Genomic DNA, 113913 nt, shown 5'->3' on the forward strand with positions numbered 1-113913 from the left:
AAGAAATCTTCGGTCCCATGTTTGAAGCCATGCTCAACGGCGAGATGGAAAACCATCTCGGTTACATGAGCAACGAGCGCAGCGAAAAGGATACAGCAAATCGCCGCAACGGATATACCCCCAAAGTCCTCAAAACCTCAGCAGGCGAGGTTCCCATCAGCGTCCCAAGAGACCGTGACGGCTCTTTTACACCGCAAATCGTTCCCAAAAGACAGACGGACGTTTCGTCCATTGAAGGAAAAGTCCTCGCGATGTATGCCAGAGGAATGAGTCAGCGAGACATCTCCTCCACCATCGATGACATCTATGGCTTTATGCTCAGTGCCGAGCAAATCTCGCATATTACAGACAGTGTGCTTGACGAGCTGCATGAATGGCAAAATCGACCGCTCAAGGCATTTTATCCATTTGTCTTCGTTGACTGTATCTATGTTTCAATGCGCGGTGACAAAGGCGTATCTGATCAAGCGGTATATGTGATCCTCGGATATGACCTAAAAGGCAAGAAAGACTTTCTAGGGCTATGGATGGGCGATACGGAAAGCAAACATCACTGGATGCAGGTATTTGACGAGATCAAAGCACGCGGCGTACAGGACATCGGCTTCATATCAATGGACGGAGTGAGCGGCCTGGAAGACGGCGCAAAGTCGATCTTTAAGAACGTGGTGGTACAGCGGTGCATTGTTCACCTGATACGCAATTCTCTTAAATACGTTCCGAGCAAGGATTACAAGGCATTTACGGCACAACTTAAAAAGATCTATGGGGCAGTTAGCCTTCGGGCTGCACAGAGCGAATTTGAGAAATTCTGTGAGACTTGGAGCAAGTATCCGGGCGCAATTCGCGTATGGAAGGACAACTTCCGGCATGTTGAGCAGCTTTACCAATATGGCAGTGATGTCCGTCGTGTCATGTACACAACAAATGCGATAGAGAGCGTCAATGCAAGTTTTCGCAAAGTAACGAAGCAGGGGGCATTTCAAAGCGAGACGGCTGTGTTCAAGGTGTTTTACTTACGGATCAAGGAGCTGTACAAGAAGTGGAAGGGACACTCCATTCAGAACTGGGCGATTGTGATGAATCAACTCTGTATTGATGAGCGGCTCGGACAGATGATCCGAAAATATTCTGCTCTATAAGAAACTTACACACTTTACTTGACATACCCGGCGAACCTGCATCTCGATGTTGTAGACCGTATGCGTGTCGTCCCGCACATAGACATCCAGACGGATACCTTTGCTCCTGTAACTCGGCTTCATCGGCTTTTCCGCTTCGAGGTAGCGGATGTCGCTGATCTCGACGTGCAGAATGCGCTCGAGCACCTTCCTGCAGATGCGTTTGCGGCTCATAATCAGCTTGAACATATAGTCGTCACAAATGGTCAGTTCTTCCCACGACTTCATCCGATAGGAGCTCATGCGATCACCTCTTTACGGTGTTTTCGCGTGCAAAACAAGTAAAAGAATATGCTGCCGTATCAAATCTAGCGGCTGATGATGACCCCGGATAAAAGAAACAGGCTGCACCGCATACTCTCTGCGCGATGCAGCCTATGGAAATTTTTAGGGGAATATCTAATTCAGATCCTTATTCGGATAGATGCTGAGTCCCTTGAGCGAGACGCCGACCGCAAGCCCCTTGGTCGTCACCTGATAGGCCCACATGTCCTTTGCAACGACGTCCGCGCCGTCGATCGCACCGCCGGAATACCCGTCCGTTGCGGATGCCGTCGCCTCGCCGCCAACCTTAAACTTGCCTGAGACGAAAGAATCCCATGCATGTTCCGATCCAAAGACAAAGATGAGATCATATTCCTTCACGCCAAGCCCGATGCCGAGCGCATACTCCTCCATCTTCATATAGACGCGTTCGCCCGTCACGTTGTTGACGGCGAGCCCGCGCCCGTGCGCGCTGCCAAACAGCCCGATCTTCGCCCCCGTTGAGCTGATCGTCGCATAGCCGTAACTGCCGGCGATAACGTCCTGCGCATTCGGGTTCACCTCGTAGAGGTTTGTAAGCGCCTTTGCGTGCAGGCGACCGATTTCCGCGCGCTGTTGATCTGCACTTTTCGCAAGTACCGTGGCGGACAGCGCAAGCATCAGCATCAGTGTAGCCGTGAGCAGGCGCAGCGTAATTTTTCCCATAGAGATCCCTCCTTCACTGAAATTACCCGCATCTTACCATGCCGCATCGGATGTAATCAAGGAAAGTTCTCTTAAAACGGAAGAAAACCGTTAGTGGAGCATGAGGCTGAGCAGCGCGATCTCGATGATCGCGGCGATACCGAGGACGAGCGTGCCCATCGTCTGTACGCGATAGCCCTGATCCGGCGTCATGCCGCTGAACTCGGAGACCACCCAGAAATACGAGTCGTTCGCGTGTGACACAGTCATCGCGCCTGCACCGATCGCCATACAGACAAGCGTGATTTCAATCGGCGTATGATAGCCGAGCACGGGAAGCAGCGGTCCCACAATTCCTGCCGTCGTGATGAGCGAGACCGTCGAGGAGCCCTGTGCCGTCTTGAGCACCGCTGCGAGCAGGAACGGGAAGAAAATCCCCATGCTCGAGAACACATCGGCGTGCTGCGAGATATAATGCACCATGTCCGACGTCGCGATCACCTTTCCAAGGACGCCGCCCGCAGCCGTGATGAAAAGGATGGGGCCGACCGTCATCAGACTGTCATTGCAGATTTTGTAAAACTCATGCATCCGCTCCGCCGCCGCGAGCTGGATGGTCGCAAAGCCCATGCCGACCGCAAGCGCGATGATCGGCGTACCGAGGAAGCGCACAATATCCGCGCCAAGCCCCTTGCCGCCAGCCATCGCTACAATTGAAGAGAACGCCATGAGCAGAATGGGAACAACAATCGGAGCGAGCGTATTGAATGCAGAGGGGAGTTTGCCGTACGAATCGATCAGGTCATTGTAGACCTTTGCGACATCCTCAGGATCCACTTCATCCTTTGACTGTACCTTCGTCCCAATCCAGCGTGCGAAGAAATAGCCCGCGATGAGCGGGAAAATTGAGCAGAGCATGCCGAGCCCGATAACCTGCAGGAGGTAATCGCCGATGCCGAGCGTGCTCGCGGCCGCGATAGGTCCCGGCGTCGGCGGGATAAAGACATGCGAGATAAAGAGACCCGCACTCAGCGCGAACGTCATCGAGACTGCGGAGACCGCCGTACGGCGGATGAGCGCTTTGCGGATCGGATCGAGGATAACGAAGCCGGAGTCACAAAACACCGGGATCGAGACCACCCAGCCCATGAGCTGCACCGCGATGACCGGATTGTCCTTACCGACGAGGCGGATCACCATATCCGCGAGTTTCAGCGCGGCGCCCGTCTTTTCGAGTACCGTCCCGATCATCGCTCCGAGGATGATGACGATGCCGATGCTCGTGAACGTCCCGGAGAACCCCTGCCCGATGACGGTCGCAAGACCGTGCTGCACCGCGCCGCCCTCGAGTTTATGATCGACGAGCGGAATGCCCGCAGCGAGACCCAGCCCGAGCGAAACCAGCATGATCGAGATGAACGGGTGTATGCGCAGCTTCGAAATCATGACGATCATGATGACAATCGCCACGACAAAGGCAATGATGAGCGGCAAACCGGTCATGTTAATACCCCCTATATTTAATTCCGAAAATACATCTACATATATTTTAATCCCGTTCAAAAATTTTGGCAAGTAAAAAAGTAACCGGCGGGCAACAATTAGTGCGCGGGGAGAAATTCGAGATGCAGCCGCATCCCCATCCCTGCAGCAAGCCGTTGGAGCGTACGCAGCGACGGATTCGCATTTCCGTTTTCCAGTTTGCTGATATCGCTCTGCGCGATCCCTGATTTTTCCGCAAGCTCCTTTTGCGTGAGCCCCGCTGCCGCCCGTGCATCAATCATCGCCTCGATGATCGCACGCTCCGGCTGCAGCGACTCCCATTCCGCGCGAAATTCGGGATCGCGCATCTGTTCTGCAAGAAAATCCTTATGTGTTTTCATATTAGACATCTCCCCTCCTCCAGTACACTTTTCATAATATAGGATAAATCCCATATTGTCAAATGACGCAACTAAAAACAGCGGCTAGAAAAAGGGCTGTAACAAAATGTGTTTTTAACACTTCCGTTACAGTCCTTTTCTTACTCGATACGCCGCCGTTTATCGTTACAGGACGCGTGCCTATCGTCATGAGCAAAGGAACTGCCCCTGACACACATCTAATTTACGATACCGCAAGAGCACATTTCACGCCGTAATCCCGAGAATCTTGTCGAGTTTCTCGCGGTCGTAGCTGAGCGCATACTCCTTGCCGTCCGCCGTCGTGACGGGGACGATCGTGTCTCCCGAGATGCGGCGGCATTCCTCGAGCGCAGCCGCATCGTGCTCAATGTTGTGCTCCTCGTACGCGATGCCGCGGTATTTCAGATAACGCTTGACCTTCTCGCACCACGGGCAGACCGTGATCGAATACACCTTCACCATACGGACGCCCTCCTCAGATCCCCAGCAGCTTATCGATTGCCGGCTGGTCAAACCCGCGCACATATTGACCGCTGTCAGCCTTGATCACCGGGCATGAACCGTCGCCCGTGAGCTTCAGCAGATCGTCATACGCCCCCGGATCCTTTTCGATGTCACGTACCTCGTACGCAACGCCCTTTGCATCGAGATACTTCTTCGCCTTAGCACACCAAGGGCAGGCGTCGAACGAAAAAACCTGAACCATGGAAAAACCTCCTCTATATCGTAATCGAACTTACTGCAACGTTTATTTCAGCGATGCAAGATATTTCTCCGCATGGAGCGCCGCCGTCGTCCCGTCGGATGCCGCCGTCGTCAGCTGATGAATCTCCTTCTCGCGAATATCGCCCGCGACAAATACCCCCGGGATCTCCGTCCGGCAGTTCTCGTCCGCCGCGATATAGCCGCTCTCCGTCAGCGCAATCTGCCCCTTGAAAAGATCCGTATTCGGCAGCACGCCGATGTTGACGAAGATCGCGTCTGCGGGCAGCGTCTCCGTCTTGCCCGTGTCCTTGTGCAGCAGCTCGATCGCCGTCAGACGATCCTCGCCCACGAGATGCTTAATCTCCGTCTCGAGCATCACCGTCACCTTTGGATTCGCATAGAGTGCATCCTGCGACGCCTTGTCCGCGCGCAGCTGCGAGCGGTGGATGAGATAGAGATGCTTTGCATACTTCGTCAGGAAATTCGCCGCGTCGACCGCCGCGTTGCCGCCGCCCATGACCGTGATAATCTTGTCCTGATACGTATGCCCGTCGCACAGCTCACAGTAATGCACGCCTCGGTTGAAATAATGCGGCTCCTGCGGCAGCGGCAGTTTGCGCCGGTTCATCCCCGACGCGATGATGATCGCGGGCGTCTCGTAGATGCGCGTCTCCGTCTCCACAATCTTTGGCGTACTCTTGAGATCGACACGCTCGATGCGGTCGAACTCATCGATCTCCGCGCCAAAATTCTTCGCCTGCTTCTCGAGCGTCCCGATCAGCTCCATCCCGCTGATGCGTTCAAATCCCGGGAAGTTCTCGATATCCGACGCCGTTGCGATCTGTCCGCCGACAAGCGAGTTCTCCAGCACCAACGTCCGCAGATTCATCCGCCCCGCGTAGAGCGCCGCCGTCAGCCCCGCCATGCCCGCGCCGATGATGATAATATCCTTCTCTATATGCTGCTTTGCCATCATGTCATCTCCTTTTGACTTTTTGATTATTATAACATACCTGTCAAGCTGTTTGTGTGACTTCATGCACAAAAATAGCCCACACTCCACTGTGGACTATCTTTGCTGTGTATTATATTTTAGGAGAGCTTTAACGAAAGCCTGTATATAATATAGCACCTATGAGAATGAAAATCAAGATAGTTTTCGATAAAATTTACAACTTTTTTCATCAACCGACATAGTGCTCGACTTAGTGCTTCACATAGTGCTCTACATGGTGCTTGGTGTGATACATCTATATGAACAGCCTTGCCATCAAGTTGGACTGCCCCCTAGATAGCGGACAAGCAAGAAAATCCCTCCTGTTGTAGAATAAAACCACAGCAGGAGGGATTTGTCATGTGCAGCAAACGGTATCTGAGATGCTCTCAGTATATACGAGTGCTGCGCAACACCTTCATCGCATGAAAACGCTGCAATTAGAAGTTGTACGTCAAGCGCATCCCCGCATAGTTCCCGAGGGTGAATTTCTCACCGCCGTAGAGGGTATCGCGCGAACCGATGCCCTTTGCATCGAAGGTGTAGAACGCCTCGACGAGGAGGTTCTCGACCGGCACATAGCCGGCACCAACGGAGAAGCTGCGGATGCCGTCAAGGTAACGGTCGGGGAGATACCCTGTGCCGTTGCCGCCGAAGAAGGAGCCGTGCTCGAAGTGCTTGTAATCTGCAAACACATTCCAGCTCCCCTTGACCGCCATATCGCTCTTGCCGATGTCAAAGCGCAGCGTCCAGAAATGCGGCGTGCCGCCCATGGCGTGCCCTCTGATGTTGAACTGATCCGATCCCGACGGATGCTCGTAGATCGTATGCCCGTTCATATGGCGGCCGAATGCCGTGCGGTTTTGACCGTAGTCAACCGACATAGAGGCATTCTTGCCCATCTTCCACTTCGCACCGATGCCAATGACACGCGCGAGCCGGGTATAGTCATAGACATCGTTGCGCTTGCCGTTCGCATGTTCCGCATGGTAATTTTCACTTCCCGTCGAGCCGAGATACCACAGAGAGATCCCGACATTCGGCGTAAGCGCATGTTTTGCCTGGAGGAAGATCGCCTTGTTGATGGGCGGGATACGGTCGGCTTCGAGAACGGTGCCCTCAACTTTGATGACAAGTCCCGTATATTTCCCGAGAGCGTCACGCGGCATCAGACTGCCGTACTCTGTCGACTGTACACGCTGACCGACTGCCGTGAAATACTGTTCTACTGCTCTGGAGAGGTTATTAGAGGTGATAGGATTCGAAAATTCGTCTTCAAAGTTGTTGTAGTGCAAAGCGTTGTAAATATCATCATCCGAGTCTGTAATTTGAACATTGGTAGCGCCTGGATGCTTATCCAGCTGAACGATTTTCTTCAACACTTCATAGAGACGAGCCTTGTTTCCTGCCCACCACTGCTTTAACGCAGCGGAACCATCTCCATCCAAGGCGTTTGGATAGTCTGCCATCGACATATAGAGTGTTGTTAAATCCTCCTTATGGCTTCCTATCCATGCATTATAATCGAAGTTCCAAAGAGAATCGGTCTGTTCCACACCATGTTCATCCGTGTATTTATAGTTAAACATCATCGGCGGATCCATCTGTAAATATGAATCACTGGTTTGTATACCGCCGGCTTTCAGGAAATCTTTGCCGTATGCCCCCACAGCGATATCATACATACGCTTCACGATAGCTCTCTTCTCTTCGATTGTGGTAGCCGCTTCAAGCTGCTGATAGAAATTCATCTTATCATTTGCCTCAGGAACAGGCGCAGGCGTCGTGAACGTCGTATATAGATCCGATATGTTCAGCCCCACAAATTCAGCCATCGTCGGTGGACGATAGAATACGCGATGCGTTGCATGGGTATATGCTGAATCAGAGATCCCCGTACTGTGCTTGAAATTGCCGTAGCCAAGCTGTATCTGTGTGTGCGCATTCGTCCAAGATGCGCGGATACCGTCGTACTCCTTGCCGAAGTAGTATCCCGTGACACCAAGCCGCTCATTCAGGCGTCCCATCGAGATATCGAGATTCCGATTGTGATAGGTGACGTCGAAATTGCTGATGCGCAGGTGGTTCAACGCCTTTGACTTCGGTATATCCGTCCGTGTATCTACGCCGTCCTTCCCCGAGGCCGTAGCAAGTACGGAGATGTTCAGATTGTCATTCGCACGCACGTCAAATCCGAAGCGCAGACGCTGCGAGAAGCCGTGTTCCTTGCGGTCGAGCATATTCTTCTCCGCTGACCCGACGAAGCTGTCTTCCGTCATCTTGATCTGTGGACGATCCGCGCCGCCGTGGGTATCCCACTCGAGCTGATAATCGCCGATGAGCTTGATGCCGCGCAGCTTCTCCCGGTCAAAGGGACGTGCAAAGAACATATCGGGTGAGCCCTTCGCAAAGGTATTGCTCGTCTGTGCGAAGAAGTCCTTCTCGTACGCCGCATCCTGCGCGGCACGTGCCGCCTTCTCTTCCTCGGTGAGCGGCGCTTTTGACTGCGTATTGCTGTCGGGGCCGAACTTCAGGTTGGCGCCCAGACGGTAGACGCGCGCCTGGGTTGCGCGGTTATCGTCTCGATGGTTGAAGAGATTGTCCACACCGAGATAGACCATCGCATCCTCGCCGAATTTCTTCTGCAGCATGAGGTTCCAAATGCCGAACGTCTTGGTTTGGTAGCGCTGCGCGCCTGCCCTTGCGTACTGATTTGCGAAGATATAGCCGCCCTGGAGGTCGCTGTCCATCTTCATATAGTTCGCATTGCCCGTAACCGAGTTGCTGTCGAGCATATGAATGTAGTAGTCGCCCCAAAGGGAGGCACGGAACCCGCCGCGCACGTTCTCATAGTCGATGCCGATGTCGAGCTTGTGCTGCGGTTTGTCGAGCAGGCGCTTCGGCATGTTCGGATCGCTCTTGTTGATCGCATGGAGGAACGTATAGCCGACCTTCGTCGACCAATGCTTGTCGAGTTTATTCTTGACCTCGAGCTCGAGCCCTGTGATCTGTGCCTTCCCGATATTCTTAAAGCTGTAGAGCATATCGGGCGGGTACCCGAGTTTCTCAGCCCCCGTGATATTCGGGTGGAAATCGATGTTGTACCCCGTGTAATAGGTCGTCATGTAGTTGCGGATCGTATTGTGAAAGAGATTTGCCCGCATCGTCATGTTCTTCGTCTCGGCTTCGTAGCCGATATCGAAGTTCACAGATTTCTCCGGTTTCAGATTCGGATTACCGGTCCAGTACCAGCCGAGACGTGCACGATCCTGATCGACGGGGCTGCCGCCGTACATCTCCCAGTTGTAGTAGAGCTCACCCATGCCCGGCTCTGAGTAACCGGTTCCAATATTTGCCTTAAATCGCCGGTGCGGATTGCCTCCGAGGTTGTGCGTGATGCCGAAGTTCGCCGTGATATTCGTGCCGAACAGGCTGCTGTGATCCATGCGCAGGATCGGCGTAAAGATCGTATCATTGTTCAGCATCCAGGTATCGCCAACAACCAAATGATACTTATTGATGGTTGCCTCTCCCATAAGCAGCTGGTTTGCTAACGACTGCTGGACTTCGGCAAATTTTTTCCCGTTCAGTGTATAATTATAATTATTTGGATCATAGTAATACACGAGCCCGTGCCAGTCATAGACACCACTGCCCTGCATGAGGTGTCCGGCGTTTTCTTGACGTATTTTAGAATTGAACTCATTGTATCGTGCGCGAGCCTCGGGGGGCATATTGTTCAATATTTGAGTGAAGCTCGTTTCGGTACCATTGTTAGAATACCGCAGGTAATCTTCCTGTGTAAACGACGGTTTATAGGAGTTAGGATCACTTTTGTTATAGTTATAAAGCTCATAATCCACATCCCAACGCAGCCCTCGTTCCGGATCGGGCGTAAGTTTATGCGCTTGAATAAAGGACGCTATTGTACCTTTTTTCAGCCCAAATGCCGGGGCATCTCTTTGTACCACCATTAAACTCTTATCATAGTCCCATGGGTCGATCTTTTTGAGATAGGTATTTGGCGCACTCTTGAGACGGCTGCCCGAGCCTGTCTCATGGGCATAGCCGAAGTTATACATGAGCAGATGTTTGTCATTTAACTGCGTGTTGAATGTGGCATCGAAATTCATCTGCGCGTGGTCGATGTTGTCGACGTAGTTCAGCATGTTCTTGCCCGTATAGGCCGATCTGCCGTAGTTGCTGGTCAGTGTGAGATCGTCCTCGAGCATACGGGCATGATTGAACTCGATCTTCCAATCGGTATCCTTGTTGCGCCCTTCCCATCCGATGTTGTAGTTGTTGCGTCCCGACTTGCGGCTGTAGTGCTGCTGTGGTTCCATGATGGAGTCCGTGCGCTTGACATAGCGATTGAGATCTTCATTGTAGCGCTCCATGCGGAAACTGAACGAGTTGTTTGCATCCGCCTTGTAGCTGCCGATGAGACCGATATTCGTCGCCTCGCCGTAGTAGCGCAGGCTGTTGTCCTCGAAGTCTGTGACGTAACTTGCAAGCCCTGTCTTAACACGTGCCTCAGAGCCGTAAACGGGCATGATGTCGCGCTTGTTCCCATAGACGCCGAATTGTGCCTTGCCGATGGTTCCCGTATCGGCACGCAGGAATACATTCTGATAGGGGAACAGGCCGTCGGTATCGGCGGTGCGGCGTCCCTCGACGTTGAACTTGATAACCGGTTCCTTTCCCGCCTGTTTTGTGATGACATTGACGACACCGCCGATGGCATCCGAGCCGTACTTCGCACTCGCAGCGCCCTGGATGATCTCAATGCGCTCGACGTTCTCCGTGCCGAGGCGCATGACCTCGTCCGCTGCGCCGTAATATTTGGCAAAGTCACCCATAACGGGCTGACCGTCAACGAGGATGAGTGTATGACGCGGCTCTGCACCTCGGATCGAGACGCCGACGCGCCCCATGGCGTCGACGGTGCGGGAGACGCCCGTCTCGCTGAAGATGATTTCCTCAACGGACTTCGCCTGTTTCTTCTCGATGTCCTCCTTGGTGATGATGGTCTTCTGTTGGGATTCATACTTTGCCTCTTCCTGTGCGGCGTCCGCCTCCACGCGAACGTCTGCCGTAGTGACATTAGTATTCCCCCCGGATGCAGCTTCGCTTGCCCATGCGGTATAGGCGGGCAGGGCAAGCCACGTCGTTATGGCATAGGAGAGTAGACGCACGGATCGCCGACTCTGTTTTCTGAGCATATACTTTTCCTCCATGATAACTAAGAACTATGTTCCGCCCGTTCCGGAACCTCCTCGTTCCTCATATGACTGAATATTATATGAGTGATCTAAATGAAAATAATAATTGCATTCGTAAATGTAGAGGATATTATAATGGCGAATCAGATTCATTACAAGTGTTTTAGGCAACATTTTTTGAATTTTCTTCTCTAATGAAATAATTGAGCTTATATTCATAGATAAAATTTATTCGACCTATTAAATATTAAGTAGGTATAAGCATTAAGGTTATAAATAATTAAGTATACGAAGTCTACCATGAGAGCAGGATGCCAAACAAAAAGCCCCTGCACGCAGAATACGTACAGGGGGCTCTCATTGCCGTGATATTGTTGGGATTGCGTTATAGGATCTCGAGGAGGTCGCCGACCATGATGCGAGGGAAGCGTTCGCCCGTGAGGAGCACGTCGCCGGGTTGGAGTTCTTCGCCGTCATCGTTTTCTGCGAAGCGAAGGGTAACGTGTCCATGTTCCCTGAGATTTTTATTCGCATCGGAGCCGAGACGCGCAACGCTGTATTCGCGCTCCGCGATGAGGATGGTGTCGCCGGGCACAACGTCCGCCGTGAGGTTGCCCTTGGTATGCGTGAGTACCATATTCTCATAGGCAAGCGGGACGCCCTTGTCAAAGATGATGAGGCTGCCGCGTGTCCGGAGGAGCTGCAGGGCGAAGTCTCCAATGGCGGTGAATGTGACGCTGTATTTCACGATGATCACGATCCTTTCCTGTGATGCTCTACATTGAAGGAAGCATTATCGCATCCTCTTTTGTATATGGTTTGATATCGATCACGCTGCTGCCGTCGAGGGCATCGAGGTGCCGGACGCGGAGGATGTCCCCGTCGCATTCGACAAGCTCCACGATACAGAGGGAGAGCGGATTGGGGCGTCCCGGGGAACGCGTTGCAAATACGCCGTGGATCTCGCGCGCGGCGGGCGGCAGTGTCTTTAGGATGTCGCGTTTCACCAGATGCGCCCAATAGAGGACGATGAGATGCGTGTGTTTTTCGATGCGAAAGAGCCCGTCTGCGAATGCGGGATGAATCTCGATCTCGGAGACGGTACTGCCGAAATATCCCTGCCGCGGGATGTCTTTGAGTTCTTTGTAGTCGTTGTGAACGATTCCGATTTCTTGCAGCTCCATACGTTCTCCTTTCCACAATATCAAATCCTGCTTATGTGATGCGCGCATAAGACGATTCCTGCACGAGCTCCGGCGCCGGGCGTGCGTTCTCGATCGGAAATGCAGCATAGAATCTACGTTAAACTCTTTACCCGCTCCCCCTCGGGCGTCTCTGTGAGACGCAGCATGAGGAGCGGGTACAGCGCCTCAACGGGGAGCGTGCCGCCCGAAAGCACACCGAGCTCAGCTGCGCGGACGCCCACCTCATAGCGCGTGATATCCGCGCCGTCGTAGACGCACTGCGTTGTCAGCACAACGGTGCGGCCGCAGTCGTGGGCATGGGCGAGTGCGGGGAGCAGACTTTGCTCGTTGATGAGCGGCACACCGCCGCTGCCGAATCCCTCGATGATGAGTCCGCGGTAACCCGCATTGACGTATACGTGCACAATATCCGGAGGGATACCGGGGTAGAGTTTGATAACGGCGACACGTTCATCGAGTACATCGCGCAGGCGAAACGGCGCTGCAGGAGCGGCCTGTACATCTGCCGTATCCCCATCAATGGAAATTTCCGGAGCGCCGATGCTGCGGAAGGCATCATCACGGACGGTGTAGAGCTTCTTTGCAGCATTGCCGCGGATGACGCGCCCGCCAAAGGCGAGCACGACGCCGGGGCGGCCTGACAGGGCGACGCGATGCGCCAAACGAAGATTGTCCTCCGCATCGGAGCCGGATGCGCCGAGCGGACGCTGCGATCCCGTGAGGACGACGGGACGATCAAGGTTCTCGAGCATATAGTAGAGGGCGGCGGAGGTATACGCCATCGTGTCCGTACCGTGGGTGACGATGAATCCGTCGTAGTCGGTACGCAGATCGTCGATCTCGCGTGCAAACTCCTCCCAATACGCAGGTATGATATTGCAAGAGTCGAGGGAGAGATAGTCACGTATTTCGATCTCATCCCACTCCGCGCCCATCGCTGTGCGCAGTTCTTCCCCCATGAGGACGGGGCGCAATCCGTGTTCTCCGCAGCGTGACGCGATCGTTCCGCCCGTTGTAATGAGGAGGATTTTAGGCATGGGGCACTCCTTTCTTTTCCCGTCTGCGCGCGTTAAAATCGATCCACATGTGCCGGAGCGTCGTAAGCGGGTGGTGCAGGAGCATGCGCGGGCCGCTGTAGCGCATGACGTCGCGCACCTGCGCGCGCATGTCCTTGCTGTAACAGTGCACGGGGCAGACGGAACAAAAGGACTTGATATCCATGCGCGGACACCCTTCGACACGGCTCAGCGCATAGTCAAGCAGCCGGCGGCAGTCGGGGCAGAGCGCTGTGATTCCGTACGCCGCAGATGTCCGCCCCGCATGCCCCTTGCCGCGGCAATAGATGGCGATCATCTGCTCCATGATGCGGGCTTCGTGGACGCGTTTTTCTTCAGTGTTCATCGGCGTGATCTTTCCTGTGGGTTCGTTAGGACTTTGCCTTGCGCGCTTCCTGTGCGCGGCGGAATTTCTCGAGGAGATCCATTTTATGCTCCATTTTCTGCACAAATGTGCGCGCCGCGGCAAGATCGTCGGCATCGGGATGGTTCGCTGCGCGTACCCAGCGCTCCTGCGCCTCGGGACTGTTGTGCGAGTCGTCCTTTGCGCCGCGCTTGCGCTTTTCGATGAGGGCGGGGGCGAGTTTGCCCTGTGCGGAGAATGTGCCGAGGATTTCACAGCCCGCGCCGAGGAGATAGCCCGCGCGCGCAAAGGAGGTGACGGCGTGCTCGGAGCCGACATCCGCGCCGTGCGTCTGAAAGAGGGCGACGCGCGCATTTTCGACGCGCGGGAGATACGCCTTCATGAGATCGTCGGGTCCGCCGCGCCGCAGCCAGTAGCCGAGCGCTACCGCCTCGTACGCAGAGAGATCGGCCGGGGCATCCTGCACGCGGAAGAGATCGGCGCCCGCCTCCTCCGCCATCGCGGCGGCGACCGCCTTTGTATTGCCCGTGACGGACGAATAGATCACAGCCCATTTCCTCATATTTATATGCTCCTTTACGAATGATGTTCCTACTATTACAGCACATTTCCTCTGCCCATGCAAGCGCAATCATCACACATAGGTTGAAATTTCATCCGCGGCATTGTAAAATCAGAGAAAAAGGAGGCGATTGGAATGGCTGTCGTTATTGAGCTCACCGGTGAGGAGGAACGTCTCGCCGAAAGCTATGCAAAGGTGCACGGGACGTCCGTGGAAGAGGCGATGAAGCGGAATTTCTTCGAGCTGATCGAGGACGAATATGATGCCGCCGTCGCGGATGCGGCGTATCGGGATTATCTTGCAAATCCAAAGACCTATTCGCATGAGGAAGTTTGGAACACGCTTTTGGGGGACGAATGAAATACCAATTCATATACTCGGTGCGTGCGCTGAAAGAACTCGAAAAACTGGATCTCTATACGAAGCGTATGATCAAATCATGGATCGAGAAAAATCTCATTGATTGTGAAGATCCCCGCATACACGGTAAGGCGCTCACGGCAAACCGAAAGGGAGAGTGGCGCTATCGAATCGGCGACTATCGTTTGATCTGTCTTATCAAGGATAATGAGCTGGTCGTTTTGGCAGTGAATGTCGGTCACAGAAAAAATGTTTACACATGACAACGCTTTATTAAGATTGCTACGCAACGGGATACACCGATGTGCGACAGTCTTTTTTTATCCCCGCATTCTCATTTTAATTATTTTGTTTTGAACTATTGAAAAGTGAACTCGATTCAAGTATTATTGAGATAGTCATTTTATTGAGTTTTATTATCAATATGGGGATCTTTATTGAACGAAGGAGGTTTACTATGCTGCAAAGCAAGAGTTGGGACGGTTTTGAAGGGGGCGTCTGGCAGGAAGAAGTCAACGTGCGTGACTTCATCCAGCGCAACTACACGCAGTATGACGGTGACGAGCGCTTCCTCTCACCGCCGACGGATGCGACCAACCGCCTGTGGGGACGTGTACAGGAGCTTCAAAAAGAGGAACGCGCGAAGGGCGGCGTCCTCGACATGGAGACGGAGGTCGTCTCGGGGCTGACGGCATACGGCCCCGGATACATCGATCCCGCGCTGAAGGATCTCGAAAGGGTCGTCGGTCTCCAGACGGATAAGCCTCTCAAACAGGCGTTCATGCCGTACGGCGGCATCCGCATGGCGGAGGAAGCACTCGAGAACTACGGCTACAAGGTCAGTCCAAAGCTCCACGAAATCTTTACAAAATATCACAAGACCCACAACGAAGCGGTCTTTGACGCCTATACGGACGAGATTCGCGCGGCGCGCCGCAGTCACATCATCACGGGACTGCCCGACACCTATGGGCGCGGGCGCATCGTCGGCGACTACCGCCGCGTCGCGCTCTACGGCATCGACACACTCATCGCGTTTAAGAAGGAAGAACTCCTCAACTATGGCGACGGTGTGATGACGAACGACGTCATCCAGCAGCGCGAGGAGCTGTCCGAGCAGATCAAGGCGCTGAAGGGCATGAAAGAGATGGCCGAGATTTACGGCTACGACATCTCGCAGCCCGCGCGGAATGCCCACGAGGCGGTGCAGTGGCTCTACTTCGGCTATCTCGCGGCGATCAAGACGCAGAACGGCGCGGCGATGAGCGTCGGGCGCATCTCGACGTTCCTCGACATCTACATCCACCGCGACCTCGAAAACGGCACCCTCACCGAGTCGGAGGCACAGGAGCTCATCGACCACATCGTGTTGAAATTCCGCATGGTGAAATTCGCGCGCATCACCTCCTACAACGAGCTGTTCTCGGGCGATCCGATCTGGGCGACGCTTGAGATGGCGGGTATCGGCATGGACGGGCGTCATATGGTGACGAAGAACGACTTCCGCTTCCTCCATACGCTCGAGAACATGGGTCCCTCCCCAGAGCCGAACCTCACCGTGCTCTACTCGTCGCGTCTGCCGGAGACGTTCAAGCGCTACGCGGCGCGCATCTCCATCCGCACGAGCTCGATCCAGTACGAGAACGACGACGTGATGAAGCCGGAGTGGGGGGACGATTACTCGATTTGCTGCTGCGTCTCGGCGACACAGACGGGCAAGGAGATGCAGTTCTTCGGCGCGCGCGCGAACCTCGCAAAATGTCTCCTCTACGCCATCAACGGCGGCGTGGACGAAAAGAGCGGCGTGCAGGTAGGGCCCGCGTACCGTCCGATCCGTACGGAGTACCTTGAGTACGACAATGTCATTAAGAAGTACGAGCGCATGATGGACTGGCTCGCCCACGTCTATGTCAACGCGCTGAACGCCATCCAGTACATGCACGACCGCTACTACTACGAGGCGGCGGAGATGGCGCTCATCGATACGGACGTCCGCCGCACGTTTGCAACAGGCATTGCGGGCTTCTCGCACGTCGTCGATTCACTCTCGGCGATTAAATACGCGAAGGTGAAACCCATTTATAACGGCGACGGTATTGTCGTAGACTATGAGACGACGGGCGATTTCCCGCGCTACGGCAACGATGACGACCGTGCGGACGAGATTGCAAAATGGGTGCTGAAGACCTTCCTCGCGAAGATCAAGTCGCGCCACACCTACCGCAACTCCGAAGCGACGACCTCCATCCTCACGATCACGTCGAACGTGGTTTACGGGAAATACACGGGCGCGATGCCGGACGGGCGCAAGGCTTGGACGCCGCTCGCACCGGGCGCGAACCCGAGCTACGGCGCAGAGTGCTGCGGTCTGCTCGCGTCGCTCAACTCCGTCGCGAAGCTCCCATATCACTGGGCGCTCGACGGCATTTCCAACACGCAGAGCATGAACCCCTCGGCGCTCGGGCACAGCGAGGACGAGCGCGTGACGAACCTCGTCAGCTCGATGGACGGCTATTTCGACCAGGGGGCGCATCACCTCAACGTCAACGTCTTTGGACGCGAAATCCTCGAGGACATCATGGAGCATCCGGACAATCCCGCGTACGCGAACTTCACCATCCGCGTTTCGGGCTACGCGGTCAAGTTCATCAGCCTGACGCGCGAACAGCAGCTGGACGTCATCTCCCGCACGTTCCATGACCGGCTGTAAGGGGCGGATCAACGCAACGGAGAGTTTCGGCTCGGTTGACGGCCCCGGCATCCGCTTCATCGTCTTTGTGCAGGGCTGCCGCTATCGCTGTCAATACTGCCACAACCCGGAGACATGGGAGGCGGAGGGCGGCTACGAGGCGACGCCGGAGGAAATCTTTCGACAGGCGCTGCGATACCGCCCCTATTGGAAAAATACGGGCGGCATCACCGTCAGCGGCGGAGAGCCGCTGCTCCAGCTCGACTTTGTAACGGAGCTCTTTCGCCTCGCGAAGGGAAAGGGCGTGAACACCGCCATTGATACAGCGGGCGAGCCGTTCACGCACGCACAGCCGTTTTTCGGGCAATTTGAACGGCTCCTGCCGCTGACCGACCTCTTCCTCCTCGACCTCAAGCACATCGATCCCACGCGTCACAAGCAGCTCACGGGAACGGACAATCTGAGTGCTCTCGCGCTGGCGCTGTTCCTCTCCGAACGCGGCAAGCCGATGTGGATTCGCCACGTCCTTGTCCCCGGCTATACGACGGATGAGGACGATCTGCGGCGGCTCGCGGCGTTCATCCGCAGTCTCGCGACCGTCGAGCGCGTCGAGGTGCTCCCCTATCACGCGATGGCCGTGCATAAATATGAGGAGCTGCGCATCCCGTATCGGCTCGACGGCGTCGAATCACCCGACGCCGCGACAATCGCGCGCGCGGAGGAGATCCTCGGCGTCGCGGACTATACGGGCTATATGAAACAATAAAAAAGAGAGTGTTGACGATACGATATTTCTGCGTCAACACTCTCTTTTTACATGCAGCGACAGCGCTATTTGGAAGGCGTAAGCAGAGCAAGCATAAAACTAAGTGATGCGGCAGCCTGGATGCATAGCGAGGCATGAGGAGAACGCAAAGGAGCCGCAGTTAAGAGCTGCGTCGACTGCAGCATTCAAGGAAATAGCGATGCCGAGCGCCAGGCTCCCGCGTCACGACTTACATAGCCGGATGACCGCATCCTCCAGCAGCTCTTCCCCCGCCTGCCCCGTCTTCATCAGATAGTCCGCATCGGCGAGGACGAGCATTACACTCTCGAGCGTCGATTCACGAAAGCCCTGCGCGCTGCGCCCAAGTTTCTCCCCGATGAAAGGATTCAGCTTCATGGCGGCGCCCAGCCCCCGCAGCGGCGTTCCCCGCGCGAGGAGGCGTTTTGCCTGCCACAGTTGGCGTGTATTGCGCGTAAGGAGCGCGAGGAGAACCGTGAAGTGGACGCCATCCGCCATGCAGCGGGCGAGGAGTGTAAGGGCGCGCGCGCAGTCCCGCGCATTCACCGCGTCCATGAGGGCAAAGACGGAGACCTCCGGCATCTCGGAGAATGCGGCGCGCAGGTCGTCCTCTGTAAATGTTTTCTCGTCCGTGTAGAGCATGAGCTTTTCAAGCTGACGATCGAGGAACTCGAGCGAGACGGTCTGCATCATGCCGGTGATATTGAGGAAGAACGCGCGCGCCCGCGGGTGCATTGCTCGCCCCATCTCTCGCAGGCGCGCATTCAGCCACGGCTCGATCGTCCACGGGCGCAGCGCCTCGCTCTCAAGGATGCGCCCCGATTTTTCGACCGCCTTGTAAATTTTCTTCCGCTTGTCAGGCTTTGCGTGCAGTGTAAAGACAGCGTAAGTGCTCAGTGGAAGATCCGCGAGGAGTTCGCACAGTGCGTCCGCATTCGTATCCTTCTGCGCAGGAGCATCGGACTCCTCCGCCGCCTCCTTTTTCTTCCCGCCGCCAAAGAGCGATGCACCGTGAACGAGCACAACGTTTTTTTCGGTAAAGAATGGAATTGTCTCGAGCGACTCGGCGAGCGCGGGCATCGGCGGCATTTCCTCATAGCGGACGAGTGCATCCGCACGTTCGCTTTCATCAGGAAGCAGCCGGCGCAGGATCGCCTCCTCCGCGCGCACGATATAGTACGGCTCCTCGCCCGCGAGGAGAAACACATGCGGCAGCTCGCCGCGGGCGAGCGACGCCATAAAATCCGCGTAGTTCATCGGTAGCGCGCCATCTCCGCGCGCACGGTTGTCTCCTCTGTATGCCCCGAGTAGAGTACCGTATCGGGCGGCAGTGTAAAGACCTGCGACGCGATGCTCTCCCAGAGCGTGCGCGTATCGCCGCCCGGGAAGTCCGTGCGGCCAACGCTCGCATAGAAGATAGTATCCCCCACGAACGCAGCGCCGTCCCGCGCGCTGTAAAAAATGCAGGAATCCGTCGTATGCCCTGGTGAGTAGCGCACCTCGAGCGTCATCGTGGGATTCGCCGCGAGCGTGATGATCTCCCGGTCGGCGAACGTCTTCACGTCCGAGAGCGTCACGGGCGCGCCGCCCCATATGGAGAGGTTCCACCGCGGATCGCCCGCATAGCGCGCACTGTCTTCGGCAGCATAGACAGGGCAAAGGATGTGCCGCCGGAATGCCTCCACGCCGCCGATGTGATCAAAATGACAGTGCGTTAAGAGCAGTTTTTCAATCGTCCAGCCCTTCGCCTCGGCATAGGCAGCGAGCCGATCGCCCTCCGCGCCCGCATCAATCAAAAATCCGTGTTTCGTCTCGTCGTCGATGTAAAAGAACGAGTTGGTCTCGATCATATCGCCGACGGTGATGCACTCGATCATCGCAGTCTCCTTTATTTCGTCCATTCGTAGGCAAGGCGCGGCGACCGGTCACGCACATAGATCGTGCCGCAGAGGATAAATCCGCTGCCCTCAAGACAGCGCTGCATCGGCAGGTTATCCTCGTGTGTGTCCGCGCGCAGATGGTCGTATCTCTCGCGGGCGAACGTGAGGATGTCGCGAAAGACGCCGCGCTCCGTACCGTCGCTCGCCGCGCGGTGAATCGTCGCATAGGGAGAACCGTCCCGCCACGCGCCGCCCTCGATATATGCATAGGTGGGATCCTCGCCCGGGATCAGTGCGAAGGCGGCATGGATACGCGCATCCGCATTTTCGCATACATAGAGCACGCCGCGCGCCATATCCGCCTGTACGATCTCCCCAGACGGATAGCCGTCCGTCCACTGCACTGTATTGCCCGCCGCGCGCATAAAGGCGCGTGCCGCCTCATAGATGCGCAGAATGTCCCGGGTGTCCCGATCCGCTGCCCGCCGTATCGTCATATACGTCTCCCCCGCCTTTTTGTTTTCTATTTTACACGAGGATGCACGATTTGGGAAGAAGAAGTATTGACCAAAGTCATTGGACAGCTTATAATTTTTATAGAGAAAAAGAACGCAGGGTTGAAGAAAGCCGGGGGATGCTATGAGCTCCTATCGAATGAAGTCGTGGGAAGAACTGACCATTTGCGACGACTATATGTTCAAGCTGATTATGAGCCGCAAACGCATCTGCAGGAAGGTGCTCGAGCGCATTCTGCACATTGAGATCAGCGACATTCACTACCTCGAAGCGGAAAAGCCAATGAAGCCGAGTTACCGGAGCAAAGGTGTCCGTCTCGACGCCTATGTGCGGGATGACGCGCATACAGTCTACAACATCGAGATGCAGGTTCGCCGGCTCGAGGGCGACGGTCTTGCCAAGAGGACGCGTTACTACCAGTCGATGATCGATGCGGATCTTCTCGCTGCGGGCGCAGATTATGATGAGCTCAACCAAACGATCATCATTTTTATCTGCCCGTTTGATCCCTTTGGCAGGGATCGCTGTATTTACACATTTGAAAATCTCTGCAGAGAAGATACGTCTCTTTTGCTGCGGGACGGCGCGCAGAAGATTTTCCTCAATACGAAGGGTACGGCAGGCGATGTCAGCGAGGCGCTCAAGGCATTTCTTGGGTATGTGGACGGAGTACTGAGCAGCGACGCGCTCGTACAGGAAATTGAAGATGAGATTCGAAAAGTGAAAACGGAAGAAGGAGAGAGGGTGGAGTATATGACATTTGCCATGAAGATGAGAGACGAGTGGAAAGCCGGTGTGTCCGAGGGCCGTATGGAGGGGCGCCGGGAAGGGCGTAAAGAGGGGCGCAAGGAGGGCATAAAAGAAGGCCGCCAGGAGGGCATAAAGGAAGGCGCACAACGAGATCGGGCGGCGAGTCTCCGTTCTCTTATTACAAAACTGAATGTTTCTGCTGAGCAGGCAATGGATCTTCTTGAAGTCCCGGCTGATGAGCGTCCGATTTATCGGGAACTCCTCGAAGGAGTACGCTGACTGATCTGCGTTCCAAAAATCAACGACAACGAAAACAGCCCCGCTGTCTCTGCGAAAAATCGCATCAATACAGCGGGGCTGTTTTCCTGTATTTATTTTATTGCGTTCGTTGATTTCATCAGCGATCCTTCATAATGCAGCGTCGCAAAATAATCGTCCAGTGTCTGCGCGCGGCGGATGAGCTCGACCGTACCGTCCTCATGTAGAAGAAGCTCGGCGCAGTGGAGCTTGCCGTTGTAGTTGAACCCCATCGCGCTGCCGTGCGCGCCTGTGTCGTGGATGACAACGATGTCGCCGATGTCGATCTGCGGCAATGCACGGTCAACGGCGAATTTATCGTTGTTCTCGCAGAGTGATCCGGTGACGTCATAGACATGATCCGCCGGAGCGTGCTCCTTGCCGAGCACGGTGATATGATGATACGCGCCGTAGAGCGCGGGGCGCATGAGGTTCGCCATGCAGGAATCCAGCCCGACATACTTCTTATAGGTATTTTTCTTATGCAGTACCGTCGAGACAAGCCAGCCCGCATCCCCCGTAACGGCGCGCCCGCTCTCCGTACGGATGGCGACGTCGCCGAGTTCCGCAGGACGCATGATTTCATGATAAAGCCGCTCAATGCCCGCGCCGACCGCTGCGAAATCTACGGGATCTTCCTCCGGACGGTACGGGATGCCGAAGCCGCCGCCGAGGTTGACGAACTCAACGTGAATACCGAGTTTTTCCTTCAGCTCTACGGCGAGCTCGAACATGATGCGTGCCGTGAGGAGGAACGCCTCCGTGCGCAGCTCGGCAGAGATGACCATCGTGTGCAGTCCGAACCGCCGCACGCCCATCTCGCGCGCCCGCGCATATCCCTCAAGCATCTGCGCGTGGGTCAGTCCGTATTTTGCCTCCACGGGTTTTCCGATAATATCGTTGCCCTCTATCGTATCCCCTGGGTTGTAGCGGAACGAGAGCACCTCTGGCAGTCCCGCGTGCTTCGCCATATAATCGAGGTGCGTGATGTCGTCGAGGTTGATGACGGCGCCGAGTTCGATCGACTTTTGGAACTCGTCGAACGGCGTGTCGTTCGACGTGAGCATGATCTCTTCGCCCGTAACGCCCGCCGCCTCCGAGATCAGGAGCTCGGCGATGCTGCTGCAGTCCGTCCCCGCGCCCTCCTCGTGGAGAAGCTGTACGATGCGCGGATTCGGCAGCGCCTTTACGGCGAAATGCTCGCGAAATCCGGGCGCCCACGCGAACGCCTCGCGCAGACGGCGGCAGTTCGCGCGGATTTTCCCCTCGTCGTAGATGTGAAACGGCGTCGGGAATTGCTTGATGAGTTCTATCGTCCGCTCCTTCGTCAGCGGAAAAACCTTCTCGTTCATATTGTCCCCCCAAAGTAAAGATGTCCCATTATAGCAACGCGGGCAGAGGGTGTCAAATTGTATACCTTGACGAACGGCGCGCCCTCCCCTATAATGAGGGCTATCTTTTTATATGATAATGAGAACTGTCAAAGGAGGGTTCCGCATGAAGTTCGGAGGAAAGGCGCTGCGCCTTACGGCGGTATTCGCCTGCACGGCGCTGCTCGGCACGGCTCTTGCAGGCTGCGGAGATAACGGGGCGTCGTCGGATGAGATCAAGATCGGCGCGAATTTTGAGATGACGGGCAATACGGCGAATTACGGCATCTCGACGCTCGAGGGGCTGAAGCTCGCGATTAAGGAAGCGAACGATGCGGGCGGCATCAATGGGAAGAAGATCGTCCTCGTCGAGGCGGACAACAAGTCCGAGGCGGCGGAGTCCGTGAACGCGGCGACGAAACTCATCTCCGACGACCATGTCCGCGCGATTGTGGGTCCCGCGACGACGGCGAACGTCATCGCCGAGTCTCAGGTCGCTTCAGACAACAAAGTGCCCGTCATCGCGCCGGACGCGACGGCGGTGGACGTGACGGTCGAGAACGGCACGGTGAAGCCGTGGATTTTCCGCAGCTGCTTCATCGATCCGCAGCAGGGCGACGTCATGGCGAAGTTCGCGCTCGACACGCTGAAGGCAAAGACGGCGGTCATCTACCTCGACAATTCGACGGATTACTCCAAGAGCCTCGCGCAGGTCTTTGAGAAGGTCTTTACGGCAGGCGGCGGGCAAGTCGTCATGACCGAAGCCTTCCTCGCAAAGGATCAGGATTTCAAGGCGACGCTGACCCGTCTGCGCGGCGCGAATGCCGACGTGATCTTCGTTCCCGCGTACTACGAGGAGGTCGGCAAGATCGTCAAGCAGGCGCGCGAGATCGGCATCTCCGCCCCCATCATCGGCACGGACGGCTGGGACGATGCAAAGGTCGCGGAGCTCGCGGGCGCGGCGGCGCTGAACGGCACGTATTTCAGCACGCATTACTCGGATAAGGACGAGTCGGTACGCCCCTTCATCGACGCCTATCAGAAGGAATACGGACACGCCCCGAATGTCTTTGCCGCGCTCGGCTACGACGCGGGCAAACTCCTCGTCGACGCGCTGAAGCGCGCGGGTTCGGACGATCCCGAGGCGCTCCGCAAGGCAATCGAGGAGACGAAGAATCTCACGGTCGGCACCGGCACGATCACGATGGATGCCGAGCACAACCCGATCAAGCAGGCGGTCATCCTCGAAAATAAGGACGGCGACCGCACGGTCGTGGCGAAGATTATGCCGAGCATGTGATTCGTCGATACGAATAGTGTCAGAGAGCCGCAAATACGCGGCTCTTTTTCATCAATAACACAGCCCACAGGAGGCGGTTCTATGGAGTTCATGCAGCAGATTCTCCAACAGCTCATCAACGGAATCTCGCTCGGCAGCATCTACGCGCTCATCGCGCTCGGATATACGATGATCTACGGCATCATCAAGCTCATCAATTTCGCGCACGGCGACATCTACATGGTCGGCGCGTACCTCGGGTTCTACGCCGTCACGCTCGGCATCCCCGTCGTGCCGGCGATCCTGATCTCCATGGCGGTGACCTCCCTGCTCGGCATCGCGGTCGAGCGGTTCGCCTACCGCCCGCTGCGCCATGCACCGCGCATCTCGGTGCTCATCACGGCGATCGGCGTATCGTTCCTCCTGGAGTACGTCATGATGGCGCTCGTCTCGCCGACGCCGCGCACGTTCCCCGCGACGATCAGCGACGTCTCGTGGACATTTGAAGGCCTCGTCATCAGCGGGCAGCAGCTCCTCATCATGGGCGTGACCTTCGTGCTCATGGTCATCCTCACCTATATCGTGCGCGCGACGAAGATCGGCAAGGCGATGCGAGCCGCGTCCTACGACACCGAGGCAGCGCAGCTCATGGGCATCAACGCCGACCGCATCATCTCCATCACGTTCGCCATCGGCTCGGCGCTCGCGGCGGTTGCGGGCGTCCTCATCGGCATCTACTACAACTCCATCGATCCGCTGATGGGTCTCATGCCGGGCATCAAGGCGTTTGTCGCGGCGGTCTTCGGCGGCATCGGCATCCTGCCGGGCGCGGTCGTCGGCGGCATCGTGCTCGGTATCGTGGAGGCGTTCATCTCGGGATTCGGCTTCTCGATGTTCCGCGACGCCGCCGCATTTGCGATCCTCATCCTCGTCCTGCTCCTAAAACCTGCGGGCATCTTCGGCAAAAATATCAAGGAAAAGGTGTAAGGAGGTGTCCGCATGAAGATACTTGCAAACAACGATCTCAAGATGCTCCTCTTTGCCCTCGCCGTCTACGGCGTCATCATGGGGCTGACGGGCGCAGGCGTGCTCAGCGCGTTCTGGCAGCTCAACCTCATCTTTGCCGGGCTCAACATCATGCTCGCGGCGAGCCTGAACCTCATCAACGGCTATACGGGGCAGTTCTCGCTCGGACACGCGGGGTTCATGGCGATCGGCGCGTACGTCGGCGTCATCCTGACGACGAATTTTCACCTCCCCTTCATCGTCGCGCTCCTCGCGGGCGGCGCGGCGGCAGGACTGCTCGGCGCGCTCATCGGACTGCCGACCCTGCGCCTGCGCGGCGACTACCTCGCGATCGCGACCCTCGGGCTCGGCGAGATCGTCCGCATCTTCATCATCAACGTGCCGTATGTCGGCGGCGCGGCGGGCTTTAAGGGCATCCCCCACCTGACGAACTTCACATGGGTGTTCTTCATCATGCTCGCCACCCTTTTCATCATCAAAAATTTCGTAAACTCCCGCCACGGGCGCGCCTGTCTCGCCATCCGTGAGAACGAGATCGCCGCCGAAGCGATGGGCATCAACACGACGCGGTACAAGGTGCTCGCCTTTACCATCGGCGCGGCGTTCGCCGGCGTCGCGGGCGTCCTCTTCGGACACAATATGTACATCCTCAGCCCCGCATCGTTCACCTTCATGCAGTCGTTCAACATCCTCATCATGGTCGTCATGGGCGGGCTCGGCTCGATGACCGGCTCGATCGCGGGCGCGCTCGTCGTGACCTTCCTCTCCGCGGCGCTCGCGAGCTTCCCGAACGCGCGCATGATCGTCTACGCACTCGCGCTCATCCTCATGATGTTCTACCGCCCGCAGGGGCTCTTCGGCTACGTTGAGGTCACGGCGATGCGTCCGCTGAATCGATTCTTCAGGAAAGGGGGCGAGGCATGATGGCACAGAATCTGCTCAAGGCGACGGACATCTCCATGGTATTCGGCGGGCTGTCCGCCGTCTCCGACCTGAACCTCTACATCCGCGAGGGCGAACTGCTCGGACTCATCGGGCCGAACGGCGCGGGCAAGACCACGGCGTTCAACCTCTTCACGGGCGTCTACCGCCCCACGACGGGCGAGATCACCCTGCGCGGCAAGAGCATCGTAGGGCTTGCGCCGTACGAAATCACGGCACGCGGCATCGCGCGCACATTCCAGAACATCCGCCTCTTCGGCGAGCTCTCCGTCCTCGACAATGTGAAAATCGCATACCACAGCCACATGAACTACGGTCTCCTCGAAGCGATGCTGCGCGTCGGGCGTTACCGCGCCGAGGAGCAAAAACTCGAAGAGGAGGCCATGCGTCTCCTTGAGATTTTTCACCTCGCGGACAGCGCGGCGGAAAAGGCGAAGAACCTCCCCTACGGCGCGCAGCGGCGGCTAGAAATCGCGCGGGCGCTTGCCGCACAGCCCGCGCTCCTGCTCCTCGACGAGCCGGCGGCGGGCATGAACCCGCAGGAGACGCAGGAGCTCATGGAGATGATCCGGTGGGTGCGGCGCGCGTTCGGCATCACGATCCTCCTCATCGAGCACGACATGTCGCTCGTCATGGGCATCTGCGAGCGCATCTATGTGCTCGAATACGGCACGGTCATCGCGACGGGCACACCCGCGGAGATTCGGTCGAATCCCGAGGTCATCCGCGCGTATCTCGGGGCGGAGGAATAATCATGACAAACGAACAGAAAACAAATGCCCCCATGCTGAGCGTCACGGATCTCCACGTCTACTACGGCGCGATCCACGCGCTGAAGGGACTGTCCCTGACTGTCAGCAAAGGCGAAATCGTCACTCTCATCGGCGCGAACGGCGCCGGGAAATCCACGACCCTGCGCACGATCTCGGGACTGATCGCGCCGCGCGGCGGCGACATCGTGTTCGAGGGCAGCTCCATCGCGGGGAACAAGGCGCATGAGATCGTCCGCCGCGGCATCTCGCAGGTGCCCGAGGGTCGGCGCATCTTCGCCGACATGACCGTCATGGAGAACCTTGAGCTCGGTGCGTTCACACGCAGCGACGCGGACGGCATCGCCGCCGACATGGAGACGGTTTTCGGCAGATTTCCGCGCCTGAAGGAACGCCGTACGCAGCTCGCGGGCACGCTCTCGGGCGGCGAGCAGCAGATGCTCGCGATGGGGCGCGCCCTCATGAGCCGCCCGCGCCTGCTCCTCCTCGACGAGCCGTCGATGGGGCTTGCACCGCTGCTCATCAAGGAGATTTTCTCCATCATCGTCGACATCAACGCCGCCGGAACGACCGTCCTCCTCGTCGAGCAGAACGCGAACATGGCGCTCTCCATCGCGCACCGCGCCTACGTCCTCGAAACGGGACGAATCACCCTCGCGGGAGACGCGAAAGACCTTGCGGCGAGCGAGGACGTGCGCAAGGCGTATTTGGGCGGATAATGCGCCGTATTTTCAATTAGTAAAGAAGGAAAAGCCGCCGTAAACCTCGAATATTAGAAAAAGGACGTTACCACACGCATGGGTAAGGAGGGCGTTTATGTTTGTTGAAAACTGTATGACGAAGAATCCCGTGACCATCGCGCCGGACGCGGGGCTCGGCGAAGCTGCAAAAGTCATGGAGAAGGGCGGGTTCCGCCGTCTGCCCGTCGTGGAGCACGGTCGGCTCGTCGGGTTCTTCACGAACCGCGACCTCCTGCGCGCCTCCCCATCGGCGGCAACGACGCTCGACCGCTTCGAGGAGCGCACCCTGCTCTCTAAGATCAAGGTCGCAGACGTCATGCAGAAAAACGTCGTCACGGTCACGGATACCATGACTATTGAGGAGGCGGCGCTGATCCTGTCGCGCGAGAAGATCGGCGGTATGCCCGTCCTCTCGTCCGCGGGCAAACTCGTCGGCATCATCTCCTCCACGGACATCTTCAAGGCGTTCGTCGCCGTCATGGGACTCGATACCGGCAAGACGCGCCTGACGATCCACGTCGCCGACCGCAAGGGCGTCCTGCGCGATATTTCGACCGTCCTCGCCGAGATGGACATCAGCATCGACAGCATGGTCACGATGCCGCAGCCGGACGGCACCTACGAGATCATCATCCGCGCCGACATCCCGAACGTCGACACCGTGAAAGAGCGGCTTTTCGCCAAGGGATTCCGCGTGACGAATGTGACACAGTTGGGATGAGCTTTATTCTTGAAACGATACCCGGGATTGCCGACGGCACTCCCGGATTTTTATTTGATGGAGCAACCTTGCCCTTGGATAGAGACACATTGGTTTTTACAAGAATGAAAATTTCTTTTCCTGCGCCGCATCCTAATAAAACGAATAACGGTTTGTATTCACCGCCCTCCGATAACCTTTCCATCCGGTCCGATGAGAATCACGAGTGCCGTCGGAAAATCTGAAAGGAGTGCACGCCCCTTTTCAGGTCCCAGTACAAAAATTGCCGTAGACAGCATATCTGAGAGTATGCCGGCATGTCCTTCCCATGCCGGACTGTCAGTTGAGAGCGGCAGAATCACCGTCACAGAGGCGAGTCCCGTATCCGCCGGATAGCCCGTGCGCGGATCGATCAGATGATGGTAGCGCTTCCCCTCGTACATGAAACAGCGTTCGTCATCCCCCGATGCCGAAAGAACCTCGTTTGAAAGCGGCATCACGAGCAGCATATCCACAGACGACGTGCCGCGTGGATTGCGAATTCCTACCTGCCACGGCTCCCCCTCGGAATTCGTCCCAATTCCGAGCATCGAGCTTGCCCCAAGATCTGCGAGTGCTCCCTTCAGGTGCGCCCCATCCCAGTGCTCCAAGATCTCATCAAGCGCATATCCCTTGATCAGCCCTCCGCGGTCGATTTGCATCCCCGGTTTCATCAGGCGCCCCTCATAGATCGGCACGCCATCCATATTTCCCTCACGCAATTCGAGATACTGATAGCCCACATGTGTACGCGCCTCCCTGATCTCTGCCTCCGTCGGCGGCTCTCCGCGCGTACGTGCCTCCGACCACAACGTAGTCAGTGTCCCCATGGTCACATCAAACGCGCCGTCCGACCGCCGTGAAATCGCCTGCGCAAGGGAAAGCATCTCATAAAGCTCCGCGGGAATCTTCGTCCACTCCCCTGATCCTGCGGCGGCTTCCATCTCAAGTATCGCAGTGCGATCCGGATTCGTATCCATATCCGAAAGCAGGTCGTATGCCTCTTCCACCGCCATGCGCGCCGCTTTCTCCGTACCGCGCGCCTGAATACGTGCCACCGTCCCAAGCACGAGATGCGTATCCTCCGCCGTTGTCTCTTTCGAATCCTTTTCCGTCAGGCACCCCGTGAACAAAATACTTGCCGCAGCCATGAGCACTGCGGCGCAAAATACCCGCTTGGCAGGAATCCCGCAATGTGCGGCGAATCTAAAAAGCATGTGACGTTCCTTTCATAATCATCGTGCGGCCATTTACAAATTTTTAGTGCAAAAGGAGGAGGCGATCCATGCCGCAGCGTACCAGACTTTATGAAGTACTCCGCTTCGTCCTCGTCGGCGGTGCGTGTTTTCTCCTCGACTACGGACTCCTCTACGTTCTCACGGCGCATCTGGGTGTCTACTACCTCGTCTCCGCCGGGATCTCCTTCACCGTCTCCGTCTTTCTCAACTATTGGCTGTGCCTCGTCTGCGTCTTTCGCGGCGCAGCTGCGCAGACACGCCGCGCAAAGATGCTCTTTTTCGGCTCGAGTATCGCGGGGCTCGGACTGAATCAGCTGCTCATGTGGTCTCTTGTCGATCTCCTGCACATCCATTATATGATTGCAAAACTCATAGCGGCGGGTATTGTCATGCTATGGAATTACGTCCTCAAACGCCGCGCCGTCCTCGGTAAAACCTAAAATACCCATGCAGTCGTTCCGGCAATACGGGAACCCGCATATCGGAATACATTTTTTTCAGAGCGTTTTCCCTTACCGCATTGTAACAGTTCCCCCGACCTCTATGCAAGTTTTTCACGAAATACGGCTATTCCCGCTCTAAATACGCGTAATTTCTCATGTTTTCAATAGATTTTTTCATGTATATAAAAGTTTTTTCAAATATTTAAGCGTCTCTGCAATAACGAATATCTTTATTACTGCGTATTTTACACACAAAAGTATCGCATCCACCTACACGTTGTCACTCACCTTTCCTCTAAATAGGCGGTATTATCTATCATAACAGAATATATCAATAAAACGGCATAAACGGAATATTGTATAATAGATAAAATTGTCTTGCTATTTCTCATGATTTGCGTTACACTAATGGCAAAGAAAGGGACGTCTCATTGATGCAGGTGCGTGAGCGTTTTAACGTATACCTGCCAAAGGAAGTGAATATCATGTTTTTAGAGGAACGCCAAGAGCTCATCGTCCGTATGGTGGAACGTGACGGAAAGGTCAAGGTCAAAGAGCTCAGTGCAAAGTTTAAGGTCACCGAGGACTGTATCCGCAAAGATCTGGGTTCGCTGGAGCGGCAAGGGCGTCTGAAACGTACATACGGCGGCGCCGTTAAGCTGACGCAGAGCGTCCACATGATCGAAGTGAGCCGTCACCGCCACATGGATGTGGACGCAAAACGCCGCATCGCACAGGCGGCAGTCTCACTCATCCAGGACAAGGACATGGTCTTCCTCGACATATCGACGAGTAACCTCGCGCTTGCAGAACTTCTTATGAAGAGCGACCGCGATCTCACCGTCGTGACGAATATGGTCGACGTGCTCGGCGTGCTCGCACGCAACCCGCGCATCGATCTCATCTTCGCCGGAGGACAGATCAACCGCGGACGTGACGGATTCTGGGGCGGTATGACCCAGGAGTTCATCAAGCGTCTGAAACCCGACATCGCCTTTGTCGGCGCCGTCGGCGTCGATGTCAAGGCCAACAGCGTCTCCACCTACGACATTGACGACGGACTGAACAAAGCTGCGATTATCGCGCACAGCAAACGTGCCTATGTCGTCGCCGAGGCGCGCAAGCTTTCGACGGACGGCAACTACGACTTCACAAGCCTCGACGCGCTCGCCGGTCTCATCACCGATACCGAGCCGTCGCCCGATATTCGCGCTGCCGCCGCAGAGCTCGGCGTGGATATCGTTCTTCCCTAGATTTTCCTTTGCTCTATAAACAAAGCCGCTTCCCGGTCGGGAGGCGGCTTTGTTGTGTGTTATTCATAAAATATCCCGGTTGGGGTGGGATAATAACGCAAAAGGAGGAACAGGGATGATCGATTGGAAAGCGCCGCTCAGGGAATGCCGCATCTGCCCGCGCGCCTGCGGCATCGACCGCACGGCGGGAAAGCGCGGGTTCTGCGGGGCGGGCGCCCTCGTACGCGTTGCCCGTACGATGCTCCACCGCTGGGAGGAGCCGTGTCTCATCGGCGCGCACGGTGCAGGCGCCGTATTCTTCTCCCACTGCACGCTTCGCTGTGTTTACTGTCAAAATCACGAAATCAGCCGCGGTGAGCGCGGCGATCTCCTCAGCGTAGAGGAACTTGCCGCACGCTTCCTCGAACTCGAATCGCAGGGGGCGGCGACACTCGATCTCGTGACACCGACGCACTACACGCCGCAGATCGTCGCGGCGCTCGAGCTCGCACGCGCCGCCGGGTTCACCCGCCCCGTTGTCTGGAACACGAGCGGCTATGAAACTGTAGAGACGATCGCCCTCCTCAAGGGGCATGTCGACATCTACCTCCCCGATCTCAAATACGATACCGAGGAGAGCGCACGCCGCTGCTCCGCTGCCCCGGGCTATGCTGCCGCCGCATACGCCGCCCTCGCCGCCATGGTCGCACAGGTCGGCGCCGTTCAATTCGCACCCAATGGACGTCTGCTCTCGGGCGTGCTCGTCCGCCATCTCGTTCTCCCGGGACACCGCCGTGAGAGTATCGCCATCGTGCGCCGCCTATGGGAGACTTTCGGCGACACGATCCAGCTCAGCCTCATGCGTCAGTATACGCCGACCTACCGCGCCGCAGAGTTCCCCCCGCTCCATAGAAAACTCACGACGTTCGAATACGAATCCGTCGTCGATGCGGCGCGCGATCTCGGCATGACGCGCGTCTATGTGCAGGACGCCGCAGCCGTCGGCACACATTATGTACCGGATTTCTAAAGAACATGCCACCTAACGAACATCCCTTAACGGAAAAGCCGCCCGCCGGCGTTTGATATATCAACGCACGGCAAGCGGCTCTTTTGATGCAGTTTTACGGACTCGTTATCAGCCCTCTTCAACCTCGATCAGGGCGTATTTCCCATCGTTGCGGCTGTAGACCACGTTGACCTCGTTCGTCTCCGCATTGCGGAATACGAAGAAATGATGATTGAGCAGATTCATCTGCATGATGGCTTCCTGCACATCCATCGGCTGGAGTGCAAAGCTCTTGCGCTTGACGACCGGATAGATGTCGTCCTCCTCGGAAACGGGCGCCGCGAACGTCTCCACTGCCTCCGCCTTGAACCCGCCGTGACGGAACCTGCGCTCGAGCTTCGTCTTTTGCTTGCGAATCTGGCGCTCAAGTTTCTCGATGACAAGATCGATCGAGCTGTACATATCCTCCGAATGCTCCTCACCGCGCAGCAGGACGCCGCGGACGATGGGGGCAGTCACTTCTACCTTGTGATGTTTCCCCTCGACGGAGAGCAGGACCGAAATCTCGCCCACGTTTTCGAAATACTTCGTGATCTTGCCGACGCGCTTTTCCACATAGTCGCGCAGTGCGGGCGTAACCTCGACATTTTTTCCCCGAATCGTGAATGCAGCCATGAAACACAGCCCCTTTCTATCCACAGGGAGCGTTCTTCTTTACACCGCTCCCCCTTATACCTTATTAGTTCGACACGGATGTGAAATCCCCTGCCGAGTTCCCTAAATTCTGATTGTTTTGTAATTCATTGAGATGCTATATTTATGCAAATGAAAAAGCCCGCTGTGTAAGCCGGGCTTTTCGAAAAGATGCTGTTATTCTTTTTTAACGACGTTGTCCGCCTGCGGACCGCGCGCCCCCTCGACGATGTCGAACTCAACTTCCTGTCCTTCGCTGAGCGTCTTGTACCCTTCCCCTTGAATAGAGGAAAAATGCACAAATACGTCGTCGCCGTCATCGCGGGAGATAAATCCATACCCTTTATCCGCGCTGAACCATTTCACTTTGCCTGTCATAGCACCGGCGCTCCTTTCCTTGATCAGTCTTGCCTATGCGATAGGTTTACCCTGTTGCGACACATAAGCTAACCTTTATTATAAGATTCACTTAAGCCGCTGTCAATGGCATATCTGAAAGGAAAAGAAAAAGATGATTCGTACAGTTTAAGTACGGTCAAAGGAGTCGAAATCACGGCAAAAGACCGGGAAAATATCGCTCCATACGCGCTCTCCGGTCACGCTCGAGTTCTTCGCGCCGCGCAAAGAGATCACGGTAAGCAGCTGTATATTCCTCAACATGATGTGCGATGAGGCGATACGCCGCGACATAGCGATATGCGTTCTCCGCCAAGCGGATGCGCAGTTCATCGTTTGTAATCAGCAGCGTCAACTTCTCTGCGAAGTCCCGTACGTCATGATAGATCAGCCCTGTCTCTCCGTCGCGCACGGTGCGCTCGTAAACGGTTGGCGAGGCGAGCACCGCAGCGCCGTGTCCCGCAGCCTCGATGAACTTGAGATCCGATTTTGCACGGTTGAATACCGTATCGCCGAGCGGGAGGAGGGCGATGTCGGCGCGATGCAGCGCCGCCGTATAGTCCGTGTAGGAGGCGACGGGACTGCCGTCTTTTCCCCATACGAATTCTTTATGCGGCGTTTGAAGCGCGTCGTAGAAAGCATGATCTCCCGTCACGAGAAAGGAGAGCCGCGCCCCATGTGCGCGCATCACCTCATTCAGAGCACCCATGAGCGGCGCCCAATCCGCCCCGCGATTCAGCGCGCCGAAGAATACGGTCACACGCGCCGCGCCGCGCGCATAGCGCCGGTGCGGCGGTAGATCGGCAAGCTGATTCTCCAGCAAGATCACATGCGGATTTAGTTCACGCAGGACATCCGCGAGCGGGGGCGTCGAGGTCTGCACGGCGGAGACCACACGAAAGGAAAAATAATTCGTCTCCTCAAGGTCCCGTACCACCGACGGATGATCGTCCATCTCGTGCAGGAGCAGATTCCCACGCATGACGGTTGCACCAAAAAGGCCTGCTAATCCGGGATCAGGAAAATAAAGCTGCCGCTCGATCAGAACGATGCTGTTTTCCGCTTGGCCGAGCGCCGCAAGCGGCAGACGATCGTCGGTCTCCTCGGTGCAGCCGTGCAGCGTGACCGCCCCTACGGCCTGCATTGCCTGAAGCGGTGTATCGAGGCGCACATGTGCACAGACATCAATCCGATTGAGCAGGACAACGGGAATGGGAGGATCGCATAGATTATCCCGTCCCACAGTGCCGGAATATGCTCCGCCGCCGAGGTTTATGCTTTGAGCAGGCGGAGTAATAAAAAATCCGTGTGCTTCATCTCCGACGCCATGCGAATCGCTCGGTCGTTATCCCCCATATCGTGCAGGAGCACCGCCATGTTCTTAATGGTCTCGTCACAGCCGGGATCCAGACGCAGCGATTCCGTCAATAAAATCTGTGCGCTCTCGTAGTCGCCCTCAACATATGCGGCGCCCGCGAACGCATTCAGCGTGCATACCTTGTCCCGCGGGCGGATGTTCTCGCCGAGGATTTTGGCGGCTGTCTGTGCGGCGCTCCCTGCAAGAGCTTTCTCGGACGGCACGGCGACTGATTTCGATGCGGGAACGGCGACGTCCTTTGTGGGCGGTACGGCTACGCCCTTCGGCGCGGGGACCGCGGGTTTCTTGACCGCCGACGGCGCGGGGACGCCGACGGGTGCTGATGCAAGTCCAAAGAACGCGGCGAGCTGCGGATAGTTCTCACGCACCTCGGCGGGGGCGAGACGCGCCTCGAGCCCCGCATAGCGGTCAATCTCCGCACGCTGCGCACCGCTCAGCGCATTCCCGTGCGATGCGAGCAGATTCTCATAGATTTTGAACGCGTCCTGCGTGCGTTTTTCCTTAAGACAGATGCGTCCGAGCAGGATGCGCACGTCCACGTTCGCGGGATCGCGCGTCAACGTCGTCGTCACCCAGTCCGCCGCGCGCGCCGTATCGCCCGCCTCAAAATACGCGCGCGCAATATCGCCGAAGCATTCCTCGGGCGCAGTTCCCGCCGCCGCCATATCCGCGAACGCGTTGATCGCGTCGGCATACGCCTTCTTCTCCATATAGCCGCGAATGCGTGCCGCGTTACTCTCCTGTGTCATAGCCGTCGTTCCTTTCCCTTTCCGGTTTCTTGCTTCACTGCGGCGCAGACGCTTCTCTCGCGTGCGCTCCGCATGGTTTTTCTTACGCTTCTTCATTGAGATAGTTCTCCCATATCGTCTCGTATGCCGCCTCCATATCCCGTACATACTGTGCGCCGTCCATCAGGGGAGAGGCGCGCATCATCCGCTGCACCGCACCGTGGAGTGCCGCGAGGAGTTCGCCGTCCCGCGCGAGCAGCGCCGCCCGTTCGACATAGGCGTCCGCCGTATCCGCAACGAGTTCACCGAGTCCCGCATTGTACAGGATGCTCGTGCCGAACCGCGCACCGTGGCGCGTCCCTGCGCGCGTAACAACGGGCAGTCCCATCAGGAGGGCTTCGCATGTCGTTCCGCCGCCCTGATAGGGATATGTGTCGAGAATGATGTCGACATCGAGATAGTCCCTCAAATAATCACGCGTGCCGGAGCGCACGTCGATCCGCCGGAGGTCGATGTCGGCACGTGCAGCGCGAGCACGCATCAGCTCCGGCGCCGCCGCGTCGGCATTCACATTCTTGAGCACGAGCCGCGCCTCCGGCACCGCGTGCAGAATCTCCGCCCACAGGCGGAGCGTGTCGTCCGTAATTTTGGAGAAATTGTTAAAACTCCCAAAGACGACGGGCATATGCGGTCTGCGCACGATATTTTCGTACGGGGCAAACCGCTCCGGCGGCGTGAAGCAGAGGTGCGTATGCGGCAGCCGAAGGATCTTTTCGAAAAAAAGTTCCTCCATCCCCGGCGGGTCGCAGACGGGATCGCCGAGCACATAGTCGATCGCGGGCACGCCCGTCGTATCGAAATAGCCGATGCCCGTGATCTGCACGGGCGCGGGCTTATACGCCGCGATGCGCAGGGTTCGCCCGCCCGCCGTATGACCCGCGAGGTCAAAGAGGATGTCGATCTCATCCGCATGAATCGCCGCCGCAGCCGCAGTCTCCGGCATCCCCGCAAGATTGCGGTATCCGTCCACCATGCCCGCAATCCAGTCCGTCACATCGTCGTCCGCACCTCCGGCGCTGTAGATGCGTACGTCAAAGCCCGTCCGGTCATATCCCGAAAAGAGCGGGACGGCGAAGTTCAGCACCACATGCTCGGAAAGCGAGGGCGAGAGATAGCCGATGCGGATTTTCGCCCGCCGCCGCTTCTCATGAGAGAACTGCGGCACATCACCAAAGATGCGTCCCCACGCGCCGTGTTCCTCCCGCAGGAATGCATCGGAGACATCCGCCGCATAGTGGAGTGTCATCAGATAATTGCTGAGGAGCTCGACGCGCACAGCGTGCGGCGCGCCCTCAATGTTCCAAGAGGCGCGCAGATGCGGCAGCGCAGCATCGAGTTCCCCCAGCATATGAAGCAAATGCCCTTCCATCGCATGATACTGCCACCGACGCGATTCCGGGAACAGATGCGCCTCGTTCATCCGCCATAGGCGCGCGTGCGCCGCCGCAAAACGCTGCGCCGCGAGATCTTTTTGCACGCGGGAAAAAGCGGCGTCAAACTTCTCCATGCGCTGCTCGGTACCGCGCCCAGATGTCACGATAGCATCCCTCCATTTCGCGGATATAGCCGACCTGATCCATCACGGGAGAGTTCTTCATCCGATCCCGCAGCTCCCTATGCAGGGCATCGAGGAGATCAACATTCTCTGCGAGCATCACAGCTGTCTCCACATAATCCGAAAGGGTCTCCGAGGCAAGATCGCTAAGTCCAATATTGGCGAGTAGACTATAGGTGAAGCGTGTACTGTGCCGCTCTGTATAATAGGAGACGACCGGGACGCCCATATAGAGCGCATCGCACGTCGTCCCGCCGCCCGGCCACGGGAACGTATCGAGCGCGATGTCCACATCGAGATACCGCAGCATATAGTCCCGCGTCGCCCGCTCGAACTGCACGCGGCTCATATCGAGCCCGACCCGCTTCATCCGCTCGTGCGCCGCTCTTACCACGCCTTTCTTCTCATAGGCGGAATTTTTAAGCAGCAGCCGCGCCGTCGGCAGCCGGCGCAGAATCTCTGCCCACACACGGAGCATCTCATCGGTCATCTTTAGATATTGATTGAACGAAGCGAATTGAACGTATCCGCACCGCCGAGCAGGTGCTCCCTCGGACACCGGGAGCTGTGTATATCCATTATAGCAGAATTGACTCGTCAGGCGCAGTAATTTTTCAACAAAATATACGTCGCCGACACTCCCCGGTGGATCGCAGTACCGATCCGTGACAAAGTAGTCGACGGCGGAAAGCCCCGTCGTCGCCATATAACCGAGTCCCGAGAGCTGCACGGGTGCAGGCTTCCACGCAAGTGCAGGCAGGCCGCTGCGCGCCGTATGTCCCGCGAGATCAAAGAGGATATCCACCTCATCCGCATAGATCCGAGCGGCGATCTTCTCCGGCGCATTCGCCTGCTTTGAAACATCTCGCCATGCGGTGACAAGTGTCTTGAAGAACTCCGTATACTGATCCGTCCTGCCAAGACTATAGCAATAGACCTCAAAATCGTCGCGGTCAAATCCCGCGAGAAACGGCCAGATGAAATACTGCATGACGTGCTCGCGGAAATCACCCGAAATATATCCGATGCGAATTTTATCCTTTTTTCGCCGTCCCTCGTGCGTATAAGGGCGAACATCCGCGAACAGCCGCTCGTACGCCAAACTGCGCCGATAGACCTCCGCCGGAGATACGTCGACGGCATTCGCCATCAAAAGAGCCCCGGAGTGATAGGAGCGGCGCATCAGCGGATCAGAGACACACGAAGCATATTTCATGGCATACTGCATAGCGACAGTAGCGCCGAGGACAGTCTGCGCATGAGCCGCACAGACTTTGATCAGAGTTTCATACACCTCGGGCGTCGCCGGCAGCCGCCCTTCCTCAATCACGGCAATCCCCTCCCGGGCGCGCCGCACCGTGTCCGCCGCAGATCCCTCGGCAGATACCCCCGATACGGACAAATAGAGACGCGCGCCTTCTCTTTCCCGTTCAATGCCTTCTGCGGAAAGCGCCCATCTTCCCGCGCGCTCCCGCTGATTCAAAAAATAATACGCCCATGCAATCGACATGCGCTGCGCCGGCAGAAGCGCCCCGCAGCCGTCGAGAATATGCCCCTCTCGCAGTACCCGCGTCCAGTCCTTTGCCGCCTCCGCACGCGCAAGCGCCGCCGTATGTTCCTCCGCGCGCATCGATTCCTCCACGCCGAAGAGCACACGGTCATAGGCGCGCTCCATCGTAAACATATAAGCGGAGGCCTCGGAAACCGGACTGTCGAGCAAATTCCACCGCAGCGTTTCGTGCAAATACGAGAGCCGCTCCACATCGTGCAGCAGCGACGCGGCACACGCCGCTAGTTCTGCGGTGTCCGGCGCAATCTCCAGCCCAAGCCCCGCCGCACGGAGAATACCGGCGGCATACCTTCCAACAAAGGCATCCGCCGTAAGGATCGGCACGGAATATTCCACGGTGCGGCAAATTTTCATAGGATCGGCATTGACACCAATCGCAATGTCAAGCTCCTCATCGGCGACCTCATCTACGAGAATCAGCTCCGCGGTATCCGTGCCTATCTCTGAAATGCGCGCAACATCCGCATCTGTCAGCACGCTGCCGATCGACACCGGCAAAATCAGCCGTATGCGGGGAATGCGCGCGAGCAGTGCGCAGAGGAGCGTGACGATCTCTTCCCGCCGCCCCTCATCCGCCCTGCCGATCAAGCCGATCGACGGTGCAGTGCCGTCGAGCAGCGGCGTGCGATATGCATACGAATCCCGCCGCTCAATCGGCGTATAGCAGAGCGGTACAAAATCTGTCTCTCCATCCACAGGGGGCAGTGTCTCCGCCCCCTCCGCAGGGCATTGCTCTGCGAGTGAGAGGAGCCGGCGTGCGGGATACCGGACAAAAACATCTCGAATGAAGGCAGACGATGCATCAAAAGAAAGGTCAACCAGCAGGTCGATCTCATCCCGCCGTATAACCTCTGCCGCCTCCTGCGCCGTACATGCACCGAGTGTACGAAATGCCGCCGCCGACTCTGCAAACAGCGCCGTATCGCCCCCCGTCCCCGTATGATAGGCATAGACCTCAAAACGCAGCGGATTCGCCGCCGCAAAAAACGCAGGCAGAAAATCCCGTTCTGCGCCGCCGCCAAAAGAATCGGAAAGATACCCGACGCGTATTTTCTTCTCCGTGTCACGCCGATGCCCGACAGATGCTCCACGATGCTTCTTCGCCCTTTTCTTCATCATACGGTCCTTTCCGATCCCACTGCTGCAAAACGCCGATAGGCGTCCTCCAAAGCGCGCATATATCCCTTTTGATCCATCAGGGGCGAGCGCTCCATCATCCCGCGCAGACCTCTATGCAGGTCGTCAAGCGTATCGAGATCGCCCGCAAGTGCGGCGGCGAGAGCGATATAGTCCTCCGTGCCCATTGCCGCAAGCTCTGCGAGCCCGATGTGCGAGAGGAGCGCGCAGCCAAAGCGCGTACTGCGCCGCGCCGCATAGCGCGTCACCATAGGGACACCCATATAGAGTGCATCGCAGGTCGTCCCCCCGCCCGGCCACGGGAACGTATCGAGTGCGATGTCAACATCGAGATAACGGCGCATATACCCCGTATCCGCAGGTTCGAGGAGGACACGCCCGAGGTCAAATCCGAGGCGGCGCAGACGCTCTTCTGCCGCCGCCCGCATCTCCCCGGCAAAGAACACCTGCGATTTCAGCAGGAGACGCGACGCCGGCACACGCTCCAAGATCTCCCGCCAAACGGAAAGCATCTCGTCCGTGAACTTCCGGTACTGATTGAACACGCCGAATACGATATATCCGCGCCGCCGTGCGGGTGTTTCCCGCGACACAGGCAAATGCGCGGGCGGAACGTAGCAGAACTGACTCGGCAGACGCACGAGTTCTTCGGTAAAATAACGCTCATGCCCTGCACCCGGCGGGTCGCAGACGGCATCCGTCAAGAACGCATCTACCTCATGCAGCCCCGACGTCGCCGTATAGCCGAGCCCCAGCATCTGCACCGGCGCGGGGCGGCGTGCAAGCACGGGCAGCGCGCCGCCCGCAGCATGTCCCGCGAGATCGACCAGCACATCGATCTCATCCGCACGAATGCGCGCCGCTGTCTCCCCGGGAGACACCTCCCCGACATCCCGCCACACGTCCGCATAGGGGCGCAGCGCCGCCGTCACATCGTCCGGCTCCGCCGCCGTGCTGTAGACATAAACCTCAAACCGGGCGCGGTCATACGCCGTGAGGAGCGGCTGAATAAAATTCTGCATGACGTTCCGGCGAAAATCCGGCGAAATGTAGCCGACGCGGATCTTCTCGTGCCGATACGGCGCAGGAAATGTGTACCGCTTCACATCCGCAAAGAGCTCACCATAGGCACAATGCGCCGCAAACAGCTCCGCTTCATCGACCTCCCGCGCATTCTGCGCGAGCAGGAACGAGCTGTATAGTCCCGCCTCCGCCGGTTCTTCCCTATAGGCGTCATAATAAAATTCCGCCGCCTGCGGATCTCCGATCCGATACGCCACCGCCGCACGCAGGCGCATGTATTCACGGCGCATCTCCGTGCGCCCCGCCGCGAGATAGTCCGCCGTTTCCCGCATCGCACGCGGCAGATCGCCCATCCGCTCCACCGCATAGGTATGCAGATAGCGGATCATATCGTCCCCCGTACCCTCCCGCATCGCGCGCTCCGTCATCCTGCGCGCCTCGGCATAGCTCTCCGACGAAAGCGCGTCAAACACGCGATCTCTCAGCGCCGCATCCGTCCTACTCATTCTATCGTCGACCCCCGCGCTCATCTTTACCGCGTCCGCATATACGTGCGGTATATTCCCCCCACACAGCTTCATACGCCGCACCGACAGCCTCCCCGTAGGCGGGCGCGTCCATCACGGGCGACGCCGCCGTCATATTGCGCAGCCCTGCGTGGAGCGCATCGAGCATCCCGGCATCCTGCGCGAGGAACACGGCACGCTCGATATATTCCTCCGCCGTATGTGCGATGAGGGCATCCGCGCCGATATTCCGGAGCAAAGATGCCCCGAACCTGCTCCCTAGCGTCTCCCCCGCGAGCGTCACGACGGGCACGCCCATATAGAGCGCGTCGCAGGTCGTCCCGCCGCCCGGATAAGGGAACGTATCGAGCGCGATGTCGATGCGCCCGTACGCCGCGAGATAATCTGCCGACGCCCCCTCCGTCTCCACGCGCGCTAAGGGGAGGCCCGCCGCCGCAATCCGCCGCCGCGCTTCGGCGGCGCCGTCCGTCACGGAGAAGATCTCCGTTTTGAGCAGCAGCCGCGCCGTCGGCACACGCCGCAGAATCTCCGCCCATACCTTCAGTACCCGGTCATTGATCTTCGTAAAATTATTCAGACTGCCAAATACAACGGGACGTCCCGCCGCCGGCAGGTGCGTCGCCGTAGGCGCGGGACGCAGCGGCTGCCAACAAAAATGCGTCCGCGGCAAAATGAGCAGGCGCTCGACAAAGCTCTCCTGCGCACGCCCCGCCGCAAGTATGGGATCCGCGAGAAAATAATCCACCGTTTTCAGCCCGGTCGACGCGAAGTAGCCGATCCCCGACATCTGCACCGGCGCGGGGCGATAGGCGAGAACGGGCAGTGTGCCGCCCGCCGTATGTCCCGCGAGATCGACGAGTATATCAATCCGATCCTCATAGATGCGGCGCGCCGCTTCCTGCGCCGTACAGCCCATGAGATTCCGAAAGCAATCCACGCGGCGGCGTACGCCCTCTGTGAAGTCATCCTCCCGATTCATCGCGTAGACGTACACCTCAAAACGCGCAGGATCAAGCGCCGTAAAGAGCGCATACGAAAATGAAAGCACCACGTGCTCCCGAACATCGGGCGAGAGATAGCCGATGCGCAGCCGCCCACGCTTCACTCCCGGCGCATGGGTGAACGGCACAATACCCTCGAGCAGCGCCCCATATTCCTCCGCCGCCGCACGATCTTCGCGAGACGTCTGCACAAGATAATGCCGGTTAAAGAGGACATTGCTCGCATTGAGCAGGCGCAGTTCCCGCTCCTGCGCCGCATCCCGCGCGCGGGCATAGAACGTCACGGCATCCTCGGCACGCCCCAGGAAGCGCGCGCACTGCCCCGCGAGATTGAACACCTTTTCCGCCACAGGCGCGGGCATGGCGCGCCCCATCAGCGGCGACAGAAGCGACAGCGCCGCACACCGCTCTCCCTGCATCAAATGAATCCGCGCCCGCAGAAAGACCGTGTAGGGATCGTCCGGTCGATACCGCGTGCACTCCTCCCATGCCGCAAGCGCGTCCTCCGGTGAACCGCACTCAATAGCAAGCGCGGTCAAAAGCCCCGCCGCCTCTCCCGGTTCATCCCGGCGGAGCAGTTCGATATCCGCCTTGGCGCGCAGCATATCGCCGCAATCGAGCGCGTCATAAATGCGCATTCGCAAACGATCTATGTCCGCCGGTATCCGCGCCGTCATATCCGCTCTCCGGAAAGCCGCGCGATGCGCCGCCGCATCCGCATGTCCTCGGGCGCGGCGGAAAGCTCCCGGCACGATCGGGGCAGGAGGAGCGCAATATTCCCCTGATCCTCCGGCGAAAACTCCTCCATATGCGCCGCCGCGACCGCCGCCGTCCGCTCCCGATCCTCGATGAGAGACGCCGCCGCCGCACACACCTCCCCCGTCAGGAGCAGGCGTCTGCGCGCGGAGAATTTCGCCCCGCCGCGCTTCTCATAATAGAGCGCGGCAAGCGGGAAGGGCGTATCGACAAGAACCTGTGCCAAGAATCCCGCGTCCGCCGCCCCGTCATAGAGCTCGTTCAGCGCCGCGACGACATCCGCCGTCTCCGCGCCCGTCTCGGCGAGCAGGCGCAGGAGGGCGCGCAGTGCGGGCAGATGCCGCTTTTGCGCACGCAGCGCACGGATATAGAACGCCGCCGCGGCCTCCTTCTCCCCACACAGCTCCGCCGCTGCCCCCAAGCGCTCATAAGCAAGCGGGGCAAGGACACCGGAAAAGTCTCCGGCACGGTAGTGCTCCTCATACAGACGGGCCCCCTCGGCATAGGCACGTCGTGCCGCAGCAAAATAACCGTGCTCCCACGCATATGTACCGTAGATGAATGGAAAATCTGCTTTTTGCGGAATGTTTTTACAGGCAGCATCATAGGCGGCATCGATTTCCGCATCGTCGGCATTCATCAGGATGAGCGACTGAAGCAGGATTGCGTACGGACGATCCTCACCGCCGAGGGGCTGCTCCGGCAGAGCCATCGCCTCTCGTGCGTATGCGGCTGCCTCTTCATAAGCCTCGAGCGTATAATAGCAGTCCATCAAATGATAGGCATCCATCTTATCACGATGCCCCGATGTACGACGTGCTAACAGGAGTTCCAAATCACGCTGCGATTTTTGCCGGATGATCTGCGGCGAATATCCTGTATGATAGAGTATCAGTTCCTCCGTCATCACCATCTCGCGCGCAGGGTCACCGCTCAGGTTCTCCACATGCTCGTGGATGCTCCCTACAAAGCGCAGATGCGGCAAGCGGCGGAAGATGCGCTGCACCTGTGCCGTCGTTCCAAGAAGCGCGCCCGTCTCCATATCAATATTGACAAGACGCACAATGAACCCGTCAATTTGTTTCTCCGCATCATACGCCTCGACGAGCGAACGCACGCGCGATGCGGTCTCATCCGTGAAATATTCGTCCGCATCGGTAAAGACCACCCAGTCTCCCGATGCCCGGTCGAGCGCAAAATTTTTCGCGGCGGCAAAGTCGTTGATCCAGTCAAAATGATAAACCTCCGCACCGCCCGCGCGCGCAGTCTCGACCGTCGCGTCGGTCGATCCCGTATCGACCACGATCATCTCGTCAGCAAAGACGCGCATGGAGGCGAGCCAGCGCGGCAGGTTCTTTTCCTCGTTCTTTGCGATGACACAGGCAGAAATTTTCATTGTATCAGCTCCATCAGTTCCCGCACCTTCCGATTTTCCGGCTCCGCCGCAAGCGCACGGCTGAGATACACACGCCCCTCGTCTCGTTTGCCGGCGGCAATACAGGCGAGCCCCATCTCATAGAGATATGCCGCGTCCGCCGCTCCTCCCGCTTCTTCGTAAAAGAGCAGAGCGGCGAGCGCAGCCGCAGGGCGTTCCGCAGCCGTAAAGTCATCTGCAAGTTTCCGTATATATTCGATACCAAACGCCCCCGCACATCGGATTACGCGCGCCGCCTGCGCCTCATCCGCCGTACGGATGAAGGACGCCCGCACAAGCTCATAGCCCTCGGCGGTATCGGGGCGCGGCACGGTGTCGGGTTCATCATAATACCGCCAAAAGGCATGCAGCACATCCGGCAGGAGCGCCCGAAGCCGGCGGTAAAGATGACGTCCTTCCGCCGTACGCACGCGTTCCAGGCGCAGAAGTAATTCCGGAGTCGCCCGCACATCGCCCGCAAGCAGTCCCGTCAGATATGCGGGGCGTTCCTCGGATGCGCGGTCACGCACCGCCGCATAGATCGGCGGGAGTTCCGGCGCATGCCCCGTTTCAGCGCGCAGTGTATCAAGGGTCGCGTGCGCAAGCTGCATTCGCCCGCTCCCCTCCGCCGTGCGATAGAGATAGAAAAGGCTCTCCGCATCCGTGCCGATGTGCGCGCGCAGCCCTTCAAGTATGCGCCGCGGCGAATCATCCCCATGCATAGCCGCATAAACATCCACCGCCGCTTCACGCGCCGTGCCTGCAGTAAAGGCATCCGCAAGCGCCGCATTCGCCCCCGCGCGATCCCCCGCCGCAAGCAATAGGCGCGCCCGCGCCGCAGAGACCTCCCCCGCCCACATGCCGAACGCGGAGCTTTCTCCGCTCTCATCGGCGGGCATCTCATAGAGTTCCATCGCCCGGGAGAGTTCGGCGATCGCTACGGGGTCTCCTGCCGCTTCATAGAGAAGACCGAGACGCCCATGGAAATCCGGCAGGAGGGGAAATGCGCGGCACGCCCGCTCCGCTTCCACAATCTGATCAGAGAGCTGCGCTTCCTCACGCTCCATACAGTCGAGCAGGACATGATAGAGATGCGACTGCGCGCCGAAAGACACTGCATGTTCCGCAAGAGCCTCCCGCGCATAGAGGAGCGCGGCAGCGCATTGTCCGAGTCCATAATAGGTATCGGCGAGATAGCGATAATCTCCCGGGCGGATGCCGTTTTGCTCAATTTCCGCCGCGAGCAGGGCGAGATTGCGCACATGCTTCTCGTACATGCGCCCTGCGGAATAGCCGACATGACGGATCGGAAGCGCTGCCGGCTCTTGATAAAAAACAGGCTCTCCCCCCACCTTTTGGAGTCGTTCATGCACGCGTCCCTCGTAGAACAGCCTGCTCCCAAGACGGACAAGCCGGATATGAGGCGCACGCCCGATCTCACGATGCCCGTCATCCTCATCCACATGCACGATCGGCAGGAGAACGGCATCCACGTCCGGCATCAGCACATCCATCATCGCGAGATATGGTCGCACCTCACGGGGATCAAAGAATGCCTCGTCTGCATCAAGAACCGACGCCCATGTGCCGGATGCATGGGCAAGCGCGGCATTGCGCGCAGCGGCAAAATCATCCGTCCATGCAAAGTCATAGACATCCGCGCCCGCGCGCACGGCAATCTCCCGCGTTCCATCCGCCGATCCCGTATCGAGCACAAGGCGCTCATCCGCATATGACGCCGCATTCTCGAGCCACGTCTCCATATCGCGCGCATCGTTGCGCACAAAGACACAGGCAGAAATACGAACGTCCCGCTCATGCGCACGGATCTTTTTCCAAACGCCCATCCGCCGCCGCAGCTGCACCGCTGCCTCCTGTGTAAAATCCGAAGGCTCAAGTCCGCCCTGCGGTGCCGGGGTGTCGAGCGCGGTCTCTGCCGCGCGGATCGCCGCCGCATAGTCATAGCAGGCGGCACACGCCTCCGCATATTCCGCGTGCATCTCCGGCAGCTCCGGGAAATCCTCGGCCGCACGCGCGGCAATACTGCGCCGCCTGTCCCGCATCTGCGGACGTGCTCCATAGAGCCGGAGCAGGATGCGGTAGGAAGAGCTCGCATAGACCGCAGCCTGCCGTCCGCGCTCAATGTCACGCAGCGCATAGTGCTCCGCCATGCGCGCATCGCCGAGCCGGTCGTACGTCTCCGCGAGATAGCGCAGACAGCGCTCCGGATCGGCTCCCATCTCCATCTCCGCGAGCAGCATTCGCAGATTGCGCTCTCCCTTTGCCCGTGTCAGCGTCGCCGAATAGCCGGTATGAATCAGCTCCAAACGCTCCGGCGGCAGCACATCGACCGCCTTTATGACCGCGCCCCGATCGCGCAGTTCCTCATGAATGCGCCCGATATATCGGCGCTCCTGTGCATATTTGAAGATCCGCGGCGCGAACGAATCGAGCAGTACCTCCCCAGTGTCCTCATCGATGTTCTTCCACGGAACAAGCAGTACCTGTACCCCCGATGCATCCGCTGCGGCAGCGACGTCCCGCAGATTGCCCGCCGTCTCAGGCGTAACGTACTCGTCCGCATCGAGAAACACGACCCAGTCTCCATGAACATGCGACAGTGCCGCGTTCCGTGCCGCCGCAAAGTCGTCTGTCCATGCAAAATGATAGACCCACGCGCCGAGCGCGGCGGCAGTATCCGCCGACCCGTCCGCCGATCCGGTGTCCAGCACAATCAGCTCGTCCACATAGGCGCACAGGCTCTCGATGGATTTTTTCAGATGCACCGCATCGTCGCGCACGATATAACACGCCGTCAGACGAGGCTTCGCATCCGCTACGGGCAGGTCTTCCTCGGAACGGTAACGCCGTCCTTTTTCCGCCCAGATTTCCGCACTCCGGGTATCCCCCAAATGCGTATAAATCAGGGATATACGCTCTGCGACACGCGCCGCCACATCGCGGTTAAAGAACGAATCGTCCCGCCGGATGCCAACGGCGTCCTCATACCGATCCATCGCCGCAATAAAACTTGCAAGTGCCGGCTCGTACTGCCCCAACCCGCAGAGCACCATACCGCGTTCGGCGTAGAGGTCCGGCAAATCAGGATAGCCGGCGATGGCGGCATTAACATACTTCAGCATGTCCGCATCCGGATAATGTAGAGCGCGCATAGATTCGATCACCTGATGATAGATTTTGCTCCGACCGCCGACGATCACCAAATCACTCGATAAGACTTCCGCCGAGAGTTCGAGCACGCGCCGGTAATCCTTCAGCCCAAAATAGCAGTCGGCGAGGTATGCCGCGTGCCACGGTTTGCGCCCGTGCGCCGCGGCGTCCGCTTCGAGCATCGCGATATTGCGGTGTACCTTCTCCGCGCTCCGCTCCGTCATATATCCCGTATGCCCGCAGGCGAGACGATCATCCGCATAGCAGAGGATGCGCTCCGCCCCGTCGCGCCGCACCGCCTGCTCATGAATTGTCCCCTCATAGCACAGCGCATCGCCGCCGCGCAGGACGCGCGGCAGAATATCCGTCATCATATGATTGCGGTCACCCGGAGAGACATAATGCTCCATGCGCACCATGAGGAGATCCCATGCCGGCGTCCGGGCGGCATAGGATTCTATCGCAGCGCGCACCTGCGCCGGATGCAGAAAGTACTCGTCCGCATCGAGGAAAATGATATAATCCCCGCTTATATGTGCCAGCGCGAAATTCCGCGCCGCCGCAAAATCGTTCCGCCACGGAAATTCATAGAGACCGGCATGAAATTCCCCCGCCACAGCAGCAACCCGCGCATCTCCCGCCGTAGACACGACGGCGATTTCATCCGCCGCCGACGCAATACTCAAAAGAGACCGTCGCAACTCGTCCGATTCATCCTTCACAATATAGCAGGCGGAGATCTTCATGGCGCACATCCTTTCATATAGTGTTCATTATACGGCATTGCAGGAGAAATGAAAAGCATTAGTGAGGCGGAAGTTTCGATGCATAGCTAGGAATTGAGGCGAACGCGAGGAAGGCGTAGATAAGCCCCTACGTCGACGAAGCGTTTGCCGAAAATGACGACGCTAAGCGCGAAAATCCCGCATCACGCCACAAAAAAGAGCCCCTTCCCATATGGGAAGAGACTCTTTCTTTTAATTGTCCACAAATTAACGCCGAAGCGAAAATTACTTGAGGAGCGAGAGGACAGCGGAGCTGTTCTGGTTCGCCTGCGCGAGCATGGACTGCGCAGCCTGGAGCAGAACGTTGTTCTTCGTGTACTCCGTCATCTCCTTCGCCATGTCCGCATCGCGGATCGTGGACTCGGAGTTCTGGACATTCTCGGATGCCGTGGTAAGGTTGGAGCTCGTGTAGGAGAGACGCGTCTGGACAGCGCCGATGTTCGCCTGCTCGTCGAGTGCCTTTTGGAGTGCCGTCTCGATCGCGTTGATCGCAGCGTTTGCCTTGTCCTGCGTCTGAACGCTGATGACCGAGCCGTCCGTACCCTTCATGCCGAGTGCGAGCGAACGCATATCGGTCATGCTGACCTTGATGGCCTGATTCGCCTTTGTGCCCGTCTGGAGCGTAAGTGCATTGTCGTCCGACTTGTTCTCTGCGCGGATACGCTCGTTGAAGCCGTCAAGCGCTGTGTTCGCAGTCTTGCGAATCGCGCCCGTGTTGTCCGAGATCGAGAGCGTGAACGAGGAGACCTGGTAGGTTGTGCCCGCACCCTTCGCGCTGATCGACAGAGCGCTCTTGTTGTCCGCCGTGTAAACGCTGTTGCCGGCCTTATCAAGACCAATCCAAGCGCCGGCCGTAACTTTCGCCGAATCGACGAATTCGGTCCCATCAACGCCCTCCGAGCCATTGAATGCCTTCGCGGTGAGGAGGTCTGACATCGTGTACGTGCTGACCTGGAATGTCGTGGTGTAGGTCTTGCCCTGACGAACATAGGATACGGTAACCTTATCCGTCGACTGGACATTGAGTCCTTCGTTCGTACGGCTCTCGAGCTCCGTCAGCTTCGATGTCCACTTCGATGCGGTGCTGAGCGAGCTGTTCGAGAGCGTCGTGCACGTTGCGGTGCCGATGCTGTTGCGCGAACCGTCGACGAGGTACTTGCCGTTGTAGGTAGCAAGCGCGTTGTCGTCGATCTGGTCAACCATCTGGTTGATCTCTTTCTGGATCGTACGACGGTCTTCGTCAGTGTTCGTATCGTTCGCCGCGTTGATTGCCTTCTCCTTCAGGGTCTTGAGGATCTCAACCGTGCTGGAGACAGCGCCCTCGGCGGTCTTCATCATGCTGTTGCCGTTCTGGGTGTTCTGGTTGTCCTGATTCAGCGAACGGATCTGGACGCGCATACGCTCGGAGATGGCATAGCCGGAAGCATCGTCGCCGGCATCGTTGATCTTCATGCCCGAGGAGACCTTCTGAAGGCTCTTCGCGAGCGAGGACTGGTTCTTGTTCAGGATGTTCAGAGTGTTGACTGCCGACATGTTGTTTTTGACTATCATAGCCATGGTGTAAATTCCTCCCTGGTATAGTTCCGGCTGTGCCGGAAGTTAAATGTATGTGCGGACATCCGTGCCCGCTGTAATAGGCAAGTGCGCGTCTATTCCGTCCGGCTGCTAGCTGACCGTCAAGAACAGCCGCACCGCTTGCTTATTAGCTTTACATAATGTATATCGTCACAAGGACGATATACTTAAGCATTATGCTGAAAATATTTTACTTTTTTTCCTGTGTTTTGTCAAGGTGCAGACCGGGTGTCGTCCGCACGCTCAGTAACGCTTGTTGAGTACGCTCCCGAGCGGGCTCGCCTCGGAGAGATCATAGCTGTGAACGGCGGCATTCTGCCGGCGCGATTTGTTCAGCCATGCGCGCGCCTTGTACCCGATCTGCATCTCGAGCGGACGAACCTCCGCATCGAAGGCTTCCCATGCCGCGCTCTCCTTATAGGGATCGGCGGGCAGCGCACGGATCAAATCAACGATTTGCTCCCGCTGATCAACAAGGTTGATGAAGGTGTCGATTTCCTCTCCGTCGATGAATTTGATCAACTCGTGAGTGAGGACGCGATATTTCTCCCAGAGTTCCGCGGCTGCCACATATTGTTCATCCGGCATAGACGCCGCTCCCCTCTGTGCCCTGCGAGCCTTTCTCCTCACGCGCTTTCTTCATGGCCTGTGCCCATGCGTCGCGAAGTTCCGTCATGATATCCGATGCCTCGGCAATGATCGCGGGATCGCTCTTCATATTCCCCTCGACGAGACGGTCGTAGGCGTAGTTATAAAGCGGCAGGAGCTGATGGGAGATCTCATAATCCATGTTGAGGGTTACGCGGAACTCGCTGATGATATTCTGTGCTTTTTGAAGAGACTCGTTCGCGGTTTCATAATGCTTCTCCGCGAGCGCCTCGACGCCCTCCTTGATGAACTTGAGGCACCCGTTGTAGAGCATGAGCGTGAGTGCCTCGGGTGTCGCCGTCATGACCTGCTGTCTCTTATAGGCGTCCGCAGCGGTATTTACCATGTGGGAATCCCCCTGTTACTTTGCGGCAAAGAAATTGAACTGTGCGGAGAGACGCGAAATCGCGACCTCCATCGCGTTGTACTTCTTGTAAAGATTGTTCTCAAAGGAGGTCATGAGCTGTTTGAAGTCGCTCATCTGTTTCTGATAGTTCTGGATGAGTTTGCCGAGCTCACTCGTAACGTCCGTCTTGTCCGCCGTTCTGCCCGCATGGTTCTCAAGCGATTTGAGCCGGCTCGTCACCTTGTTGTAAAGACGGTTTGCAACGCCGCTGTTGTTGTAGTCGTTGTCCGGATCGTCATACGACATCAAACGGTTCACGGCATCCGGTTCTGCGGCGATAGCGTTTTTGAGCTTCGTCTCGTCGATCTGCAGATGCCCCTTCTGATCCTTCGACGTGATGCCGATGGACGCGAGCGAATTGTAGCGCCCGGGAACGGATCCGACACGGTTGGTCACGGCATCGCGCATATCGCTGATAATGGAGCGAAGGTATTCATCACGGTACAGAAGCCCCGATTTCGCCTTCTCGTTCCACTTATCGACCTGCTCCTTGGTCATACCGTCCTCTTGGGTCTTTGTGAGCACGCCGTAGTCACGGTACTTGCCCTCGCTGTACTGCTTGTTGAGATCGTCAAGGAGCTTGTTGTACTCCTCCACGAACTTCTTTACATTCTCGAGCAGCTTGTCCTGATCCTGCGCGATTCCGACCTGAGCCGGTGCTGTCGTTTTCTGCTTAAAGGTATAGGTAACGCCGCCGACGGTGAGCTTGTTCTCCTGCAAATTATCGTATACACGCCCGTCGATCGTAGCCTTGCCGTTGACACCGGTCACCGTATTCGTCGTCCCCGCACTGTATGTCTGCGCGGTACCGGGGTTATTGTTCACATTGCCCAATTTAAGGTTTGTAAGCAGCTGTGCGGACGCATTCTGCATATCTCCCGTGCCGCTTTCAACGGAGAGTTCTATTTTGTTCTCCGCCCCCGTCTTGGTATTGACGATGGAAAAAGCATCCGATACCGTGTCATAGGATGCACTGAGGCTGCGCGCTGCGTTCTTCCCGGCGGTATCCTTATAGCGCGCATTATTGATTCGGGTCGCAAGGTCGTTCAGCGTGAGGTTCTTATCGAAAACCTCTTCGGCTGTGAACTCAACCGTCGTCGTATTGGTTCCGTCAGAGACCTTGAACCGAAGTGCGACATCCGTGTTTGCCATGCTCGCCGGTTTCGTTCCGCCTGCATAGGCAATGTCCTTGAGCATCATGCTCTTTGCAGCAGACGCCGCCGTATTGGCACGCTCCACGTGGGCGCCCGTCGCCGTCATCAGATAGGCGTTCTTCGCCGTCTCCGAAACCTCGACATTATGTGTCATGAGCCCCGCGCTTGCGTTTGCGACCGCCGTTACGGCGTCCGTATTCGAGCTCGTCGCCGTCATCGGCTTTGTCGTTGCGCTCAGCTTATAGTTTGAAAGCGTACTATTTTGGAACGTGCTGAGCTTTTCATACACATTCGCATAAGCTTCCTTGCGCCACTCCGCCTCGACTTCTTTCTTATAGATACGGTCATACTTCTTTTGCTGAGAGATCATTCCGACCTTGACGAGCGATTCGACGTCGATGCCGGATCCCGAGAGACCGTAGATTCCCTTTGACCCCGTGGCTCCTGTTGCTCCTGCCATAGTAACTCCTCCTTGCCTTTCCCTGCTGCCGGCTTAGGCGGTCTTATCCAAGAATGCGCCGATCCAGTCGTGTACCTTGATCATGTGCTCGACCATCGCCTCGGGCGGAACTTCGCGCAGCACTTCGCCTGTTTTCTTATCCAGCATACGCACGGACATCACGTTGACTTCCTTGTGGTACTGGAACTCAAGATTGACGTTGATGCTGCGCATGATTTCGTTGAGCTTTTTGGTGATGTATGCTGTCTGATCTTCGGTCAGTTTTTCATGATGCGCCGATTTCTCGTTCGCTTTCTGCGCCGCATCATACTGCACACTGTTCGCATTACTCGATGCGGGCACTGCGCTTTCCTGTGCCGGATCGCTTCCTGCGGTCTGCGGGGCACTCTGCCCGTCCTGCATACTGCTCACGGCAACCGCCGCGAGCATGACATCCTGAACGCTTCCTACTGCCATAGGTATCCCTCCATGTATACCGGGAAACGCTCCCTGCGTTTCCGCTGAATTCTTCCATGATAACTATATATTTTACCCTTTGGGCAAGCTGCTGAGGTCAAAGTTCTGCGGGGCTGCCGCGGCTCTTTGGTTCTCCTCCTGGATTGCCCGGTAGATTTCACCGCGGTAGATCTTGACGCTGCGCGGCGCGTCGATAGCGATGCGCACGTTGTCGCCCTGTACCTCCACGATGTTCACGACGATATTGTCGCCGATCATAATCTGCTGTCGGGGTTTGCGCGTAAGTACGAGCATTACTTGTCCTCCTTTGTATCCGGGAACAAGCGGTGCTTCGTCGTGTATGGGCTGCGATCCAGCACAATCTGCTTGGCGCGGCGCGTCTTGGCGTTGATAACGATCGGCGCCATGAGATTCGCCGTGAGATCGCAGATCTCTGTGCCTGAAAGAGTGAGAATCGTGTAGATCAGGACTTCATCGGGCGATGTCAGTCCGAGCGCGCGCTCCACGTCGTCGTCGATGACGACCTCGTATTCCGGAAAGAATACGAGCGGCATCGTCATGAGGAACGCAAGATCCGGCGTCTTGAGCGATTGGAGGAACACATAGGGACTCCCCTCCTCGTAGGGGATGATGAGGAATTCCCGTTCCTCCTCAAAGGCCGGAATACCCGATTCGAAAGTGATGATTGCGTCTTCGTCCGCTTCGATCTCGCCGAAACGGGTTGTCATGAATTTTTTCATCAAAAGCTCCTGTTATGCCAGTATATCATAGTGTCCCTCGCTGACCCAGCCGTGAATGTCCCCCTTGCGCTCGAGATAGGTCTCGATGCTGCCGCGGTTGTACTCAATGCGGGCGCGCGGCTCGATCTGCCACTGCGTTGAAACAGCGCCGACCTCGGTCTCGCCGACGACCTCGCCGATGTCGAAGCTGATCTCAGGTTTTGGAATCGCCGCCGCGACGAGCACGCGGTTCTGATCGGCGATACTCTGCACCTCGCTCTGCACCTGCTCGATGGGAACCATGCGTCCGGGTTTCGGCCCGTCCTCGGCGAGCGCCCATGCCATCTGCGTGTGCTTGGACGTTCCCTGCTGCACGCCCGAGAGTCCTTCCTGCTCGTTTTCGCGGGCAAAGTCGGTATGGTTTGTATAGCCGTAGCTGTGACGGCTCGGATAGCTGTCGATATCGATTTTGGGCTGTGTCTTTCCTTTGTTCGAGCGTGCCTGCTGCGACGTCTGATCGTAGCTCGGCTGATTGATGCCCGCGTCGAGGGTGTTCTTCTGCGACCGCATCCCGATCATCGGGAGTGTATGGCGCACGTTGAGATAAAGCATAGACATCGTGGGCATCCTTTCCCGTTATGAAAATGCTAGTAAAAATCAGCGCAGATAATCGACGAGCGAGAGCGGCAGGATGCGTGCCCCCATGGAGAGCGACATGCTCATGAGGGTCTGCTGCTGCATCATCTTGGTTGCAAGTGCCGCGACATCGGTCGAGGAGACATCGGTGATATCCTTTGTGATGTTTTCCTTGTGATTCGTCAAAATATCCGTCATATCGGTGTAGAGGCGCGAACGCGCGCCCGTCTCCGTATGTGCCTGCAGCGTCACCTGGTTCGCAGCATCCGCGAGCGTTACGCCGTCGGAGCTGATCCAGTGCGGGTTGGAGCGGTTCGTCTGCTCGTACACGGTGAGCATGTTGTTGAGCATCGCCGTGCCGGAAGCACTGTTGCCCGAGTTCCCATCGTCGAAGAGGTCGCGTCCGAAGAGGTCGCGCCCCGTCTTATTCACCGTATCCGCCGTTGGCTCGGTTGAACCGTTCTGCTTGACCATGGAGATGTAGCGCATATCGCCGTTATAGGTAGCGATCTGCTGTTTGATCGTGGCAAACTTCATATTGACGGTTGAACCGCCAACCGTTGCGGATGTCGTCCAGTTCGTCCCGGCGCCTGCATCCGTTTTGATTTCGCCCGTATTCTTGAAATGTTGGCTGATATTGAGCGCACCGCCGATGTTTCCGACGCGATCAGTCGCGGGATCTACCGTCGAGCGCCCTTTGGCGATGACGTCCTTATACCCTTCCTGCACAAATTCCTTCGTATAGATGTCGCCCGTGAGGGTATTCATATAGTAGTCTTTGCCGTCGTCCCCCTGAAGCGCAAGCATCTGATGCAGAAAATCGCCGCTTTTCTCATTGCTGACACCGTTGAAGAACGCTGTCTGCCGATCATCGAGCGTCTTGGTAAGACCGCGGTCAACCTTATGCGACGAATCCGTCATGGAGAAGGGCTGCGTAAGATCCGCCTGCCCGGAGAAAATATAGCGGTCACCGAGCTGCGTGTTGCCGAGGGAGACGATCTGCTGGATGCCTGCCATCATCTCGCGTGCGATGGCAGGCCAGTCGCCGCCCTTTTCATCCTTGTCGTCGTTTGCCGCTTGAATGGTCTTTGCCTTGAAGGTCTTTTGAATATCCTCCATACCGGAGAGTGCGTTCTGCGTGGCGTTCATCCACGAAAGCCCTGCCTTCACGCTGCTCTGATACCGCTCGTTCTCGCCCTCGGAGATGTCGTAGCGCAGGTAACGCGAATAGTCCACGGAGTTGTCGGAGGGACGGTGCAGTTTGCTGCCGTCGCCCTGCTCCATGAGTTTGGCTTTATTGTATTCCAGTTCGTTGAGATCTTTTTGATAGCGCTGTACCGAGTAATCGCTGCTGACGCGGATTGCCATGGGTCACACCTTACCTTCCAACCGTGCCGGTACTATTGATGAGCTTGTCAAGCATCTCGTCCATCGAGGTAAGGACGCGCGAGCATGCGCCGTATCCCGTTTGGAACTTCAGCATATTCGTCAGCTCCTCGTTCCAGTTGACGCCCGCGGTGGACTGCCGCCACTGGGTGATCTGTGTGATGAGATCGTCCTGCTGCTTGAGCTTTTTGTCCACGGTCTCGGCGTTCGCGCCGAGCTTGCTCATGATGCCGTTGTAATACTGATTGATGGAAATCGTGCTCACCGGACGCTCCGTTCCCGCGGGATTCATCGAGCTTCCCTGATCGGTGTTGAAGAGCTTGCTCAGTTCGACTGCCATCGTACCGTCGCCTGTTCCGTTGATCCAGCTGTTGTCGTAGGTGTAGGTCGAGGATCCCGCCGAGATGGTCGGCTTGACCATCCCCTTAGGCTTGCTGGTCAGCGGATCGACGGTCGGATCGTAGATCTGCCGTGCCGCGACAAGGTTCTGACCACCCGGCGCAGTCAGTTCGCTTGCGACCTTCAGGGCATTGATGATCTGCATGGATTTAAGTTTTTTCTTATCTGAAGCGACTACGGAATCTGTCATCGTAATCGTTGTCGTCGTGCCGGAAACCGTTTTGTTGACACTCGCGGCAGTCTGCTCCATCCAGCGCTCGCCCGTCGCCGCATCGACGTGCCATGTGTAGTGTGTACCTGTGTAGCTGCCGCCGGTCGCGGTGCTTTTATTGCCGTTGTCCCCAAAGAAATTAAGCCATGTCGTGGCGTCCTGATCAATGCCGGCTCCCTGCTTGTGTACGTCGTTAAACGTCGTGAGCAGGGTCGCTGCAATATCCGCGAGGTTGTCAATATATCCCTTGTCCTGCACGATGGTATCCTGTAGTGCCTTGAGGACGCCGCTCTGCGGGACATAGCCGATGCCGCCCGCCTCCTTGATGCGGATGGTGTAGTCGGTGATGCCGTACTCCTCGTTGTTCATCGGCTCACTCATCTCGAGCGTCAGCCGGCCTTCGCGATTGACGAGCGTCATGCCGTTCGAGACGACGGTATACATACCGTTCGCTTCCTCATAGACGTTGATGTTCGTGATCTCCGAGAGCTGGTCGACGAGGAGGTCGCGCTGATCGCGCAGGTCGTTTGCTTTTGCCCCGTTCGTCTCCGCGTACATGATGTTCTTGTTCAGTCGTGAGATCTGCTCCGTGATGCTGTTGACCTTCTGCACCTGAATGCGCATCTCGTCGTACTGCGACGCGATCTGATCCTGCAGCTGATTCGCATTCGTCCGGAGGCGGTCGACGAGGTTGTTGCCCTTTGTCAGAACGGCTGTGCGCGACGCCGCATCGCTTGCGTAGTTCGAGAGATTCACCCACGCGTCGTAGAACTGCTTCATCGCGTTGAGGATGCCCGTGTTCTTGGAGTCGTTGAAGATCGTCTCGACCTTGTCGTAGTTCGTCTTATTCGTCTTGTAAAAGTTCTGTGCCGACGTCTCCGACCAGAACTGCTTATCCGCGTAGATATTGCGTGCACGCGTGAGCGACAACGCGTCGACGCCGCCGCCGACGAGGACGTCCCCGTAGAGCGAGGAACGCTCCTGGTAGTTCGTCGCCGCCGAGTTGACGCTCTGACGCGAATAGCCGGGCGTCGAGGCGTTCGTAATGTTGTGCCCCGTAGTATCCAGCGAGAGCTGGTTGTTCTGAATGCCCTTGACCATCGTATTGAGGCCGGCAAATGTTGACCGCATATTCCCTCATTCCTTCTATTACTATACGTCCGCGTCAAACATGGCGATCTCGCGCCGCAGCCCCGCGCCGGGACCCGCGACGGGCTGCGAACACCCGTAGGTATCGTCGGCGGAGGTGCCGGAAACGACGTTGAGCTGATAATTGATAAAGTCCATATTCCGGTCGAGCAGTTCTTTACAGATCTGTACCTCTTCACGCAGGGCTCTTTGCTGTGCCGCCGCACTGCGGGCGGCACGATGCGCAGTCAGCCGCTCGCTGAGGTTCGGCTCTGCGTCGATGACTGCAGCGAGCGTGCCGCGCCCCGTACGCTCCAGGAACGCCGCAAGCGCTTTCTCCGCCGCCCGCAGCTCAGTAAGGCTGCGTTCCGCCGCAGCGGTCGCAGTGCTCACGCCCCCCGCAGCGCCCCCGTGTCGGAGCGCCTCTTTCAGCGCGGCGAAGCAGCGTGCAGCCGCCTCGCATGTGCCGAGCTGCTCTTTGAGCAGGAGCAGTACCTCACGGGTCTCATTTGTCATGACCGTTCACGCCTTAAAATCCAAATTTTTCTTCAAATGCCGCACCTGCTCTGTGCCGCCCTGCCCGTAGACGGGATCGACGACCGCGCCGCCGATACGACCGAGCGTGCGGTTGACCGCCATGAGCGCGCCCTCGATGAGAAGTGCGTTCGCTTCGCTCGCTTCCTTCGTCTCCTTGACGAGAAGGCTCAGCTTGCGGCTCGCACCGAGCACGGCACGGTGCACGGCGTCGCTCGGCGCGAGGAGCGCGAGCTCCTCCATCGTCGTATCGGCAGTCACTCCCGGCGTTTCCTTCGCAATCTGCGCAAGCAGCGTCAGACGCTCTTTCTCCAGACGCTCGACTGTGCGCGCGCAGGCGCTCTCTTCCGCCGTTAGTTTTTCGAGCGCAGCCATATCGAGCGCAACAAGAATACCGCGCTTCTTCTTCTGAAGCGCGCCGATTTTCTCATACTGCGCCGAAAGGGCATGCAGCGTCTCCGTCAGGGCATTCCACATGCTGCCGGTCTCTATATCAATAACGCATCGCGAGCATCTTCGCCGCGATTTCGTCGGGAGCGGGCGCATACGTCCCCGCATCCGTGCGCGCCGAAAGAGACGACACACGATCCGCACGCACACCGTCGCCCGCGCGCAGTTTTTGCAGGATGTCGCCAAAGCTCTGCGCCTCGCGCGAGAGTTCGAGCGCGTCCGGCTGCTGCACGGCACGTACCGCATCCACGCGGCGCGTGCTTGTTGTCTGGCTGCCGGCATAGAGCCTGCTCACTGCCGACACCGTATGATTGCTGATCAACATCTTCATTCACCACCTAATGTTCTGCTCCGACTTGAATGCACGGAGCTCCTTCATTTTCTTTATCGAAAAAAAAGACGCACACTTAAGGGCTTCCCCCTGCGTGCGTCCCGTATTTTTTAATTTTAGCCGAGTGTGACATATCCCTTGCGCCCGCCGGACTTGTCGCCCGTCGTACGCATCCCGGATGCGCTCTTCTGCGCGATGTGTGCGGTCAGTTCGTCCCGCATCTCCTTTTGGCACTTGTCGCAGTACTGTCCCTTTTGGATGGGCGAGCCGCATTTCTCACACGGATAGTAGAGATCTGCCCCCGAGGAAACAAAGCGCCCCTCGCGGATCATGCGGCGGATGACCGGTTCTTGTACGCCCGTCGCCTCGACGATCTCGCCGATCTGCGACTTCGGATGATCACGGACGAACTCGACAATCGCCTTTTCCCACTCTTCTTCCTTTGCGCGGCAATCCATACAAATGCGGGCATTATTAATTGAGACAAATACCTTCCCGCAGCTTGAGCAGTTCTTCATCTTCCCTGCCATCGACAAACGCTCCTCCCAAAATAGCGGATCGCCATACTCTCATGATCCGAATCTATCTTCATGTCATAATACTATCGTATTTTACAACAACAGGGGAGAAAAATCAATACTTCAACGCCGCCGTACGAAGAGTCCGCCCTCGCGTGTAAGAATGCGGCAGCTGTTGAGCACGACGATGAGCGTGGCCGAGTTGTGGATCGCCGCCGCCGCGAGCGGGCTGATGCGCCCGAGCGCGCCGAGGATCATTGCCGCCGAGTTGACGAGGATGGTCGCTTTGAAGTTCTGCCCCACGAGGTGCATCGTGCGCTGTCCGAGCCGCAGCGCCTCGACAAGCCGCGTCGGATCCTCGGAGTGGATCGTCACCGCCGAGGACTCCGCCGCGATGTCCGTCTGGCGCCCGCCGAGCGAGACGCCGACGTCCGCAAAGGCGAGCGCGGGCGCGTCGTTGATGCCGTCGCCGACCATCATGACCGTGCCGCGCTGTTTGAGTGTGTTGACATAGTACGACTTATCCTCGGGCAGAATCTCCGCATGGTACGAGTCGACGTCCATCTCGCGCGCCGCGTCCGCCGCGACCGCCTTCGCATCGCCCGTCAGCATAACGATCTCGTCCACGCCGCAGCGGCGGAGCTGGTTGAGCGTCTTCTTCATCTTGGGTCGGATCGGATCCTCGATGCCGATGATTCCTATGAGCCTCCGGTCGCGTGCGATATAGAGCAGGTTTTTCCGCGTAACGCCCGCGCCGAGATGCTCCGTATCCTCGATGCCGTTCTCGGCGAGAAACCGTTTGCTGCCGACACGCACTGTGCCGCCGGTATAGCTGTCAAAATCCGGCACCTCGGCGCACATGCCGCGCGCGACGATGGTCTCGGAGGAGCGGTGCTGCGGTGCTTTCCACCCCTTTGCATCGACATATTTTTGAATCGCGACGGCGAGCGGATGCACAGAGTGCTCCTCGGCAGACGCCGCGAGGAGGATCATCTCCTTCTCCGAGACCCCGTCCGCCGTGCGGATGAACGAGATCTCCGGCACGCCGATTGTGAGCGTCCCCGTCTTGTCAAAGACGACGGTATCGGTGCGCGCAAGCGCCTCGATGTAGTTGCCGCCCTTGACGAGGATGCCGCGTTTCGCCGCCGCCGCGATGGAGGCGGACATGGCGGTCGCTGTGGAGAGTTTCAGCCCGCAGGAGAAATCGATGAAGAGCAAATTCAGCACGCGCTGCCAGTCGCGTGTCGCCCCGTAGACGATCGCCGCGCCGAGGAAGGACACCGGCACGAGGTAGTTCGCCATCTGATCGGCGAAGTTCTGCACGGGCGCGCGGCGCGTCTGAGCCTCCTCGACGAGGTGGACGATGTGCGCGAGGGAGGTATCGCTGCCGACTTTCTCCACGGCGATCACGATCTCGCCCGCCTCGACGACGCTGCCCGCGTAGACGGGCGAGCCCGCCTGCTTCATCGCAGGGCTGGATTCGCCCGTGATGGACGCCTGCGTCACCGCCGCGTCGCCGCGCAGGACGTGACCGTCGATGACGATCTTCTCCCCCGCGTGCGCCGCGATGATGTTGCCGGGGCGTATCTCCTCCACGGGAACCTTGCGCTCAATCTCGCTTTCTCCCTCGCCCTCAACGAGCCAGACAAATCGCTGATCGAGCGAAAGCAGTCCCGAGATCTGCGCGCGTGCCTTCTCCGCCGCGTAGTTCGTCAGCATCTCCGCACCGTTGCTGAGGACGAGGAGCATGAGGCTCGACTCGGGCTTGCCCGCGAGCACAGAGGCAATGACGGCCGTCGTCGTGAGCGTGTCCGCGTTCGGTTCGCGGTCGCGGACGAGCCCCTCGACGCCGGTCTTGATGAATTTGCGCGAGATAGCGACAACGAGCAGAGCGCGCAGTACTTTCATTGAGGCGAACATCTCGGGCGCGGTGCGTTTCAATATCTCCATCGCGGCAAAGCTCGCGAGAGAAATCAGTGCATCCCGGCGGAACTCCGCGAGCCGCTGTGCGGGTGTCACGGATGCCTCCTCGGCGGCGCGCACGGCACGCGAAATTGCCGCGAGAACCCGCTCGGCGGGCAGCCGCCCCTCGTGCCACAGATTCACATGATCTTCGCGCACCTCTGCCGCCGCCACCGCGGGGAAGCGGCGCAGACGTGCCGCAAGGCGCGCCGCCTCTTCGCGCGTGAGGGCGCATTTCATACGGATCCGCGTATTCTTGAGTGCACTCATACCGTCCGCCATCCTCTCATCAGCGTCAGCCCCCACCACAGCATCTGGAAGCCCGAGGGCGACGTGCGCGTCGGACTTCCCGGCGCATTTGCAGCCGCATTCGAGAGCACAAGCTGCCGGATGCCGATGAGGAAGAACAGCCCCGCTGCAAGCGAGTTCAGATCGAGCGCGCCGCCCGAATGCGCCTGAATCCACCCGCTGAACGCGTGCACCGAGCTGCGGATGCTCTGCGCAAGTGTCCCGACATGCGGCGCCGCATGCCCTTTCGAGAAGATTTTCTCCAGTTCCTCCGCGAGCACGAGAATGTGCGCCTCATCCTCCGGATGATAGACGAACAGGATGCTCCCGGAGTCCGCGTTCACATCGATTTCGCGCACAAAGGAGAGCGTGCGGATGCCCGCCGTGAGGAGCTCTGCCGTCTCCTCCGTCAGGTACGGCGTCCGATACCGCCTCCGCCCCGCCGACGCATGTACGCAGGAAAACGGCAGGAGCAGATCGCCCGTGCGCGGCAGACGCCCGCGCGGCCGCTTGCCCCGCTTCCCCTGCCCAGCCACGACAAAGGAGGTCGGCGCCGTGCACCCCCCGCTCATATACTGCCGCAGATACTTCGCGAGCGACGCTCCCAGCATAAATCCCGAAACATATGACATTATGCCCGCCTCCTCGCGTGCTTTACAATATATTCCTCCGCGCGGCGCAGCTCCGCATTTGCGCGCAGCCGCTCCGGCAGATAAGTGATTAGGATCGATCCCGTCTCCGTATTCGTCGTCACGGACTCCAGCTCTGCGAGCGCACCGAGACGCCGCCGCACCTCTTCCTCCAGCGCCGGATTGCCGATCATCTGCCTGCTGTAGAGGCGCACGCGCCCCGGCATATAGGACGCAACCTCAGTTGAGCGCAGGAAGAGCTCGAGTGCGGATGCGGGAATCGCCGCCCGGACGGCTTCAAAAATATCCAAAGTCCGGCAGCCCCCTTTCCTTTTCAAAAAGGGCTGCGCGCGACACCCGCGCGACAGCCCCTCCGGAAAACACCGAGCCTTACTTATCGAGCGCAGACTGTGCCGCGATCAGATCCTCAAGCTCCTCCTTCTGCCGCTGCAGTTCCGCAACCGACAGCTCCGCCTGACCGGACTCAAGCGCCGCAAGCTGCTGCGAGCGCTCCTGCATGAAGCGATAGCCGAAAATACCCGCTACCGCACCGACCGCAAGCCCGATCCAAAAATCCGTCTTCGAGAACATACCAGTTCCTCCTTTGCCACTTCGCCCCTTGCATGAGGGCATGTTCGCTCCTTGGCGCCTTGACTCACCACTGAGTGAATCCCCCCACCGCAATCCCTACGACAAATAAAGGCTGCCTGTGTTGGCAGCCTTGAAGGATTCCCGTGAGCGGCAACGGTTCCTGCGCCGTGAGGCAGCGGCAGCGCCGCATCCCTCTCCGGAACCGTTCCATTGACCTGAGTATAAGGCACAAAGTCCCGCTTGTCAATAGAAAACGCGTAATTAGGAATCATACGCGTTTCCATTCTCACCCTGCACACGATCATCCTAAATCCATGGGGATGATATGCGACTCCTTCATGAACACGCTGAGTTTCCGAACATCGCGCATGAGGTCGCTGTAATGTTCGGGCGTCAGGGACTGCGGTCCATCGGAGAGTGCCTTTGCAGGGTTCGGATGCACCTCGATGATGAGACCATCCGCGCCTGCCGCGATGGAGGCAAGGGACATCGGTTTGATCATGCGCCACTTACCCGTGCCGTGACTTGGATCGGCAATGATCGGCAGATGCGAGAGGTGCTTTACCGCCGCGATCGCGCTGATGTCAAATGTGTTGCGTGTGTATGTCTCATAGGTACGGATACCGCGCTCGCAGAGGATGACGTTCGGATTCCCCTCGTTCATGATGTACTCCGCCGCATTCAGCCACTCGTCGATCGTCGCCGCAAGTCCGCGTTTCAGCATGACGGGTTTGCCCACACGCCCAACCGCCTTGAGGAGACCAAAGTTCTGCATGTTGCGCGCGCCGATTTGGAGCAGATCGGCATAGGCGGCGACCGTGTCCACCGCCTCGACGACCGTCACCTCCGTGACGACGCGCAGCCCCGTGCGCTCGCGCGCCTCGGCGAGATACTTCAGCCCCTCTTCCTCCAGCCCTTGGAACGCATAGGGAGAGGTGCGCGGCTTGTAGGCGCCGCCGCGGATGAACTGCGCCCCGCCCGCCTTGATAATGTCCGCCGTCTCGAGCAGCTGCGAACGCGACTCAACCGAGCAGGGTCCCGCCATCACCACAGGATTCCCGGAGCCGATCTGCACGCCCGCGACATCGATCACGCTCGGCGCGGGATGGAACTCACGGCTCGCAAGTTTGTAGCTCTTTGAGATCGCGACCGTCGTCTCCACGCCGGGCATCGCATCGATCGGCGTCGCAGCCAGCACCGTCTTGTCCCCGATGACGCCGACGATCTTCTGCCGCGCGCCCTCCATCACCTTCGCCTCGAGCCCCTTTTCCTCAATGGCGTGAATGACGCCCTCGATATCCTCCTGCGAAGCCTCCGCATTCATAATAACAACCATCGTATTTTCTCCTTTGTAAATTTATAAAATATGATGCCCCTAAGCGTGAAAATCCCGCCTCATACCGTATGTGTGATACTCCCCCCGGAGCTAACGCGCCACTTCGTACCGCGTCGGCGTCCGCCGCAGCCATTTTTAAGCCCCGCTTTTTTGGCAAGGCGGATGCCAAAGCGGTGCAGATAAATAAAATACCGTATAGTGAGTGACGCACAAGCTTGGATGCAGAGCAAGGAACTAGAAAAATTCAAGGGAAGGCGTAGTTAAAAGCTACGTCGACCGCAGGATTTTTCGCAGTGACACAGCTATGCGCCAAGATCGTGCGTCACGTCTCTATGAACAGGAAACGCCCCCGCTATTTTCAACCACACACTTTTTTCCGCAACCGCATCAATCGCATCCCGCAGCATATCGGGATCGCAGTGTGCGTCGAGATCAAAATAGAAAATATACGCCCCGAGCTCCGTCCGCGCCGGCCGCGACTCAATGCGCGTCAGATTTACCCCGCGGTGCGCGAACTCGCCGAGCACCTCATAGAGTGCCCCGGGGCGCGTACCGTCAATCCGACAGATAACGAGCACCGTATCGGGCGGTTCGGCAGGGGGCGGCATCATCCCTTCGCGGACGATCTCAAAGAACCGCGTACAGTTCGACCCGCGATCCTCTATTTTCCCCGCGCGTTCAACAAGCCCGTTCAGCTCTCCCGCGCGCCGCGTACAGATTGCCGCAAATCCCGAATCCGGCGGCGCCGCGCCGACGATCTCGGCCGCGCGCGCCGTACTTGACGTCTTGATGATCTCCGCGTGCGGACAGTACCGCAGGAGGAAATCGCGGCATTGGGCGATGGGCTGCGCGTGAGAGTAGACTGCACGGATCTCGCCCTCTGCTGTACGCGCCATGAGATAGTTATGCACCGGCCAGATTACCTCACGGCGCACGCGCAGCATATCCGCGTGGGCGAGCACGTCAAGCGTCACCGTGATCGCGCCCTCGAGCGAGTTCTCCACGGGCACGAACGCCGTATCCACCGCCCCCGTCTCCGCCGCATGAATGCACTCGCCGATGTCCGCGAAGCAGATGAGCTCCGCCGCGCGCCGCCGCCACGCCTTCAGATAGAGCGCCGCCGCCTCACTGTGCGTCCCCACGGGGCCAAGGATGCCCATTTTCCTGATCACACGCATTCCTCCTCGTCGCTCTCATCATACTATATGGACATACCGTTGACAAGGACGGCGGAAAGACTTTCATTTCATCCTCATTTATCTTGCCTCGCCGCTGTGTTATAATGAGAACGTTTTCTGAATAAATCAAACGAAAAGGACGCCCTATGACAATAGATGAATATCTCGGCATCATCCGCTGCATCGCGGGGCTAAAAGAACGTACGCGCCACGCATGGATGCGGGACGGACGGCAGGAGAGCGTCGCCGAGCACAGCTGGCGGCTCGCCCTCATGGCATATTTCCTCCGTGACCGCTTCCCGGGCACCGACCTCACGCGCGTCCTCCTCATGTGTCTCCTGCACGACATCGGCGAAGTCTTTACCGGCGACATCCCGACCTTTGAAAAAACCGACGCTGACCGCGCACGCGAGCACGCACTGCGCGACGATTGGATCAACGCGCTGCCGCCGCCCTATGCCGAGGAACTGCAGGGACTTTTTAGAGAGATGGACGCAAGAGAAACCGAAGAAGCCCGGCTCGTCCGCGCCCTCGACCGCATGGAGGCGGTGCTCACGCACAACGAGGGTGACCCGCGTACATGGCTGCCTCTCGAATATGACCTCCAGCGCACCTACGGCGTGCCCGAGGCGGCGTTCTCGGACGTCCTCGCAGACATCCGCGCTGCCGTGAACCGCGAGGTCGACGCCCTCATCGCAAGCCTCACCACATCGAACGAACAAAAGGAGCAAGATAAATGAAACCAAGCTACGGCAACTGGATCTCGAACTCCATGCTGAAAACCTTCTACGGCGTCGCCGTCGGACTTTTCGCCGTCTCGCAGGCGCTCGCCTTCACCCTCGGCAAGGAAAGCTATTACTATGTCGCCTGCATCCTCTGTACCTTTGCCACCGTTGCCGCACTCTACATGAGTTACTGCCACTATGTCTTTTCCTTCGGCGGCGGCGGACTCATGCGCCGCATCCACAATTATCTCCTCGAACACCTCGCGTGGAACGGCAAAGGCACGCTGCTCGACGTCGGCTGCGGCTCGGGCGCACTCTCCATCGCCGCCGCAAAACAATTTCCTGCGGCAAAGGTGCAGGGCATCGACGCGTGGGGCGCCATGTGGGACTACAGCAAAGATCAGTGCGACCGCAACGCAGAGATCGAGGGCGTCGGCGCGCGCTGCACATTCATGCCCGGAGACGCTGCAAAGATCGACTTTCCGAGCAAATCCTTTGACGCCGTCATCAGCAATTTTGTCTATCACGAAGTCCGCACGCAAAAGGATAAATTCATGCTCGTCGAAGAGACCCTGCGCACGCTGAAAAAGGGCGGCTCGTTCGCCCTGCAGGACACCTTCGGCGATAAAGACCGCTACGGCAAGATGGAGGAGTTCCTCGAGTACCTCAAAGAGCACGACAACATCGACGACATCACCTACGTCCCGAACATCGCGCGGCACATCCCCATGCCCTTCCTCTTGCGGTTCATGCTGCGCGACTGTGGACTCATCTACGGCAGGAAATAACCCCCTCGCACGAAAGGAAGATACTTATGCGCCTCGCCGCCCTCCTCGCACTCAGTCTCTCCCTCGCCGCCCCCGTTGCTGCGGCACCCCCTACGCCGCCCGCCTCGATTGAGCAGCCGCCCCTCGTTCGGCGTCCCGCATTCCCGGCAGAGTTCCCCGTGGGACGCATTGTCGATGAGAAATTGGTCGCGGGACTGCGCTTTGCCGTGCCGCAGCCCGCAGACGCACTCAAGATGCCCGTGCAAGAGCCGACGGAGATCTCCATCATGGGCGACGCGGCGGCAACCGAAGAGCAGATGCTCGCCTATCTCCTGCGGCGCAATCCACAGCCAAAACTCACCGGCACGCCCGCAGAGCTCGTTCACGCCTACTACGAGGAAGCCGAACGCGAGGGCATCCGCCCCGACGTCGCGCTCGCACAGGCGTTCAAGGAAACGGGCTTTTTCGCATACGGCGGCGACGTCTCATGGCAGCAGAACAACTTCTGCGGACTGGGCGCAACGGGCGGCGGGGTTAAGGGTCTCTCCTTCCCCGACATCCGCACGGGTGTCCGCGCGCACATCCAGCACCTCCTCGCCTACGCGAGCAAAGACCTCCCGACCGTCCCCATCGTCGACCCGCGCTACAGCCACATCCGAACGAACCGCCCCGACGTCTACGGACGGCTCACGCGCTGGACGGATCTGAACGGCGTATGGGCTGTCCCCGGCAAGACCTACGGACAGGAAATCCTCCTCATCCGCGACGCCGCACGCGCCCCCGACGGTTCCGACGCCGCCCTGCACGCCGCGAACCTCCGGCTCATGCAGGCGGCAGATGCCGACGCCTACATCTATCGCGGACTTGTGTACCTGCATCGGAGCGCCTACGATGACGCCCTCGCCGACTTCACCGCCGCGCAAAAACGCGATGTGAAGCGCCCTGCCCCCTACCTCGGCATCGCCCTCGTACATGCGGCGGCAGGACACAGCAAAGAGGCACACGCTGCCTACGAACGCTATCTGAAGCTCGCTCCCGACGATGCCACGGCACGCTATAACTACGGACTCGTCCTCCTCGAGACAGGCGCAGACGATAAAGCCGCCGCAGCCCTGCGTGGAGCGCTCGCGGCAAATCCACAGAACGCCGATGCCATGAACGCCCTCGGACTCGCGCAGCTCCGCAGCAAAGACTATCGGGGCGCATGGCACACATGGGCGGATGCCGCGCGCATCGCCCCCGAGAACGCGGACATCCTCATCAACCAAATCCTCCTCGCCGCCTCCTGCAAAGACGCGGCGGAAAAGAAGGAGAAAAAGAAGCGTAAATAAAAAAGCTGTCGCACATAGGTCAATACCTTCGTGCGGCAGCCTTTTTTGTTTTATAGATACTGTGGTCTATGATCCGTAATCCCTAGATACTGCTTGAGTGATTCCTGCAGGAGATGTGACAAATTCACCTTTTCCTTGCGTGCCGCAATGTCGAGCCAACGCGGAATCGTTACTGTTTTATTCGTAGATTTATTGAGCATCTTCTCACGAAACGGCGGCATCCATGCATCGATCATCGCAAGGGATGTCCCCTCTTTGGTACGAAGAGATGCGACCTTCGAGGGGATCGGAATGTCTTCGCCATCCTCCTCCATACCGTATAGATGCAGTTGGAGTGCTTCCTTCGCGTTCTTAAACGCTTCCTCCGGCGTATCTGCGCACGGGCAGCACCCCGGCAGATCCGGAAACACGATGGAAATTCCGCCTTCTTCCTCCGTAAAAACGGCAGGATATATATATCGGTCTTTCATATTCTACACCGCCTTGCAAATCAATCACGGACGTCAATTCCTGCCTGCCTCAAAATATTTCTTGCAGTCCCTTCCGGAACATCCTTCCTTGGATGCGTCAGTGTAACACGTCCCTTCTTAACAGGATGCTTGTACTGATGGTGATCGCCCGTGCAATGTACTTCATACCAACCGTCCTTTTTGAGTATTTGGAGCAGCTCTCTAGATGAATAGGATTTCATAAATATAGTCCCCTCAAGCATACTCACTCTAACACATGTTATAACATTTGTAAATAGTATGCACTGCCGACGCTTTCACACGTCGACACCGCCCCCCTTTTCCATGTTAAATATGTGCCAGCACGGCGCCCGTCATTTCCTCCGTTCCGACCTTTTTGAGGTCGTTGCCCTCGGTGTATAGGTCGCCCGTGCGCAGTCCGTCCGCGAGGGCGGCGTCGACGGCGGTCTCGATCGCTGCTGCGGCGGCTTCTTCATGCAATGCGTAGCGCAGGAGCATCGCCGTGGAGAGGATCGTGCCGAGCGGGTTGGCGATGCCGCGCCCGGCGATGTCGGGTGCGCTGCCGTGGATCGGTTCAAAGAGGCTCGTCCCCGTGCCGATGGACGCCGACGGCATGAGCCCGATCGAGCCGCCGATCACCGCCGCCTCATCCGATAAAATATCGCCGAAGAGGTTCCCTGTCACGATGACGTCAAACTGCGTCGGGCGCACGGCAAGCTGCATCGCGCAGTTGTCCACATAGAGATGCGAGAGCGCGACGTCGCCGTATTCCGATGCGAGCGCCGTCACCGTGCGCCGCCAAAGGCGCGAGGTCGCGAGCACATTTGCCTTGTCCACGGACGTGACCGCGCCGCGCCGCAGACGCGCCGTCTCGAACGCGAGCCGCGCGATGCGCTCCACCTCGGGGACGGAGTAGTTCTCCATGTCCCACGCGCGCTCCGCGCCGTCCACCTGCTCCGACTCGCATTTCTCGCCGAAATAGATACCGCCGATCAGTTCGCGCACGATCACGAGATCGACGCCGCGCACGAGCTCCGGCTTCAGCGGCGAGTGCTCTATGAGGGCATTCGCGACCTTCACGGGGCGCAGGTTCGCGTACAGTCCGAGCCCCTTCCGGAGGCCGAGGATCGCGCGCTCGGGGCGCAGTTCCGGAGATACGTCGTCCCATTTTGGGCCTCCGACCGCGCCGAAGAGCACGCCGTCCGCCGCTTTGCATACGGCGAGCGTCTCCTCCGGGAGCGGCGTGCCGTACTTATCGTATGCCGTTCCGCCCGCGTCGCGCACTTCGTAGGAGAGACCGAGCGCGAACTTCGCGTCGACGGCCTTCAATACCTCGACCGCCGCCGCCGTGATCTCGGCGCCGATACCGTCGCCCGGCACAACCGCAATTTTATACGCCATGACGGAATCCTCCGTTCTCCTTGATATAGTTCAGCAGTCCGCCCGCCGCCGCAATCTCCTGTACGAATCCGGGCAAGGGATGCGCGCGGAACGTGTCGCCCGTCGTGAGATCCCGGATCTCGCCCGTCGCCGTGTCGACGCTCAGGCGGTCGCCCGCATGAATCTTCTCCACGTCGTCGCCGATCTCAAGGAGCGGCAGTCCGATGTTGATGCCGTTGCGGTAGAAGATGCGCGCAAAGCTCGCCGCAATGACGACGGGAACGCCCGATGCCGCAATCGCAATCGGCGCGTGCTCGCGCGAGGAGCCGCAGCCAAAATTCCGCCCGCCGACGATGATGTCCCCCGCCGCGACGTTTTTCGCAAACGTCGTGTCGATGTCCTCCATGCAGTGCGCCGCGAGCGCCTTCGGTTCGAACGTGTTGAGATAGCGCGCGGGGATGATGACATCCGTGTCAATGTTGTCGCCGTAGCGCCAGACCTTTCCCTCCTGCATCAGACCACCTCCTCGGGCGCGGCAATCCGCCCCAATATTGCGCTTGCCGCCGCGACATGCGGGCCCGCGAGATAGACCTCACTGTCCACATGCCCCATGCGCCCGCGGAAATTCCGATTCGTCGTCGAGACGCAGCGCTCGCCCGCCGCGAGGATGCCCATGTATCCGCCAAGGCAGGGTCCGCAGGTCGGCGTCGAGACCGCCGCGCCCGCATCCATAAAAATATCAAGATAGCCGCGCCGCATTGACTCTTGATAGACCCACGGCGACCCGGGGATGACAATGCATCGCACATGCGGATGCACCGTATGCCCCTTTAGAATCTCAGCCGCGATCTCCATGTCCTCGAGCCGTCCGTTCGTGCACGAGCCGATGACGACCTGATCGATCGCGACCGGTTCTGTGAGATCCATGACGCGCCGCGTATTCTCCGGCAGGTGCGGGAACGCGACCACGGGGCGCAGCGCGCTGAGATCGATCTCCACCGTCTGCGCATACGACGCGTCGGGATCGGCTTCGGCAGGCGTGAAGTCCGCCGTCATGCGTCCCGCCACATAGTCCCTGCACACATCGTCATACGGGAAAATGCCGTTCTTTGCGCCCGCCTCGATCGCCATATTTGCAATCGTCAGGCGGTCGGTCATCGTAAGCTCTGCGACGCCCTCACCCGTGAATTCAAGACTCCGATAGAGCGCGCCGTCGACGCCGATCATCCCGATGAGCGTCAAAATCACGTCTTTGCCGCTGATGTCCGCAGGTTTTTTGCCCGTCAGATGCACATTGATCGCCTCGGGCACCTTGAACCACGCCTCGCCCGTCGCCATGCCGACTGCGAGATCGGTTGTGCCGACGCCCGTCGAGAACCCGTTCACCGCGCCGTAGGTGCAGGTATGCGAGTCCGCACCGATCGTCAGCATCCCGGGGCCAACGATCCCCTTTTCCGGCAGGAGCACATGCTCGATGCCGACGCGTCCCTGCTCGTAGTAGTGCAGGATGTTGTGCCTGCGCGCAAAGTCACGCATGATCTTCGCCAGCTCCGAGGACTTGATGTCCTTTGCGGGCTGGAAATGATCGGGAATCAGTGCGATTTTCTCCCGGTCAAAGACGGGGCGTCCCGTCTTTTCAAACTCCTTGATGGACGGCGGCCCCGTCACATCGTTTGCGAGCACCATGTCAAGCTCACAGGTGACGAGCTGTCCCGCCTCCACCGCATCGAGTCCTGCATGGCGTGCGAGAATTTTCTCGCTCATATTCATCCCCATGGATTACCCCCCAAAAATAATACAGAAAGAGGGGCGCGGCACCAGCCGCCCCCTCTGATATGACCGTATCGCCTCGCAGAAGAGGTTCGGTGGATTTCCTTAGTCCTTGCGCAGATCGGCGCCGTCCTTCAGCCACGACATCATGCCGCGCAGCTCCTTGCCGACCGTCTCGATCGGGTGCTCCGCGTGGATACGGCGCTCCGCAAGGAAGTTCGCACGCCCCGCAGCGTTGTTCTCCGTGAGCCATTGACGCGCGAACGTGCCGTCCTGAATCTCGCCGAGCACGCGCTTCATCTCCGCCTTCGTCTCATCCGTGATGATGCGCGGCCCTCGCGTGTAGTCGCCGTACTCCGCCGTGTCGGAGATGGACTTGCGCATCTTCGCCATGCCGCCCTCATACATGAGGTCGACGATGAGTTTCATCTCGTGGAAACACTCGAAATACGCAATCTCCGGCTGATAGCCTGCCTCGCAGAGCGTCTCAAAGCCCTTTTGGATGAGATGCGTCACACCGCCGCAGAGGACGACCTGCTCGCCAAAGAGATCGGTCTCCGTCTCCTCCTTGAACGTCGTTTGAATAACGCCCGCACGCGTGCCGCCGATGCCGCGCGCATACGCGAGCGCGAGGTCAAAGCAGCGTCCCGTCGCGTCCTGCCCCACAGCGAACACATCCGGCACGCCGCCGCCCTCGCGGAACGTGCGGCGGACAAGATGTCCCGGTCCCTTCGGCGCAACCATGAACACGTCGATGTCGTCCGCGGGGACAATCTGATTGAAATGGATGTTGAAGCCGTGCGCAAACGCGAGCGCGCTGCCGGACTTCAGATTCGGCGCGATCTCGCTGCGGTAGAGCGCCGCCTGCTTTTCATCCGGAATGAGGATCATCGTGACATCCGCCGACTTTACCGCATCCGCCACGGGGAGTACCTTCAGCCCGTCCTCTTCGGCGATCTTCGCCGATTTTGACCCGGCGTAGAGACCGACGACGACATTCACGCCGCTGTCCTTCAGGTTCAGCGCGTGCGCGTGCCCCTGGCTGCCGTAGCCGATGATCGCGACCGTCTTCCCCTCAAGTACGCTCCAGTTGACATCCTGATCATAGTAAGTTTTTGCCATAGTACTCACGCTCCTCACAGTGTTCGTAAATTGTGTGTTCCCCGCGCTCGAGCGCAATCAGGCCCGTGCGGATGATCTCGACGATGCCGTAGGGACGGAGCACCTTCAAGAATGCCGTCACCTTGTCGTCGCCGCCCGTGATCTCAAAGATGATCGAGCCCGCGTCCACATCCACGACGTGCGCGCGGAAGAGTTCCCCCATCTTCAGCACGTCGAGACGGTTCGTATCGTCCGCGTGCACCTTGATCATCGTCATGCCGCGGCACGCCGCGCTCTTTTCATCGAGCCGCTGCACCGCCCGCACCACGGGCATCTTCTCGAGCTGCTTAATCATCTGCTCCACGAGATTCTCATCCCCGTGCACCACCACCGTGATGCGCGAGAACTCCGGCGACTCCGTGACCCCCACCGACAGACTGTCGATGTTGAACTCGCGCCGCGAGAACATGCTCGCCACGCGCACGAGAACGCCCGTCTGATTCTCTACAAAAACAGACAGAATATGCTTCATCACACCGGACTCCTCTCTGCCTGCCGCATCGCCCTTCACACTCGGGAAAACTCCTTCATTATCGCCCCGCCGCCGCCGTTTGTCAATGATTTTTTAGACGGGATATAGATTCGGATATCACCAAATTTTCTTTCATATTCTCAATCACAGCACGAATCAAATAAAAGCGTGCGGTGATCCAGCCCATAGCGAATGATAACGCCCGTATCCGCCGCGTAGTCCACACACTGCGAGGAAATATCCTCTTTGGTCGTAACGAATACGTCTGCCTCCCGCAACACAGGAATCGAAAACGCCTCCTCGGCATCGTAGGCAAGGAGGAGCGGTGTCTCCTCCCCCTGCTCCTCAAGCCGCGCTGCAATCGCCGCCCACGCCGTCCCCTGTGACATTGATGCCGCGCGATGGAGCAGCAGCGCCGTTTTATCCGCAGCGCAGTACGTCTCAATATACGAATCAATCACATGCTGCCAAACGGCTTCCTCCGCGTCAAAATCCGGAACAAAATAATAGATCTTGTATCCGTCTGCCCGGAGCGCCCGCATCATAGCGACCGTCTCATCCGCCGGCTCGTCTTCGCGCGGTGCAGCAAATTCCGCAATAAAACGCACCGGATCTTTCAGCAGCGGCAGATTCGCCTTGATCTTCTCCTCCTGCCAGTTCCACCACTTGATCCTTTGCAATGCAGCAATCGTTTCCTCGTCAAAGCGGTATTTGACGACGCGCGCCGGATTCCCCACCACAACGGCATAGGGCGGCACGTCCTTCGCAACGACGGAGCGCGCGCCGATCACCGCACCGTTGCCGATACGCACACCGCCGAGGATCATCACGTCACATCCGATCCACACATCGTTGCCGATGATGATCTGCTTGCGATTCACATGATCGTAATGATTTATCTGCGGCTCTTTCCTGTCCGTCAAATCTTCAAACGGATAGGTTGTCACCCGGTGGTAGTCATGGTTGAGCCCCAGCTCAAAGGTCAGCCGATGTCCCAGAGCACAGTAACGTCCCACGAGTACATGCCCTTCCCATAATACGCCACACTCGAAGCGTCCGTTCACCATATAGGAACCGGGGGCCGAACGTCATCGCCGTGTAGCGCCTGCTCTCATCCAAAGGAATTTTTCGCACCTGTGCCGAAAACTCCGTAAAATTAATCTCCTTGAACAAGGCTCTTCTCCCCTTCTATCCGCATTTCAAATATTCTCCGGATAATTGTATCACATATACTTCGGAGAAACTACCGTCGCCCCTTTTTCTCCCTAACATTTTTCAGTCCCCTATGCTAGAATAAACGAAAAGGAGAGTAAAACGAATGAACATACCGGCTTGGGAGGGGAGCTCCATCTTCCCCGCCCTCTGTGATACACTGCTGACATGGCGGCGATCCGCGCCCGACACCCGCGAGCTGCCGTGGCGCGACGAGCCGACGCCGTACCATGTGTGGATCTCGGAGATCATGCTCCAGCAGACGCGCGCAAACGTGGTACGCGGCTACTATCTGAGATTTCTCGCGGCACTTCCAACCGTCCGCGATCTTGCAGACGTGGACGAGGACGTGCTCATGAAGCTCTGGCAGGGGCTCGGCTACTACAGCCGCGCGCGCAATTTGAGACGCGCCGCGCAGGCGATTGTCGAAACGCACGGCGGCGAGCTCCCCAACGATTTCGACGCGCTCCTCACGCTCCCCGGCATCGGGCGTTATACAGCAAGCGCAATTTCATCATTTGCCTACGGTCGTCCATGCCCCGCCGTTGACGGCAACTTCCTCCGCGTCGCCGCGCGCGTGACGGCAAACCCCATCGACATCGCAAAGGACGCGAGCAAACGCGCCCTTGAGGAGTCGCTCCGCCCTTGCTATCCGACCGGCAAAGACGCGGGTCTGCTCAACGAAGCGTTCATGGATCTCGGCGCGACCGTCTGCCTGCCGAACGGTGCGCCGCTCTGCCGCCTCTGTCCCGCCGCGCGTCTTTGCCTCGCCCACGACCGCAGCACACAGCTCGACTATCCCATCAAGACAGCACTCAAGGCGCGGCGCAAAGAGCATCACACCGTCCTCCTCCTGCGCTGCGGTAATCTCTGTGCCATACGAAAAAGACCCGCAAGGGGACTCCTCGCAGGTCTTTGGGAATATCCGAATCTCGAAGGAACCCGGAGCAAGCGCAAGCTGCTCGAATACCTCGCCGCGGCGGGCTTCACCGTCCGCTCTATCGCCCCGCTCCCGCCCGCGCGCCATGTGTTCACACATATCGAATGGAACCTCACGGGCTGGGAAATATATGTCGCGGATACGAACGACGCGCCGCTCTGCGCCGCCGAGGACAACGACGCCTCCTCCCTCCTCTGGGTGCGCCGCGAGGAGCTCGTCGATACCTACGGCATCCCCGCCGCGTTCGGGTACTTTACGCCGCGTTAGAAGGTCATGTTGATCCCGCCGCGCCAAATGCGTCCGTCATAATAGAGCGTCGTATTTTCCTCGTTGAGCAGATTGTTCACGCCGAAGTAGGCACTCAAGTGATCGTTGATCTTCTTGTTGATGACCAGGTTGAGCACCGTCGCGGAGGTATTCTTCTTCACCGCAGCGTTGCCGCGCCCCTCCGCCGCATAGTAGTAGTCGCTCAGCCAGTCGTTCCAGAGAACGCCGCTCCACCCGTGCTTAAAGTCATCGTAAATGATCTGCAGTGAGAGTTTGTGCCGCGCTCGTCCGATCAGCCGATCCCCCGTCATATCGTTCTTGGCATCGAGATAGGTATAGGTGGAACGAAGCGTAAATTGATCGCCAAGGCGTTGTTTGCCTTCAAACTCAATCCCCTGCAGCGTTGCCTTATCGACATTTTCATAATGTCCGATGTTGCGTATTGCGATCGGATGCGGCGGCGGCGGTGTGGACGACATAATCGTCCTGCTTATGGTATTGAGATTGATCAGGTCGTCTACTTTATTGTGGAAGTAGGTTATTTTCCCCGCGCTGCGTTTTCCTTCCGCTTCGAAGCTGAGGTCGAAGTTCACCGCCTTCTCGGGCTTCAGGTTCGGGTTCCCGTCGATATGTACCTGCGTTGGCACGAGCCACGACCTTATGCGCGCAACTGCGGGCACATGATCCCAATGCATATAGAGTTCGCTCGCCGTGGGCGCGCGGTACGCCGATCCGACATTCATCTTGACACGGCTGCGGTCACTGATCCGGTAGGTCGTCCCGAGCTGTGCCGTTACCTTATTTCCGAATTTATTATTGTGATCCCAACGCACGGACGGCACGATGTAAAGGCGCTTGTTCGCGCGCCATTCATCCTGCAGATACAGCGCGGCGTAATCAAGGTCTGCCTTCGATTCAGTTTTCGAAATACCGTTCCTCGTGACGATATGCCCGCCGCCCACATCGATACGTGTACTCTCGTACTCCTCCTTCCGGTACTCCCCGCCAAACGTGAGTTTATGATCCGCACCGACGTTCCATGTGCGTTTTCCGTCCGCGATATAGGATCGGAAGACCATATCGTCAAAGTCCGAGAGTATGCCGTTTGATCGCAGATGTGTCTTTTGTTTTTTATCAAAGCGCGTATAGTAGACCTGCATCTCGTAGGCGCCCCTGCGATCCTCCCCCGCATAGCGCAGCCCTGTCGAATACCGTTTATGATTATAGTCCACGGTTCCCGGATTGGATCTGTAGTTGCCGCCCGTCTGCGTCACGGCCTCGGACTTCTGATCCAGATCTTCGTTCATGTAGTCGAAGAAGAAATCCAAATGCTTACGCTGCGCAATATCCATCCGTCCGTCTAGGTTGAAATAGTATTTTCTCCCATATTGATTGGAGGCCGTTTCCGCACCGCGTTCGCGGACATCACTCACCTTGAAACTCGTGCGCCATGCCCATTTCCCCGTCTTGCCGAAGTCGACGGATACGCCGCCGTCCTTTTGCCGGCTCGTCCAATCCGCGGAAACGCCGACCTGTTTTTTCTCAGGATGTTTGCGGATGATATTAATGACGCCGCCCAGCGCCTCCGAGCCCTACAGAGAGCTGACCGAACCGCGGACGATCTCAATGCGCTCCACATCGTCCATATTGATGCGCTGCAGCTCATAGTAATTCGCCGTCTGGCTCGTATCCTCCGTGCGTATGCGCCGACCGTCGATGAGGATCAGCGTCTGATTGGTACTCATGCCGCGCAGTGCCGCCTGATTCCCGACCATGCCGTTTTCCGTCACATCCAGCCCGACGGTGAGTGCAAGCGCCTGTGCCAACGTCTCCGCGCCGAGGCGGTCGATATCCTCACGCGTCACGATCTCAACCGAAGCGGGGGCTTCTTTCACACTCTGCTCTGTACGCGATGCCGTGACAACAACATCATCGAGCGTATAGACGGGCATCTCCCGGTCTGCGGCAGCCGCCTGTACCGAATGAAACGACGTGCCGTCAATGCGCCTAAAACAGCAGCGGTCAAGGCCGTTCGGTGATGCCTTACATGAAAACTCCTCATAAGGAGAACACCTCTTTTCTGTTATAGAGTTAACGATTTGCTTTCTCAATTATAACATCAATAGAGAAATAATGAAATATATTTTCATTATCTTCTGATCTAATGTGTGGATTCACAGCTATGATTTCCTCGACAAATACAAAACTGCCCGTCTGCGCTGCATCTCTGCAGCCGCAAACGGGCAGTTTTTTATATAAAATACACTACACAGCTTTTCCAAGGTCACGCGCGGAGGTGCGCATGACGGTGTTGAGGTCGGGGGCGGATGCCGCTGCGGCGGCACGCTCTTTCTCCCGGCTCTTTTCGATGAGGTTCTTCAGCATTTGCATATGCGGATGGTTCTCGAGCTCCGGCGAGGGCTTGCCTTGGAGCGCCGCCGCCATCTGCGGGGGCATCCCGTCGGGGAACATCGCCTCGAGCATGGAACGGACATCCTTGGGGATCATGTCCTGCAAAGCGACGTTCTCCTTGCGCAGCTTCACCTCGTCCTCCTGCGTGAGCGCATACGCTTCGAGGAATCCCTGGATGAGGTTGTCGTGCCAGAACTCTCCCGCCTGCGTCAGACGGAATCCCGTCTCCGTGCGCGTGACGAGTCCGTTCTCCGCCCACACGGCGAGGAGCGGTTCCATCGTGTCGAGAAGACGTACGCCGTATTTTTTCTCAAAAAAGGGCGCGTAGAAATATCCGTGCTCGATCTGATCGCCGATCTCGCTGTGCATCCGGTGCTCGTCTGCCTGCTCGCCCATGAACTGAAAGGGCTTTTTCCCCTCTTCGACCATCTTTTCATATGCGGCAAGTCCGCCGTGATTGCGCCACATGATTTGACCGATGAACCCGCCCGCGCCCGAGCCGAACGCGAGGATGTCGTCGCCGCGCTTGGCGAGCGTGTTGTAAAGGCTGCGTTCGCGGTGATCCGTCGCCCAGTGCGTTGTGTCGATGCGCCGCGCCATCGGGTTCGTGTCAACGATCGCGATGCCGCGTGCGAAGTATTCAGACTGTTCCTCCGTCGTCGGGAGCATCGGGAGATCGCCCGACTTGATGCGCGCCGCGAGCTCGCTCGCCGGGAACACATTCAACTGGTAGAGGTCGCCGCCCGCGATGCCGATCTCGAACTGCGTGCGCACGTCGTTCTCCCAGACCTCCGGGGACTGATAGGGCAGCCCATAGATGAGGTCGGCGATGACGACCGCGCCCTGCTTCTCCACCATGCGGCGCAGTGTCGCGACAACGGTATCATGATCGTCGATGCGCCCGATCGACTGCCGCACGCGCGTGTCAAAGGACTGTACGCCGAGCGAGAATCGGTTGACGCCCGCACGCATCGCCGCCTCAACCTTGCTCTCCGTGAGGTCATGGATGCGTCCCTCGAGCGTGATCTCGGCGTCGCTCGTCAGCGGCAGACGCTCCCGCACTGCACGCACGAGTCGTGTGAGGTCGGCGTCCGAGAGCGCGGTCGGCGTGCCGCCGCCGAAGAACACCGCCTGAAACGGCGCGCCCTGCACATAGGGCGTCTCCGCCGCCGCGTCGAGCTCCTGCAGGAGCACGTCGACATAACGGTGCGCCGCTTCTTCCTTCGTATAGTTCTGGAAAAATCCGCAGTAGCTGCATTTCTTATCGCAGAACGGGATGTGGATATACGCCGCGCGCTCGTCGGCGGGATCTGGTGTCTGCGCCATGAGCTCCGCCCACACCTGCGCCTGCTCCGCCTTGTCCATGATCATGCGCTTGCCGCCCGCACCGGGATGCACGACACGTTTCTTCGTAAAGGCGCAGCCGAGCGGATTCTCCGACTTCGTGCCGAGCAGCCAGCCGCGCGCCTCCGCGGAGAGCTCCGCGAGTTTTGTCTCTAGGCTGTTCATGCGAGCGCCTCCTTTGCTGCGCCGATGACCTTTTCAAAATCCGCCGCATCCGGATGGGATGCCGCCGCCGCGTACCGTTCCGCGTTCTCCTCGGTGTAGGCGTGAACATTGTCGAGCGGCATACTCTTGAACATCTCGATGATCATCGGATCAATGGCACCCTGCACGAGGATCGCGCCGAGGATCTCGTTCGACGGATCAAAGAGCGCCTTGATATTCGCGATGCACTTTGCGCAGTGCTCCGAGTTCGGATCGGCGCCGAGCGTACCATAGATGAACACGCGGCGTCCGCGCACGGTCTCGATGTATTTGCGTGCGGCGGCATCCGCCGTGCCGCGGTCAATCCAAGTGCCGATGCAGAGATCGGCGGTGTCCGAAATCCCCGCCGCATCCTTTACGCTGTGGCAGGATGCGCCGAGCGCCTGTGCCAGATGCTCCGCGACCTTCTTCGTGTTCCCCGTGCGCGATGAGTAGACGACCGCGATATCTTGATTCTGCATGATTGATTCTCCTAATATCTCAATATGAATATCTTGCATTCATGATTCACCCGTATCATAGCGCAAGGCATCAAAAAAATCAAGTGCTTTTATCGTTTTTCATAAATAAAAATTATGAATCAAGTTCATCTTTTTCAACAGGGTTTCTCTGTACAGAATATATAGATACTCTCTATCAAATAGAATTCCCATATCAAAAGATAAAGAGAAGAGCCTCTTTCAAAAATCATCCCATCCCTTCTGTCTACAAAAAACGAATTCATCAATTTCATATTCTATTCTATATATAAATCGATAAATATTAATTATATTATTGCAGGTATTTTTCAGGGAGAATAACCTCTCACATCCCGTTCTTCTTGACAGTCGTGATAGAATAAAGGAAAACAACATGACAAGGAGGAAAAACACATATGAAGAAAATACTCTCCGCACTCACCGCCACACTCATTCTCGGAGCGGGCGCACAGGCACTTGCCGCCGGATGCGAAGACGGCGCGTGCGAGCTGCCGCAAAAACAGGATCAAGCCTACTGTATTGGCAGCGCGAACGCATATTGCAGCGGCGATACCGTACAAAGCACGCGCAGCGAACGGCGTGGAACCTGCGGATGCTATAACGGACGCTAAGACAAAATAGGATTGTTGCACGAATCCACATTAGTGTGTTCTGCAACAATCCTATTTTTATGGAACAGTGATCTAAACACAATTTTCTCTATGCAAAAATCCCCCTCCCGAAGGAGGGGGATTTGCTATGCGGCATATGCCGCTCTGTGTACCGAGAATCGATTAGAAGAAGAACTCGACGCGGCCGAAGAGCTGCGAAACTTTGTCATCGGTCGTCTTCTCAAGATCCTTGCCCTTGAAGTACTTCGCGGAGAGGATGACGTTCTTGAACAGTGCGTAGTTCGTGCCAAACTCAACGCCCTTGGTGCCCTGCCAAGCTCCGTCATGCGTCGGCTCGACAGAAGTGCCGCCGAGGTAGCGGTAGGCAACGTATGCGCCCCACGAGCCCTTGTCCTCAGCCTGTGCACCCTTGTACTCATAAGCAATCTGATAGGACTTCTTGAACTTGCTCTCAGCGATATCCGAGCTGGTTGCATAAGCACCGTTGAGGAAGCTGTTCTTGTCGAAGCGGTAGCCGAGGTTGACGCCCCAGACATTGAGACGCTTCTTATCAGCCTTGATCGTGTTGAAGGTGAACGTCTGAAGCGTATTGTAGTCCGCACCGAAACGATAGTAGTCAACGCCTGCGGTGAGACGGCCATTGTACTGGAGGCCGATACGCTGGTAGTTCGGCGTGTCTGATGCGCCGTCAACGTTCAAACGGCCTGCCTGCAGAAGAACCTGCACGTCCTTGCCAAAGGAGACCTCTGCGCCCGAGAACTCGGTGTCGAGAACAATTGCGCCTGGAGCGGCATAAGCCTCGCTGGAGAGGAGCTCCATCTTGCCGAGCTTCACCTGGAAGTTCTCATAGTCGCCCTGTGCCCATGCACGCTTGAGCGTGACCTTGCCGTCCGTGCCGGCATCGGTCTTCATGTTGGTCTCTGCATCGAGACGTGCATTGACGTGCCAGTGGCTGTTGACCTCAGCAGACGGCTCGAGACGGAACAGAAGGTTGTCCTTGTTCTCGCGCTTCTGCCCCTCTTCACGGATGCTCGTGTAGGTGTACTCGAGCTTGCCGTTCCACTTCACCATGTCAGCGTTGCGCTCGAGGTTCGAGACGCGGACGCCGAGGTTGTTGAGCTCATCCGCGAACTCAGCAGCCAGGCGGTCGACGAGAGCGCGGTCCGATGCGGACATGTCGCCCTTTGCCATTGCCTTTGCAACCATCTGTGCCATCTCATAGCGCGTGATGTTGCGGTCACCGCGGAACGTGCCGTCGCCGTAGCCCTCAACAACGCCGTCGGCGGCGAGCTGGGTCACAGCATCGTATGCCCAGTGATCACGGGGCACATCGGAGAACGGATTTGCAGCAGCGAACGTCGTGCTTGCTGCGCCGACAACGAGAGCCGTTGCCAGTGCGGATACGAGAGTCTTCTTCATGAGAAACTCCTCCTTCTGATAAATAGAAACATCTGATTCCCAAGAAGGAGCGAGAGACCGCTGAAGTGTCCATGTTTCCTTTTCGCGAGACATTCTCATCCTCTTGAAATGGTTTCATCATAGCACGTGAATTAATAAATTGCAAGCATTTCCATGTAAAAAATTTTATACCAGACTATAATTTTCACCTTATTTTCAGTGTTTTATATACCGTACTCATCTCTGTTAAAGCGGCATTCGGCACAACGCCCTCTAAAACCTTGAAAAATATCTGCATCTATTGCAGCGGACAGTAAAAATCCCCCTCCAACGATGAAGGGGGATTTTGTTTTGAGGCGGATGCCGCAAGTATTTTTAGAAGAAGAACTCGACGCGACCGAAGAGCTTCTCCGCCTTGTCGTCAGCCGTCGGTCCGACATAGATCTCCTTGCCGCGGAAATATTTCGCCGAGAGCACCACGTTTTTGAAAAGCGTGTAGTCCGTACCAACTTCTACGCCCTTCGTATCCCACATAGCACCGTCGCTTGTCGGGAACGGGGAAGCGAATCCGCCGAGTTTGCGGTAGGCAACATAAGCGCCCCACGATCCCTTATCCTCCGGGTCAGCCCCCTTGTACTCATAGGTGACCTGCCAGGAACTCTTTGCGTTGTCCGCCTTTGTGTTCTCTGCGTAAGCGCCGGAGAGCATTGCTGCGTCGCCGAATCGGACGCCGCCGTTCACAGCCCAGATATCCGCCTTCGTGTTTCTAAGATTCTCGTCGCGGTTGTTAAGATACCGAACCGTATTTCTCCTGTGGAAATGCATCCCTCTGAAATAATTGGAGCCCATATGGTAGTAGCCCGCCCCCAGCAGGACATTATTCTTGTCATACTGCAGTTCGACGCCCTGATAGTTCGCCACGTCTTCATCACCCGGCAGGTTGTGCGCACCATGGCCGCCGCCCGGCGCACCGAACGCATCGTCCAGATCAATGCGGCCGGCCTGCAGTTTGAACTTCAAATCCTTGCCAAAGCTGACCTCGGCACCCGAGAACTCATCGTCGAACACGAGGGCGCCGGGTTTCGCATACGCCTCGGCAGAGAGCAGTTCCATCTTACCGAGTTTCACCTGGAAGTTGCCGTAGTCTCCCTGTGCATAGAGACGTTTAAGCGTGACCTTGTCCCCGTTGTCATCTCCCGCGTCCGTGTTCATCTTGGTCTCCGCATCAAGACGTGCGTTCACGTGCCAGTGGCTGTTGATCTCAGCCGACGGCTCGAGACGGAACAAAAGGTTGTTGTCGTTCGTCTTTGTGTGATTAAACTTCTTGCGCTGACTTGTATATGTATACTCAAGTTTGCCGTTCCACTTCACCATGTCGGCATTGCGCTCGAGGTTGGAGACACGGACGCCTAGGTTGTTGAGCTCATCCGCGAACTCAGCGGCAAGGCGGTCGACGAGCGCGCGGTCCGAAGCGGACATGTCGCCCTTTGCCATTGCCTTTGCGACCATCTGCGCCATCTCATAACGCGTGATGTTGCGGTCGCCGCGGAACGTGCCGTCGCCGTAGCCCTCAACAACGCCGTCGGCGGCGAGCTGGGTCACAGCATCGTATGCCCAGTGATCACGGGGCACATCGGAGAACGGGTTTGCAGCAGCGAACGTCGTGCTTGCTGCGCCGACAACGAGAGCCGTTGCCAGGGCGGATACGAGAGTCTTCTTCATGAGAAACTCCTCCTTCTGATAAATAGAAACATCTGATTTCCAAGAAGGAGCGAAACGCCGCTGAAGTGTCCATGTTTCCTTTTCGCGAGACATTCTCATCCTCTTGGAATGGTTTCATCATAGCACGTGAATTAATAAATTGCAAGCATTTCTATGTAAAAATTTTATACCAGACTATAATTTTCACCTTATTTTCAGTTGAATGTGACTCTGTGTCCGTCAACAGACAGCAAAAATCCCCCTCCCTAAGGAGGGGGATGGATTTTGCGATATCCGCTCCGACCGGTGCCGGATGCGGGTTAGAACATGAACTGTACGCGGCCGAAAAGCTTCTGCACCTTGTCGTTCTGCTGTGCTTCAATGGTCTTGCCGTTGAAGTACTTCGCAGAAAGTACAACATTCTTGAACGGCGTATAGTTCGTACCGATCTCAAGCCCCTTCGAACCGATGAGTGCGCCGTCGTCCGTTGCAAAGATTGACGCGCCGCCGAGGTAACGATACGCTGCATATGCGCCCCACGAGCCTTTATCCGCAGCATCGGCACCCTTATACTCATAGCCGAACTGATAGGACTTCTTGTTCTTGCTGCCGTCAATATCGTTGTTGTTGGCATATGCACCGGAGAGCATACTGTTCTTGTCAAAGCGATAGCCGAGGTTCGCCGCCCAGATATTCATCTTGTCCTTGCCGTTCTTCGTCATGGCAGTGAGGTTGTCCGATCCGAGACGGTAGTACGCGGCACCCGCCATGAGACCGCCCTTGTTGTACTGGAGCTCCGCGCCCTGGTAGTTCGCGGTGTCGCTGCTCCCGAGCTGGTTCGTCTTAACGCCGTCATACGCGCCGTCGAGGTTCAGGCGGCCTGCCTGGAGTTTCAGCTTGACATCCCCGCCAAAGCTCGCCTCTGCACCGGAGAATTCCTTATCGAATACGAGAGCGCCGGGGGCTGCATAGCCTTCTGCAGAATAGAGCTCCATTTTACCGAGCTTGACGTCGAAGTTGTCATAGGCGCCCTCTGCCCACGCGCGCTTGAGTTTGACATTGCTGTCGCTGTTGTTGCCGGACGCGTCGTCCTTCATATTCGTAGAGGCATCGAGACGCGCGTTCACGTGCCAGTGGTCATTGATCTCAGCGGACGGGTCGAGACGGAACAAGAGGTTGTTGTCGTTCTTGCGATCCTGTCCCTCAAGGCGATTGCTGGTGTAGGTATAGCGGAGCTGTCCTCTCCACTGCACCATGTCGGCATTGCGCTCGAGGTTGGAGACACGGACGCCGAGGTTGTTGAGTTCATCGGCGAACTCAGCGGCAAGGCGGTCAACGAGCGCGCGATCCGACGCGGACATATCGCTCTTTGCCATCGCCTTTGCGACCATCTGTGCCATCTCGTAACGGGTGATGTTGCGGTCACCGCGGAATGTACCGTCGCCGTACCCCTCGACAACGCCGTCAGCGGCAAGTTTGGTTACGGCATCGTATGCCCAGTGGTCACGGGGAACATCGGAGAACGGATTGGACGCGGCGAACGTTGTGCTTGCTGCACCGACAACAAGTGCCGTCGCCAGTGCAGATACGAGAGTCTTTTTCATGATAAACTCCTCCTTTTGATCCATAGAACTGATCGTGTTCCAAAAGGATTGCCGGCCGCGAAAGTGTCCTTGTTTCCTTTTCGCACCTTGTGCTTTCCTCTTGGATTGTCTTTATCATACCCCGTGATGTTTGGAAATACAATGTTAATCGGATTAGATTTTTAGTACTAGGTAATAATTTTTCTGTTATTTTCAAGAGAAGATGCTCACGCCTGTTTTATATGAACAAATGTTTTTCAAACCACAAAAAGTAAAAACCTCCGCCGTACCTTGTATTCTCTAGGTGCAGCAGAGGTTAAAAGCGGATGCGCGCGGTCAGAAGGCAGTGGTTATCCGCGGAGGCATATTAGGTGAACGCACTATCATGCGAGCAGCACAACAGGAGGCATCTTCTACGCAGAAGTTCTGAACTTCGCACTAGTCTTGCAGCATTGCGGCATACTTCGACCGGTCACCGGCAGGAATTTTCAACACGTCCATAGCTTTTTCCAAGGTCAGGTTTAGTCCCTCCATGATATTGCGAAGTGCATTTATCTGCCCTTCTTCACGCCCTTCAGCAATTCCCTCTGTGCGCTCTCTTTTCATTTCTTTTTTCAGTTCCAAGAAGAATGACATATACTCTTGCCTCATTTCTTTGGTTGCACACGCATAGATTGAAGGAGGACACGAAGGAAGTCGTAGTTAAGAGCTACGGTCCTTCGCAGTGTCCGACGATATGACACGGCAATGCGCGTCCCCCCCCCGCATCCTCCTAAAGCCGTAACCTGAGTGACGCGGAAGTTTCGATGCATAGCTAGGAATTACGGCAAACGTGAGGAAGGCGTAGCCAAAAACCTACGTCGACGAAGCGTTCGCCGAAAATGACGACGCTAGGCGCGAAAATCCCGCGTCACACTAAAGACACGGGGGACGGCACACGCACTCCTAGGCTGTTCGTAAATATCTCCACCCGCACGCCGAATACGTCCGCGATCCGCTCCTCTGTGAGGACGTCGGCGGGCGCCCCTGTAGCGACGATCTCACCTTTGCGCATGAGCACGATGTCGTCGGCGTACTGCATGGCATGCGCCATGTCGTGCAGTACCATGAGGATGGTGATGCCGCTGTCGCGGTTGAGGTTCGTGATGATCTCCATGACGCGCAGCTGATGCGCGACGTCGAGATAGGTGGTCGGCTCGTCGAGCAGGAGCAGGCGCGGCCGCTGACTGAGCGCCATGGCGAGGTAGACGCGCTGCCGCTCGCCGCCCGAGAGGGTATGCACCTCGCGCTCTGCAAAGGCATCAACATGTGCGGTCTCCATCGCCCACGCGACCGCCGCGCGGTCTTCCGCGCCGTCACGCGCCTGAAAAACACTGCGATGAGAGAACCGTCCATAGGAGACGAGCTGCTCTACCGTCAGCCCCTGCGCCGCCCCGCGCTCCTGCGGCAGGATGGCGCGCACGCGTGCGAGTTCTTTTTCCGCGTAGCTCCCCAGCTCTTTGCCGCCCAGCATGATCTCTCCGGTATAGCGTGCGTTCAGCCCCGAGAGGGCGCGCAGGAGCGTCGTTTTCCCCGCGCCGTTGGGGCCGATGATGGCGGTGCGCCGTCCCGGTGCGACGGAGACATTCAGTCCGTGCAGGATCTCTTTGCCCGCGATCCTAACGGAGAGGCTGCGCGCCGTAACCCCCGCGCTCATAGCTGCCTCCGGAGGAGATACAGGAAGAACGGCGCGCCAAGCGCCGCCATGATGATGCCGACAGGCAGCTCCATGGGCGAAAAGAGCAGCCGTGCCACGGTGTCGCTGAGGGTCAGCGTCGTCACGCCGAGCAGCGCCGCCGCAGGCAGGAGGAACCGATAGTCCGAGCCAATCATGAGACGCGCGGCGTGCGGAACGATGAGCCCGACAAAGCCGAGCAGTCCGACGACCGAGACCGCGCTCGCGGCAAGCAGGGCGGCAAGGGCGGTCAGGAGGATGCGCGTGCGCTCCACGGCAAGCCCGATGCCGCGCGCCATATCATCCCCGAGCTGGAGGATGTTCAGACGCTGTGCGGCACAGAGGGTGAGCAGTCCCGCCCCAATGGTATACGGCAGAAGCATGTCGACATGCGGCCATGTGCGCGCGGAGAGCCCGCCGACCATCCACATGAGTGCGCCCTGCACGCGGTCGCTGTAGAGGATCATCATCGCCGAGATGCCCGCGCCGAGGAACGCCGACACCGCAACGCCTGCGAGGATGATGCGGGTCGGGCGAATCCCGTCCTTCCACGCAAGGATATAGATGAGCGCGGCGGCGATCATCGCCCCCACGAATGCGCCCGGCGTGATGAGCAGCGCCGCCCCCGGCAGGACGAGCATGATAAAGATGCCCGCAAGTCCCGCCCCCGAGGAGATGCCGATGATGTGCGGATCGGCGAGCGGGTTGCGCAGGATCGCCTGCAGGATCGCGCCCGAGAGCGAGAGGTTGATGCCGACGAGCGCGGCGACGATCGTGCGCGGCAGGCGGATGTTCCAGAGGATCTGCGCGTGCGCCGTATCGCGCGTGCCGCCGAGGATGGCAAAGATTTCCTCAAAGGGAATATCCGCCGTCCCCTTTGCCGTCGAGATCAGGATCGAGACTCCCGCGAGCACGGCAAAGAGGACGAGGAGTGCGAGACGCTTCTTCATGGGTAAACGAGATGCGCCATGTAGCGCACTGCCGCGGGGAAGTCAATGCCGGGGCTGAAGAGGAAGAGCGCCTGCGGCAGGTAGTACACCTTATTCTCGCGCACGGCGGCGACGCTCTGCCACGCAGGGCTTTCATTGAACATCGCCTCCATCGACGCGCGGATCTCCGCCTCTTCGCCCATGCTCGTGACGAAGATGATGTCGGGGTTCTGCGCGACCAGCGCCTCCATGCTGTAGGGGGCGGCATCGGGGTTCTTGTCGAGCGCCGTCATCCCGCTCGCCGTGTTCTCCCACCCGAGCATGTTCGCGATCGAGCCCGCGATGCTGCCGTCGAGCTGGACGGAAAGCCCCTGTCCCGTGCTGTGGATGATGGTGATGCGCTTCTTCTCGTGCGGGATGCTGTTCTTGACGTCCTCAATATCCGCATCCATCTTTGCGATGAGTTCCGCGCCTTTATCCGGATGGCCTGTAAGCGCGGCAAACGTAGTCAGTGTGCGCTTCACGTCGTCGTAGCTCTTCATGTCGACGACGATGCTCTTGATCCCGTTCGCATCGAGCGTGTCGATGAGCTTTTCATTGATGCCCTTGATGATCATGACGAGATCAGGTTTGAGCGAAATGACCTTTTCCATGTCGATCTGATAGACGGGGCCGATCTCTGCAGCATTTGCCGCCTCAGCAAGTACCTTCGCCTTCGTCGTGGGGCGCCCGACCACCTCGCCGCCGACGGCATAGAACGGCGCGAGATAGGAGGCGGACGTAACGACGACGCGCTGCGGTTTCTCCGCAAAGGTCACCGTCCGCCCATTATCGTCCGTGATGGTCGCAAATGCGGCGTTTTCCGCCGCCGTTGCCGCCGGTTTCTCGTTCGGTGCGCCGCACGCGGAGAAGAGAAGAGTGGATGCCGCGAGGAATGCGGCTGCGCATTGTTTGAACATGATTTAACTCCTTCGTGTCAAGATAGTGGAAAGGTAGTTCAGTTTCTCATCTGCATGTTCTTCCAGGTTCTCAATGATGCGTTCGTCGTCCAGCCCCGCACGGCTGACGAGCACCGCCTGCTCTGTCATGTTGTTGCGGTGCAGGAGATCGACGATCTCGGGGTAGTTGCGGTAGACCTTCATAATGACGGCGCTGGATGCGACCTTCATAATCTCCTCGAGCCGCTCCTTCGGCGCGGTCGCCGGGATGATGGCGAGCACGTCGTTGCCCTCGACGATGGGGCGCCCGATGCGGCTGCCGATCGCCGCGAACGCCGGCACGCCCGGGATGGTCACGATGTCGATGTCCTCATGCTCGAGCAGACGGAACACATAGATATAGGTGCTGAAAAACATCGGATCGCCGAGTGTCAGGAACGCGACGTTCTTGCCTGCATTCAGGAGCGCCAGGATTTCCTCCTTGTTCGCCTCCCACGCGTCCGTGTTCTCGGCGAAATCCTTGACCATCGGAAACACCTGATAGACGATCTCTATGTGTTCCTTGAGGTAGGGGCCTGCGATCTCGAGCGCGACGCTCCCCTCCTTCTTCTCCGTCTTGGGCGCGATGAGGACGTCCACCTTCTCGATCGCCTTGATCGCCTTGACCGTTAAAAGTTCCGGATCCCCCGGTCCGACGCCAATGCCAAAAAAAGTTCCGCGCATATATTTCCTTCCTTCCAAAACAATCATATATTGGATGCGCTGCTCCGCGGTGGAAGAACGCCGGAGCAATCGGAAAATCCTACTCCATATTAGCCGTGACAACAGTTTTTGTCAAATGGTGTGACGCAGGATTTTCGTACTCAGCTTTGTCACTTACAACAATGCGGGATACTATTACGACACAACATCAAAAAAGGGACTCCGTACCTTCGTACGAAATCCCTTAATAAGCAAGGTATACCAAATTACATCAGCATTGCAAGCATCGTGCCCGCTGCAACGGCGGTACCGATAACACCGGCAACGTTCGGTCCCATGGCGTGCATGAGGAGGTAGTTGCCCGGCTTTGCCTTAATGCCGACGATCTGGCTGACGCGCGCCGCCATCGGAACGGCGGAAACACCGGCGGAGCCGATGAGCGGGTTGACCTTCCAGCCCGTCACGCGGCACATGATCTTGCCGAGCCAGACACCTGCGGCGGTACCGAAGATGAACGCAACAAGACCAAGGCAGATGATCATAATCGTCTCTTTGACGAGGAAGCTCTCGGCGCTCATCGTGAGACCGGTGCCGAGCGCGAGGAAGATCGTGACCGTGTTGATCAGCGAGTTCTGCGCGGTATCAGAGAGACGATCCGTCACACCGCTCTCACGGAAGAGGTTGCCCAGCATGAGCATACCGAGCAGGGCAGCGATGGACGGGAGGAGAAGGCTGATGAAGATCGTCGAAACGATCGGGAACGCAATGCGCTCGAACTTCGTGACTTCACGTGCCTGCTCCATCACGACTTCGCGCTCTTTCTTGCTCGTGAAGAGCTTCATGACCGGCGGCTGGATCAGCGGAACGAGCGCCATGTAGGTGTACGCGGCAACGGCGATCGCGCCGAGCAGCTCGGGCGCCATCTTCGAAGCAAGGTAGATGGAGGTCGGGCCGTCCGCACCGCCGATGATGCCGATTGCGCCCGCCTGCTGTGCGGTGAATCCGAGCAACATCGCGCCGAGCAGCGCTACGAACACGCCGAACTGTGCGGCAGCGCCCATGAGCAGGCTCGAGGGACGGGCAATCAGCGGACCGAAGTCCGTCATCGCGCCGACGCCAAGGAAGATGAGCGGCGGGAAGATTTCATACTTGATACCGAATCCGATGGCGGACATGACGCCCATCTCATCGTAGAATCCCGTGAGAGGGATGTTTGCGAGAATACAGCCGAATGCGATCGGGCTGAGAAGCAGCGGCTCGAAGTCCCTTGCAAATGCGAGATAAAGGAGCACGAGACCGACAATGATCATGATCAGATTTCCGCCGGTGAACGCCGAGAATCCACTGCTCTCAGCGATCGCCTGCAGCGAGACAGAAAACGCGCTAAAAAAGTCCATTGTGTCAATACCTCCCCGTCATCACGAGCGCATGCCGCTGACGCGACCAAAGCCCGTCCATGCAGGCTGCTCAGCGGGACGAATCGCCTGAATCTGATCTGCGCTGCATCCGCACGCGCTGACAGCTGCCGCAATGACGGCGACCGTTTCTGCGTTCAAACCGCCGGTCTTAGCAGCAGGGGCAGCCGGAGCGGCGGGAGCCGCACCGCCTACGGGCTGTGCCGCAGGAGGATCCGCCTTCTTCTTCGTCGGATCAATCCTATGCGTGATCTCGATCAGCGCCCATACTGCAGTGAGTACGGCGAAGACGATGACCATGTTGATGATCATGATGACGAATGGGTCGTTGGTTACAGGTTGATGCATAAACTCACCTCATCCTTAGATTTTAGGAACTCTCAGATTTATTTGATAGTTCCTCCTATACATGCTCTCTCCACGGAGCAATATGCTTAATATTATGCTTTATTTCAGACGATTTTACAAGTAGTTTTTCATTTTTCTTTCATGAAAAATATGCATAATTTCTATGCATAAAAGTTTTAACTCTTTGTTATGGCGTCAAAAGCAACACGTACCGCCGCGAGAATCGTCTCATAGTCGTGTCCCGGTTGGGCTTCGTAGTATTTCTCGCCGCCGACGAAGAGGCTCGGGACGTAGTAGTACATGCCGGCGTACGGCTTCGTGCGCTCGGGCTCGGCGTTCTCGTCAATGTATTCGACAGGGACATCCGCATAGGCGCCGCCCTCCGCCTGCAGCGCCTGTATGGCGCGCCGGGCGTTCGCGCAGTACGGACAGCCCGCCATCTCGATCATGGTTAGTGTTTTCATATGGATACCTCTTTCTAGTATAACCTTGTTTGAAATAAAGCGGCACGTTGCAAAGCGCGCATAACTCGTTCAAGGGCACGGCAGCGCCGTGCCCCTACAGGACGCGCGATCATCGCGGGACTTCCCCACGATGCAAGCTGCATCGCAATCACACGTGAATATATACGATGATTCCGCCAAACCGTCGTCTTTAACAAATACAATCAAGCTATGCCGCCCCGGTAGGGGCACGGCGCTGCCGTGCCCTCCGTCTCGCCATGGCGGCGTAACTTATCGCCGTACGAAATAACGACGCTAGGCGCGAAAATCCTGCGACACTGTGACGCAGAAGTTTCGATGCATAGCTAGGAATTGCGGCAAACGCGAGGAAGGCGTAGCCAAGACCTACGTCGACGAAGCGTTTGCCAAAAATGACGACGCTAGGCGCCAAGATCGTGCGTCCCAATCATAGCATATTTTTTTATGCTACGACAACAAAAATTCCGCAAACACCTCGTTCCCATATTTCATACCAAGAGGTGTGAGCGCGGTAAACCCGTCTGTGCGTTTCAGCAATCCCTTTTCAATAAGGCGCGGCAGGACTGCGCCGTAGACTTCCTCGAACGGCACACCCCATGTGCGGTGAAAATCCGCCTCGTCGATTCCCTCAGCGGTGCGCAGGGCGAGGAACGCATACTCCTCCATCGCAGCCGTCCGCGTGCGCGCTCCATTCTCGGCGCGGCGCACATCCTCACCCGCCATCACCCTGCGGATATAGGCGGCGGTGTCGCGCTCGTTCTCCCAACGGACGTTATCGACGTATCCGTGCGCCGCCGCGCCGACGCCGAGATACGGAACGCTTCGCCAGTAACCGAGGTTGTGCCGGCTCTCAAAGCCCCGCCGCGCAAAATTTGAAATCTCATAGCGCAGATAGCCGCGCGCGGGCAGCTCCGCCATGAGATAGTCGTACATCTCCTCCGCCGTCTCCTCCGGCGGCAGGTCGAGCCGTCCCGCCGCCTGTGCCGCGGCAAAGGGCGTCCCCTCCTCGACGGTCAGCCCGTAGACCGATATGTGTTCGGGTGCGAGCGCAATCACAGCGTGGACACTCTCCTGCAGATCGTGCAGCGTCTGCCCCGGCAGTCCGTACATAAGGTCAATGCTGATATTCGTAAAGCCCGCGGCGCGCGCCGCACGAAACGCCGCGCGTGCTTCCTCCGCCGTATGGACGCGCCCGATGCGGCGAAGGAGCGCGTCGTCAAAGCTCTGCACGCCGAGACTGATGCGGTTCACGCCTGCCGCACGAAGCTGCGCAAAACATTCCTCGTCCACCGTCCCCGGGTTCGCCTCCGGTCAGCTCTGCGGGCGTTCCTGCCGCCGCCTGCACCGCACGGATGATGCCGGTGAGCAGATGCGCGGGGAGCGCGGTCGGCGTGCCGCCGCCGAAGTAAACGGTCACCACGTCGCCAAAACGCGCGAAAAGCGGCGGCGCCGTGCGCATGATCTCCGCGCGCAGCGCCGCCGCATATTGTTCCTGTTCGCGCGCTGTGTCCCCCCCCATCGACGCGGAGGCGAAGTCACAATACGCGCATTTTTTCACACAATAGGGAATGTGGACGTAGACGCCCCACGCCCTTTTTTTATTCGTCAATTTTCAGCACCGCCATGAACGCTTCCTGCGGGAGCTCGACGCTGCCGACCGCCTTCATGCGCTTCTTGCCCTCTTTTTGCTTTTCGAGGAGCTTGCGCTTACGCGTGATGTCGCCGCCGTAGCATTTTGCAAGGACGTCCTTGCGGCGGGCGCGCACGTTCTCGCGCGCAATGATCTTGCTCCCGATCGCGGCTTGGATGGGGATCTCGAACATCTGCTGCGGGATGATGCCCTTGAGCTTCACGGCGAGCTGACGACCGCGCGCTACGGCGCGGTCGCGGTGGACAATGGTCGAGAGCGCGTCTACGGGGTCGCCGTTGAGGAGAATGTCGAGCTTCACGAGACTGCCCGCCCGATAGTCGATGAGTTCGTAGTCGAGCGAGGCATAGCCGCGCGTGGCGGATTTCAGCCGGTCGAAATAGTCGTAAAGGATCTCGTTGAGCGGGATTTCGTAGATGATCATGACGCGCGTCGCGTCGAGGTAGTCCATGGTCTTAAAGATGCCGCGCTTTTCCTGCGAAATCTCCATGACCGCGCCGACGTAGTCCTTCGGCACGATGACAGTCGCCTTGACATACGGCTCCTCAATGTGATCAATCTCGGTCTGCGGCGGCAGGTCTGCGGGGTTGCTGACGGCGCGCATGGTGCCGTCCGTGCGGTAGACGTGGTAGACGACGGACGGCGCGGTCATGATGAGTCCGAGGTTGTACTCGCGCTCAAGCCGCTCCTGTATGACGTCCATGTGCAGGAGTCCGAGGAAGCCGCAGCGGAAGCCGAAACCAAGCGCGATGGAGGTCTCGGGTTCAAAGACGAGCGCGGCGTCATTGAGTTGGAGCTTTTCGAGCGCTTCGCGCAGATTGTCGTAGTCCTTGCTGTCCTCGGGATAAAGCCCGCAGAATACCATCGGCGTTACGCCGCGATAGCCCGGCAGTGCCTCGGCGGCGGGGCGCTCCGCACTCGTCACAGTGTCGCCGACGCGCACGTCGCGCACGTCCTTGAGCGCCCCCGCGATGAACCCGACCTCGCCTGTGCCAAGTGCGCCCGTATCCACGGGCTGCGGGCGGAAACAGCCGACGTCCGTCACCTCAAAGGTCTTGCCCGTCGCCATGAGCTTTAGCTTCATGCCCTTTTTGATGGCGCCCTCCTTCACGCGCACGTTTGCGATGACGCCCTTGTACGGGTCGAAATAGGAGTCGAAGATGAGCGCACGCAGGGGCGCGTCCGCATCTCCCTCGGGTGCGGGAACATAGGCGACGATGGCGTCGAGGATCTCCTTGATGCCGATGCCGGTCTTTGCCGAGGCGAGCACCGCCGCGCTCGTATCGAGCCCGATGGTGTCCTCGATCTCGTGGGCGACGCGCTCGGGTTCTGCGCTCGGCAGGTCGATTTTGTTGATGACGGGGAGGATTTCGAGGTCGTGTTCGAGCGCGAGATAGACGTTCGCGAGCGTCTGCGCTTCCACGCCTTGCGCCGCATCCACGACGAGGAGCGCACCCTCGCATGCGGCAAGGCTGCGCGAGACCTCGTAGTTAAAATCGACATGCCCCGGCGTGTCGATAAGGTTCAGCTCGTACATCTCGCCGTCGGCGCCGCGGTAGTCGAGACGGACGGTCTGCGCCTTGATGGTGATGCCGCGCTCGCGCTCGAGATCCATGCTGTCGAGCACCTGTGCCTCCATCTCGCGCTTGCTGAGCGTCCCCGTATACTCGATGAGGCGGTCGGCGATGGTCGATTTGCCGTGATCGATATGAGCGATGATGGAAAAATTACGAATATGCGACTGCTCCATGAAGCTCCCCTTCTCCTCTGCGATAGCTTTTCGTGATCGTTTGCTACTATATTATATGATGACTTGAAAAACGTCCTGCTGTCTGTTTGTGATAAAAATCTCAATCTCCCCGTGCTCGTTTTCGAGTTCCGCGCGCAGATGCCCCGCGAGGACGGAGACGACAGGGAACTCCGTGCCGAAATGTCCGGCATCGATGATGTGCATCCCCTGCTCAACGGCGCGCTGGGCGTCGTGGTATTTCACATCGCCCGTAACGTAGACGTCCGCGCCGCGGATCGCCGCCTTGTCGATGAACTCCGCGCCCGCGCCGCCGCAGACCGCGACGCTCCGCACGGGGCGGTCGGGAACGGCGGCAAGGCGCACATGGGAGACATGGAGCGCATTTTTTACATGGTCGGCAAATTCCTCGATGGAGACGGGCGCGGGCAGTGTGCCGATGCGTCCGAGGCTGTCCACCTCGCCGTCCGATTCCCCCGTCACGACGAACGCGGCGAGTTTTTCGAGTCCGAGGTGCGCGGCGAGGACGTCGTTGACCCCGCCACGCGTGATGTCGAGGTTCGTATGCGCGGCGGCGACGGCGACGTTATGCGTCACGAGTTTTGCGAGACGCCGCCCGAGCGGGAGATCGGTGCGCAGATGCTTCATGCCGCGGAAAATCGCGGGATGGTGCGCGATGATCATGTCCGCCCGGCGTTCGATCGCCTCATCCACGACGGCATCGTCCACGTCGAGCGCGACCATGAGGCGGTGTACTTTCTGGGCAAAGCTCCCGACGAGAAGCCCCGGGTTGTCCCAGTCCTCGGCGAGGCGGCGGGGGGCGATGCGTTCGAGGGCGGACATGATGGTTTGGCAGCTTAACATATTTTCTCCTTTATAGTGACGCGGGATTTTCGCGCCTAGCGTTGTCATTCGTCGAATGCTTCGCTAGGAGTAGCTTTTTTACTACGCCGTCGCTCGCATTCTCCTCATTCCTAGCTATGCATCGAAACTTCCGCGTCACTCAGGTTTCGGCGTTAGGCGGCGGGATTTTCGCGCATCGCTGTGTCATTTTGTGCAGCGTAGGACGGTATGTTTTCCGTTGAACGGATATGACGTTACACATGGTCGTTGCCGTGTGCCGCGCGGCGTTTGCCGCAGCGATTTTTAAGCCCCGCTTTTTTCGCAAGGCAAATGCCAAGCGGCAATCATATGGTTGTCATTTTGTACGGCGTAGGACGGTATGTTTCCCGTTGAACGGATATGACGTTACATATCGTGCGGCGAAGGGGATGCGTTCTCACGCCGCTTAGCACTCCCCGCAGGGGCGGCGCGCATCGGATACATACGGGAACATGCGGTGTCGCCGCGCCGCGGAACTGCCCGGCGCATGATCGACCGCCGGGCGGTGCGGCGCAGTCGCGTTCACGGCATATCTCACGCGCGCGTCGTTTGCGCCGCGGCATGAAATGCGCCCCTGAACCGCAATCATACCAATCAGATATGCCGCCGTCAATCGCCAGTGGGCGGCATAGGGCGGTATGTTTCCCGTTGAACGGATATGACGTTACATATCATCTTGCTGCGAGCCGCGCGGCATTTGCCGCAGCGATTTTTAAGCCCCGCTTTTTTCGCAAGGCAAATGCCAAGCGGCAATGCTGCCTCACAATATTTTCAAAATCCCTTCAAGCGCCGCGATCCGCTCCGTGACCGCGCGGTATGCGCCGCTCGTGCGCGCCGACGCACCGCGCTCCATGCCGGATGCCGCGCGGCGGAGCTTTGCGATCTTCTCCGTGACAAACGCTCTGAGCAGCGGATCGCGGCGCGCGAGGAGTTTTTCCCCCACATGTAGGAACACGTCCGCGGGCATCGCCGCGTGCCCCCGCTCGGCGCGGATCACCTCGTAGATGCGCCCGCCCGCGCGTGCCAGCGTCTCGTCCGCTGTATGCCACCCGTTCTCGTAGAGCCACGCGCGGAGCTTTGCCCCCGCATTCATTGGCTGCAGGACGAGCGCCTTTACATGCGCGAGCACATCGGGACTTTGCGCCAAAATCTGCACGATGAGCGCGCCGCCCATCCCCGCAATCACGACCGACTCCGCCTCGCCCGGCACGAGCACCGAAAGCCCGTCGCCCTGCCGCACGGCGATGCGGTCAGCGAGCACGCGCGCCTCCACCGTCCGCCGCGCCGCCGCACACGCACCCGCGCTCAGATCGCCGACGACCGCGCGCGGCGCACGACCCTCCTTGATGAGTGCCGCCGCAAGATAGGCATGATCCCCGCCAATATCCGCAAACGACATCCCCGCGGGAACGAACGCCGCAATCGCCGCAAGACGCGCATCCAGTTGCATCATAGTCCCTCAAAAATATAACAACAGATAAAAAGAAAGGGTGTAACGCTGCGTTACACCCTCGCATATACAAATGGCTCCTCGAACAGGACTCGAACCTGTGACATTCTGATTAACAGTCAGACGCTCTACCGACTGAGCTATCGAGGAATGTGTCAGACGCGCTTATTATAAAGGCAATGCGCCGTCCTGTCAAGGAAAATTATAAGGAAGCCCCTTTACTTCACTCCGGCGCCGTCGAGTGCGCTGCGGACACTCTTTTGCGCGCGGCGCAGCTTCTCCATCTCCTCCTCGGGCAGGCGCACCTCAAAGGAGCGCACGACGCCCTCCCGCGTGAGCATCCGCGGAATGGAAAGCGCGACGTCGCTGATGCCATACTCCCCCTTCATCGCGGCGGCGCATGGCAGAATCGTATGCTCGTTGAAGAGGATCGCCTTGATAAAGCGGCAGACGACCATCGCGATGCCCGTATTCGTATAGCCTTTGAGATTGATGACGTCGTACGCGGTCTGAATCAGCCCTTTTTCGACGTCCTCGCGGCGCAGTTTCTCCTTTGCATGGAAATATTCGTCGAGATGCTCGATGCCAAAGCCCGCGCAATTGACCGTCGACCACGCGACAAAGGCGTCGTTGCCGTGCTCGCCGAGGACATAGCCGTGGATGTTCTTCGGATCCATGTCGTAGTGCTCGGCGAGGATGTAGCGGAACCGATAGGTCTCAAGCATCGTGCCCGTGCCGAGAATCTTTTCGCGCGGATAGTCAAACTCGGTCGAGACGACATAGGTCGCCACATCGAGCGGATTCGTGACCATGATGACCATGGCTTCCTTCGTATACTTTGTGATCTCGCTGAAGATGGAGCGCATGATCTTCGTGTTCGTGCTTGCGAGCTTCAGCCGATCGGGCGTCTGCCCCGGCAGGATGGACGGCCCCGCCGTGATGACGATGAACGCCGCGTCTTTGCAGTCCTCATAACTGCCCGGATGAATCTTGATATTCGTGCTGTAGGGCGAGGACATCGCGTGACTCGTGTCGAGTGCCTCACCGCGCGCACGATCCATGTCGAGATCGATGAGCGCAATCTCGGATGCGAGCTGAAAATCCGCAATCTTGTTGAGCACGGCAGAGCCGACATTGCTCGTCCCGATGATGACGATCTTCCCCTGATTGACCGGCATAAAATTACCCCCTTAAAAAATAATAAAACCCGACCGCACACAGTCCTGTGGAGTCGGGTGTCGTAAACGAATATCAATGGTGAAAAGCATCGCGCAGCACTTCTTTCCGGCAGACGCCGCAGGATCCCCTGCATGGTCATCGTAACACCTTGGTGCGCGCTTGTCAATGGATTTTTATTCTAAGAAATCCCGGAGTACTTTACTGCGGCTCGGATGGCGCAGCTTGCGCAGTGCCTTTGCCTCGATCTGGCGGATACGCTCGCGCGTGACGCCAAAGCTCTGTCCGACCTCTTCGAGGGTGCGCGATCGCCCGTCCTCGAGTCCGAAGCGCAGGCGCAGGACATTCTTTTCACGGTCGGTGAGCGTTTCGAGCACCTCTTCGAGCTGCTCTCTGAGGAGCATAAACGAGGCGGCTTCGGCGGGCGCGGGCGCTGCCTCATCCTCGATGAAGTCGCCGAGGTGGGAGTCCTCCTCCTCACCGATCGGCGTCTCGAGGGAGACGGGTTCCTGCGCGATCTTCATGATCTCATGGACACGGGCGACACTGATGCCCATCTCCTTTGCGATTTCCTCGGGGCGCGGGTCGCGTCCGAGCTCCTGCAGCAGCTGCCGCGAAATGCGGACGAGTTTGTTGATCGTCTCGACCATGTGGACCGGGATGCGGATCGTGCGTGCCTGGTCGGCAATTGCGCGCGTAATCGCCTGGCGAATCCACCACGTCGCATAGGTGCTGAACTTGTAGCCCTTGCTGTAATCGAATTTCTCGACCGCCTTGAGGAGTCCGAGGTTTCCCTCCTGGATGAGATCGAGAAAGAGCATTCCGCGCCCGACGTAGCGTTTTGCAATGCTGACGACGAGACGCAAATTTGCCTCCTCAAGGCGATGGCGCGCCTCCTCGTCCCCCGCCTCCATGAGCTGCGCGAGCTCAACTTCCTCCTCCGCCGTGAGGAGGGGAACATGCCCGATTTCCTTGAGGTACATGCGGACGGGGTCGTCGAGGCTGACGCCCTCGGGAATGGAGAGGTCGATCTCGACCTCTTCTTCTTTTTCAGCCGGCTCTTCAGGTGCGGGTTCATCCGCCGCCGAGGCCTCGTCTACGATGTCGACACCCTCGTCGGCAAACCGTTGGTACATATCGTCCATTTCGTCGGGGGACATATCCTGTTTTTGGAGTGCGTCGATCAACTCGCCGTATGTCAGCGAGCCGCCGTTCTTTTTGCCCTTTGTAAGCAGGCGTTCAATGATTTCGGTGCTCGGCGCCTTTTTTTGCTCCGTCCCCTCTGCCATAACGCTGTCCTCCTACCGTAAATTGGTTCCGTGTAAAATCGCTCTATTGCCGATCCAATGTCAAAATTCAAAATTTCCCTGCAGTTTTCGCAGACGCACAGGATGGCGCAGTTTGCGCAGCGCCTTTGCCTCGATCTGGCGAATACGCTCACGCGTGACGCCGAAGCTCTGTCCGACCTCCTCAAGAGTACGGGAGCGTCCGTCCTCGAGACCGAAGCGCAGACGCAGCACCTCCGCTTCCCGCGGAGCAAGCGTCTTTAATACCTCAGAGATCTGCTCTTTCAGCAGCATCATCGACGCCGCGTCTGCGGGATCGAGCGCCGCTTCGTCCTCGATGAAATCGCCAAGATGGGAATCCTCCTCCTCGCCGACCGGCGTCTCGAGAGACACGGGTTCCTGTGCGATCTTCATGATTTCGCGTACGCGCACGACGCTGAGACCCATTTCCTTGGCGATCTCCTCCGCTGTCGCGTCGCGCCCGAGTTCCTGCAGCAGGCTGCGCGAAACACGTACGAGTTTATTGATGGTCTCGACCATATGCACGGGGATGCGGATCGTCCGCGCCTGATCGGCAAGTGCGCGCGTGATTGCCTGACGGATCCACCATGTCGCATAGGTGCTGAATTTATAGCCTTTGCTGTAGTCGAATTTCTCGACTGCTTTGAGGAGCCCCAAATTCCCCTCCTGGATGAGATCGAGAAAGAGCATCCCGCGCCCGACGTAACGCTTTGCAATGCTCACAACGAGACGCAGATTCGCCTCCTCGAGCCGGTGCCGCGCACTCGCGTCGCCCGCCTCCATGCGCCGCGCGAGCTCGACTTCCTCCTCCGCCGTGAGAAGCGGCACACGCCCGATCTCCTTGAGGTACATGCGGACGGGATCATCAAGCGCAACGCCCTCAGGGACGGAGAGATCAATCTCGACCGCTTCCTCCTGCTCCATATCCGCATCGTCCGCCGCGAGACTCTCGGCATCCTCCGCCGCCATTGCTTCCATATCCGTATCGTCGACAATCTCGACGCCGAACTCCCGGAAGCGCCCGTACAAATCATCCATCTCATCGGGGGACATATCGCTTTTTTCCAATTCTTCGATGAGTTCGCTGAACGTCAGTGTACCGCCGTTCTCTTTGCCTCTCTTGAGCAGTTCGTCAATGCGCCCGATAGCGCGGTCTTCTTCCGGCACGCGCTGTGCTGCTGCCTGCATTTTGTCCCCTCCTTTCGGTTCTCTCTTGCCGTATGATCAGCGTATATTGTCTATCGTCTATGTGCCCGGATCCCTAAAGGGCGGAAAGTTCGTCTTGTATCTTCTTCACTTCGTTTAATTCGTCAATATATGCCTGTTTTCCTTCTTGCATCATTTCTTCCGCGCGCCTCGTATGCAGGGCGAGCCGCGCCGTAAGATGCATCCGGTGAAATGTCCGGAGGGCGTCTTGAAAACTTTCTTCGGATCGTCCCTCCTCAACGAGTGCGCGTGAAATTGCCGCTCCCGCCGCCGCAGGGAGTTCCGCGATAAAATCTGCATCGAGCGCGCCGCCCGCCGCCGTATGCTCCGCCGCCGCCCGCAAAATATCTCCGAAAAAGGCATCGGGAAATTCCGTCAGCGGGACTGCAGCATCGATCTCCGCGAGCGTCGTCACATCCCGCCAGACGGCGGCAAGCAGTTCACGCCCTGCGCGCTCCGCCGCAGTGCCGCGCTCCCGCCGCACGGGACGCTGCGGGACTGCGCCGCTCTGCGCCCGCGGCGCCGGCTCCTCCGTACCGCCGTGCATCCGGAACCGACGCAAGGCATCTCCGATCACGCCCTCGTCGAGAAAGAGTTCCGCCGCCGTGCGGCGCACATAGGCGGGGCGCGTTACATCATCAAGCTCTGCGAGCACGGGCAGCATCTCCCGGAGTGCCGCGCGCTGTCCCTCCGCCCCCGGCGCCATCCGGGCGGCGATGTGGCGCAGCCGGTACTCGGGCACAGGCAGCGCCGCGTCGATGAGCGCGCGGAACGCATCGGCACCGTGTGTGCGGATATATTCGTCGGGATCCTTGCCGTCCGGGAGCAGCAGGACGCGCAGCTCCGCCGCACGTCCGCGCACCGCGGTGAGCGCGCGCAGCGTCGCCTCCTGCCCCGCCGCATCACTGTCATAGCAGAACACAATGCGCGGCGCGCGGCGCAGGAGGAGCGCCGCATGATCCTCCGTGAACGCCGTGCCAAGCGTCGCAACGACGTTCGCCACGCCCGCCTCGGCAACCGCGATGGCGTCCATGTACCCCTCGACCACAACGGCATAGCCCTCATGCGCGATGGCACGGTGCGCGCGGTCGAGTCCAAAGAGGAGCTTCCGCTTGTTAAACACGGGCGTCTCCGCCGTGTTCAGATATTTCGGCGTCCCGTCCCCGAGCACGCGCCCGCCAAACCCGACGATGCGCCCGCGCTCGTCCGCGATCGGGATCATCACGCGATTGCGAAACCTGTCGTAGATGCCGCCGCTGCGCTCGCGTGCGGAGCAAAGCCCCGCCTCAAGGAGCAATTTTTCCGGGATGCCGCGTTTTTGAAAGGCGTCGGCGAGCTTTGACCACGCGCCGGGCGCAAAGCCGATGCCCCAGCGTTCGATCGTCTCCTCCGTCATGCCGCGCCCTGCGAGATACGCTTTACCCGGCGCACCGTAACGCGTCATCGTAAGGCAGTTGTGGAAGAAATCGCGCGCGAGCGCATTCACGCGGCGCAGATCATCAAGCGCGCGCAGACGTGCCTCTTCGCGTGCGTCGCGTTTTCGCTCGGGGACAGGGATGCCCAGCTGCTCCGCCTGCCGTTTGATCGCCTCGAACGGCGTGATGTGCTCCATGAGCGATATGAACTTGAATGCGTCGCCCCCCGCGTGACAGCCGAAGCAGTAGAAAAATCCCTCGGCGGGCACGACGGAGAACGACGGCGTCTTTTCGCTGTGGAACGGGCAGCAGCCCCAGTAGCGTCCACCCTTGCGCCGGAGCGGCACATAGCTCTGCACGACGGCGAGGATGTCGGTCGCTGCGCGCACCTGCTGCACGAACGCCTCCATCCTCGGATCTTTCATGCGGTACTCCTCTATATTGGCTGTATACTCATCTCGCCGACGGGCGGCACAAAAATCTCGTGAAAGAGCGCGACTGCATAGCTGTCCGTCAGCCCCGCCACATAGTCGACGACGCTCTGCTCCTTGCCCCAGCGCTCGGCGCGCACAATGAAGGCGCGCGGAAGCGCATCAAAATGCTCCATAAAATGTGTCACCAGCGCCCGCAGGACAAATCCCGCCTGTTCGCGCTCGTGGGCAAGCGTTTTGGAGTGATAGATGCGCTCAAACATAAAGCTGCGGAACAGATCCATCACACGCTGCATCTCCTCCGACAGCCCCGCGTCGCCGCGCTGCTCGGAGGTCACAATCATATCCGATACCATGCGCGTGATCATCGCGGACGTATCCGCGCCAAAGCACTCGATCACCTCGCGCGGCAGGTCGCTCGCATGGAGGAGTCCCGCGCGCAGGCTGTCGTCATAGTCGTGGCAGAGGTAGGCAATGCGGTCGGCGATGCGCACGATGCGTCCCTCGAACGTCGACGGCATCCCTTTCCCGTATGGTTGAGGATGCCGTCGCGCACCGCGCCGGTCAGGTTCAGGCCGCGCCCGCCGCGCTCCAAGATCTCGACCATGCGCAGGCTCTGCTCGTTGTGGGCAAAATGCCCGATGATCTCCGCCATCACCGCCTCGCCCGCATGACCGAAAGGCGTATGCCCCACATCATGCCCGAGCGCGATCGCCTCCGTCAGATCCTCGTTGAGCCTGAGCCCGCGCGCAATCGTGCGTGAGATCTGCGCCACCTCGAGGCTGTGCGTCATGCGCGTACGGTAATGATCCCCTGCGACGATGTAGACCTGCGTCTTGTGCTTGAGCCGACGAAACGATTTGGAATGCAGGATGCGGTCACGGTCGCGTTGGAACTTCGTGCGGAACGGACACTCCTCCATCGCGTGGCTGCGCTTTGCATCACGGCTGCGCGCCGCCAGCGGCGAGAGAAGTTCGTCCTCCTGCGCCTCAAGACGCTCCCGGACGGTCACGGCGTCACCTACTTAATCACCATGACGGGAATCTTCGATTCCTCAATGACCTTTTGGCTGACGCTGCCGATAAAGACCCCTTTGAGGAGACCGAGCCCGCGGCTGCCCATGATGATGATGTCGCTGTGCTCCTCCTCCGCAACGGCGAGGATGGTCTTAGCGATATTACCCGTCTTGACGTGCTTGCGCGCGGCGCGTCCCGCGGGAATCTTCTCCCAGATGCGGTCAAATACGATATGGCTCGGAATATCCTTGTTGATGTTGCTCGCAACGTAGACGAAATCAAGCTCTGCATCGCATTTCTCCGCAAAGAACAGCGCCTCGTCAACCGCCTTGCATCCGCTCACGGAGCCGTCCACGGGCACGAGGATCTTTTTGATCTCGCTCATCATAATCCCTCCTAATCGTTTCTTCATCTGCATTGATAAATAGGGTTTATCAGTATATTTCGATGATTAGGGCGTGAAATCCTCTCTCCTCAAAAAAAAACTGTACTTAAATCAAACCGTGCTCGGCAAAGCTGTAATATCCCTCGCTTCCGAGCACAATGTGGTCGACCACAGGGATCGAAAGCAGCCGCCCCGCTTCCACGAGAATACGCGTGATGCGGTGATCCTCGGCGCTCGGCATCGGATCGCCGCTCGGGTGGTTATGCACGAGGATAACGCGTGCGGCGGCGCATCGGATCGCGGGAACGAACACTTCGCGCGGGTGGACAAGCGTCCGTGTGAGCGTCCCTCTTGATACCTCCGCCTCCATAATAATGTCGTTCTTCGACGTCAGCGGGAGCACGAGAAAATGCTCGTGAATCTCCGTACGATACCGCGGCAGGAGGAGATCGGCAACAACCTGCGCCTCGTCCACGCGGATGCGCGCGCCTGCACGCCGCTGCGCCCTGCTGCCGAGCTCGAGCGCGGCGAGCACCGTCGCCGCCTTGGCTAGACCGAGCCCGTCGATGCGCGCAAGCTCCTGCGCGGGCATGTAAAGCAGCGCCGATATGCGCTGCTCAGGCAGCTCGCTGATGATGCGGCGCGCCATGTCGAGCACATTCTCACCCCGCCGCCCCGTCCGAAGGAGGATCGCCAGCAGCTCCGCATCGGTGAGCTCTTGCGCTCCCTTTTTGATCAGCCGCTCACGCGGCATCTCTCCCGCCGGGAGCTCACGCATCTGCATGATCGTCATAGAGGCTGATGCCCGCCTCCCGCGCCAGCGCCGCAACATTTTGCAGCGGCAGGCCGACCACATTGGAATACGATCCGTGAATCTCCTCGATATACATTGCCGCACGTCCCTGGATCGCATAGCCGCCCGCCTTGCCCATCGGCTCGCCCGATCTGACATAGCGTTCGATCTCTGCGGGGGGCATCGGTGCGAACTGTACTATGGTCTTCATCACATCCGTATACGCGCGCCCGCGATAGACCCACGCCACGCCCGTATAGACCTCATGCCGCCGCCCCGCGAGAAGCCCGATGATGCGGCGCGCATCGGCGAGATCGTGCGGTTTGCCGAACGCACGGCCGTCCACAACGACCGCCGTGTCCGCACCGAGCACCGCGTGCTCCGGATACTCAGCCGCAACCGCGCGCGCCTTCGCGAGCGCATTGCGCACAACCGCCTCATGCGGCACGGCCTCCTCCAGCGACTCCTCGGCACCGCTCGTCACAGCGGCAAAGTCAGCCCCGATTTGAAGCAGCAGATCCCGCCTGCGCGGCGAAGCAGATGCAAGAATAAACATGAGCCCCTCCTGAACTCTGAAAAAAATAAAGCTGCCGAAATTCGGCAGCTTGGCAAATTTCTATATTTTCTATTCGCCTTCCGGAATATTTTTCCTGCAAGGAAGTTCATCCCTTTTTTTACAGAAGATATCGCAGATAGACGTATACGGTCGAGAGCACGATTGTCAGCAGCATCAGTGGGAAACCGATCTTAAAGTAACGCACGAACGAAATGCGCACGCCGCGCTCGGACGCCATGCCCGCGACAATGAGATTTGCCGACGCGCCGACGAGCGTGCCGTTGCCGCCGAGACATGCGCCGAGGGCGAGCGACCACCAGAGCGGCTCGAGATGCTCGATGCCCATCGCGCCCATGCCTTGAATGAGCGGGATCATCGTCGCCACGAACGGAATGTTGTCCAGCACGGAGGAAACGATCGCGCTCATCCAGAGGATCAACATTGACGTCGCCGTGAGATCGCCGCCCGTCGCCGCCACCGCGTGCTCGGCGAGCTCTGCGATGATGCCCGTCTCAATCAGACCGCCGACCGCGATGAACAGCCCGATGAAGAAGAAAATCGTCGGCCATTCCACCGCGTGCATCGCCTTTTCAACCAGCTGCTCGCTCCCGCCCGCAAGTAGAAGGAGGAGGAATCCGCCCGTGAGCGCGATCAGAGAGGACTCGATGTGCGTGAAGGAGTGCGTGAAAAATCCGAGGATCGTCAGCCCGAGCACGAAGAGCGCGCGTTTGAGGAGGGCGTGATCGCGGATCGCCGTCTTTTCGTCCATGCGCATGAGTTTTTCCCGGCGCTCCGGCGTCGTCACAAGATCTTTATGATAGATGCGCTCCATGATAAAGAGTACGGCGAGCATACAGATGACTGCAATCGGCGCGAGGTGCTCGATGAACATGACGAACGTCAGCTCCTTCACCGCACTGCCGATCATGATGTTCGGCGGGTCGCCGATGAGCGTCGCCGTGCCGCCGATGTTCGACGCGATGATCTGCGTCAGGAGGTATGGCATCGGATCGAGCCGCAGGATGCTCGTGATGCTGAACGTCACCGGCACCATGAGAAGTACCGTCGTCACATTGTCGAGGAACGCCGAGAACAGCGCCGTGATGAGACAGAGATAGACGAGGATGCGGCGCGGCTCCGCCTTTGCCGACTTTGCCGCCTTGATCGCCACGTAATCAAAGAGCCCCGTCTCCTTCGTCACGCCGACGAGCACCATCATGCCGACGAGCAGTCCGAGCGTCTCAAAGTCCACATGATGCAGCGCCGTCTCCTGCGAGAGAATGCCGAGCAGCATCATGAGTACCGCGCCGATCATTGCCGCGACCGTTCGGTGAATCTTCTCCGAGACGATCACCATATACATGACGACGAAAATAATGCCTGCAATTGTTGCCATCAAAACGCCTCCTTTGGCAGGGGGTGTGATATGCACGGAACCGGCGGTATATCGCCCGAACCTGCATGCGACTTCGTTCATTTTATCACATGGAAAGAAAGTATGACAAGTTTTTTATAATGTACAATTTGCTCATTCGTATTTTGCAGGCAAGCAAAAAGCGCTCCCACGACGGCATCTGCCGCACATAAGAGCGCATTCTCTCTTTTTCTCTATCCGGTAGTTCGTCGAGCCGCAGCTCACTTCGTCTTCTTCGCATCGGCATGGTTCAGCTCGACCGCATACGGATCGCCGAAGATCGCGCGCGACGCCGCCTTGTGGATGTCCTCGTCCAGCGAGTCCAGCGAACGCGCAAGATTTTCGATGTCGACCCGATACGCCTCGCTGTCCATACGATCCAGACGGCGAATCTGCTCCCGATACGAAAAATGCTCCGCGCGCATGTTCTCGAAGAGCGCGTCGTCCTTCGCAGGAGACACCGCCGCAGCACGCACCATCGCATAGATCGGAATCTGTTTTGCCGGATCGTCGAGCACCGACGCAAGTGATAATACCGACATCACTGCCACCTCATTTCCTTATGAGTATGTGTGAAGGGCGTCCGCCCTTCGGATGAGACACTTCCCTTGTCTCCCATGTATTATAAAGTGTTTCTCCGTTCTTGAACATAGTTCATTTTTCCTATTTTTTTGTATTTCGGCATTTTCTCCTGAAATTTTTATGAAAATATTTTTATTAGGGTATTGATTTTCATTCTCTTAAGTGCTATAGTATCCATAGGCTTTCGTTAGAGATCGTATCCTGCGGATAGGATGCGGTTTTCCAAAGCTCTCCTAAAATATAATACACAGCAAAAATAACCCGCATCTGCTCATTGCGGGTTATTTTTGTGGCGTGACGCGGGATTCTCGCGCACGGCGTTGTCATATCGTCGAACGCTTCGTCGACGTAGGTTTCATCTACGCCTTTCTCGCATTCTCCTTATTCCTAGCTGTGCATCAAAGCTTGCGCCTCACTCAGATTATGGTGTGACGCGGGATTCTCGCGCATCGCAGTGACACAGTTATGCGCCAAAATCGCACGTCACATCGGTTCATCCAAAGCCCTAAGGTTCAGTACATAACTAAACGGACGCACGGTTCTGTTCTCCCTGAGCACGCCGCTTGGCATCGCCTTCATGCGCGCGGTAATCGTGTTCTCGGACTTGTCGAGCATCCGCATGAGTTCCTTTTTACTGACGCCCGCACCGGAGAAGATCGTTGCTTGGAGCAATACATCGTACAGCTCCTTGAGCGTGCGGTCGACCTCTAATTTTTGGATGCGGCTATAATAAACGTCATAGCGGTCTTTCTTTTCTCTCAGATTTTTTTCCGTACCGCTGACGGCGGCATTCACAAATTCGAGCGTTCCCAATATAAACGGCGTGAGGTCGCCGCAGTTGATCGAGGCGTTTGTCATGGCGAAGAGGTCGTAGTACCTCTTTTTATTTTGCTTAAGCAGGATAGAAAGCCGCAGTGCAACCGTCGGATGCAGTGTGCGCGCGAGCATGTACGAGGTAATGAAGCGCGACATGCGCCCGTTGCCGTCATAAAACGGATGAATATAGCCGAACAGATAGTGAAACACGGCGATCCGGACGAGTGCGGGCATCGACGCGTCATGCAGTATGAGGAGCGCCGCATCCATCGCATGTATGATTTGGGGTTCCGGATAGATACCGCGATGGATCACCTTCTGCGTACCCGTGATAATGTCCACGCTTTCTTTGCGAAAGAGCATACCGTCCGGAAGGTTCTTCGGATCGCTGCGCCCAATTTCTTCGGCGAGGAAGGAATCGAATAGAACGCGCATATCACGGCTGTTTTCCATCGCAATATGCGCCCCGTCTATGATGCGCGCATATTTATCGACGATACCGCCGAGACGCATCCGCACACGCGCGGCATCTCCGGCAGTAAGCGCGCTGCGGATCTCTCTGCGCGTACTTCGAACTCCCTCAATATCGTTGCTTGCCTTGATTTCATCAACAAGGCAGTCGTGAAGATATTGATCAATCCCCGCCTGAGGAATGTTCAGCAGCGTTTTTTGCAGAGCGGCGAAATCGATCATAATACGCTCCTGCCGGAGCGACATATCTTCACAGTAACAGAAAAAGCCGTCGTAACCGTTCGAGCGATTGTACTCTTTGATACGAATCCCGAGATGCTTTGTAAACGGACTGCCACAGCGCGCGCGATAGACTTCCTCCCATACCGCGGGATTTTTACGATAAAGACGAAAAAGGCTCTCGTAGGACATCGTTACCTCCTTTCCAAAGATTATTAAGACCTCAAAAAACGCCAATTTTGAGGTGCCCGAAAATTCAAACCTCAAAAAACGCAATTTTTGAGGTCTTGAGGTGGGGGCGCCAAAGTCCCGCGTCTCCTAAAGCCGCAACCTGAGTGACGTGCAAGTTTGGATGCAGAACAAGGAACAAGAAAAATACAAGCGAAGTCGTAGAAAAGCTACTACGAGCGCAGTATTTTTCGCAGTGACACAGTTATGCGCCAAAATCGCACGTCACGCCGCCCACTCATCGCCGTGCAGTAAGCAAGGCGTCAGCTTTGATGCACGGCTAGGAATGAGGAGAACGCGAGGAAGTCGTAGATGAAACCTACGCCCTCCGCAGGATTTTTCGCAGTGACACAGCGATACGCCAAAATCCCGCGTTATGCCGTAACGTGAGTGACGTGCAAGCTTGGATGTATAGCTAGGCATGAGGAGAATACAAGCGAAGGCGTAGATGAAACCTACGTCGAGCGCAGGATTCGACGAATAACGACGCTAGACGCCAAGATCGCATGTCACGCCTTAGGGATTCTACAATCCATATTCTTTATATGCCCCGACAACCACCGCGCCAGGAAATCCAATATCTTCAACAGTTCTTCCTGCTGGTTCTCGTCGATGGCATCGAGATCGAGGCTGTCGACTTTTTGTATGAAGCGCAGGTGCTGATACCGCTCGCTGAAACGCTTGTCGTAGTTGATCTTCTCCATGTACGCTTCTTCGTTCGCGAAATGGGTCGCGGCGTAGTCGCGCAGCTCGCCGAGCAGTGCGACGATTTGGTCGTATTTATCCTCGGCGGCGCTCTCCATGACGAGCTCGTAGCATTCGTTCGTGAGGTCAAAGAGTTTTTGATGCTCGGCGTCAATCTCGTCAATCCCGGTCAGATAGTCTTTCGTAAATTCGTATTTCATCTTTCGTTTCTCTCCTTTTTCGCAATTAGTCCCAGCCCTGCAATGCCCAGTAACGCTCCGCGCCGTCGACGAATGCGTAAAAGCCGTTGTCCGAGCGGTCACTTGTTTCAATTTGAACGAGTTTCCAATGCCCCGTGTCCTGCTTCTCCAGCACGAGCCGGACATTGCCCTCGGGCATCAGGCGTCCGTAAGTACTCTCATCCCCCCGAACGCTGCACAGATAGACGGCGTGCGCTTCGTCCGCGGCAGTCAGCGCGATCGATGCGGCGGTATAATGCGCGGCAAACACGCGCATCTCGTCCGCGCCCCAGCGTGCGGCACCGTCTTCACGCGTGACGGGGACGCGTTTCTCATCGAAATAATAGTCCAGCATGGCGCGCGCCGACGCGACATCGCGTGTGCGCCGCTCCGCCATATAGCGTGTCATAAAGGCGGCGTCGTGGCGGAAAAACCAATCGTCCGGGTACCGCTCGTGCAGTGCGTCAATATGCGCGGCAAGGAGTTCCGACGCGTTCTCGTGCATCCCGTAAAGAACGCGCTCCACGTCGACGTACTCTGCAAAACCCGCGGCGTCCTTTTTCTCGATCGCCGCACGAATCTGCATCAGTGCATATTCGTGTGTGTGCTCCTTCCAATAGCTCTTCGCGCAGACAAAACCGCCCACGGCAATCACCACGAGCAGGAGTGCCGCACACAGATATTGTTTCTTCATAAAGTCCCTCCGGAGGACACGCCGTTATTTGCCGTCCTCCGCTGCGGCGGCTGCCTTTCCCCGCTGCGCATGATGCAGCGCCTCATAACTTGCCCACTCGAAGTGCTCGCGCAGATAGAGATCAACCTGCTCGCCGATGTATTTTTTCCCCATGAGATCGGGATGCAGTCCGTCCGTTGTGTACGCCTCCTCGAGCTGCCCGTTCGCATCGGAGAGCGCGGTCGCGACGTCGATGCAGTATTCCTGCTGCATGACCCAGTTGTTGATGTAGTCGCGGTGTGCCCACCAGTCGGACGGCGGCGCCATGATGTCCATGCGCGCGCGCATGAGCGCGGGGCGAATGGGGGGTGCGGTGAGAAAAATCGGCGTGATGCCGTGCGCCGCGCACCGGTCGCGCAGGGCGGCGAGATTGCGGACGCTCTCCGCACCGTAGACACCCGATCGATAGTCGTTCACCCCTGCCATGATGATGAGCACATGCGGGGCAAAGGGGAGCACATCGCTGTCAAACCGTGCAAGGAGATCAGCAGTCGTGTCGCCGCTTCTGCCAAGATTTTTCACTGGCACGGCGCAGTAGGTCTCCCAGTCATATAGTGTATAGGACGGCGGCAGGGTAATCGCGCCGCCGCCGTGCGTGATGCTGTCGCCGAGGGCGGCAATCGGCGTGTTGCCCGCAACGTCAAAGGAGCCCTCCTCCGACCAGTCCGAGAGCGGCGCGCCCGCAGCTGTCACGCCGCGTACGCGGTAAACGTAATGCCCCGGCGTGCGGTAGGCGCGATCGTCGTAGACGTCATATTCCCCCGCGCGCAGTGTGCTCACATGGACGCTCCGCGCACCGTCCCGCCGCTCAACCTCCACCTCGTGATGCTGCATCCCGGGCAGGGGGATCCACGAGTACACCGGGTAGAGCGGTGCGTATGCCATCGCATCAAACTCTGTGGTTAGAAGCGGCGCGGTCGGATTCTTCTCCTCCTGCGAGAGTGCACGCGGCTCGCTCTCACGCCCGATCGGCGTGCCGTCGTAGGAGAGCGGCTGCACCGTCCAGTACAGCTCCGCCGCATCGCCATACGCCGCAAGAGGTACGGCAACGCCCGTCGTATAGACGCGGCTGAGCAGAGCGACCTCTTTCATCCCCGCGCTCGGACTGCCGCGCAGGATGCGCACAGCGTAGCGGACTGCCCCCGCAAAGGGCTTCCAGTGCAGCCGCACGGATGTTATTTTTTTCTCCGCCACAGGATTCACCTGCGCTGCTCCGCGCGGCACCTGCCTTGCCGCGGCGTCTGTATGCACTGCGCCGCATAAAACAAGAACGGCAAGGAGCAGATAGGTGCCCCGCCGCAATATCTCAAATCGCATTTAGTCCTCTTCCACATATTTGATATACTCTGCGCCAATCGCTTCTTTCGCGGCGGCAACGGTCGGCGCCATGAGGGCGCGCCCCTCCTCGTGCGTGGGGGCGGCGGCGGTCACGCGCACGAGCACGCCGTCCTCCTTCGCATAAGTCGCAACGGTCGGGTTCGCTCCGTCCACGAGTGCGCCGAGCCGGTCGGCGACAGGCGACTCTCCGACGGGCAATCCCTTTTCCGCCATTGTGAAGAGTTTGATATTCATGGATACGAATACCTTGTCGCTCTTTGACCGGAGAAAGACGCTGCACGCCTCGTCGAACATCGGGATCATCTCTTTCGGCGGTCCCGGGAGCATGATGCACGCGCGCCCGTCCTTCTCGATGATGACGCCGGGGGCGGTACCGTTGTTGTTCTGGAGGACGATCGCGCCCGCGGGCACGGTCGCCTGTTTGCGCATACTCTCCGTGAGCGGGACGCCCCGGCGCGCAGCACGCTCCTCGAGACGGCGCAGGGCTTCGGGGTCTTCTGCAGGCGTACAGCCGAAATAGGAGATCAGCATCTCCTTGGTCAGGTCGTCCTTCGTAGGGCCAAGACCGCCTGTCGTGATCACGCAGTCACAACGCGTAAAAGCCACGTCAAGAGCGGCGCGCAGACGCTCAGGGTTGTCCCCGACAACCGTCTGATAGTACGCGTCGAGTCCCATGTGCGCGAGCCGCCGCGCGATATGGCGCGCATTCGTATTCACGATGCTGCCCATCAGGAGCTCCGTTCCTACACTGACGATTTCAACGACCATATCGTTCCCTCCGTGCATTTTAATTCCACGTTATTTTACTATATCGGGCGCAGGGATACAAGAGGGACAGGACGTTAGAAACGGGCTGCTGCACACATTTGTGCAACAGCCCTGTTTCATAAATTCTCTATTCCTCGAGTTTAATCAGGCCCGGCTGCTCGATGTTCCACTTGTCATTTTTCTGCGAGAAGAGCGCGGGCATATCCACCGTGAGTTTTTCGTAGGTCTTGCCGTCCTCGTAGCGCGCGGCGAACGTCTCCT

At 58.1% G+C, this 113913-nt stretch carries 109 protein-coding genes, 1 tRNA gene and 3 pseudogenes (1 of these 113 only partly in view); 20 read left to right on the forward strand and 93 right to left on the reverse strand.

Annotated elements, in window-relative coordinates:
- Positions 1-1142 (forward strand): IS256 family transposase (locus tag HMPREF9162_RS10260; RefSeq protein WP_009439329.1); only part of this gene is annotated, 1142 nt, incomplete at its 5' end.
- Positions 1143-1169: 27 nt separating this feature from the next.
- On the opposite strand, the pseudogene HMPREF9162_RS10265 reads toward HMPREF9162_RS10260, so the two are convergent.
- The 13 genes and pseudogenes from HMPREF9162_RS10265 to HMPREF9162_RS10325 form a co-directional block, all read right to left on the reverse strand.
- Positions 1170-1409: pseudogene (locus HMPREF9162_RS10265) on the reverse strand (PD-(D/E)XK nuclease family transposase); the annotation flags it as partial.
- A 171-nt stretch (positions 1410-1580) separates the two neighbouring features.
- The gene (locus HMPREF9162_RS10270; RefSeq protein WP_009439487.1) at positions 1581-2150 is read right to left on the reverse strand and encodes a YSC84-related protein; all 570 of its coding nucleotides are present in this window, start codon (positions 2148-2150) and stop codon (positions 1581-1583) included.
- Positions 2151-2240: 90 nt separating this feature from the next.
- Positions 2241-3632, reverse strand: a complete 1392-nt coding sequence (locus HMPREF9162_RS10275; RefSeq protein ID WP_009350267.1) for a GntP family permease — start codon at positions 3630-3632, stop codon at positions 2241-2243.
- A gap of 98 nt (positions 3633-3730) precedes the next feature.
- Positions 3731-4012: a helix-turn-helix domain-containing protein gene (locus HMPREF9162_RS10280; RefSeq protein ID WP_037350621.1), complete on the reverse strand. Its 282-nt coding sequence runs from the start codon at positions 4010-4012 to the stop codon at positions 3731-3733.
- Between the two features lie 246 nt (positions 4013-4258).
- Positions 4259-4495 (reverse strand): glutaredoxin domain-containing protein, encoded by a 237-nt coding sequence (locus HMPREF9162_RS10285; RefSeq protein WP_009350269.1) that lies wholly within the window; start codon positions 4493-4495, stop codon positions 4259-4261.
- Between the two features lie 13 nt (positions 4496-4508).
- Positions 4509-4739 carry a glutaredoxin domain-containing protein gene (locus HMPREF9162_RS10290; RefSeq protein ID WP_009439355.1) on the reverse strand — a complete coding sequence of 77 codons (231 nt, stop codon included), beginning with the start codon at positions 4737-4739 and terminating at the stop codon, positions 4509-4511.
- A gap of 42 nt (positions 4740-4781) precedes the next feature.
- Positions 4782-5711 carry an NAD(P)/FAD-dependent oxidoreductase gene (locus HMPREF9162_RS10295; RefSeq protein ID WP_037350623.1) on the reverse strand — a complete coding sequence of 310 codons (930 nt, stop codon included), beginning with the start codon at positions 5709-5711 and terminating at the stop codon, positions 4782-4784.
- A 461-nt stretch (positions 5712-6172) separates the two neighbouring features.
- A complete protein-coding gene (locus HMPREF9162_RS10300) occupies positions 6173-10954 on the reverse strand; it encodes a TonB-dependent siderophore receptor (protein WP_009439430.1) in 4782 nt (1593 codons plus the stop codon).
- Between the two features lie 385 nt (positions 10955-11339).
- Positions 11340-11711 carry a PTS glucitol/sorbitol transporter subunit IIA gene (locus HMPREF9162_RS10305; protein ID WP_009350276.1) on the reverse strand — a complete coding sequence of 124 codons (372 nt, stop codon included), beginning with the start codon at positions 11709-11711 and terminating at the stop codon, positions 11340-11342.
- A 19-nt stretch (positions 11712-11730) separates the two neighbouring features.
- The gene (gene tsaA, locus HMPREF9162_RS10310) at positions 11731-12138 is read right to left on the reverse strand and encodes a tRNA (N6-threonylcarbamoyladenosine(37)-N6)-methyltransferase TrmO (protein ID WP_009439457.1); all 408 of its coding nucleotides are present in this window, start codon (positions 12136-12138) and stop codon (positions 11731-11733) included.
- A gap of 113 nt (positions 12139-12251) precedes the next feature.
- The gene (locus tag HMPREF9162_RS10315) at positions 12252-13196 is read right to left on the reverse strand and encodes an asparaginase (RefSeq protein ID WP_009439541.1); all 945 of its coding nucleotides are present in this window, start codon (positions 13194-13196) and stop codon (positions 12252-12254) included.
- Positions 13189-13560: a nitrous oxide-stimulated promoter family protein gene (locus HMPREF9162_RS10320; RefSeq protein ID WP_009350279.1), complete on the reverse strand. Its 372-nt coding sequence runs from the start codon at positions 13558-13560 to the stop codon at positions 13189-13191. Before HMPREF9162_RS10320 ends, HMPREF9162_RS10315 begins: the two co-directional genes overlap by 8 nt.
- 25 nt (positions 13561-13585) lie before the next feature.
- Positions 13586-14140, reverse strand: a complete 555-nt coding sequence (locus tag HMPREF9162_RS10325) for a flavodoxin family protein (protein WP_009439289.1) — start codon at positions 14138-14140, stop codon at positions 13586-13588.
- Between the two features lie 135 nt (positions 14141-14275).
- Here HMPREF9162_RS10325 and relB point away from each other — a divergent pair, with 135 nt between their 5' ends.
- The 4 genes from relB (at position 14276) to pflA (ending at position 17955) form a co-directional block, all read left to right on the forward strand.
- On the forward strand, positions 14276-14500 hold the full coding sequence (gene relB / locus HMPREF9162_RS10330) for a type II toxin-antitoxin system RelB family antitoxin (protein ID WP_009439401.1): 225 nt from the start codon (positions 14276-14278) through the stop codon (positions 14498-14500).
- Complete coding sequence (locus HMPREF9162_RS10335) at positions 14497-14763, forward strand: type II toxin-antitoxin system RelE/ParE family toxin (RefSeq protein ID WP_009439474.1); 267 nt, start codon at positions 14497-14499, stop codon at positions 14761-14763. Before relB ends, HMPREF9162_RS10335 begins: the two co-directional genes overlap by 4 nt.
- Before the next feature lie 194 nt (positions 14764-14957).
- A complete protein-coding gene (gene pflB / locus HMPREF9162_RS10340; protein ID WP_009439527.1) occupies positions 14958-17210 on the forward strand; it encodes a formate C-acetyltransferase in 2253 nt (750 codons plus the stop codon).
- A complete protein-coding gene (gene pflA / locus HMPREF9162_RS10345; protein ID WP_009439281.1) occupies positions 17197-17955 on the forward strand; it encodes a pyruvate formate-lyase-activating protein in 759 nt (252 codons plus the stop codon). Before pflB ends, pflA begins: the two co-directional genes overlap by 14 nt.
- Positions 17956-18177: 222 nt before the next feature.
- Here pflA and holA read toward each other — a convergent pair whose 3' ends face one another.
- Genes holA through HMPREF9162_RS10360 form a run of 3 tightly spaced genes read right to left on the reverse strand, consistent with a single transcriptional unit; the run spans position 18178 to position 20350 of the window.
- Positions 18178-19230, reverse strand: coding sequence for a DNA polymerase III subunit delta (gene holA / locus HMPREF9162_RS10350; protein WP_009439544.1), 1053 nt, complete (start codon positions 19228-19230; stop codon positions 18178-18180).
- Positions 19227-19850 carry an MBL fold metallo-hydrolase gene (locus HMPREF9162_RS10355; RefSeq protein WP_009439515.1) on the reverse strand — a complete coding sequence of 208 codons (624 nt, stop codon included), beginning with the start codon at positions 19848-19850 and terminating at the stop codon, positions 19227-19229. The genes holA and HMPREF9162_RS10355 overlap by 4 nt, the downstream gene beginning before the upstream one ends.
- Before the next feature lie 11 nt (positions 19851-19861).
- The gene (locus tag HMPREF9162_RS10360; protein ID WP_009439363.1) at positions 19862-20350 is read right to left on the reverse strand and encodes an acetyltransferase; all 489 of its coding nucleotides are present in this window, start codon (positions 20348-20350) and stop codon (positions 19862-19864) included.
- Positions 20351-20507: 157 nt separating this feature from the next.
- On the opposite strand from HMPREF9162_RS10360, the gene HMPREF9162_RS10365 reads away from it, so the two are divergent.
- The gene (locus tag HMPREF9162_RS10365; RefSeq protein ID WP_009439518.1) at positions 20508-21398 is read left to right on the forward strand and encodes an Rpn family recombination-promoting nuclease/putative transposase; all 891 of its coding nucleotides are present in this window, start codon (positions 20508-20510) and stop codon (positions 21396-21398) included.
- Between the two features lie 92 nt (positions 21399-21490).
- Here HMPREF9162_RS10365 and HMPREF9162_RS10370 read toward each other — a convergent pair whose 3' ends face one another.
- Positions 21491-22768, reverse strand: coding sequence for a diaminopimelate decarboxylase (locus tag HMPREF9162_RS10370; protein ID WP_009439423.1), 1278 nt, complete (start codon positions 22766-22768; stop codon positions 21491-21493).
- A 145-nt stretch (positions 22769-22913) separates the two neighbouring features.
- Between HMPREF9162_RS10370 and HMPREF9162_RS10375 the strand changes: the two genes are divergently transcribed.
- The 6 genes from HMPREF9162_RS10375 to HMPREF9162_RS10400 all read left to right on the forward strand — a co-directional run bounded on the left by HMPREF9162_RS10375 (position 22914) and on the right by HMPREF9162_RS10400 (position 28264).
- Positions 22914-24086, forward strand: a complete 1173-nt coding sequence (locus tag HMPREF9162_RS10375) for an ABC transporter substrate-binding protein (protein ID WP_009439379.1) — start codon at positions 22914-22916, stop codon at positions 24084-24086.
- Between the two features lie 81 nt (positions 24087-24167).
- Positions 24168-25052 (forward strand): branched-chain amino acid ABC transporter permease, encoded by an 885-nt coding sequence (locus tag HMPREF9162_RS10380; RefSeq protein WP_009439343.1) that lies wholly within the window; start codon positions 24168-24170, stop codon positions 25050-25052.
- Positions 25053-25064: 12 nt separating this feature from the next.
- Positions 25065-26015: a branched-chain amino acid ABC transporter permease gene (locus HMPREF9162_RS10385; protein ID WP_009439546.1), complete on the forward strand. Its 951-nt coding sequence runs from the start codon at positions 25065-25067 to the stop codon at positions 26013-26015.
- Entirely contained in the window at positions 26015-26785 is a 771-nt protein-coding gene (locus HMPREF9162_RS10390) for an ABC transporter ATP-binding protein (protein WP_037350691.1), read from the forward strand. The genes HMPREF9162_RS10385 and HMPREF9162_RS10390 overlap by 1 nt, the downstream gene beginning before the upstream one ends.
- A 2-nt stretch (positions 26786-26787) precedes the next feature.
- The gene (locus tag HMPREF9162_RS10395) at positions 26788-27522 is read left to right on the forward strand and encodes an ABC transporter ATP-binding protein (RefSeq protein ID WP_009439514.1); all 735 of its coding nucleotides are present in this window, start codon (positions 26788-26790) and stop codon (positions 27520-27522) included.
- A 97-nt stretch (positions 27523-27619) separates the two neighbouring features.
- A complete protein-coding gene (locus HMPREF9162_RS10400; RefSeq protein ID WP_009439286.1) occupies positions 27620-28264 on the forward strand; it encodes a CBS domain-containing protein in 645 nt (214 codons plus the stop codon).
- 158 nt (positions 28265-28422) lie between these two features.
- Here the strand turns inward: HMPREF9162_RS10400 and HMPREF9162_RS10405 are convergent, their stop codons facing one another.
- The gene (locus tag HMPREF9162_RS10405) at positions 28423-29499 is read right to left on the reverse strand and encodes an FAD:protein FMN transferase (protein ID WP_009439335.1); all 1077 of its coding nucleotides are present in this window, start codon (positions 29497-29499) and stop codon (positions 28423-28425) included.
- A gap of 68 nt (positions 29500-29567) precedes the next feature.
- Between HMPREF9162_RS10405 and HMPREF9162_RS10410 the strand changes: the two genes are divergently transcribed.
- From HMPREF9162_RS10410 to HMPREF9162_RS10420, 3 genes are all read left to right on the forward strand, one after another.
- Positions 29568-29960 carry a GtrA family protein gene (locus HMPREF9162_RS10410; protein WP_009439404.1) on the forward strand — a complete coding sequence of 131 codons (393 nt, stop codon included), beginning with the start codon at positions 29568-29570 and terminating at the stop codon, positions 29958-29960.
- A gap of 488 nt (positions 29961-30448) precedes the next feature.
- Complete coding sequence (locus tag HMPREF9162_RS10415; protein WP_026762003.1) at positions 30449-31216, forward strand: DeoR/GlpR family DNA-binding transcription regulator; 768 nt, start codon at positions 30449-30451, stop codon at positions 31214-31216.
- Positions 31217-31331: 115 nt separating this feature from the next.
- Positions 31332-32225 (forward strand): radical SAM protein, encoded by an 894-nt coding sequence (locus tag HMPREF9162_RS10420; RefSeq protein ID WP_009439501.1) that lies wholly within the window; start codon positions 31332-31334, stop codon positions 32223-32225.
- Positions 32226-32333: 108 nt separating this feature from the next.
- On the opposite strand, the gene hpf is transcribed toward HMPREF9162_RS10420, so the two are convergent.
- From hpf to pheA, 30 genes are all read right to left on the reverse strand, one after another.
- Positions 32334-32879 (reverse strand): ribosome hibernation-promoting factor, HPF/YfiA family, encoded by a 546-nt coding sequence (hpf, locus tag HMPREF9162_RS10425; protein ID WP_009439370.1) that lies wholly within the window; start codon positions 32877-32879, stop codon positions 32334-32336.
- A gap of 195 nt (positions 32880-33074) precedes the next feature.
- Positions 33075-33275 (reverse strand): cold shock domain-containing protein, encoded by a 201-nt coding sequence (locus tag HMPREF9162_RS10430; RefSeq protein WP_009350303.1) that lies wholly within the window; start codon positions 33273-33275, stop codon positions 33075-33077.
- Between the two features lie 172 nt (positions 33276-33447).
- Complete coding sequence (locus HMPREF9162_RS10435) at positions 33448-34536, reverse strand: glycosyltransferase (protein ID WP_009439505.1); 1089 nt, start codon at positions 34534-34536, stop codon at positions 33448-33450.
- A 29-nt stretch (positions 34537-34565) separates the two neighbouring features.
- Positions 34566-35516: a tetratricopeptide repeat protein gene (locus tag HMPREF9162_RS10440; RefSeq protein ID WP_009439361.1), complete on the reverse strand. Its 951-nt coding sequence runs from the start codon at positions 35514-35516 to the stop codon at positions 34566-34568.
- Positions 35503-36996, reverse strand: a complete 1494-nt coding sequence (locus HMPREF9162_RS10445; protein ID WP_009439337.1) for a hypothetical protein — start codon at positions 36994-36996, stop codon at positions 35503-35505. The genes HMPREF9162_RS10440 and HMPREF9162_RS10445 overlap by 14 nt, the downstream gene beginning before the upstream one ends.
- The gene (locus HMPREF9162_RS10450; RefSeq protein WP_009439291.1) at positions 36953-39703 is read right to left on the reverse strand and encodes a hypothetical protein; all 2751 of its coding nucleotides are present in this window, start codon (positions 39701-39703) and stop codon (positions 36953-36955) included. Before HMPREF9162_RS10450 ends, HMPREF9162_RS10445 begins: the two co-directional genes overlap by 44 nt.
- Complete coding sequence (locus HMPREF9162_RS10455) at positions 39700-41250, reverse strand: hypothetical protein (protein WP_009439364.1); 1551 nt, start codon at positions 41248-41250, stop codon at positions 39700-39702. Before HMPREF9162_RS10455 ends, HMPREF9162_RS10450 begins: the two co-directional genes overlap by 4 nt.
- A gap of 1 nt (position 41251) precedes the next feature.
- Positions 41252-42949, reverse strand: a complete 1698-nt coding sequence (locus HMPREF9162_RS10460; protein WP_009439552.1) for a hypothetical protein — start codon at positions 42947-42949, stop codon at positions 41252-41254.
- Complete coding sequence (locus HMPREF9162_RS10465) at positions 42946-44424, reverse strand: glycosyltransferase family 2 protein (protein WP_009439307.1); 1479 nt, start codon at positions 44422-44424, stop codon at positions 42946-42948. Before HMPREF9162_RS10465 ends, HMPREF9162_RS10460 begins: the two co-directional genes overlap by 4 nt.
- Entirely contained in the window at positions 44421-48359 is a 3939-nt protein-coding gene (locus HMPREF9162_RS10470) for a glycosyltransferase (protein ID WP_009439348.1), read from the reverse strand. Before HMPREF9162_RS10470 ends, HMPREF9162_RS10465 begins: the two co-directional genes overlap by 4 nt.
- A 264-nt stretch (positions 48360-48623) precedes the next feature.
- The gene (locus HMPREF9162_RS10475; RefSeq protein WP_009439459.1) at positions 48624-49955 is read right to left on the reverse strand and encodes a flagellin; all 1332 of its coding nucleotides are present in this window, start codon (positions 49953-49955) and stop codon (positions 48624-48626) included.
- Positions 49956-50216: 261 nt separating this feature from the next.
- On the reverse strand, positions 50217-50561 hold the full coding sequence (locus tag HMPREF9162_RS10480; RefSeq protein ID WP_009439372.1) for a hypothetical protein: 345 nt from the start codon (positions 50559-50561) through the stop codon (positions 50217-50219).
- Positions 50551-50967: a flagellar export chaperone FliS gene (gene fliS, locus HMPREF9162_RS10485; protein WP_009439491.1), complete on the reverse strand. Its 417-nt coding sequence runs from the start codon at positions 50965-50967 to the stop codon at positions 50551-50553. The genes HMPREF9162_RS10480 and fliS overlap by 11 nt, the downstream gene beginning before the upstream one ends.
- Positions 50968-50982: 15 nt before the next feature.
- The gene (fliD, locus tag HMPREF9162_RS10490) at positions 50983-52641 is read right to left on the reverse strand and encodes a flagellar filament capping protein FliD (RefSeq protein ID WP_009439311.1); all 1659 of its coding nucleotides are present in this window, start codon (positions 52639-52641) and stop codon (positions 50983-50985) included.
- A 33-nt stretch (positions 52642-52674) separates the two neighbouring features.
- The gene (locus tag HMPREF9162_RS10495) at positions 52675-53097 is read right to left on the reverse strand and encodes a flagellar protein FlaG (RefSeq protein ID WP_009439419.1); all 423 of its coding nucleotides are present in this window, start codon (positions 53095-53097) and stop codon (positions 52675-52677) included.
- Between the two features lie 72 nt (positions 53098-53169).
- Positions 53170-53391: a carbon storage regulator CsrA gene (csrA, locus tag HMPREF9162_RS10500; RefSeq protein WP_009439358.1), complete on the reverse strand. Its 222-nt coding sequence runs from the start codon at positions 53389-53391 to the stop codon at positions 53170-53172.
- Positions 53391-53837 (reverse strand): flagellar assembly protein FliW, encoded by a 447-nt coding sequence (gene fliW / locus HMPREF9162_RS10505; RefSeq protein ID WP_009439391.1) that lies wholly within the window; start codon positions 53835-53837, stop codon positions 53391-53393. The genes csrA and fliW overlap by 1 nt, the downstream gene beginning before the upstream one ends.
- A gap of 12 nt (positions 53838-53849) precedes the next feature.
- On the reverse strand, positions 53850-54434 hold the full coding sequence (locus HMPREF9162_RS10510; protein WP_009439321.1) for a DUF6470 family protein: 585 nt from the start codon (positions 54432-54434) through the stop codon (positions 53850-53852).
- Positions 54435-54473: 39 nt separating this feature from the next.
- Complete coding sequence (flgL, locus tag HMPREF9162_RS10515; protein WP_009350323.1) at positions 54474-55820, reverse strand: flagellar hook-associated protein FlgL; 1347 nt, start codon at positions 55818-55820, stop codon at positions 54474-54476.
- 10 nt (positions 55821-55830) lie between these two features.
- Positions 55831-57579 (reverse strand): flagellar hook-associated protein FlgK, encoded by a 1749-nt coding sequence (gene flgK, locus HMPREF9162_RS10520; RefSeq protein ID WP_009439417.1) that lies wholly within the window; start codon positions 57577-57579, stop codon positions 55831-55833.
- 21 nt (positions 57580-57600) lie between these two features.
- Positions 57601-58092: a flagellar export chaperone FlgN gene (gene flgN / locus HMPREF9162_RS10525; RefSeq protein ID WP_009439346.1), complete on the reverse strand. Its 492-nt coding sequence runs from the start codon at positions 58090-58092 to the stop codon at positions 57601-57603.
- 6 nt (positions 58093-58098) lie between these two features.
- Positions 58099-58587, reverse strand: coding sequence for a flagellar protein FlgN (locus HMPREF9162_RS10530; protein WP_009439376.1), 489 nt, complete (start codon positions 58585-58587; stop codon positions 58099-58101).
- Between the two features lie 16 nt (positions 58588-58603).
- Complete coding sequence (locus tag HMPREF9162_RS10535) at positions 58604-58885, reverse strand: flagellar biosynthesis anti-sigma factor FlgM (protein WP_037350630.1); 282 nt, start codon at positions 58883-58885, stop codon at positions 58604-58606.
- A gap of 122 nt (positions 58886-59007) precedes the next feature.
- Positions 59008-59421 carry a flagellar protein gene (locus HMPREF9162_RS10540; protein WP_009439492.1) on the reverse strand — a complete coding sequence of 138 codons (414 nt, stop codon included), beginning with the start codon at positions 59419-59421 and terminating at the stop codon, positions 59008-59010.
- A 111-nt stretch (positions 59422-59532) separates the two neighbouring features.
- Entirely contained in the window at positions 59533-61641 is a 2109-nt protein-coding gene (locus HMPREF9162_RS10545) for a heavy metal translocating P-type ATPase (protein ID WP_037350631.1), read from the reverse strand.
- On the reverse strand, positions 61638-62291 hold the full coding sequence (locus HMPREF9162_RS10550) for an HMA2 domain-containing protein (protein WP_009439362.1): 654 nt from the start codon (positions 62289-62291) through the stop codon (positions 61638-61640). Before HMPREF9162_RS10550 ends, HMPREF9162_RS10545 begins: the two co-directional genes overlap by 4 nt.
- The gene (locus HMPREF9162_RS10555) at positions 62291-62599 is read right to left on the reverse strand and encodes an HMA2 domain-containing protein (protein WP_009439465.1); all 309 of its coding nucleotides are present in this window, start codon (positions 62597-62599) and stop codon (positions 62291-62293) included. The genes HMPREF9162_RS10550 and HMPREF9162_RS10555 overlap by 1 nt, the downstream gene beginning before the upstream one ends.
- Positions 62600-62678: 79 nt before the next feature.
- A complete protein-coding gene (locus tag HMPREF9162_RS10560) occupies positions 62679-62879 on the reverse strand; it encodes a 50S ribosomal protein L9 (protein ID WP_009350333.1) in 201 nt (66 codons plus the stop codon).
- 301 nt (positions 62880-63180) lie between these two features.
- Positions 63181-64215, reverse strand: a complete 1035-nt coding sequence (gene aroF, locus HMPREF9162_RS10565) for a 3-deoxy-7-phosphoheptulonate synthase (RefSeq protein ID WP_009439490.1) — start codon at positions 64213-64215, stop codon at positions 63181-63183.
- Between the two features lie 302 nt (positions 64216-64517).
- Positions 64518-65387 carry a prephenate dehydratase gene (gene pheA, locus HMPREF9162_RS10570; protein ID WP_009439479.1) on the reverse strand — a complete coding sequence of 290 codons (870 nt, stop codon included), beginning with the start codon at positions 65385-65387 and terminating at the stop codon, positions 64518-64520.
- 152 nt (positions 65388-65539) lie between these two features.
- Here pheA and HMPREF9162_RS10575 point away from each other — a divergent pair, with 152 nt between their 5' ends.
- The 3 genes from HMPREF9162_RS10575 to HMPREF9162_RS10585 are packed head-to-tail and all read left to right on the forward strand — an operon-like array spanning position 65540 to position 68216.
- Positions 65540-66133: an HD family hydrolase gene (locus tag HMPREF9162_RS10575; RefSeq protein ID WP_009439437.1), complete on the forward strand. Its 594-nt coding sequence runs from the start codon at positions 65540-65542 to the stop codon at positions 66131-66133.
- The gene (locus tag HMPREF9162_RS10580) at positions 66130-66906 is read left to right on the forward strand and encodes a class I SAM-dependent methyltransferase (RefSeq protein WP_009439312.1); all 777 of its coding nucleotides are present in this window, start codon (positions 66130-66132) and stop codon (positions 66904-66906) included. Before HMPREF9162_RS10575 ends, HMPREF9162_RS10580 begins: the two co-directional genes overlap by 4 nt.
- A 26-nt stretch (positions 66907-66932) precedes the next feature.
- Positions 66933-68216 (forward strand): glucosaminidase domain-containing protein, encoded by a 1284-nt coding sequence (locus HMPREF9162_RS10585; RefSeq protein WP_009439485.1) that lies wholly within the window; start codon positions 66933-66935, stop codon positions 68214-68216.
- Between the two features lie 50 nt (positions 68217-68266).
- On the opposite strand, the gene HMPREF9162_RS10590 is transcribed toward HMPREF9162_RS10585, so the two are convergent.
- The 8 genes from HMPREF9162_RS10590 to HMPREF9162_RS10620 all read right to left on the reverse strand — a co-directional run bounded on the left by HMPREF9162_RS10590 (position 68267) and on the right by HMPREF9162_RS10620 (position 74536).
- Positions 68267-68686, reverse strand: a complete 420-nt coding sequence (locus tag HMPREF9162_RS10590) for a type II toxin-antitoxin system HicB family antitoxin (RefSeq protein ID WP_009350340.1) — start codon at positions 68684-68686, stop codon at positions 68267-68269.
- A gap of 20 nt (positions 68687-68706) precedes the next feature.
- A complete protein-coding gene (locus tag HMPREF9162_RS12090) occupies positions 68707-68928 on the reverse strand; it encodes a type II toxin-antitoxin system HicA family toxin (RefSeq protein ID WP_338100434.1) in 222 nt (73 codons plus the stop codon).
- 85 nt (positions 68929-69013) lie between these two features.
- Entirely contained in the window at positions 69014-70087 is a 1074-nt protein-coding gene (gene leuB, locus HMPREF9162_RS10595) for a 3-isopropylmalate dehydrogenase (protein WP_009439519.1), read from the reverse strand.
- A complete protein-coding gene (locus HMPREF9162_RS10600) occupies positions 70077-70580 on the reverse strand; it encodes a 3-isopropylmalate dehydratase small subunit (protein WP_009439384.1) in 504 nt (167 codons plus the stop codon). The genes leuB and HMPREF9162_RS10600 overlap by 11 nt, the downstream gene beginning before the upstream one ends.
- The gene (leuC, locus tag HMPREF9162_RS10605) at positions 70580-71842 is read right to left on the reverse strand and encodes a 3-isopropylmalate dehydratase large subunit (protein ID WP_009439432.1); all 1263 of its coding nucleotides are present in this window, start codon (positions 71840-71842) and stop codon (positions 70580-70582) included. Before leuC ends, HMPREF9162_RS10600 begins: the two co-directional genes overlap by 1 nt.
- Positions 71843-71941: 99 nt before the next feature.
- Positions 71942-72958 carry a ketol-acid reductoisomerase gene (ilvC, locus tag HMPREF9162_RS10610; RefSeq protein WP_009439526.1) on the reverse strand — a complete coding sequence of 339 codons (1017 nt, stop codon included), beginning with the start codon at positions 72956-72958 and terminating at the stop codon, positions 71942-71944.
- On the reverse strand, positions 72939-73469 hold the full coding sequence (gene ilvN, locus HMPREF9162_RS10615; RefSeq protein ID WP_026762032.1) for an acetolactate synthase small subunit: 531 nt from the start codon (positions 73467-73469) through the stop codon (positions 72939-72941). The genes ilvC and ilvN overlap by 20 nt, the downstream gene beginning before the upstream one ends.
- Positions 73470-73609: 140 nt before the next feature.
- A complete protein-coding gene (locus HMPREF9162_RS10620; RefSeq protein ID WP_254655391.1) occupies positions 73610-74536 on the reverse strand; it encodes a CatB-related O-acetyltransferase in 927 nt (308 codons plus the stop codon).
- Between the two features lie 251 nt (positions 74537-74787).
- On the opposite strand from HMPREF9162_RS10620, the gene HMPREF9162_RS10625 reads away from it, so the two are divergent.
- Positions 74788-75888 carry an A/G-specific adenine glycosylase gene (locus tag HMPREF9162_RS10625; protein WP_009439446.1) on the forward strand — a complete coding sequence of 367 codons (1101 nt, stop codon included), beginning with the start codon at positions 74788-74790 and terminating at the stop codon, positions 75886-75888.
- On the opposite strand, the gene HMPREF9162_RS10630 is transcribed toward HMPREF9162_RS10625, so the two are convergent.
- The 4 genes from HMPREF9162_RS10630 to HMPREF9162_RS10640 form a co-directional block, all read right to left on the reverse strand.
- Positions 75885-77321 (reverse strand): TonB-dependent siderophore receptor, encoded by a 1437-nt coding sequence (locus HMPREF9162_RS10630; protein ID WP_009439378.1) that lies wholly within the window; start codon positions 77319-77321, stop codon positions 75885-75887. The two genes, HMPREF9162_RS10625 and HMPREF9162_RS10630, sit on opposite strands and share 4 nt — an antisense overlap.
- A 159-nt stretch (positions 77322-77480) precedes the next feature.
- The gene (locus HMPREF9162_RS12820; RefSeq protein WP_009439420.1) at positions 77481-77840 is read right to left on the reverse strand and encodes a TonB-dependent siderophore receptor; all 360 of its coding nucleotides are present in this window, start codon (positions 77838-77840) and stop codon (positions 77481-77483) included.
- A 313-nt stretch (positions 77841-78153) separates the two neighbouring features.
- A complete protein-coding gene (gene hutW, locus HMPREF9162_RS10635; RefSeq protein WP_009439373.1) occupies positions 78154-79809 on the reverse strand; it encodes a heme anaerobic degradation radical SAM methyltransferase ChuW/HutW in 1656 nt (551 codons plus the stop codon).
- Entirely contained in the window at positions 79806-80309 is a 504-nt protein-coding gene (locus HMPREF9162_RS10640) for a flavodoxin family protein (protein ID WP_009439304.1), read from the reverse strand. The genes hutW and HMPREF9162_RS10640 overlap by 4 nt, the downstream gene beginning before the upstream one ends.
- 413 nt (positions 80310-80722) lie before the next feature.
- Between HMPREF9162_RS10640 and HMPREF9162_RS10645 the strand changes: the two genes are divergently transcribed.
- The gene (locus HMPREF9162_RS10645) at positions 80723-80938 is read left to right on the forward strand and encodes a hypothetical protein (protein ID WP_009439323.1); all 216 of its coding nucleotides are present in this window, start codon (positions 80723-80725) and stop codon (positions 80936-80938) included.
- Between the two features lie 162 nt (positions 80939-81100).
- Here HMPREF9162_RS10645 and HMPREF9162_RS10650 read toward each other — a convergent pair whose 3' ends face one another.
- The 33 genes and pseudogenes from HMPREF9162_RS10650 to HMPREF9162_RS10810 form a co-directional block, all read right to left on the reverse strand.
- Positions 81101-82357, reverse strand: a complete 1257-nt coding sequence (locus HMPREF9162_RS10650; protein ID WP_009439414.1) for an S-layer homology domain-containing protein — start codon at positions 82355-82357, stop codon at positions 81101-81103.
- Between the two features lie 354 nt (positions 82358-82711).
- Complete coding sequence (locus HMPREF9162_RS10655; protein WP_037350635.1) at positions 82712-84058, reverse strand: S-layer homology domain-containing protein; 1347 nt, start codon at positions 84056-84058, stop codon at positions 82712-82714.
- A 299-nt stretch (positions 84059-84357) separates the two neighbouring features.
- Positions 84358-85641 carry an S-layer homology domain-containing protein gene (locus HMPREF9162_RS10660; protein ID WP_009439292.1) on the reverse strand — a complete coding sequence of 428 codons (1284 nt, stop codon included), beginning with the start codon at positions 85639-85641 and terminating at the stop codon, positions 84358-84360.
- A gap of 417 nt (positions 85642-86058) precedes the next feature.
- Positions 86059-86256 carry a hypothetical protein gene (locus HMPREF9162_RS10665; RefSeq protein ID WP_009439441.1) on the reverse strand — a complete coding sequence of 66 codons (198 nt, stop codon included), beginning with the start codon at positions 86254-86256 and terminating at the stop codon, positions 86059-86061.
- Positions 86257-86530: 274 nt separating this feature from the next.
- On the reverse strand, positions 86531-87316 hold the full coding sequence (locus HMPREF9162_RS10670; protein ID WP_009439460.1) for an ABC transporter ATP-binding protein: 786 nt from the start codon (positions 87314-87316) through the stop codon (positions 86531-86533).
- Positions 87313-88284, reverse strand: a complete 972-nt coding sequence (locus HMPREF9162_RS10675) for an iron ABC transporter permease (RefSeq protein WP_009439317.1) — start codon at positions 88282-88284, stop codon at positions 87313-87315. Before HMPREF9162_RS10675 ends, HMPREF9162_RS10670 begins: the two co-directional genes overlap by 4 nt.
- The gene (locus tag HMPREF9162_RS10680; protein ID WP_009439319.1) at positions 88281-89222 is read right to left on the reverse strand and encodes an ABC transporter substrate-binding protein; all 942 of its coding nucleotides are present in this window, start codon (positions 89220-89222) and stop codon (positions 88281-88283) included. Before HMPREF9162_RS10680 ends, HMPREF9162_RS10675 begins: the two co-directional genes overlap by 4 nt.
- 3 nt (positions 89223-89225) lie before the next feature.
- A complete protein-coding gene (cobI, locus tag HMPREF9162_RS10685; RefSeq protein WP_037350637.1) occupies positions 89226-89924 on the reverse strand; it encodes a precorrin-2 C(20)-methyltransferase in 699 nt (232 codons plus the stop codon).
- A 245-nt stretch (positions 89925-90169) separates the two neighbouring features.
- Complete coding sequence (locus HMPREF9162_RS10690) at positions 90170-91300, reverse strand: sodium ion-translocating decarboxylase subunit beta (RefSeq protein ID WP_009439467.1); 1131 nt, start codon at positions 91298-91300, stop codon at positions 90170-90172.
- Between the two features lie 21 nt (positions 91301-91321).
- Positions 91322-91666, reverse strand: coding sequence for an OadG family protein (locus HMPREF9162_RS10695; RefSeq protein WP_009439393.1), 345 nt, complete (start codon positions 91664-91666; stop codon positions 91322-91324).
- 176 nt (positions 91667-91842) lie between these two features.
- On the reverse strand, positions 91843-92130 hold the full coding sequence (locus tag HMPREF9162_RS10700; RefSeq protein ID WP_009439353.1) for a glutaredoxin: 288 nt from the start codon (positions 92128-92130) through the stop codon (positions 91843-91845).
- Between the two features lie 465 nt (positions 92131-92595).
- Positions 92596-93757: pseudogene (hemW, locus tag HMPREF9162_RS10705) on the reverse strand (radical SAM family heme chaperone HemW).
- Positions 93747-95546, reverse strand: coding sequence for a translation elongation factor 4 (gene lepA / locus HMPREF9162_RS10710; RefSeq protein ID WP_009439365.1), 1800 nt, complete (start codon positions 95544-95546; stop codon positions 93747-93749). Before lepA ends, hemW begins: the two are co-directional and overlap by 11 nt.
- Positions 95547-95597: 51 nt before the next feature.
- Positions 95598-96407, reverse strand: a complete 810-nt coding sequence (locus tag HMPREF9162_RS10715) for a Nif3-like dinuclear metal center hexameric protein (protein WP_009439374.1) — start codon at positions 96405-96407, stop codon at positions 95598-95600.
- 424 nt (positions 96408-96831) lie between these two features.
- Positions 96832-97014, reverse strand: coding sequence for a hypothetical protein (locus HMPREF9162_RS10720; RefSeq protein ID WP_139057103.1), 183 nt, complete (start codon positions 97012-97014; stop codon positions 96832-96834).
- A gap of 171 nt (positions 97015-97185) precedes the next feature.
- Entirely contained in the window at positions 97186-97878 is a 693-nt protein-coding gene (locus HMPREF9162_RS10725; RefSeq protein ID WP_009439425.1) for a class I SAM-dependent methyltransferase, read from the reverse strand.
- A gap of 71 nt (positions 97879-97949) precedes the next feature.
- Positions 97950-98025 (reverse strand) — tRNA-Asn (locus tag HMPREF9162_RS10730).
- Positions 98026-98093: 68 nt separating this feature from the next.
- Positions 98094-99053: an L-lactate dehydrogenase gene (locus tag HMPREF9162_RS10735; RefSeq protein ID WP_009439322.1), complete on the reverse strand. Its 960-nt coding sequence runs from the start codon at positions 99051-99053 to the stop codon at positions 98094-98096.
- A 174-nt stretch (positions 99054-99227) separates the two neighbouring features.
- Positions 99228-100340: an RNA polymerase sigma factor RpoD gene (gene rpoD, locus HMPREF9162_RS10740; protein WP_009439542.1), complete on the reverse strand. Its 1113-nt coding sequence runs from the start codon at positions 100338-100340 to the stop codon at positions 99228-99230.
- Positions 100341-100400: 60 nt separating this feature from the next.
- Complete coding sequence (gene rpoD, locus HMPREF9162_RS10745) at positions 100401-101546, reverse strand: RNA polymerase sigma factor RpoD (RefSeq protein WP_009439481.1); 1146 nt, start codon at positions 101544-101546, stop codon at positions 100401-100403.
- A 73-nt stretch (positions 101547-101619) separates the two neighbouring features.
- Entirely contained in the window at positions 101620-103404 is a 1785-nt protein-coding gene (gene dnaG / locus HMPREF9162_RS10750) for a DNA primase (protein ID WP_009439399.1), read from the reverse strand.
- Positions 103405-103415: 11 nt separating this feature from the next.
- Positions 103416-104422, reverse strand: a pseudogene (locus HMPREF9162_RS10755) (deoxyguanosinetriphosphate triphosphohydrolase).
- Between the two features lie 8 nt (positions 104423-104430).
- Positions 104431-104814: a universal stress protein gene (locus tag HMPREF9162_RS10760; RefSeq protein WP_009439433.1), complete on the reverse strand. Its 384-nt coding sequence runs from the start codon at positions 104812-104814 to the stop codon at positions 104431-104433.
- 103 nt (positions 104815-104917) lie between these two features.
- On the reverse strand, positions 104918-105604 hold the full coding sequence (gene radC / locus HMPREF9162_RS10765) for a DNA repair protein RadC (protein ID WP_009439285.1): 687 nt from the start codon (positions 105602-105604) through the stop codon (positions 104918-104920).
- Positions 105582-106160 (reverse strand): nucleoside triphosphate pyrophosphatase, encoded by a 579-nt coding sequence (locus tag HMPREF9162_RS10770; protein WP_009350650.1) that lies wholly within the window; start codon positions 106158-106160, stop codon positions 105582-105584. The genes radC and HMPREF9162_RS10770 overlap by 23 nt, the downstream gene beginning before the upstream one ends.
- A gap of 118 nt (positions 106161-106278) precedes the next feature.
- Entirely contained in the window at positions 106279-107556 is a 1278-nt protein-coding gene (locus tag HMPREF9162_RS10775) for an SLC13 family permease (RefSeq protein WP_009439540.1), read from the reverse strand.
- Between the two features lie 239 nt (positions 107557-107795).
- Complete coding sequence (locus HMPREF9162_RS10780) at positions 107796-108116, reverse strand: hypothetical protein (RefSeq protein WP_009350648.1); 321 nt, start codon at positions 108114-108116, stop codon at positions 107796-107798.
- 523 nt (positions 108117-108639) lie between these two features.
- Positions 108640-109854 (reverse strand): Fic family protein, encoded by a 1215-nt coding sequence (locus HMPREF9162_RS10785; RefSeq protein ID WP_009439548.1) that lies wholly within the window; start codon positions 109852-109854, stop codon positions 108640-108642.
- Positions 109855-110399: 545 nt separating this feature from the next.
- Complete coding sequence (locus HMPREF9162_RS10790; RefSeq protein ID WP_009439318.1) at positions 110400-110795, reverse strand: bacteriohemerythrin; 396 nt, start codon at positions 110793-110795, stop codon at positions 110400-110402.
- Positions 110796-110820: 25 nt separating this feature from the next.
- Positions 110821-111507 (reverse strand): hypothetical protein, encoded by a 687-nt coding sequence (locus HMPREF9162_RS10795; protein ID WP_009439410.1) that lies wholly within the window; start codon positions 111505-111507, stop codon positions 110821-110823.
- 24 nt (positions 111508-111531) lie between these two features.
- Positions 111532-112863: a GDSL-type esterase/lipase family protein gene (locus tag HMPREF9162_RS10800; protein WP_009439503.1), complete on the reverse strand. Its 1332-nt coding sequence runs from the start codon at positions 112861-112863 to the stop codon at positions 111532-111534.
- Positions 112864-113652: a molybdopterin-binding protein gene (locus HMPREF9162_RS10805; RefSeq protein ID WP_009439422.1), complete on the reverse strand. Its 789-nt coding sequence runs from the start codon at positions 113650-113652 to the stop codon at positions 112864-112866.
- Positions 113653-113779: 127 nt separating this feature from the next.
- On the reverse strand, positions 113780-113913 hold the 3' end of the coding sequence (locus tag HMPREF9162_RS10810) for a hypothetical protein (protein WP_009439525.1). The gene runs 757 nt beyond the window's last position; the window shows 134 of its 891 coding nt (coding positions 758-891); its start codon lies off the right edge, out of view — the gene reads right to left on this strand; it ends in the stop codon at positions 113780-113782.

It is taken from the genome of Selenomonas sp. oral taxon 137 str. F0430 (assembly GCF_000183625.1).
GTDB lineage: Bacteria > Bacillota > Negativicutes > Selenomonadales > Selenomonadaceae > Centipeda > Centipeda artemidis.

Excerpts from the sequence above, each read along its gene's own strand:
- HMPREF9162_RS10270 (WP_009439487.1), bottom strand. The coding sequence starts at position 2,150 with ATGGGAAAAATTACGCTGCGCCTGCTCACGGCTACACTGATGCTGATG.
- HMPREF9162_RS10275 (WP_009350267.1), bottom strand. The coding sequence starts at position 3,632 with ATGACCGGTTTGCCGCTCATCATTGCCTTTGTCGTGGCGATTGTCATC.
- HMPREF9162_RS10280 (WP_037350621.1), bottom strand. The coding sequence starts at position 4,012 with ATGAAAACACATAAGGATTTTCTTGCAGAACAGATGCGCGATCCCGAA.
- HMPREF9162_RS10285 (WP_009350269.1), bottom strand. The coding sequence starts at position 4,495 with ATGGTGAAGGTGTATTCGATCACGGTCTGCCCGTGGTGCGAGAAGGTC.
- HMPREF9162_RS10290 (WP_009439355.1), bottom strand. The coding sequence starts at position 4,739 with ATGGTTCAGGTTTTTTCGTTCGACGCCTGCCCTTGGTGTGCTAAGGCG.
- HMPREF9162_RS10295 (WP_037350623.1), bottom strand. The coding sequence starts at position 5,711 with ATGGCAAAGCAGCATATAGAGAAGGATATTATCATCATCGGCGCGGGC.
- HMPREF9162_RS10300 (WP_009439430.1), bottom strand. The coding sequence starts at position 10,954 with ATGCTCAGAAAACAGAGTCGGCGATCCGTGCGTCTACTCTCCTATGCC.
- tsaA (WP_009439457.1), bottom strand. The coding sequence starts at position 12,138 with ATGGAGCTGCAAGAAATCGGAATCGTTCACAACGACTACAAAGAACTC.
- HMPREF9162_RS10315 (WP_009439541.1), bottom strand. The coding sequence starts at position 13,196 with ATGCCTAAAATCCTCCTCATTACAACGGGCGGAACGATCGCGTCACGC.
- HMPREF9162_RS10320 (WP_009350279.1), bottom strand. The coding sequence starts at position 13,560 with ATGAACACTGAAGAAAAACGCGTCCACGAAGCCCGCATCATGGAGCAG.
- HMPREF9162_RS10325 (WP_009439289.1), bottom strand. The coding sequence starts at position 14,140 with ATGAGGAAATGGGCTGTGATCTATTCGTCCGTCACGGGCAATACAAAG.
- relB (WP_009439401.1), top strand. The coding sequence starts at position 14,276 with ATGGCTGTCGTTATTGAGCTCACCGGTGAGGAGGAACGTCTCGCCGAA.
- HMPREF9162_RS10335 (WP_009439474.1), top strand. The coding sequence starts at position 14,497 with ATGAAATACCAATTCATATACTCGGTGCGTGCGCTGAAAGAACTCGAA.
- pflB (WP_009439527.1), top strand. The coding sequence starts at position 14,958 with ATGCTGCAAAGCAAGAGTTGGGACGGTTTTGAAGGGGGCGTCTGGCAG.
- pflA (WP_009439281.1), top strand. The coding sequence starts at position 17,197 with ATGACCGGCTGTAAGGGGCGGATCAACGCAACGGAGAGTTTCGGCTCG.
- holA (WP_009439544.1), bottom strand. The coding sequence starts at position 19,230 with ATGAACTACGCGGATTTTATGGCGTCGCTCGCCCGCGGCGAGCTGCCG.
- HMPREF9162_RS10355 (WP_009439515.1), bottom strand. The coding sequence starts at position 19,850 with ATGATCGAGTGCATCACCGTCGGCGATATGATCGAGACCAACTCGTTC.
- HMPREF9162_RS10360 (WP_009439363.1), bottom strand. The coding sequence starts at position 20,350 with ATGACGATACGGCGGGCAGCGGATCGGGACACCCGGGACATTCTGCGC.
- HMPREF9162_RS10365 (WP_009439518.1), top strand. The coding sequence starts at position 20,508 with ATGAAGTCGTGGGAAGAACTGACCATTTGCGACGACTATATGTTCAAG.
- HMPREF9162_RS10370 (WP_009439423.1), bottom strand. The coding sequence starts at position 22,768 with ATGAACGAGAAGGTTTTTCCGCTGACGAAGGAGCGGACGATAGAACTC.
- HMPREF9162_RS10375 (WP_009439379.1), top strand. The coding sequence starts at position 22,914 with ATGAAGTTCGGAGGAAAGGCGCTGCGCCTTACGGCGGTATTCGCCTGC.
- HMPREF9162_RS10380 (WP_009439343.1), top strand. The coding sequence starts at position 24,168 with ATGGAGTTCATGCAGCAGATTCTCCAACAGCTCATCAACGGAATCTCG.
- HMPREF9162_RS10385 (WP_009439546.1), top strand. The coding sequence starts at position 25,065 with ATGAAGATACTTGCAAACAACGATCTCAAGATGCTCCTCTTTGCCCTC.
- HMPREF9162_RS10390 (WP_037350691.1), top strand. The coding sequence starts at position 26,015 with ATGGCACAGAATCTGCTCAAGGCGACGGACATCTCCATGGTATTCGGC.
- HMPREF9162_RS10395 (WP_009439514.1), top strand. The coding sequence starts at position 26,788 with ATGACAAACGAACAGAAAACAAATGCCCCCATGCTGAGCGTCACGGAT.
- HMPREF9162_RS10400 (WP_009439286.1), top strand. The coding sequence starts at position 27,620 with ATGTTTGTTGAAAACTGTATGACGAAGAATCCCGTGACCATCGCGCCG.
- HMPREF9162_RS10405 (WP_009439335.1), bottom strand. The coding sequence starts at position 29,499 with ATGCTTTTTAGATTCGCCGCACATTGCGGGATTCCTGCCAAGCGGGTA.
- HMPREF9162_RS10410 (WP_009439404.1), top strand. The coding sequence starts at position 29,568 with ATGCCGCAGCGTACCAGACTTTATGAAGTACTCCGCTTCGTCCTCGTC.
- HMPREF9162_RS10415 (WP_026762003.1), top strand. The coding sequence starts at position 30,449 with ATGTTTTTAGAGGAACGCCAAGAGCTCATCGTCCGTATGGTGGAACGT.
- HMPREF9162_RS10420 (WP_009439501.1), top strand. The coding sequence starts at position 31,332 with ATGATCGATTGGAAAGCGCCGCTCAGGGAATGCCGCATCTGCCCGCGC.
- hpf (WP_009439370.1), bottom strand. The coding sequence starts at position 32,879 with ATGGCTGCATTCACGATTCGGGGAAAAAATGTCGAGGTTACGCCCGCA.
- HMPREF9162_RS10430 (WP_009350303.1), bottom strand. The coding sequence starts at position 33,275 with ATGACAGGCAAAGTGAAATGGTTCAGCGCGGATAAAGGGTATGGATTT.
- HMPREF9162_RS10440 (WP_009439361.1), bottom strand. The coding sequence starts at position 35,516 with ATGAAGAAGCGTAAGAAAAACCATGCGGAGCGCACGCGAGAGAAGCGT.
- HMPREF9162_RS10450 (WP_009439291.1), bottom strand. The coding sequence starts at position 39,703 with ATGATGAAGAAAAGGGCGAAGAAGCATCGTGGAGCATCTGTCGGGCAT.
- HMPREF9162_RS10455 (WP_009439364.1), bottom strand. The coding sequence starts at position 41,250 with ATGAGTAGGACGGATGCGGCGCTGAGAGATCGCGTGTTTGACGCGCTT.
- HMPREF9162_RS10460 (WP_009439552.1), bottom strand. The coding sequence starts at position 42,949 with ATGACGGCGCGGATACCGGCGGACATAGATCGTTTGCGAATGCGCATT.
- HMPREF9162_RS10465 (WP_009439307.1), bottom strand. The coding sequence starts at position 44,424 with ATGAAAATTTCTGCCTGTGTCATCGCAAAGAACGAGGAAAAGAACCTG.
- HMPREF9162_RS10470 (WP_009439348.1), bottom strand. The coding sequence starts at position 48,359 with ATGAAGATCTCCGCCTGCTATATTGTGAAGGATGAATCGGACGAGTTG.
- HMPREF9162_RS10475 (WP_009439459.1), bottom strand. The coding sequence starts at position 49,955 with ATGGCTATGATAGTCAAAAACAACATGTCGGCAGTCAACACTCTGAAC.
- HMPREF9162_RS10480 (WP_009439372.1), bottom strand. The coding sequence starts at position 50,561 with ATGCCGGATGAACAATATGTGGCAGCCGCGGAACTCTGGGAGAAATAT.
- fliS (WP_009439491.1), bottom strand. The coding sequence starts at position 50,967 with ATGGTAAATACCGCTGCGGACGCCTATAAGAGACAGCAGGTCATGACG.
- fliD (WP_009439311.1), bottom strand. The coding sequence starts at position 52,641 with ATGGCAGGAGCAACAGGAGCCACGGGGTCAAAGGGAATCTACGGTCTC.
- HMPREF9162_RS10495 (WP_009439419.1), bottom strand. The coding sequence starts at position 53,097 with ATGGCAGTAGGAAGCGTTCAGGATGTCATGCTCGCGGCGGTTGCCGTG.
- csrA (WP_009439358.1), bottom strand. The coding sequence starts at position 53,391 with ATGCTCGTACTTACGCGCAAACCCCGACAGCAGATTATGATCGGCGAC.
- fliW (WP_009439391.1), bottom strand. The coding sequence starts at position 53,837 with ATGAAAAAATTCATGACAACCCGTTTCGGCGAGATCGAAGCGGACGAA.
- HMPREF9162_RS10510 (WP_009439321.1), bottom strand. The coding sequence starts at position 54,434 with ATGTCTATGCTTTATCTCAACGTGCGCCATACACTCCCGATGATCGGG.
- flgL (WP_009350323.1), bottom strand. The coding sequence starts at position 55,820 with ATGGCAATCCGCGTCAGCAGCGATTACTCGGTACAGCGCTATCAAAAA.
- flgK (WP_009439417.1), bottom strand. The coding sequence starts at position 57,579 with ATGCGGTCAACATTTGCCGGCCTCAATACGATGGTCAAGGGCATTCAG.
- flgN (WP_009439346.1), bottom strand. The coding sequence starts at position 58,092 with ATGACAAATGAGACCCGTGAGGTACTGCTCCTGCTCAAAGAGCAGCTC.
- HMPREF9162_RS10530 (WP_009439376.1), bottom strand. The coding sequence starts at position 58,587 with ATGTGGAATGCCCTGACGGAGACGCTGCATGCCCTTTCGGCGCAGTAT.
- HMPREF9162_RS10535 (WP_037350630.1), bottom strand. The coding sequence starts at position 58,885 with ATGTTGATCAGCAATCATACGGTGTCGGCAGTGAGCAGGCTCTATGCC.
- HMPREF9162_RS10540 (WP_009439492.1), bottom strand. The coding sequence starts at position 59,421 with ATGGCAGGGAAGATGAAGAACTGCTCAAGCTGCGGGAAGGTATTTGTC.
- HMPREF9162_RS10545 (WP_037350631.1), bottom strand. The coding sequence starts at position 61,641 with ATGAGTGCACTCAAGAATACGCGGATCCGTATGAAATGCGCCCTCACG.
- HMPREF9162_RS10550 (WP_009439362.1), bottom strand. The coding sequence starts at position 62,291 with ATGTCATATGTTTCGGGATTTATGCTGGGAGCGTCGCTCGCGAAGTAT.
- HMPREF9162_RS10560 (WP_009350333.1), bottom strand. The coding sequence starts at position 62,879 with ATGTTCTCGAAGACGGATTTTTGGATCGGGCTTGCGGTCGGTGCGGTA.
- aroF (WP_009439490.1), bottom strand. The coding sequence starts at position 64,215 with ATGGTTGTTATTATGAATGCGGAGGCTTCGCAGGAGGATATCGAGGGC.
- HMPREF9162_RS10575 (WP_009439437.1), top strand. The coding sequence starts at position 65,540 with ATGACAATAGATGAATATCTCGGCATCATCCGCTGCATCGCGGGGCTA.
- HMPREF9162_RS10580 (WP_009439312.1), top strand. The coding sequence starts at position 66,130 with ATGAAACCAAGCTACGGCAACTGGATCTCGAACTCCATGCTGAAAACC.
- HMPREF9162_RS10585 (WP_009439485.1), top strand. The coding sequence starts at position 66,933 with ATGCGCCTCGCCGCCCTCCTCGCACTCAGTCTCTCCCTCGCCGCCCCC.
- HMPREF9162_RS10590 (WP_009350340.1), bottom strand. The coding sequence starts at position 68,686 with ATGAAAGACCGATATATATATCCTGCCGTTTTTACGGAGGAAGAAGGC.
- HMPREF9162_RS12090 (WP_338100434.1), bottom strand. The coding sequence starts at position 68,928 with ATGCTTGAGGGGACTATATTTATGAAATCCTATTCATCTAGAGAGCTG.
- leuB (WP_009439519.1), bottom strand. The coding sequence starts at position 70,087 with ATGGCGTATAAAATTGCGGTTGTGCCGGGCGACGGTATCGGCGCCGAG.
- HMPREF9162_RS10600 (WP_009439384.1), bottom strand. The coding sequence starts at position 70,580 with ATGCAGGAGGGAAAGGTCTGGCGCTACGGCGACAACATTGACACGGAT.
- leuC (WP_009439432.1), bottom strand. The coding sequence starts at position 71,842 with ATGGGGATGAATATGAGCGAGAAAATTCTCGCACGCCATGCAGGACTC.
- ilvC (WP_009439526.1), bottom strand. The coding sequence starts at position 72,958 with ATGGCAAAAACTTACTATGATCAGGATGTCAACTGGAGCGTACTTGAG.
- ilvN (WP_026762032.1), bottom strand. The coding sequence starts at position 73,469 with ATGAAGCATATTCTGTCTGTTTTTGTAGAGAATCAGACGGGCGTTCTC.
- HMPREF9162_RS10620 (WP_254655391.1), bottom strand. The coding sequence starts at position 74,536 with ATGGTGAACGGACGCTTCGAGTGTGGCGTATTATGGGAAGGGCATGTA.
- HMPREF9162_RS10625 (WP_009439446.1), top strand. The coding sequence starts at position 74,788 with ATGAACATACCGGCTTGGGAGGGGAGCTCCATCTTCCCCGCCCTCTGT.
- HMPREF9162_RS12820 (WP_009439420.1), bottom strand. The coding sequence starts at position 77,840 with ATGCCCGTCTATACGCTCGATGATGTTGTTGTCACGGCATCGCGTACA.
- hutW (WP_009439373.1), bottom strand. The coding sequence starts at position 79,809 with ATGAACAGCCTAGAGACAAAACTCGCGGAGCTCTCCGCGGAGGCGCGC.
- HMPREF9162_RS10640 (WP_009439304.1), bottom strand. The coding sequence starts at position 80,309 with ATGCAGAATCAAGATATCGCGGTCGTCTACTCATCGCGCACGGGGAAC.
- HMPREF9162_RS10645 (WP_009439323.1), top strand. The coding sequence starts at position 80,723 with ATGAAGAAAATACTCTCCGCACTCACCGCCACACTCATTCTCGGAGCG.
- HMPREF9162_RS10650 (WP_009439414.1), bottom strand. The coding sequence starts at position 82,357 with ATGAAGAAGACTCTCGTATCCGCACTGGCAACGGCTCTCGTTGTCGGC.
- HMPREF9162_RS10655 (WP_037350635.1), bottom strand. The coding sequence starts at position 84,058 with ATGAAGAAGACTCTCGTATCCGCCCTGGCAACGGCTCTCGTTGTCGGC.
- HMPREF9162_RS10660 (WP_009439292.1), bottom strand. The coding sequence starts at position 85,641 with ATGAAAAAGACTCTCGTATCTGCACTGGCGACGGCACTTGTTGTCGGT.
- HMPREF9162_RS10665 (WP_009439441.1), bottom strand. The coding sequence starts at position 86,256 with ATGTCATTCTTCTTGGAACTGAAAAAAGAAATGAAAAGAGAGCGCACA.
- HMPREF9162_RS10670 (WP_009439460.1), bottom strand. The coding sequence starts at position 87,316 with ATGAGCGCGGGGGTTACGGCGCGCAGCCTCTCCGTTAGGATCGCGGGC.
- HMPREF9162_RS10675 (WP_009439317.1), bottom strand. The coding sequence starts at position 88,284 with ATGAAGAAGCGTCTCGCACTCCTCGTCCTCTTTGCCGTGCTCGCGGGA.
- HMPREF9162_RS10680 (WP_009439319.1), bottom strand. The coding sequence starts at position 89,222 with ATGTTCAAACAATGCGCAGCCGCATTCCTCGCGGCATCCACTCTTCTC.
- cobI (WP_037350637.1), bottom strand. The coding sequence starts at position 89,924 with ATGCGCGGAACTTTTTTTGGCATTGGCGTCGGACCGGGGGATCCGGAA.
- HMPREF9162_RS10690 (WP_009439467.1), bottom strand. The coding sequence starts at position 91,300 with ATGGACTTTTTTAGCGCGTTTTCTGTCTCGCTGCAGGCGATCGCTGAG.
- HMPREF9162_RS10695 (WP_009439393.1), bottom strand. The coding sequence starts at position 91,666 with ATGCATCAACCTGTAACCAACGACCCATTCGTCATCATGATCATCAAC.
- HMPREF9162_RS10700 (WP_009439353.1), bottom strand. The coding sequence starts at position 92,130 with ATGAAAACACTAACCATGATCGAGATGGCGGGCTGTCCGTACTGCGCG.
- lepA (WP_009439365.1), bottom strand. The coding sequence starts at position 95,546 with ATGGAGCAGTCGCATATTCGTAATTTTTCCATCATCGCTCATATCGAT.
- HMPREF9162_RS10715 (WP_009439374.1), bottom strand. The coding sequence starts at position 96,407 with ATGTTAAGCTGCCAAACCATCATGTCCGCCCTCGAACGCATCGCCCCC.
- HMPREF9162_RS10720 (WP_139057103.1), bottom strand. The coding sequence starts at position 97,014 with ATGATTGCGGTTCAGGGGCGCATTTCATGCCGCGGCGCAAACGACGCG.
- HMPREF9162_RS10725 (WP_009439425.1), bottom strand. The coding sequence starts at position 97,878 with ATGATGCAACTGGATGCGCGTCTTGCGGCGATTGCGGCGTTCGTTCCC.
- HMPREF9162_RS10735 (WP_009439322.1), bottom strand. The coding sequence starts at position 99,053 with ATGCCGGTCAATCAGGGGAAGATCGTCATCATCGGGACGAGCAATGTC.
- rpoD (WP_009439542.1), bottom strand. The coding sequence starts at position 100,340 with ATGGCAGAGGGGACGGAGCAAAAAAAGGCGCCGAGCACCGAAATCATT.
- rpoD (WP_009439481.1), bottom strand. The coding sequence starts at position 101,546 with ATGCAGGCAGCAGCACAGCGCGTGCCGGAAGAAGACCGCGCTATCGGG.
- dnaG (WP_009439399.1), bottom strand. The coding sequence starts at position 103,404 with ATGAAAGATCCGAGGATGGAGGCGTTCGTGCAGCAGGTGCGCGCAGCG.
- HMPREF9162_RS10760 (WP_009439433.1), bottom strand. The coding sequence starts at position 104,814 with ATGATGAGCGAGATCAAAAAGATCCTCGTGCCCGTGGACGGCTCCGTG.
- radC (WP_009439285.1), bottom strand. The coding sequence starts at position 105,604 with ATGACGATCATGCAGATGCGTGAGCTCCCGGCGGGAGAGATGCCGCGT.
- HMPREF9162_RS10770 (WP_009350650.1), bottom strand. The coding sequence starts at position 106,160 with ATGTTTATTCTTGCATCTGCTTCGCCGCGCAGGCGGGATCTGCTGCTT.
- HMPREF9162_RS10775 (WP_009439540.1), bottom strand. The coding sequence starts at position 107,556 with ATGGCAACAATTGCAGGCATTATTTTCGTCGTCATGTATATGGTGATC.
- HMPREF9162_RS10780 (WP_009350648.1), bottom strand. The coding sequence starts at position 108,116 with ATGTCGGTATTATCACTTGCGTCGGTGCTCGACGATCCGGCAAAACAG.
- HMPREF9162_RS10785 (WP_009439548.1), bottom strand. The coding sequence starts at position 109,854 with ATGTCCTACGAGAGCCTTTTTCGTCTTTATCGTAAAAATCCCGCGGTA.
- HMPREF9162_RS10790 (WP_009439318.1), bottom strand. The coding sequence starts at position 110,795 with ATGAAATACGAATTTACGAAAGACTATCTGACCGGGATTGACGAGATT.
- HMPREF9162_RS10795 (WP_009439410.1), bottom strand. The coding sequence starts at position 111,507 with ATGAAGAAACAATATCTGTGTGCGGCACTCCTGCTCGTGGTGATTGCC.
- HMPREF9162_RS10800 (WP_009439503.1), bottom strand. The coding sequence starts at position 112,863 with ATGCGATTTGAGATATTGCGGCGGGGCACCTATCTGCTCCTTGCCGTT.
- HMPREF9162_RS10805 (WP_009439422.1), bottom strand. The coding sequence starts at position 113,652 with ATGGTCGTTGAAATCGTCAGTGTAGGAACGGAGCTCCTGATGGGCAGC.